The sequence below is a fragment of the Propioniciclava sp. genome (genome assembly GCF_047602245.1).
GTDB lineage: Bacteria > Actinomycetota > Actinomycetes > Propionibacteriales > Propionibacteriaceae > Propioniciclava.
This window is the reverse complement of the sequence record NZ_JASGHT010000001.1, coordinates 114,884-228,852: the sequence shown is the minus strand read 5'-3', so window position 1 is coordinate 228,852 and position 113,969 is coordinate 114,884. Positions and strand designations below refer to the sequence as shown.

The window sequence follows — 113,969 nt, the reverse complement described above, 5'->3', positions numbered from 1 at the left end:
CGTCAACGACAACGGCGTCCTGTTCGACTTCGCCAAGGACAACCCGGGCGTCGAGGTCGTCAAGGAATACGACACCGGCGAGTTCTACGGCTTCAACGTCGGCAACGACAACAAGGCGCTGGCCGCCAAGATCGACCAGGTGATGGCCAAGGCGAAGACCGACGGCACCTTCAACGAGATCTACAAGAAGTGGTTCGGCACGGACGCCCCGGCGTGATAAGTCGCTGATCCGCACACGCGGCGTCCGGCACTATCGGCGCCGGACGCCGCGTCCTCGTTCTCACCCGTTCCTGACAAGGAGTCCCATGACGAGCACCCAGGCGCGCGCCGTCGCGCCGCGCAAGAAGCTGTCGCCGCGCAAGCGGGCGCAGCGCATCCGGTTGATCCAGTACGCCGTGCTGATCGCCGTCCTCATCGCCGCCATCGTCAGCATCGACGGCGCCCAGGTGCAACGGGTCTTCTTCAGACTGGATCTGGTCCAGATCACCCTCACCTCCGGCCTGCCGCGGGCCTTCCTCAACACGATCATCTACACGGCCGGCGCCTTCACGTTCGGCCTCGCCTTGGGCACCGTGCTGGCGTTGATGCGGTTGTCGCAGGTGGGGCCGTACCGGTGGCTGGCCACCATCTACATCGAGTTCTTCCGCGGTGTGCCGGCGATCATCGTCCTGCTCGCCTTCGGCCTGATGTCGGTGGCGTTCCCCGGGCTGCGGTTCCCGCTCGACCCGTACGGCACGGTGTGGACGGCGCTCGGTATCGTGTCGGCGGCCTACATGGCCGAGACGATCCGCGCCGGCATCCTCGCTGTGCCGAAGGGCCAGGTCGAGGCGGCCCGGTCGCTGGGCATGCCCTCAGGGATGGCGATGCGCCGCATCGTGCTACCGCAGGCGTTCCGGATCATCACCCCGCCGCTCACCAACGAACTCATCCTGCTCACCAAGGACTCCTCGCTGGTCTATGTGCTGGGCCTCACCGCGTCCGCCTTCGAACTGACCAAGTTCGGCCGCGACATCTCCAACAGCAACGGCAACCTGACCCCGCTCGTGGTGGCCGGCTTCTGCTACCTGCTCATCACCCTCCCGCTCACGTTCCTCGTGCGGCGCCTGGAGGCCAAGTCCGCGAAGGCACGGTGACGCCATGACCCAGATGATCCCCACCGGGCGACGCGAGGACGAGATCCAGATCTACGACCTGCACAAGAGCTTCGGCGACGTGGAGGTGCTCAAGGGCATCAGCCTCACCGTGCACAAAGGCGAAGTGGTGTGCGTGATCGGGCCGTCGGGCTCGGGCAAATCGACGCTGCTGCGCTGCGTCAACCTGCTGGAGCAACCCACGCAGGGCCGCATTTTCATCCTGAACGAGGAGATCACCGACCTGGACGCCGACGTCGACGGCATCCGCACCAAGATGGGCATGGTCTTCCAGCAGTTCAACCTGTTCCCGCACCTGACCGTGCTGGAAAACTGCACCATCGGCCAGACCGCGGTCAAAGGCATCGACAAGGAAACCGCGAAGAAGACCGCACTCGGCTACCTGCACGAGGTCGGCCTGGAGCATCGAGCGGACGCCTACCCGGCTCAGCTGTCCGGCGGCCAGCAGCAGCGGGTCGCGATCGCGCGATCGCTGAGCATGGACGTGGAGATGGTGCTGTTCGACGAGCCCACTTCGGCCTTGGATCCCGAGTTGGTCGGCGACGTGCTGGCCGTCATGCGCCGGCTCGCCGATACGGGCATGACGATGATGGTGGTCACCCACGAGATGGCGTTCGCCCGCGAGGTCGCCGACCGGGTCATCTTCATGGACGGCGGCGTCATCGTCGAGGAGGGCGCGCCCGATCAGGTGATCGGCAACCCGCAGAACCCGCGCACCCGCTCGTTCCTGCAGCGAGTGCTCGACCCGACCCACGCCGTCGAAGAGTTGCCCAGCTGACCGGGCGCCTGTCGGCGCGGCGTCGCATGGGCGATAGCGCTGCCACCACCGCGAGGCGGGGATTGGGCGCGAACGTGGTTGCTGGCGATCAGGGGACGCGGGCGATGGCGTGGAGTTCGGCAACCGGGATGGCCCGGCTGTCGCTGATGCGGACGGGGATGGTGCCGGAGTAGCCGAGGGCGGTCCAGTGCACGTTCCAGTGTGTGGTGGCCGTCAGCGTGTAGGTGCCCTTGGGTTTGCTCTGGTGGCGGGATGGCCAGGTGTAGACGTGTCCGCAGGTCGGTGAGGGTGTGTCGGGTGGGGTGTTCTTGGGCAATGGTGTGGTGCGGGCGCAGCTGATGCGTTTGCCGTCGCCGGTGTCGAACACGGTGCGGGAGTGTTGGGCGTTCATGGTGATGGTGATGCCGTGGGCGGTGGTGGTGGTCTGGAGTTGGGTGGGTCCGTCGGTCCACAGCCAGTAGGGGTAGCCGACGATGGCGGCGTTCCATTCGTTGATGCTCGGGTCGGGGCCGATCCTGGGGATGGCGTCGGGAAGGTGCAGCTGTGAGATGACGGTGTGCACCACGGTCTCGGTGACGGCTCGTGAGCGAACGGCAGGGTCGGTCGCATTGGCGGTGTTGGTGGCCTCATCGGCGATGTCTTGCATGGGGCGCCGGCAGAAGCTGAGGGTGTCCCAGTTTTCTCCGAGGCAGGCGCTGGGGAAGTCGGCGAGGTTTGCGGGGATGGAGATGTCGGTCTTCTCGTGCGTCTCGGGGTCAGTGATCGTCAAGGTCCGAGAGCCTGTGTCTGCGGACGTGCCTCGTCCGGACGCCTCTGGCCGGTGCCCGGCAGCGTTGCTGCCCGATCCCTTGTTTGTGCCTGGACCTGAGGCAGTCACTTCGACCTTCACGTGCCTGTGGCTGGTGCTTGATCGAACGAAGCTGTCATCATCAGCGATCGCTGAGGTCGGGCATCCCGCCAGCAGGATGCTTATGGACACGGTCGTCGTGGTGGCAAGCAGCAGGCCGGTGTGGTGGATCCTCAACATGTTTCCACAACCTTCGCCTCGGAGTCCCAGATCTTTAGGACGCCATCGATCCGGCTGAGGTAGAGCCGGTTCTCGGTGATGATGCCTGGTGTCCCTCCCGGTTCTTTTGTCGTGCTGGTCACTCGTGGTGTTCCGTTGACGCAGGTCCAGAGGGCGACGACGGAACCACTCATGGATCTGCCTGGGAAACGTTTCACCCATTCGACGATGGGCTCGCCGGAGGTCTGCTTGACGCGCTCTTCCCTGTCGGTGGCGAAGATGTCGCGCATCCTCTCCAAGTAGGGGCCGCCGGCAGTGGCTTCGATCTCTGGCGTGACTTCGGAGAGTTCCCAGTGGGCGCCGATCCGGAACACCTCGGCCATGTGCCTGCGGTACACGGCTTCGGCTTCGGTGTAGAGCGCGTCGATAGCAAGCATCTCCTCGTGTTCCTTCGCGGTGCACGGATAGGGGTCGCCACCGGCCTCGGGGGTGCAGGTGTAGGTGACGAACGTGGGGGATGGCGTCGGCGTCGTTGGTGTGCATCCGGCCATCAGCCCTGCCAGCAGGAGGAGTGCGGCGAGTATGGCGGTGCGCTTCGTGCCGAGTGGTCGAGGCGGCGTGTCCGGTGGCACCAGACGGGTCGCGTCGGTGCGTGCGGGATGTCCGCTGGACCGGGTCATGGCGCCTCCTTGGGATGTTGCTCTCCGAGTGTGGCAAACAACGAGGGTGCCCGGGGACGAAGTAGGGGTTTATCCACAGTTGATCTGCCGGGAATCTCATCGTCCACAGCGGACCCGCCCGCTGACGGCCATCAGTGCAAGAGGGTGGTGCGTGTCTCGTCGCCACCTCCCTCCATCGACGCGCTCGTGGCCATCGAGGGCGGCGAGAGATGCTCTACTCGACGACCGCGGTCGCGCGTGACGGACGCCGCGACTCGCGGACGCGCCCGACGATGAACACCGCCAGCGCCACCACGACGATCACGCCGACGAAGACGGCGGCCGCCGGATGCGTCTCCCACAGCCGAGCCAGCACTTCGAACCCGACGCTTCCGGCGGTGCCGTAGAGGAACGCCCACATCACGCAGCCGACGGTCACGGCCGGCAGATAGCGCACCAGGGGCATCCGGGTGGCTCCCGCACCCAGGTTGATCAGGGTCTGGAACCCGATGGTCAGGAACGACACGCTGACCAGGGGAGCGCCCCAGCGGTTGAGTTGGCCGACGGCGTCCTGATAGCGGGGCGACGCCATCACCGAGGCGATACGTGTTCGTTCGGCACCGCGTGCGGCCAGGCGTCCGAGCCAGTAGGTGCCGTTCGCGCGGCACATGACGATGACGAACAGGACGCCCACGATCACCGGATAGGGCGCATCCCAGGTCATCGGGTTGAGGTTCACGGTGGCTCCACGGGGTCGTCGCCGGAAGGGTAAGGGTGAGCTTACCTGGCTGCCCCGGCGGCCGTGCGGTTCGCGGCGCGGCGCATCGTCCACCAGCCGGCCCAGATCGCGAGGACCCCGATGCTGGACCACGGGTGCGCCAGGTCGACCACGGTGCCGGTCTGCCAGACCAGAAAGGTGCCGCCGGCGAGCAGCACGTAGGTGACGATGGCCAGCACGCTGTGCTGGGTCTCGCCCATCGGCGGGATCGCCCAAAGCTCGAGGCGTCCGAGCAGCGGGATCACCGCGAACACAGTGGCGACCGTCGCGAGCGCGAGCGTCACCGGCGAGAGCAGGGCGCCGGCCAGCGCAGGGACGATGAGGGAGAGGAGCAGCAGTACCGTGCCGGAGGCGACCAGGCACGGGATGTGCCACAGGTACACGCTCATCGCGACCGTATTGAGGATGCCGACGGCCTGCTGCACCGCGGGTGAGAGCGAATCGAGGACGCCCGCGCGCTCGACCAGCCCGAGCATGCCGCACTGGGCGAGCGCGAGGAAGGCCATCGCCACCGTCGGCGGCTGCAGGTTCGCGATCGGCAGGTCGGCGAACCCGACCGCCGTGGCGGGATAGCCGAACCCGAACACGAGCACCAGCACGCCGGTGACGCCGACGGTGACGGACGCCCACGCGGCGGCCACCGGCCCGCGCCGCCACCAACCTCGCTGGTAGGCGATGCCGAACTGATGCACCAGCGGCCAGACCAGGATCATGTTCAGGTTGCGGACGGTGTAGTCGCCGGCGGCGAACGACCACGCATCCACACCCGCCGCCGCGATCGCGAGGACGGCCATCGGCGCGACGCCGAACCGGTCGTGCAGCCGGACCATCCCGGGCGCGATCGCCACGATGACCAGGTAGACCGTGATGAACCACAGCAGTTGCATCAGCAACCGGCTGACTTCGGCGGCGTCCGGCCACCCCGCCCAGGTCACGGCGCTGAACAGCACCGCGCAGAAGGTCACGAACACCATCAACGGGCCGACGAGGCGGCGTCCACGGCCCGCCAGCCAATGACCCACGCTCGCACCCCCCGCGGCGCGCAGCCGGTCGAGGGTGAGGGTGTGGGCGAAGCCGCCTGCGACGAAGAACAGCGGCATGATCATCAGCAGCCACGTCAGTGGGTACAGCCAGCTGGGCGCGGCCCACGCCTCCAGCACGGGGCGTCCGTCGATCAGCTTCACCCGGTAGACGAGGGTGTGGTAGACGACCACGACGAGCACGGAGCAGGCCCGCGCCAGGTCGATCACGTGGTTGCGTCGTCTGTCCGGCATCGTGTTCATGCTAACCCGATGGCCTGTGCCGGTGGCGCGGAGGTTCTAGGGTGAGAGGGTGCTCGGTGCGCTCGGCGGGATCTCGACCATTTGGGTGGTGATCGGCGTCGGCTGCCTGGTCGCCCACTGGGGGCTGGTCGGCCATTCCGGACGCCGGCTGATGTCGGTGCTCGCCTTCACGGTGGCCTCTCCGGCGTTGTTGTTCGCGATGATGGCCCGCGCCTCGCTCGAGCACGTGTTCTCGCTGACGCTGGTCGTCTCCGCGCTGGCGGTTGCCGTCACCGCCGTGGTTCACGTGATCATCGCCCGCCTGGCGTTCAAGGCCGGCCCGGGCGCACTGGTGATCGGTTCGATGGCGTCGATGTACACCAACGCCGGCAACTTCGGCATCCCGGTCGCGCTGGCCCTGCTGAACGACGCCACCTGGGCGGCCTCGATCCTGCTCATGCAGGTGGCCGTGCTGATGCCGGTGATCCTGGTGCTGCTGGATGCCGTCCGCACCCGGGACGCGGACGCGAAACCCACCCTCGCGCACTATCTGGCCTTGCCGTTGCGTAACCCGCTCACCGTCGGCATCGTCGGCGGGCTGGTGGTCAACATCACCGGCGTCGAGCTTCCGGCGGTGGTGTGGGCGCCGATCGACCTGATCGGGGGCATGGCGGTGCCGCTGATGCTGATGGCGTTCGGCGTCTCGTTGCGCCTCGACCCCCTGCCCGGACGCGGTGAGCACAGCGCTCACGCCTGGACGACGGTGGCGCTGAAGGTCGTGGTGCATCCGCTGGTGGCCTATGTGCTGGGCCTTGCCTTCGGGATGACCGGAGGCGAGCTGTACGCAGTGGTCGTGCTGGCGGCGCTGCCGGCCGCGCAGAACGTGTACGTGGTGGCGACCCGCTATCGCGAAAGCGAGCTGCTGGCGCGCGATTCGGTGTTCTGGTCGACGTTTTTGTCCATCGGATCGCTGCTCGGGATCGCGGCGCTGCTCGGAACCTGAGAATCCTGGCGACACGGTCGGGTCCAAGGCGCGCATCGGACCCCTCGTGGAAGGTAAGCTCGCCTGTGTGGATTCTCAGGGCTACATCATGACGATTGAACCCGACGAGTGCCGCCGACTCCTCGCCGAGGCAGTCGTCGGGCGCGTGTCGTGGGTCTCGCCGACCCGGGGTATCCAGGTGCTGCCCGTCAACTACCTGCTCGAAGAAGAACTGATCGTGTTCCGGGTGCATCCGGCCTCGGTGCTCGCCGAGCTGGCCTCGCCCACCGAGGTGGCGTTCGAGGTGGACGATCTGGACGCCCAGACCGCGACCGGCTGGAGCGTGCTCGCCCAGGGTCGCACCGCTACGCTGGCGGGTGAGTTGCCGGAGACCTCGCCGTGGGCGCCCGGCGATCGTGAGGTGGCCATCGCCATCGAGGTGAGCCAGTTGTCCGGTCGTTCGGTCTCGCGCGAGTTCTGATCCTCCAGGCGGCTTCTAGACTGCGGGCATGCCTTACCCCGTGACACGCCGCGACGATCTGGTCGAGACCCTGTTCGGTCACCCGGTGGCCGATCCCTACCGTTGGCTCGAGGACGCCGGCGCCCCCGAGGTCACCGATTGGGTGGCCGCTCAGCAGGCGCATGCCGAGGCCGCACTGGCCGCCCTGCCTGGGCGGGACTGGTTCGCCGGCCTGATGAACCGGATCGTGGCACGGCCGCGCGCGGGCGTCCCCTTCGCCCGGGGCGGGCGATGGTTCGTCAGCCGCAATGACGGAACCCAACCCCAGGACGTCTGGTTCATCGCCGATTCGGCCGAGGCCATCGTGGCCGGCGGTGAGGTGGTGCTCGACCCCAACGGCTGGAGCGAGGACGGCACGGTGTCGTTGTCCACGTTCTCGGTGGCCCGCGACGGATCGCTGCTGGCCTACGCGCGCTCCGAGGGCGGCTCGGACTGGCAGCGGATCCGCGTCCGTGACCTGGTCACCGGCGAGGACTTCGACGACGAGGTGATCGCCAAGTTCGCCTCGCCGGCCTGGCTGCCGGACCACCGCTCCTTCCTGTACACCACCTTCGACGAGGCGGCCGACGCCCGCGGCACCGCGACCGGTGGCCTGGGCGCGGCGAAGCTGATGGTGCACCGGCTCGACGGGCCTGACGAGCTGTTGCTCACCTTCCCCGACGACCCGCGGGTGATGGCGTGGGGTGAGGTGTCCCACGACGGCCGCTGGCTGGTGGTGAGCATCGTGCGCGGCACCGAGAACCGCAACCGCGTCTGGGTCTACCCGATCGGGCAACGGGACGGCCGTTCGGTGCTGGGTGAGCCGGTCAAGGTGGTCGATACCGAACAGGCCGAGTTCGGCTTCGTCCGCGTCGACGGTACACAGCTCTACCTGACCACCGACCTGGAGGCCCCCTGCGGCCGGGTGGTGCGTGTCGATCTGGACTGGGCCGCGCGCGGCGACGTCGAGTTCGCCGAGGTGGTTCCGGAGGTGCGTGCCACCCTGATCGGCGCCGAACCGGTCGGCCGCGGCCTGCTGCTCGCCTACCTCGATGATGCCCGCCCCGCGCTGGTGTTCTGCGGCCTCGAGGGTGAGGACGCCGACGAGATCCCGCTGCCAGCGGGCGCGCTGACCGCGATGGACGGTTCGCCCGAGCGCGAGGTCGCCTTCGTCGGGGTGAGCACGATCGACGCACCCACCACCGCCTTCCGGATCGACCTGCCCGTGGCCGGCTCGGATGCGCCGCCGACCATCGAGCGCGTCGAACTGGTGCCGGACGCCGAGGGTTTCGCCCCGGCCTACACGGTGGAGCGCCTCCGGGCCCGCAGCGCCGACGGCACCGCCGTTCCCTACTTCCTGGTCACCCCCGACGACGGACGCGACGGGCCGCGCCCGACCCTGCTGTACGGCTACGGCGGATTCAAGATCCCGGTGCTGGCCGACTACCGGGCCGGCTGGTCGGCGTGGCTGGCCGCCGGGGGAGCGCTCGCGATCGCCAACCTGCGCGGCGGTGGCGAGTTCGGCACCGCGTGGTACGAGGCCGGACGCCTGGCGCGCAAGCAGAACGTGTTCGACGACTTCATCGGCGTCGCCGAACACCTGATCGAATCAGAAGTGACCTCACCGCAGCGGCTGGCGATTCACGGCCGCTCCAACGGCGGCCTGCTCGTGGGCGCGGCGATGACCCAGCGCCCGGACCTGTTCGCCGCGGCGCTGCCGGGCGTCGGCGTTCTCGATCTGCTGCGCTTCCACAAGTTCACCATCGGTGCGGCCTGGATCAGTGACTACGGTGACCCCGACACCCCCGAGGGTTTCGCGGCGGCGCGCGCCTACTCTCCGGTGCACAACGTCCGCGATGGCGTGGCCTACCCGGCCACGCTGGTGCTGACCGCCGACCACGACGACCGCGTCGTGCCGCTGCACAGCTTCAAGTTCGCGGCCACGTTGCAGGCGGCCCAGGCCTCGGCGGCCCCGGTGCTGCTACGCGTCGAATCCTCGGCCGGCCACGGCGCGGGCAAATCGCTGGCGATGGTGGCCTCGGAGTGGGCCGACCTGCTCGCCTTCGCGGCTCACCACACGGGTCTGGTGGTGCCGCACTGACACCGGATCGCGCGGCCCGCCGCTAGAGTGGGCGGGCCATGAGCGAGCAACCCACGATCACCTTCGACGATGCCCTGCCGATCTCGGCTGCCGTCGATGAGATCGCCGCGCTCATCGAGCGCCACCAGGTGATCGTCGTCGCTGGCGAGACCGGCTCGGGCAAGACCACCCAGCTGCCGAAGATCGCGCTCAAGGCGGGCCGCAAGCGGATCGCGCACACCCAGCCGCGCCGGATCGCTGCCCGCTCGGTGGCTGACCGGATCGCCTCCGAGATGGGCGTCGAGCTCGGCGCCACCGTCGGCTACCAGGTGCGCTTCACCCGCAAGGCGACCAAGCAGACCCAGGTCAAGCTGATGACCGACGGCATCCTGCTGGCCGAGATCGGCCACGATCGTGATCTGCGCGGCTACGACACGATCATTGTCGACGAGGCGCACGAGCGCTCGCTCAACATCGACTTCCTGCTCGGCTATCTCAAGCAGCTGCTGCCGCGGCGTCCGGACCTGAAGGTGATCATCACCTCGGCCACCATCGACACCGCCCGGTTCAGCGAACACTTCGGCGACGCGCCGGTCGTCGAGGTGTCCGGGCGCACCTATCCGGTCGAGGTGGTCTACGAGCCGGTCGATAGCGACTCCGACCTGATCGACGGCATCGCCCGCGCGGTCACCCAGCTGCACGCGCTCGGCGAGGGCGACATCCTGGTGTTCTGCTCCGGTGAGCGCGACATCCGTGATGCCGCGGACGCCATTAACGCGCTCCAGTTGTCCCGCACCGAGGTGCTGCCCCTGTTCGCCCGCTTGTCGGCCCAGGAACAGGACCGCATCTTCAAGCCGCACTCCGGTATGCGGGTCGTGCTGGCCACCAATGTCGCCGAGACCTCGCTGACCGTGCCCGGCATCCGCTACGTCGTCGATCCCGGCTACGCCCGGATCAGCCGCTACTCGGCGCGCACCAAGGTGCAGCGGCTGCCGATCGAGCCGGTCAGCCAGGCCTCGGCCAACCAGCGCGCCGGCCGCTGCGGACGGCTGGGGCCCGGCATCTGCATCCGGCTGTATTCGGAGGAGGACTTCGCCTCGCGCCCGGAGTTCACCGAACCCGAGATCCTGCGCACCAACCTGGCCAGCGTCATCCTGCAGATGGCAGACGCGCGCCTCGGCCCGATCGAGGACTTCCCCTTCGTCGAGCCGCCCGATCACAGCCAGGTCCGCGACGGCCTGCGGTTGCTGCACGAACTCGGCGCCCTCGCCGATGAGAAGACGACGCGCGAGAAGACCGGTCAACGGCTCACTGCCACGGGCCGCCTCCTCGCCCGGCTTCCGGTCGACCCACGGCTGGGCCGGATGCTGGTCGAGGCCGGACGCCGCGGCGTCACCTGGGACGTGCTGCCCATCGTGGCCGCCCTGGCCATCCCCGATGTCCGCGAGCGCCCGCTGGAACGCCAGGCCGACGCCGACGGCTTGCACCGCCGATTCTGGTCCGTCGACGGCGTCCAGCCCGGCCAGCCGGCCAGCGGCGACCGCGACCCGTCCGACATCGCCGCGCTGTGGCGGCTCTGGGACTACCTGCGCCGCCAGCGCAACGAACTCTCCGGCAACGCATTCCGCCGGATGTGCCGCGAGGAGTACCTCAACTTCCTGCGCATCCGGGAATGGCAGGATCTGGTCTCCCAGCTGCGCGAGGTCGTCGGCGAACTCGACCTCGACACCACCCAGGCCGCCGACCCGGATCGGCGCCGGGCCCAGGCCCGCGAGCCGCGGACGGCGTCCGGGCACACCCCCGATTGGGCGGCGCTGCACACCGCGGTGCTGTCCGGGCTGCTCAGCCATGTCGGGCTGATCGATGCCCGCTCGCTCGCGACCGTACAGCCGGCCCGCAAGGGCAGGCGTCCGCTCGCCGAATACCTGGGTGCGCGCGGGGCACGATTCGCGATCCAGCCCGGCAGCGCGGCGGCGAAGGCCACCCCGCCGCTGGTGATGGCCGTCGAACTGGTCGAGACCACCCGGCTGTGGGCGCGCACGGTCGCGCCGATCGAGGCCGCTTGGGCCGAGCAGGTGGGCGAGCATCTGCTCACCCGCAGCTACTCCGAGCCGCGCTGGTCGGCGCGGGCGGGCCAGTGTGTCGCCACCGAGAAGGTCAGCCTGCTCGGCGTCCCGATCATCGCCGACCGCCAGGTCAGCTACCAGCGCATCGACCCGGTGCTGGCCCGCGAGGTCTTCATCCAGTCCGCACTCGTCGAGGGCCAATGGCGCACCCGGCACCACTTCTTCGCCCGCAACGAGAAGGTCCGCGCCGAGGCCGCCGAACTCGAGGAGCGGGCCCGCCGCCGCGACATCGTCGCCGACGACGCCGCCATCTTCGCCTTCTACGACGAACGCATCCCGGCGAACATCACCTCGGTCGCCCACTTCGACCGGTGGTGGCGCGACAAGCGCCGGGCCGAGGACGGCTATCTCGACCTGGCCCTGGACGACCTGGTCGACGACACCGACGCGGTCGACACCGAGGCCTTCCCCGACACCTGGACCGCCGGGCCGGCCGATCTTCCCGTCCACTACGTGTTCGACCCGGGGGCCGGCACCGACGGGGTCAGCATCGACGTCGACGTCACCGTGCTCAACCAGGTGGACGCCGCGGGCTTCACCTGGCAGGTGCCGGGCCTGCGCCACGAGCTGGCCACCGAGCTGATCCGGTCGCTGCCCAAGGCGGTCCGCACCCGGTTCGTGCCCGCACCCGACTGGGCCCGCCGCGCCGTCTCCTGGCTGGAGGACCACCCCGATCAGGCGTCCCGCCCGTTCGCCGAGGCCCTGGCCGCCGCGCTCACCGCGCTGAGCGGTGACCGGGTCGATCCGGCGGCGTTCAACGAGGGCACGCTGCCCGAGCATCTCGGCGTCCGCTACGTGATCACCGACGGACGCCGCGAACTCGGCGCCGGCAAGGACTTCGAAGCACTGCGCAAGCAGTTCGCGCCCCGGCTCAACCGGCGGCTCAACGCGGCGGCGTCCGATGTCGCCCACGCGGGCGCGACCCGCTGGGAGTTCGGCGCCATTCCGGCCACCACCGGCGTCGACCGCGACCCGGCACCACTGGTCGGCTACCCGGCGCTGGTCGATCTGGGCACCAAGGTGGGCGTGCGGGTCTACAACACCGCCGCCAAGGCGTCCCGCTCGCAGGCCCTCGGCCTGCGCCGGCTGGTGGTGCTGGCCAGCCCCGACCCGACCCGCAGCGTGTTCTCCCGGCTGTCGAACGCCGACAAGATCGCGCTGTCCGCCGGGCCCTACGCCAGCCTGAACGCCCTGCTCGCCGACGCCCGGCTGCGCGCCACCGCCGACCTGATCGCCGCCCGCGGCATCGATCCGGACGCCGTCCGCGACCAGGCTGCCTTCACCAAGGTGGTGGACGCCGTCCGCCCCGATGCCGCCGACCGGATGCAGACCGTGACCAGGATCGCCGCCAAGGCGCTCACCTGGCACGCCGAGGCGCGCGCCGAACTGGCCCGGCGTCCCGAAGGCGACTCCAAGGCCGACCTGAGCGCCCAACTCGACAACCTGATCTTCCCCGGCTTCATCGCCGCCACGCCCGAGCCGCACTTCACCCGGCTGGAGCGCTACCTGCACGCCGCCGAGGTCCGGCTGCACGGCTGGGCCGCCAACCCGGCCCGCGAGGCGCAGAACCTCGACGTGATCGCCGACCTCGAGGACGCCTACGACGCCGCGATCGCCCGCTACGAGGTCGGCGAACTCCCCGACGCCGCCGTCGAAGTGGGCTGGCTGCTGGAGGAGTTGCGGGTCAGCCTGTTTGCCCAGTCGCTCGGCACGGCCCAACCGGTCTCGGCCAAGCGCGTGCGCACCGCCCTGGCCGGCCTGTAGAGACTACAGTGGCGGTCATGCTGGATCCGCGCTCGCTGTACGAGGTTCATACCGACGTCTGGGAGTCGATCGCGGGGTCGCGTCCGCCGATGCTGCACCTGCTGGAGGGTTATGTGGATGCCGGCCACCTGGCCAAGCAGCTCAGCGACCACCTGCTCGCCTCGCTGCAGCACGAGGTGCTGGTCACCTTCGACCACGACCAGCTGCACGACTACCGCTCGCGGCGTCCGGCGATGGTCTTCGACACCAACACCTGGGCCTCGCTGACCGACTACCAGCTCGCCATCCACAAGGTGACCGATGCCTCCGGCCGGGTCTTCCTGCTGCTGGCCGGCCCCGAACCCGACCAGCAGTGGAACCGCGCCTGCACCGCGATCCTCGACATCACCCGCGCGCTGGAGGTGCCGGTGCTGGTCACCGGCCAGGGCGTCCCGATGGGCGTGCCGCACACCCGGCCCACCCTGGTCACCTCGCACGCGACCGACCCCGATCTGGCGGCCGACAACCCGGTCTGGATCGATCGGGTCACCGTGCCGGGCAGCTTCTCGGCGATGCTGGAATACACCACCGGCCAAGACGGACGCCTCGGGCGCGGCTTCGTCGCGCATGTTCCGCACTACCTCGCCCAGGGCAACTACGTGCCCGGTGCGCTCGCCGTGCTGGAGCGGATCCGGGACGCGACCGGCCTCGATCTGCCTCCGGGCGACCTGGCGACGCTGGCGCTGCAGACGCTGGGCCAGCTGGAGGAGGAGGTCAACCGCGACGGCGAGTTCGGCCCCCTGGTCACCGCGTTGGAGGAGCAGTACGACGAACTGCGGGCGTCCGGGCGGCCCAGCGTTCCCTCAGCCGACGAGATCGGTGCGGCCGTCGAACGGTTCCTCGCCGAGCACCAGGAAGGCGACGACAACGGGGGTGGGCGTGGACCACATCAGTGAGATCCTCGACCTGCTCGAACTCGACTCCTGTGGCCACGACACCTTCATCGGCAAGCATCCCGTCACCCTGCAGCAGCGCACCTTCGGCGGGCAGGTCATGGCCCAAGCGCTCGCCGCGATGTATCGCACTGTGCCGAGCGAGCGGCTGTGCCATTCGCTGAAGGGCTACTTCCTGCGCGCCGGGGTGACGTCGGAGGACATCACCTACACGGTGGCACGGCCGCGGGACGGCGGGTCGTTCACCACCCGCGGAGTGACCGCCTCCCAAGGCGGGCACGAGATCTTCACCATGTCGGCGTCCTTTAAGGAGCCCGAGGACGGCCTTGAGCACGCCGCACTGCCGAGCAAGCCGCCGACCCCGCCGGAGAGCTGCGTGCCGCTCACCGAGCAGCTGCGCACGGTGGCGCCGCAGTTCGCCGCCATGTGGGAGCGTGAATGGGCGGCGATCGATACCCGGTTCGTTGGCTTCTCCAACCGGGAAACGTCCGAGGGTGCGCGCATGCAGGTGTGGCTGCGCAGCGTCGGTGACGTACCGGATGATCCGCGCATCCACCAGATGGTGCTCGCCTACGCCTCCGACCTGACCCTGCTGGTGGTGAGCGCGCTCGCCCACCCGCAGACCTTTGGGTCGCCGGACCTGCAGATCGCCACCATCGACCATTCGATGTGGTTCCACCGGCCAATCCGGGTCGACGACTGGGTGCTGTACGACCAGTCGTCCCCCAATGCGGCGAACGCGTTGGGGTTGTCGTTCGGCTCGCTGTACGACGAGCACGGCGCGCTGGGCGCCCACGCCGTCCAGGAGGGCTTGATCCGGCTGGGCGACGAACGCCGGCGTCGCGGCCTGGTCTGAATCAACCCGGCCGCGGCGCGCGGAGGGTTCAGCGGCGTCCGCCTCGCCGGCGGCGCTGCGTGAGCAGCCACTGCCAGAAGGCGGGGCTGTTGTAGGCCAGATCCCAGCTGTTGTGCGCGGAGGCGTTCACGAAGCCCGAATCGCCGGGACGCTCACGGGTGAGCTCGGTGTAGCGCAGGTTGCGGTGACGCAGCCCGCGCAGGATCTCCACGTTGCGGCGGGTGCCGCCGACCGGCGAGACGGTGTCTTGGGCCGCGTGGAAGAACCACAGCGGCACGCCGAGCGCCGGGCGCAGCATCGCCGGCGTGGCGTGGCCGTCCATCCACTCCACGCAGCCCGCCTCGCGCCCGGAGAAGATGCCGGCCGCCGCGAACAGTTCGGGGGCCTCCAGGACGAGCGCGAGCGCGCCCTCGCCGCCGCGGGACAGGCCCTGGATGTAGACGCGGTCGGCGTCGATTCCCGGGTTCTCGCGCAGCAGCCGCCGGATCAGGGCGAGCAGCAGCTGCCGCCGGTTGCGGGTCTGCCAGTGCACGCCGCCGCCGGAGCCGGTGCGTTCGTCGTAGCTGTCGAACCGGTCGAAGACCTCGGGCGCCTGCGGGGCCAGCACCCAGGCGTCCTCGTGGGCCAGGACGCCGACGGCGCCGAGGCTGGACAGCAGATGGGCCACGTTGTCGGTGCCGACCTGGCCGGAGCCGTGCAGGTAGATCACCAGCGGCCGCTTGCCGCGACCGCGCGGGCGCCGCAGCCGGTAGCTGAGCACATTGCCGGGTTGGCGGCCCTTCTCCTCGCCCGAGGTGAACTCGTCGACCCACGGCTGCAGCAGCGAGGACGCCGCCGTGGTGACGGTGAAGCTCGCCGGTGCCAGGAACCGGTCGTCGGCGCGGACGAGCCCGCCGGTGAGGGTGACCGTGAATGACAGGTCGGCGCCGTAGAAGTGCGGGGTGGTGGTGGCCTGCACCCGCGGCTTGGTCACGATCGAGCCGTCGGCGGCGTACTCGCGGAACAGCATCTCGTCGGTGTTGCCGCGCACCAGCGCGTACGGCTCGGGCAGGGCTTCCTCGGGCCGGCCAGTTCGATCGCCAGGTAGCGGCCCTGCTCGGCGTCGCCGAGGGTGGCGGACGCCCGGGTGACGACGCTGCGGACGGCCAGGGTGAGCGGCTCGGCACCCGGCAGCCGCCGGGTCACCTCGACCGAGCGGGTCAGGTCGGTGCAGGCGAGCAGGTCGGCGCCGGTGTCGATGAACAGGGTGTCGATGCGCTGGCCGACGGGCGTGACCCGCGCGCTCGCGAACGATCCTCGCCTGCGCGCCCCGGGGGCGGCCTCCTTCGCGTGCAGGGGCGCGGCTTGCGCCTCCAGCGGCGTCAGGACCGCCGGCAGCGTCGCTGCGGGGACGGCGGCCGCGCTCAGGCCGGCCAATTGGATCAGGCGACGTCGTTCCATGGGTGGCTCCTCGTTGAGTCGGTGATGACCGCACGCTAGCCGAAACCTGACGGAAATGCTACAAGTTAACTCCCCAATGATGAGCGGTTCGCGCACTTGGGTGGGGTGGGGTGGGGTGAACGCCGAGGACGCCGCACCTTTGCTGGTGCGGCGTCCTCGTGGCGGGGTGCCGTGATGGGGTGGGGTGGCGGGGTGCCTGTGTGGGGGTAGGTGAGTGCCCGGGCGCCGGATGCTGGCCTCAGGCGGCCAGCGTGGTGGTGCGCAGCTTCACCAGCGCCTGGCGCTCGATCTGGCGAACGCGCTCGGCCGTGATGCCCCACACGCTCGCGATATCGGCGAGCTTGGCCTGACGTCCGTCGACCAGGCCGTAGCGGCGGCGCACCACATCGGCGGAACGCTCATCGAGGCTGGACAGCAGCGCGTCGAGGCGGGCGCGGTCTTCGGCGTCCAGCACGACCTCGTCGGGGCCGGGAGCGGTGTCGCGGGCGAGCAGGTCGCCGAGCGCGGTGTCGCCGTCCTCCTCGACCGGGGCGTCCAGCGAGACGTGGTCGCGGGCCAGGCGGAGCAGTTCGATGACGCGCTCCTCCTCCAGGCCGAGCTCGTCGGCGACCTCGATCACCTCAGGCTCGCGGCCCAGCTTGCGCTCGAGGTTGCGCCGGGTGGCCGAGACCTGGTTGATCTGTTCGGCGACGTGCACCGGGAGCCGGACGATGCGGCCCTGCTGGGCGATGCCGCGGCTGATCGACTGACGGACCCACCAGGTGGCATAGGTGGAGAACTTGAAGCCCTTGGTGTAATCGAACTTCTCCACGGCGCGGATCAGGCCGGTGTTGCCTTCCTGCACCAGGTCGAGCAGCGGCATCTGCGAGCGGCCGTACTTGCGGGCCACCGACACCACCAGGCGCAGGTTCGCGGTCACGAACCGCTTCATCGCCGCCCGGCCCTGGTCGACGATGAGCGCGAGCTCCTCGTCGGTGGCCTTGACGCGCTTGCGTCCGCCGCGTTCGGCAGCGGTCACGGTGCCGTCGAGGATCGACTCGGCGTACAGGCCTGCTTCGATCTCACGAGCGAGCTTCACTTCTTCCTCGGCGGTGAGCAGAGGCGTCTTGGCGATGCCGTCGAGGTAGAGCCCCACGGCGTCCTTGCCATCGATGCCCTCGGAGGAGCGGGTACGGTGCGAGGTCGAGATCATGCGTCGTCCTTTCGGTCTGCGATCAGTACAACGCGTTTGACCGACATTTTGTTCGGGCATGGCCCCCATCAGGCCCTGAGGCCTACCCGGGGGGCGAAAATGAGACCGTAGTCGTACTCAAATGGCGCCCCCAGGGCGGATGCGCACCCCGAGACGACCCCGAATGTGCCGTCCGGACCGGGTCAGCCGAGCTGGTCGATAAGCCAGGCGAGCTCGAAGGCGCGCTCCTTCCACGCCTTGTACCGGCCCGAGACGCCACCGTGGCCGGCGACCATCTCGGTCTTCAGCAGGATCGGGCGGCGCTCGTCGTTGGTGGCGCGGTCGCGCAGGCGCGCGACCCACTTGGCCGGCTCGGTCACCTCGACGCGGGTGTCGTTGAGGCCGGTGGTGACCAGGATCGCCGGATACTCCACCGCGGCGACGTTCTCATAAGGCGAGTAGGACGTCATGCAGGCGTACACGTCGGGGTCCGTCACCGGATTGCCCCACTCCTCCCATTCCGACACGGTGAGCGGCAGATCGGGATTGAGGATCGTGGTGACCGGATCGACGAACGGAACGGCGGCATGCACCGCGCGGAACACCTCGGGAGCCAGGTTCATCGCGGCCCCCATCAGCAATCCGCCGGCCGAGCCGCCCTCGGCACCCAGCCGGTCGCGCGCGACGTAGCCCTCCTCGACGAGCAGGCGGGCACAGGCGATGAAGTCGGAGAACGTGTTCGGCTTCGACAACTCCTTCCCGGCTTCGTACCAGGGGCGTCCCAGTTCGCCTCCGCCGCGCACATGCGCGATGGCGAACACGAAACCGCGGTCGAGCAGCGACAGCCGGCTCATCGCGAAGTAGGGCATGATCGGGATCTCGTAGGAGCCGTAGCCGTACAGAAGCCCCGGCGCTGTGCCGTCGGTGGGAACGTCACGGCCGCGTACCACGGAGACCGGAATGCGGGTGCCGTCCTCGGAGGTCGCCCACCGTCGCTCGCTGACGTAGGCCGACGGATCGTAGGCCCCGCGGACGGGATGGTCGAGCACCGGCGTCCGCTTCAGCAGGCGGCGCTCACCGGTATCGAGCCGGTATTCCCACACTGACGGCGGGGAGACCAGCGACTCGTAGCCGAACCGGATCCGGTCGGTGTCGAAGTCGGGGGACTCTTCGGCGCCGACGTCGTAGAGCGCCTCGTCGAAGGTCAGTTCGACGCGTTCGCCGAGTTCGCCCGACGGCGTCCGGGGCAGGATCGCGATCCCCGACAGCGCGTTCGTGCGGTGCTCGACGACGACCGCGGACGCGTACACCGAGACGCCGGTGAGCCGGGTCTCGGGCCGCTCGGGAATCACCAGCTGCCACTCGTCGATGCCGGACGCCTCCAGCGGGGCCCGGCTGAGCGCGAACTGCGGCGCGCCGTCGTTGTGCAGGATCCACAAGGCGTCCGGGGCGACCTCGACGGCGTACTCCAGCCCCTGGCGGCGCGGCTGCACGCAGCGCAGCGGGCCGGTGGGGTTGTCGGCGCGCAGCAGATGGGTCTCGGTCGTCTTCTTCGAACCCAGGTCGAGCAGAACCCAGGCATGATCGCGGGAGGTGTCCACCGAGAGCCAGAACCGGTCGTCGGCCTCCTCGTAGAGCAGTGCGTCCGTCTCAGGTCCGCCGATGTGGTGCCGCCAGGCCTGATGTGGGCGCCAGGCGGCATCGACGCGGACGTAGACGATCCAGTCGTCGCCCGCCCACGCGCCCCCGGCGCCGACGCCCTCGATCGGCCCGTCGATCACCGCGCCCGAGGCGAGATCGACGACGAACAGGTCGTAGCGCTCGTCGCCGGAGGTGTCGGCGGAGTACGCCAGGCGTCCGCCGCCGGGGGAGACCTGCGCCCAGCCGAGCGAGAAGTAGTCGTGACCCTCGGCGAGCGCGTTGACATCCAAGACGATCTGCTCGTCGGCCGGCGGCTGGGTGACGTCGGGAATCTCGTCACGCGAGGTCGCCGGCAGCCGGCAGGAGCGCCCGTACTCGTGGCCCTCGGTGGTGCGGCCGTAGTACCAGTAATGGCTGCCGTCGGTGTGGCTGACATGGGTCGGCACCGACAGGTCGGTCTGCTGGGTGCGCGCCTTGAGGTCCTCGAAGAGGGCTTCGGTCAGCGGTGCCAGGTGTGCGGTGCGGGCGTCGGTCCACGCGTTCTCCGCCTCGAGGTAGGCGAGCAGTTCGGGATCGGACTTGTCGGCCATCCAGTGGTACGGGTCCTCGACGCGGTCGCCGTGCACCTCGCGGGTGAACGGACGGGTAGGGGCGTCGGGCGGAGTGAGCGGAGCATCAGGCACGGCGGCCAGCGTAGCCGCTCGTGGCCCAGGCCTTCGGGGTAGGGCATTTGGGTCCGGGCCTGCGGCGTGCCACAATGGCCATGCGCGAGCCATTGACAAGTCCCGTCATTCGCGCGCCCTGAACTGGCCCATCGACGAGAGGTCCCCTGTGGCTCAACGTTCCAGTGCTGCCAGCACATCCGCCGCTACCAAGACCGCGCCGCGCACCCGCGCGCGCAAGGCACCCGTGAAGGCCGCGCAGGTGGAGGAAGAGACTGTGGCGGTCGAGGCCGCCGCGCGCCCCAAGCGACCGCGGGCGGCGTCCGTGGCCGGCAAGGGTCCCGCCGCGAAGAAGGCTCCGGCCAAGGGCCGTGCGGCCAAGGCGGCGCCCAAGGACGGTGTCGGCGAGGACATCGAGTTGGCCGAGGAGGAACTCCTGGACGAGTCGGAGCTGGAGGACGATACGCCCACGGTTGCCGATGTTCTCAGCCCCGAGAACCTGCAGGAAGTGAAGTTCGAGCGCGACGGCAACGATGTCGTGCTGACCGTCGGCGGCAAGAAGCGCTCGCTCGACGACGTCGACGAGAACACCTTCGACCAGTCCGAGGCGGCCAAGGACGAGAAGGAGATCACCGAGGACGAGGGCTTCTCGTTGTCGGACGCCGACGACGCCGACGAGCCCGAGCAGCAGGTGATGGCCGCCGGCGCCACCGCCGACCCGGTCAAGGACTACCTCAAGCAGATCGGCAAGGTCGCGCTGCTGAACGCCGAGCAGGAGGTCACCCTCGCCAAGCGCATCGAGGCCGGCCTGTTCGCCGACGAGTCGCTCACCGAAGGACGCGTCAAGGACAAGGACTTCATCGATTATGAGTGGATCGCCGAGGACGGGCGCCGCGCCAAGAACCACCTGCTCGAGGCCAACCTCCGCCTGGTGGTGTCACTGGCCAAGCGCTACACCGGCCGCGGCATGCTCTTCCTCGACCTGATCCAGGAAGGCAACCTGGGCCTGATCCGCGCGGTGGAGAAGTTCGACTACACCAAGGGCTACAAGTTCTCCACCTACGCGACCTGGTGGATCAAGCAGGCGATCACCCGCGCCATGGCCGACCAGGCCCGCACCATCCGCATCCCGGTGCACATGGTCGAGGTGATCAACAAGCTCGCCCGTGTCCAGCGGCAGATGCTGCAGGATCTGGGCCGCGAACCCACCCCGGAAGAACTGGCCAAGGAACTCGACATGACGCCTGAGAAGGTCGTCGAGGTGCAGAAGTACGGCCGCGAGCCGATCTCGCTGCACACCCCGCTGGGCGAGGACGGCGACTCCGAGTTCGGCGACCTGATCGAGGACTCCGAGGCGGTCGTTCCCGCCGAGGCGGTCAACTTCACCCTGCTGCAGGAGCAGCTGCACGACGTCCTCGACACGCTCTCGGAGCGTGAGGCGGGCGTGGTGAGCATGCGCTTCGGCCTGACCGACGGCCAGCCGAAGACCCTCGATGAGATCGGCAAGGTCTACGGCGTCACCCGCGAGCGGATCCGCCAGATCGAGTCCAAGACGATGAGCAAGCTGCGGCACCCGTCGCGCTCCCAGGTCCTGCGCGACTACCTGGACTGAGGCTCTCAGTACCCCGGACCCCGTCGGCTCGCCGGCGGGGTTCCGTGCGTGTGGGGGCGGGTTTCTTCGGCGGGCAGGGCGCCGCCGTGCCGGTGCGCCGTGCCTGTGAACGTCTGGATTACGAACATTTTCGATCATTCTTGATGACTGTTCGCGTTTGAATGGATACGATCACGCTCGTGCAGGAACCCTCGATCATTCGCCCCGGCAACCGGGTGGGCGGCGCGATCGTGTTCGCGGCGTCCCTAGTTGCGGTCCTCTTCTTCGTCCCCGCGCTGCTGTGGCCCACCGTGTTTGCCGCGGGCGTCGCGCTGATCATGGTCGCCTTGCGCGGCGAGGCCATCCCCCGCCGCCGGCGGCGGACCTTCGTCGGCGTCGGCGCCCTGCTGTCCGCCGTCGCGCTGGTACCGTTCCTCGACCTTGCCCTCAGCGGCGGCGTGCTCGCCTGACGACCGAGCTGCGCTGTAGCCATCCGATCAGGTCGCGGGCAGGTCGTCCCACGTGATGCGCGGCATGAGACGGACGCTACCCGGTTCTTCGACGAAGCCGCCCGGGGTAAGCACCGTCGCCCGGTTAGGAAACAGGGCGACGGTACGTACCCCGGACGGCGCGTCGGGCGACGGTGCGTAAGCCGGGCGGATGTGCGTAGCCCGGGCGGCGAGGCCGCGTCAACCGGGCGACGCCCCTCCGGATCAGCTGTTGGCGGCGATCCAGGCGGCGCCGACGATGCCGGCCTGGTTGCGGAGCTCGGCGGCGACGATCGGCGTCCGCAGGGTCAGCTTGGGCAGGAACTTGTCCGCCTTCTTGCTGATACCGCCGCCGACCACGATCAGGTCGGGCACCAGCAGCGCCTCGAGGGTCTCGTAGTAGCGCTGCAGGCGCGGGATGTACTCGCTCAGCGAGAGCCCGTCGCGCGTCTTCGCGCTGGCGGCGGCCTGGCTTTCGGCGTCGTGGCCATCGATCTCGATGTGGCCGAGTTCGGAGTTCGGGATGAGCACGCCGTTGTGGACCAGCGCGGTGCCGATGCCGGTGCCCAGCGTGGTGATGATCACCAGGCCGTCGACGTCCTTGGCGGCGCCGTACTTGACCTCGGCCAGGCCGGCGGCGTCCGCGTCGTTGACGAGCGCGACCGGGCGCCCGACGTGTTCGGTGAGGATCTGCTGTGCGGGAGCGTTGATCCACGACTTGTCGACGTTGGCGGCGGACAGGGTGACGCCGTGCTGGACGATGGCGGGGAAGGTGACGCCGATCGGGCCGTCGCCGAGTTCGGCGGCGAAGTGTTCCACGATCTGCGCGACGACGCCCGCGACGTTGACGGGGGTCGACTCCTCGGGAGTGGGGATCCGGAAGCGTTCACCGACGAATTCACCGGACTGGAGGTCGACGATGGCCCCCTTGATCCCGCTGCCTCCGATGTCGATTCCCAAGACATGCTGTTGGTTCATAGCCGCATGCTAGCCAGGTCCGCAGCCTCGCGCGCGGACTTTATGCGCGTCGTGGACAAACTCGTCCATGGCCGGAGCCGGACGTGCGCGTGGGCGTCCCCGAATCGACGAGGACGCCCACGTGCAGCGGCTGACCGAGGTGCGATCAGCCCCAGCTGAAGGTCTCCGCACCGTCGGGATCGGTGGCGCGGATCTGGAAGGTCGCCGCCGCGAGATCGGCGGTGAGGACGGCGGTGTGGCCCGCCCGGGTCCAGGTCAGTTTGAGCTGGTGGGCGGGGGTGTCGCCGATCGTGCAGGAGGCGTCGAAACCGAACGCCGGGCAGCTGTTGCGGAATCGGAGCAGCTCCAGCTGGCCGGTCACCAGCGGGCTGGCCAGGCCTTCGGCGATCTGCTCGGCACTCAGGTTGGTGCGGTTGATCTCCTTGTGCCCGCCCGCCCCGGCGCGCTCGACGGCGGCATGATCGTTGCGTCCGCCGAACAGGTCGAGGTACCAGACCTGCGGCTTGCCCGGGGTGAACAGCTGGATGGCGCGGGCGAGCATCATCTTGCCCTCGTCCTCGCCGAGCGCGCTGAAGTAGGTCGCGTTCACCTGGTAGTAGACGTTCTTGGCGCCGTGCAGATCCTTCACGTAGCCGCCGCGGGCCACGATGGTGTCGATCAGGGTCTGGATCCGGTCGTCGTCCAGCAGGCCCTGCAGGTCGAGCACCGGGATGCCGTCATGGCAGCCGAGCATGGTGACGGTGTTGATCTCGCGCTCGATCACCTCGCGGATCCACCGGGTCAGCACGGTGGCGTCCTGGTGATCGAAGGCGTCCAGCACCAGGCCGGGCAGGAAGAAGTCGTAGGTGAGGAACCCCTTGTCGGCGATGGTCTGGTGGATCCCCTCGGCGTAGCGGGAGTGGATCTCGGGCAGCAGTTGGACGCCGCGGGCGTCGGCGAGCTGCTTGACCTGGCCGAGCAGATCCCAGGTGCCGGGATCGTTGAGGAAGTTCTTCTCACCGGGCGCCTTGGGGGCGTAGGCGAAGGCGTCCAGGCGGACGATGCGGGCGCCGTAGCCGGCCAGGCGGTCGAGGGTGTCGGCGTAGAAGTCCCACACCAGCGGCGAGGCGATGTTGAGGTCCATCTGCCCCAGATAGCGGCGGCGGGATTCGAGCAACTCGACGACCGCGTCGCGGGCGGACTCAAAGCCGGTGAAGTCGGCCTCGGCCGGACGCCCGCCCGCGGCCAGGGTGTCGGCGAGGCGTCCGGCCAGCACCGCGGCGCTGCCGTACTGCAGGCCGGCGGCCTCCATCAGGTCCTGGGGATCGGGGGCGGTGTAGCGCACCTCCTGGTAGAAGGTGTTCCAGTACGGCTTCTCGGTGCCATCGGGCATCCGCACCATCAGGATCGGCAGGCCGGGCTTGCGGAAGAACATGTGCTCGATGAGCTCGGGACGCGGCTCGATCCAGCCGCCCTCGGTGAGCTCGCCGTGGCCGGCCCAGAACTTGTTCCAGTCGATGAAGAAGTCGGCGTACTTCGACCGCTCGCCGTGGGCGAGGATGTCCTGGAACTGCGGCGACAGCACCGAGGCGTGATTCAGGATGAAGTCGAACTTCAGGTCGACCCCGGCATCGGCGAGGGCGGGCAGGTCGGCGGCGTCCACCAACTGCTCGTTGAGGTCGTAGGAGATCACCGAGAAGCCACGGTCGAGATCGGTGTCGAACACGCTCGGCAACAGGTAGGCGGACTCGAACGCGCCCGTCACGGCCGGGTCGGTGAGCAGACCGACGGTGCCGGACAGGCGTCCGCCCAGGCTGTCGGGGTACACGTTCAGCATCGGGCCGCTGCCGGGCAGATGCCGGCCCATCGTGCGCAGGTAGGTGTCGTAGTCGAGCAGTTCGCCGTTCTTGGCGACGATGATCTTCGCGCGGTGCGCCTGCGAGTGCAGCAGGTTCTGCTCAAGTTCGAGCACCATCGTGGTGAACGGGCTGTCGGTGCCGCCGTCGCGATTGCGGGCACGCCGGTGCGCCAGGGTTTCGGCGGGGGTGCTGTTCAGCAGGATCGGGATGTCGACGCCGCGCAGGTGGTCGTTGTTGCCGTGGGTCCACTCGACGACCAGGACGCGGACCGCGCTCACGTCGACGGCGTCGTACCAGAGCTGGTCGGGGGTGCGGCCCATCCGCTTCAAGGTGAGCGTGCCGGCGCCCTCGTGGAAGGCGGCCAGGATCGCGTTCACCTCATCGAAGTCGATCTCGTTCGGCGTGCCCAGATAGGTCTGCAGGCCGCGGCGTCCGGCCTGCTGGTAGGTGGCCAGCCACGGATGGGCGGCGCGCTGGGCCGGGTCGGCGTCCTGATCGGCCTGCTGCAGCGCCGACAAGGTGGCGCGGACGCCGTCGTCGTAGCCGCCTTCGGCGACCAGGCCCTGGATGCCGGACACCCGGAAGGTGCGCAGCCGTTCGGCGTCGTTCGCGCTCGGGACCCGGCGCGGATAGTTGTCACCCGACATGACATAGGCGCCCACCCCGGACGCGGTGAGCGCATGCGCGAGCAGCGAGCCGGTCTCGGACTTGCCGACACCCGATCCGCCGTGCACCGAGATCACCGCGCGGCCGCCCCCGGCGAGCAGCGGCTCCAACTGGCGCTGCAGTTCGGGCCAGATGATCGAGGCCTTGTCGAGGTGCTGGTCGGTGATGTGGACCTTGTCGCCCGGCATGTCGCCGGAGACGACCGAGTCGATGTCCACCGATCGGAAAAAGTCGCCCATGAGCCTTCTCTCCTGCTGATTTTCGTCCGGGGACAATCCTCACATACGGCGTCCGGGCGGTGCGGGGAAAGTCCCGAGGAGCAGACGAAAGCGGCGGCACCCCGTCAACCGGGGGCCGCCGCTGAGGTCTGGTGGGTGGGTGAGCCGTCAGGCCAGGCGGGTGGTCTCGTCCTGGATCTTCAACGCGACCTGCTTGAGCTTGTCCGAATGTGCGCGCGCGTGGTGGGCGCAGAACAGAAGCTCGCCGCCGCCGGGCATGGTGGCCCTCACGTAGGCCTGGGCTCCGCAGCGGTCGCAGCGGTCCGAGGCGTTGAGGGCCTCCATCACAGTTGTGCTCATGGCCGTTCCTTTCTCGGTGCTCGGCTAGGCATAGATCCCAACGGCGGGAGTCGTCGCTTTGTTCCCGTTGCCTTGACCGTACCCGACGCGTGGGGTGGTTCGTGGGAACCCCACGTTCCGAGATCGTTAATGTCGGCGGCCGCCGGTAGTCTGCTTCGGTGACCACGACCCAGAAGCCCACGACCGACAGCCGCGGCTACGAGGCGCGGCATCTGCTCGTCCTCGAAGGGCTGGAGGCCGTCCGCAAACGCCCCGCCATGTACATCGGCTCGACCGATACCCGCGGCCTGATGCACTGCCTGTGGGAGATTCTCGACAATGCCGTCGACGAGGCGCTCGCCGGCTACGGGCATTCGATCGCCGTGGTGCTGCACCGCGACGGCTCGGTCGAGGTCAGCGACGTGGGCCGCGGCATGCCGGTCGACATCGAGCCGCGCACCGGCCTGACCGGCGTCGAGGTGATCTTCACCAAGCTGCACGCGGGCGGAAAATTCGGCGGCGGATCGTATGCGGCCACCGGTGGCCTGCACGGTGTCGGCGCGTCGGTGGTGAACGCGCTCAGTTCGCGGCTGGACGTCGAGGTCGACCGCAACGGCGCCACCTGGGCGATGTCGTTCCGCCGCGGGGTGCCCGGGGTGTTCGACGGGCCCGGGCCGGAGGCGTCCTTCACGCCCGACAACACGCTGCGCAAGGTCGGCCGTGTCGCCCGCGGTACCACCGGCACCCGGGTGCGGTACTGGCCCGACCGGCAGATCTTCCTCAAGGACGCCAAGTTGTCCGGCACTCAGCTGGCCGCGCGGGCCCGGCAGACCTCGTTCCTGGTGCCCGGTTTGGAGATCACCGTCGACGACCGCCGGATTGCCGGCGACGAACATGTCGACACGCACCTGCACGAGGGCGGCATCTCCGAGTTCGCCGAGTTCCTGTCCGAGGGCGCGCCGGTCACCGAGGTGCTGCGGCTGCAGGGCTCGGACCGGTTCACCGAGACGGTGCCGGTGCTGGACGCCGCGGGCGCGATGACGCCCACCGACGTCGAGCGCGACCTGGAGGTCGACATCGCGCTGCGGTGGAGTTCCGGCTACGACTCCAAGGTGGCATCGTTCGTCAATATCATCGCCACCCCCAAGGGCGGCACGCACGTGCAGGGCTTCGAGCGCGGGTTGGTGCGCGCGTTCGCGAAGGCGCTGGACGGCAGCCGCCTGCTCAAGGCGGGCGAAGAGGTGACCAAGGACGACATCCTGGAAGGGCTGACCGCGGTGGTCACCGTCCGGCTCGCCGAACCGCAGTTCGAGGGCCAGACAAAAGAGGTGCTCGGCACCCCGCCGGTGACCCGGCTGGTCACCCGCATCGTCGAAGCCGAGCTGGGGGAGTTCCTCACCTCCACGAAGGCGGCCGTCCGCCCGGTGGCGCGCGCGGTGCTGGAGAAGGCGGTGGCGGCCTCGCGCACCCGCGTCGCGGCCCGCGTCCACAAGGAGAATCAGCGCCGCAAGAATGCGCTCGAATCGAGTTCGCTGCCGGCCAAGCTGGCCGACTGCCGGTCCAACGACAACGACCGCACCGAGTTGTTCATCGTCGAGGGTGACTCGGCGATGGGCACCGCCAAGCTGGCGCGCAATTCGGAATTCCAGGCGTTGCTGCCGATCCGCGGCAAGATCCTCAACGTGCAGAAGGCCTCCACCGCCGACATGCTCAAGAACGCCGAGTGCGCCGCGATCCTGCAGGTGGTCGGCGCCGGTTCGGGCCGCACCTGCGACCCGGAGCAGTCCCGCTACGGCAAGATCATCTTCATGGCGGACGCCGACTCCGACGGCGCCCACATCCGCACCCTGCTCGCGACGCTGTTCTTCACCTACATGCGCCCGATGATCAAGGCCGGCCGGGTCTACACCGCTGTGCCGCCGCTGCACCGCTTCGAGCTGACCAAACCGCGCCGTGGCCAGGAGAAATACATCTACACCTATTCGGAGGCCGAATATCAGCGCAAGCTCGCCGAGCTGACCAAGAAGGGCGTCTCGTTCAAAGAACCCCAGCGCTACAAGGGCCTGGGCGAGATGGACGCCGATCAGCTCAAGGAGACCACGATGGACCCCCGGCACCGCCAGCTGCGCCGGATCACCGTCGAGGACGGCGAGGCCCTGGAGCAGGCGATGGCCACCTTCGAGAAGCTGATGGGCAACGACGTCGCCCCCCGCAAGGAGTTCATCATCGCCGGCGCCTACGCGCTGGACGCCGGACGTATCGACGCCTGAGTGGCATGCACCATCGCTCAGTGCAGCATTGTGGCGGCTAGACCCCTCGTCCGGCAAGTCGCGCACCCTGGCGGGCGACCTCAGCGACATCCAGGCTCAGCGCCAGTGTTGCCTCGTCGACGGCATCGAGCGGGAACCAGCGCGCCTCCAAGGCATCGTCGGCGGCGTGAGGTTCACCGGATTCCCATGCGCATCGCACGGCGATCAGGACGAAATGGTGCCGAAGGCGTCCGGTCTCGTCGTGATCGAAGGCGTCCACGGCCGTGAACACCTCACAGGCCCGGCCATGGACACCCGTCTCTTCGGCCAATTCTCGGACGGCTGCCTGTTCGATGGTTTCGCCGCGCTCGATCTTTCCTCCGGGGAAACCCCAGCGGCCGACGTCAGGAGGATTGGCTCGCCGCACGAGAAGCAGGTGGTCGTCACGGATGACGACCGCGATCGTGGCCACGACCGGACGCCTCAGCGGATCGTGCACCGAGGCGTCGGGTGCAGGAATGGCCTGCATCAGTGGGTCGTGACGACCGGATCGGGCAGGTAGACCTGCCCGCCCGAGGCCAGGAACTCGCGGCTCTTCTCCTGCATTCCCGCGATCGCGGCTTGTGCCTCGGCGCTGCCGTAGGTGTCGCGGATGTCTTGGGAGATGCGCATCGAACAGAATTTGGGCCCGCACATGGAGCAGAAGTGCGCCGTTTTCGCCGGCTCGGCGGGGAGGGTCTCGTCATGGAAATCCTGCGCGGTGACCGGGTCGAGACCGAGAGCGAACTGATCGTGCCAACGGAACTCGAAACGGGCCTTCGAGAGTGCATCGTCGCGGGCCGTCGCACCGGGATGGCCCTTGGCAATGTCGGCGGCGTGGGCAGCGATCTTGTAGGTGATCACCCCGGTTTTGACGTCGTCGCGGTTCGGCAAGCCCAAATGCTCCTTGGGTGTGACGTAGCAGAGCATCGCGGTGCCGTAGCGTGCGATCTCGGTGGCGCCAATCGCAGAGGTGATGTGGTCGTAGCCTGGGGCGATGTCGGTGACCAACGGTCCGAGGGTGTAGAACGGCGCACCGTCGCAGAGTTCCTGCTGGCGTTCGACGTTCTCCCGCACTTTGTGCAACGGGATGTGGCCGGGCCCCTCGACCATCACCTGCACGTCGTGCGCCCACGCGCGGCGGGTCAGTTCGGCCAGCGTGTCGAGTTCGGCGTACTGGGCCGCGTCGTTGGCGTCCGCGATGGAACCCGGGCGCAGGCCATCGCCGAGAGAGAATGCCACATCGTAGGTGGCGAAGATCTCGCACAACTCGTCGAAGTGGGTGTAGAGGAAATTCTCCTGGTGATGGGCGAGGCACCATCCGGCCATGATCGACCCGCCGCGCGACACGATCCCAGTAACGCGATTCGCCGTCAGCGGCACATAACGCAGCAGAACTCCCGCGTGGACGGTCATGTAGTCCACACCTTGCTCACATTGCTCGATCACGGTGTCGCGGTAGATCTCCCAGGTCAGCGCGTTCGCGTCCCCGTCGACCTTTTCCAGCGCTTGATAGATCGGCACCGTGCCGATCGGGATGGGGGAATTGCGGATGATCCACTCGCGGGTGGTGTGAATGTCGTTGCCGGTCGACAGATCCATCAGCGTATCCGCGCCCCACTTGGCGGCCCACTCCAGCTTGGCGACCTCTTCGCTGATCGAACTCGTTACCGCGGAGTTGCCGATGTTGGCATTGACCTTCACCAAGAATGCTCGACCGATGATCATCGGTTCCGATTCGGGGTGGTTCACGTTCGAGGGGATGATCGCCCGGCCGGACGCGACCTCGGTGCGCACCAACTAAACGTCACACTGCTCCCGGAGCGCGACGAACCGCATCTCGGGGTGATGATGCCCTGCCTGGCGTAATGCATCTGCGTGGCCGTCCGTCCGGGCTTCGCCCGGCGGGAGGCCGGCTTGCGGCCCTGCCACTGCTGAGAGGGTGCCTCGCGGCGGACTGCGCTCCGCCCGTCGTCCTCAAGCCGCCGGCCCCTGGCCTGGTAGGTCTCGGTGTCGCCGCGGGCCTCGACCCAGGCCGCCCGCCATGGCTCCAGCCCTTCCTCCGGCACGCTGCCGGGGCCCATCGTCCGGTATGCCCGGAAGGGCGCGTTGGGGCGTCCGTCGGGCGAATCCTGCAGATGAATCTCGGTGACCGGGACGCTGATGTCGTGCTCAGGATCCCGGATCCATCCGAGACGGTGCGACGAATGCTGCTCGGCGGCATCACGGTAGGCGGACGTGTGGGTATGCGTAGACAAGAGTGTCTCCTCACTTCCTACGCCGGTATCAACCGGATCAGGTTCAACGGTCTCGAACTGTGCCAGCTCGATCTCAGCCCCTCTGAGGGGCACCCGTGTGGACACCTCATCTCTATCACTCATCGTCGTGTGGAGCCAAACTGGCGCCTACGCGCTGGACGCCGGACGTATCGACGCCTAACGCCAGCTGCCCTGCCAGTCGTAGAGCGGTGCGGTCGTCTGGTATTCGCGGAGGTCCGCGATCACGCCGTCGGTGACGGTGGCGATGGTGGCGCCGTCGAAGGCTGAGCGTGCACCGTTCCAGGTGCATTCAAACGTCCATGGGGCGGCCTCGCGGTCGCCGGCGACGAGGTGGTCGGTGATCTGCCAGCGGTGGATGATGCCACCCGCCGCGAACCAGGCGTCCGCCCATTCCCGCACCCGCGCTCGTCCACGGTAGATGGGGCCGTAGCACTCGGTGATCACGCAGTTCTCGGCGACGGCGGCGGCGATGCGTTCGATGTCATGGGCGACCCATGCGTCGATGTAGTCGGTGAGCGCGGACATTCTTCAATTCTCCCTGAATGACACGCCGCATTGACGCGGTCTCGGGACATATGTGCGACGTGGCGGGTGAATGTGCATAACCCGGGCGAACGTGACGATACCGGGCGGCTTTGCACCGCCAACCCTGCTCGAGACACCCGGAGCCATCGGGGTCGGGGCCATGCATGACAGAAGTCATCAGTAGGTCGTGACAACGCCCTCTCGGCACGGACGCCGGGCTCGGCGAGGCTGGAGCCATGACCGAGAACCTCGCCATCCAGCTGACCGGACTCACCAAGCGCTACGGTCCGGTCACGGCCGTGGACGCCCTCGATCTCGACGTGCCCGCCGGGCAGGTGCTCGCGCTGCTCGGCCCCAACGGGGCGGGTAAGTCGACCGCGACCGAGATGATCCTCGGGTTGACCAAACCGGACGCCGGCGGCGTCCGCGTCTTCGGGGCGAGCCCCGTCGACGCGATGCGCACCGGCGAGGTGGGCGCCATGCTGCAGAACGGCACCCTGCTGTGGGACGTCACCGTCGCGCGGGTGCTGACGATGATGCACGGGCTGCATGCCCATCCGCTTCCGCTGGCCGACGTCATCGAGCGCGCCCAGTTGGGTGAGGTGCTGCGCAGCAGCACCAACAAACTGTCCGGCGGCCAGGCGCAACGGGTCCGGTTTGCGCTGGCGATCATGGGTGATCCGCGGCTGCTGATCCTCGACGAGCCGACCGTCGGGATGGACGTCGACAACCGGCGCCGGTTCTGGGCGTCCATGGCTGATCTCGCCGGCGGCGGCCGGACCATCGTGTTCGCCACCCACTACCTCGCCGAGGCCGATGAGTTCGCCGACCGGATCGTGGTGCTCGACGACGGCCGGGTGGTCGCCGACGGCACCGGCGCGGCGATCAAGGCGACCGTGGGCGGGCGCACGATCAGCTTCCGCGGTCCCGACCGCTCCTGGCTCGGCCTGCCGGGCGTGATCGAACAAGTGCGCGACGGCGTCCGGGTCACCCTGCGCTGTGCCGACGCCGACGCGACCCTGCGCGCCCTGTTCACCGGCCCGGACGCCGCCGCCATCGCCGACGTCGAGGTCACCTCGCCGCGGCTCGAGGACGCCTTCCTCAGCCTGGTCGCCTGAACATACCGAGGGCGTCCGCGGTCACCGAGGACGCCGCCAGACCTGGTCCGCTGAGAGCGCCGACCGAGGTTCGCCCCCCGCCCATCACCCGAGAAGGGACCGATCATGACTACCACCACCGCCGCACCCGCGGCGTCGGTTCGCACCACGACCACCCACGCCGGGCGCTTCGTGCACTACACGGTGCAGAGCGTGCTGACCGTGCTGCGGGACTGGTCCTTCCTGGCGTTCATCGTCGCCATGCCGACCACGATGTACCTGTTCTTCGCGGCCATCTACGGCGATCTGACCACCGAGGGCGGCCCGAGTGTCGCCGCGGCGATGATGGTCACCATGGCCACCTACGGCGGTCTCGGCGCCGCGATGAGCGCGGGGGCGCAGATCCAGTCGGAGCGGTCCTCGGGCTGGTTCCGGCAGTTGATGCTCACCGCACTGACGCCCACCCAGTTCATCGGTGCGAAGATCCTCACCGCGGTCGTGGTGGTGCTGCCTGGGATCGGTGTCGTGTTCGGCGCCGGGGCGGTGCGCGGCGTCCGGATGGAACCGGCGGTCTGGCTCGGCTCGTTCACGCTGCTGGTCGCCAGTCTGCTGCCGATGGTGATGCTCGGGTTGGTGCTCGGGCTGTGGTTCAAGCCGCAGACGGCCGGGGCGGCTACCACGCTGGCGATGCTGGCGCTGTCGATGATCGGTGGGCTGTGGTTCCCGCTCGACATGATGCCGGCCTGGATGCAGCCGATCGGCCGCGCCATGCCGTCGTATTGGGCCAGCCAGATCGGGACCTGGCCGCTGGTCAGCCACCAGCCGTTCCCGTGGGAGGGCGTGGGCGTCATCGCCGCCTGGACCGTTGCGCTGGTCGTGATCGGGGCGCTGGGCTACCGTCGAGCCATCCGTACGTCGCGTCGCTGAGGACGGCGTCCGGACGACCATCAGAACCGACCGACCATGCCGACCAAGGGACAGTCCGTGACCGTCACCGATCCGCTCGCCGCACCCGGGTTCCTCCCGGAGGCGGCGGGCCTGCCCTGGTGGCGTCGCGCGCTCGCCCAGGGCGGGGGATACCTGGCGCCGAGCACGCTGTTCGCCGGCATTCCGCTGCTGTTCGCCGGCGGTCTGCCGCCGTGGCAGCTGGCGCTGCTCGCGGCGTCCTGCCTGGCCGTGGCGGTGATCTTCCTGGGCACCTGCCTGGTGATGCACTGGTCGGAGGCGGCGCGCTGGTGCTGGCTGCTCGCGCTGATGCTGGCGATCATCGCGACCGGGGTGGCCGGCGGAGAGATCGCCCGCCCGCTCTACTTCGCGCCCTACATCGCGACGGCCGCCTCGGTGCTGCTGGCCTGGTCGCAGGCGCGCATCGTGATCATCGTGGTCAGCGTCGCCATCGCGGGACTGGCCGTCTTCGAAGGCGACCTGCTGGGCGTGGTGATGGCCCTGGTGGCGCTGACGGTCGGCCTCACCATCGGGCTCAGCTTGGAGTCCGACCGCGCGAAGCGGGCGCTGCGGCTGGCCGAGGAGCGCACCGCCGTCCTGGCCGTGGCCGCCGAACGGGAGCGGATCGGGCGCGACCTGCACGACATCCTGGGTCACTCGCTCACCTCGATCGCCGTCAAAGCCGACCTGGCCGCCCGCCTGATCGGCCGCAACGACGAGGCCGCCCGAGCCGAGGTGTCGGCGCTGGCCGACATCACCCGCCGCGCGCTGGCGGACGTTCGGGCCACCGCTGCCGGCATGCGGACGGTCCGTCTGACCAGCGAGATCGCCGCGGCCCGTTCGGTGCTGGAGGCGGCCGGTCTGGAGGCACGGACCCCGAGCGCGGTCCCGGCGCTCGACGACGACCGCTCCGAACTGTTCGGTTACGCGGTCCGCGAGGCGGTCACCAACGTGGTCCGGCACGCGGGCGCCCACCTGTGCGTGATCGTCTGCGACGAGGCGCGGGTGAGCATCGCCGACGACGGTGTGGGGTTCCGGTCGGACGCCGCGGGCTCGGGCCTGACCGGGTTGCGTGAACGCGTCGAGGCCGCCGGCGGACGCCTGAGCGTGGAGTCGTCCGGCTCCGGGTCGGTGCTGACGGTGGAGATGGAGGCGCCGTCATGATGGGCCAACGGGGTGTCGGCAGCGAGATGGTGACGGTGGCGATGGAGGGGGAGTCATGACCCGCGTGGTGCTGGCCGATGACCAGACGATGATCCGCACCGCACTGGCGACGATGCTTGGGCTGGAGCCTGACCTGACCGTGGTCGGACAAGCCGGAACGTGCGCCGAGACGGTGCGGATGGTCGCGTCCACCCAACCCGATGTGGTCTTGCTCGACGTGCAGATGCCCGACGGAGGCATGGACGCCGAGGACGGCATCGCCGCCCTTCCCGCGCTGCTGGAGGCGGCCCCCGAGGCTCGGGTGATCATCGTGACCACCTTCGGACGCCCCGGCTACCTGCGCCGGGCGTTGGAGGCCGGTGCGGTCGGGTTCATGGTCAAGGACGCCCCCGCCGACCGGCTGATCGAGGCCATCCGGCGGGCGGCGTCCGGGTTGCGGGTGGTCGATCCCGAGTTAGCGGCGGCATCGCTGTCGATCGGTGCCTCGCCCTTGGCTGAGAAAGAGGCCCTCGTGCTGGCGGCGTCCGCCGGGGGAGCCTCGACGAAGGCGATCGCCGAGTCGGTGTTCCTGTCCGAAGGCACCGTCCGCAACTACCTGAGTTCGGCCATCGGCAAGCTCGGCGCGCACAACCGTGCCGAAGCCCTCCGCCGGGCCACCGAGAACGGCTGGCTGTGAGGATGGGAACGAAGAGGCACTGACCCGACGGCGGACGAAGACGTCCTCAGGGGGCGCGGCTCGTCGTCCCGCGCCGAACCGGGGTAAAACGTACTGCTCAAAACTGGCCGAACCCTGAAAACGTCAGTCCCACTGATGTTTTTCCGAGCCCACGCCTGTTGGGCAGTACGTTTTTACCTCGTCGCGCCGGCAACCGGGTTCCTGACCGCTCAGAACAGAGCGCCGTCCCCGGAATCGGCGTCATCGTCAGCAGGCGCCGCCGGATCGTCCGGTTGAGAGGTGGCGCCGTGACGGCGGGTCCCGATCCCGGCCAGCGGCTGGGTGAGCGGGGTGCCGGAGCCGTCGCGGCGTCCGTCATGCGTGCTGCGGAACTCGATCGGCGCGCCACTGGCGGCCGCACCGACCGCGGGGGATGGCCCGGCCCACGCGGTGAGCAGCGTCGTTTCGCCCTTGAGGAACCGGTGGCAGCGCACACCTCCGGTGGCGCGGCCCTTGCCCGGGTACTCGCTGAACGGGGTCACCTTGATCAGCCCTGCCTCGGTGCCCGGCAGCCCGGATCCGCTCCCGGACACGGTGACCACGGTCGCGTCACCCTCAGGCACGAATCCGAAGAACACCGCGGACGCCTTCGGCGCCAGTTTGATGCCCGCGATGCCGCCGCCCGCGCGCCCTTGCGGACGCACCGAGGACACCGGGAAGTGCAGCAATTGCGCATCAGTAGAGATGAAGCACAACTCGCCCGACTCATCGCTCAACTCGACCGCGCCCACGACTTCATCGCCGGGCTCCAACCGGATGATCTCCCAGGAGTCCTTGTTGGCGAGCATCTCGGGGTTGGTACGCTTCACCACGCCGGAGCGGGTGCCGAGCGCCCAGCCGTGCGTCCGTTCGCCGAGCGTGGTCAGCGCGAGGATGCGTTCGCCGCGCTCCAGATCGATCAGCTCCGATGCCGGCGATCCGCCCTGCAAGGTGGGGGCGCCCGCGGTGAGGGCGATGCTGGGCAGGTCGATCGCCTGCGCACGGATCACCCGGCCCGCCGACGTCAATACCCCGTACTCAGAGCGTGCGGACGTCCGCACCGCCGACACCACCACGTCATGCGCGGACCGCGGCCCGGAGGCGGGCAGGGCCTCGGGGGTGTCCGCCCGCGCCAGCAGCCCGGTTGAGCTGAGCATCACCCAGCACGGATCGTCAGCGATCTCCAGCGGTGCTTTCGCAGCAGCCACCGCAGCGCCGCCACCGGCCAGCAGAATGGTGCGCCGCGGCGTGCCGTGGGCGGCCGCCGCCTGGTCGAGTTCGCGGGCGACCAGGTCGCGCAGCTGGTCGTCGTTGTCGATGATCTGGCTCAGATCCGACAGGCGCTGCTCGAGTTCGTCGCGTTCGGTCTCCAAATCGATCCGGCTGAACTTGGTCAACCGGCGCAACTGCAGGTCGAGGATGTGGTTGGCCTGGATCTCGTCCAGGTCGAACGCCTCCATCAGCTTCGTCCGCGCCGAGGAGGCATCGTCCGATCCGCGAATGATCGCGATGACGTCGTCGATGTCGAGGATCGCCAGCAGCAGGCCGCGCACCAGATGCAGCCGGTCGGCGGCCTTCGCGTACTGGAACCGGGTGCGGCGCAGCGTCACATCGAGACGATGATCCGCGTAGACGACCAGCGCGTCGCGCAGCGACAGGGTCTGGGGCTGGCCTTCGACCAGAGCGACCATATTGATGCCGAAGCTGTCCTCAAGCTTGGTGGCCTTGTACAGCTGCTCCAGCAGCACCTCGGGGTTGATCCCGTTCTTGACCTCGATCACCAGGCGCAGGCCGTTGGTGAGGTCGGTGAGATCCTTCATGTCGGCGATGCCGGTGATCTTCTTGTTGCGCACCAGCGCCGCGACCTGGTCCATGATCCGCTCAGGGCCGATCATGTAGGGCAGTTCGGTGATCACGATGCCCTTGCGGCGCGGGCTGGTCTGCTCGATCCGGGCGGTGGCGCGGATCTTGAACGTGCCGCGGCCGCGCGCGTAGGCGTCCGCGATGCCCTCCAGGCCGACGATCTTGCCGCCGGTCGGCAGATCCGGGCCGGGCACGAACCGCATCAGGTCCTCGACGGTGGCGTCCGGATGCTTGAGCAGATGCTTCAGGGCCTGCACGCATTCGATCAGGTTGTGCGGCGGAATGTTGGTGGCCATGCCCACCGCGATCCCGGTCGACCCGTTCACCAGCAGGTTCGGGAACGCGGCCGGCAGCACCACCGGCTCGGTCATCTTGCCGTCGTAGTTGGGCTTGAAGTCGACGGTGTCCTGGTCGAGTTCGCCGGTCATCGCCATCGCCGCGGACGCCATCCGGCATTCGGTGTAGCGCATCGCCGCCGGGCCGGCGTCCAATGAGCCGAAGTTGCCGTGGCCGTCGACCACCGGCAGCCGCATTGCCCAGCTTTGGCCCAGGCGCACCAGCGCGTCGTAGATGGCGGTGTCGCCGTGCGGGTGCAGCTTGCCCATCACGTCGCCGACGACCCGGGCACACTTCACGTGCGACTTGTCGGGCCGGATGCCCATGTCGTCCATCGAGTACAGGATGCGGCGCTGCACCGGCTTGAGCCCGTCGCGGGCGTCCGGGATGGCGCGCGCGTAGATCACCGAATAGGCGTACTCGAGGAAGCTGGTCTCCATCTCCTCGGTCACGTCGATGTCGGTGATCTTCTCGGTGATCTCGTCGTCAACCGGCGGCTTCGCTGCCACGTGCTCCCCGCCTTTCCCTGTGCCTGGTATTTAATCTGCACCGTGCCGAATCTGCTTTGTGCCGAATCTGTACAGTGCAGCGTCCATTCTGGCCCCTACGCGGCGGACGCCGTCGGTCGCCACACCGGGGCGGACGCCGTGCCGCGCGATCCGGCCTCAGTCGCGGGGCAGCAATCCGGCCGCCTGGCGCTGCAGCCCGCGTCCGTCCTCGGCGCGGATCACCGGAATGCCGGCGGGCTGCTCGGCCTCGACCGGCAGCGGTTCGATGGTGCCGTGCGCGAGGATCTGCTCGGCCGGGGTCAGCTGGCGGATCGCGATGCCGGCGACGTTGCCGGGGTTCGCGCTCGCGAATTCGCCGTACACCTCGGGGTCGTGCTGGCCGTCGTCGCCGACGAGCAGCCAGCGGACGCGCGGGAAGTCGACCACGAGCTGCAGCAGTGCGGCGCGCTTGTGTTCAGGCCCGGAACGAAACCAGCCGGTGTTGGTCGGGCCCCAATCGGTGAGCAGCATCGGCCCGACCGGGTAGCGGTGCCGGGCGATGAACCGGCTCAGGAAGCCGTGCGTGTTCCAGGCGCCGGTGGACAGGTAGATGACCGGTGCCCCCGGATGGTGGCGCAGCACCTCCCGGTAGAACTGGGCCATGCCGGGCACCGCCTGCCGGGTGGCCTCGATGCGCACGAAGGAGTTCCAGGCGGCCACCATCGGGCGGGGCAGCATGGTGGTGAGGATGGTGTCGTCGATGTCGGAGACGATCCCGAACCTGACCCCGGAGCCGATCACCTGGACCGGCATGGTCGAGGCGGGGGAGTAGGCCGTCCGCACTTGTGCGGTCTGCCATCCCGGCTCCAGGCCATGACCGCGGACACGGTGGTCGATGTAGCCGCCGCGGTCGGTGGTGCCGGTCGCCTCGGCGTCACCGACCCTGATCGTGTAGCGCGCATGCACGCATACGGCCGTGAAGAAGTTGCGCCAGCCCCGGCGGTACAGGAAGCTCTCGGCCGCCTTGCCGAGGTGGGTGTTGGAGAACTTGGGTGTGAGCACCACGCGGCCGAGGACGCGCACGAACGACTCGTCGCCGTAGGCGGTGTAGGGAATCACCCGCTCCTGCCATCCCAGCGCTCGGAAGAACCGTTCCGCGACACGATCGAACCTCACCTCGATCCGGGCTGCGATGAAAGGGCGGTTGCTCACGGTGTTCACCGTAACGGTTTCTTCGTGCGCGCACGTACATGGGACAATCACCGGCATGAGTGCGCTGCCCCCCGACCTGAGCGCCGCGATCGTGGCATCGGGATACTTCCCCGAATTCGTGGAAGCGACCCTGATCCCGGCGATCGGCGACGAAGAGGTCGTCGATTCGCTCGTCCACCACGAGGCGACCTTCGACACCAACGAACTGCGCCGGCACATCACCGTGCTGGTGCTGACGCCGACCCGGTTCATCGTCGCGCACACCGACGACGGTGATCAGCCCGGCTCACATCAGGCGCTCACCACGGTGGAGAGCGTGTCGTTGCGCCAGATCCGGTCGGTGGCGCTCACCCAGGTCGCAGCCAACCCGGAGCGGTTCGGGCGCGGGCGGCACGGCACCACCGAGACCTGGCTGGTGGTGAACTGGGGCGCGGTGCGCCGCGTCGAGGTGGAGCCGGCCACCTGCGGTGACCCGTCCTGCGAGGCCGATCACGGCTGGACGGCGCAGGATCTCAGCGACGATCTCACCGTCCGGATGAGCGCCGCCGCGGACGGCCCGGCCGCGGTCGGCGGGCTGGTCCGGTTCGCGTCCGTCGTGCAGCGGGCGGCCGTGTGAGCCACCAGCCACTCGTCCCCGCCTACGGCACTTCGACCATCGCCGATGTGGTGCCGTCGGTCGCCGCATCGCTCGGCGTCGACGGCTGGCCGGACGCCTTGGGCTTGCCCGCCGCGTCGCGCTGGGTGATCTTGCTCGTGGACGGACTCGGCGCCCACAACCTGGCGGATGCCGCCGAGCACGCCCCCTTCCTGATGTCGCTGGTCGGGGCGGACGCCTCGACGACGGTCACCTCCGGCGTGCCCAGCACCACGGCGACCAGCATCACCTGCCTGGGGACCGGGCTGACGCCCGGCCAGCACGGCATCGTCGGCTATGCGTTCCGCAATCCGATCGATTGCGGCTGCCTGAACGCGCTCGCCTGGGCACCGGGCGTGTCGGCGCTCGACCTGCAGCCGCGGTTGACCGCCTTTGAAAAGCTGTCCCGTCAGGGTGTGACGCTGACGTCGGTGAGCCCGGCGCGGTTCGAGGGATCCGGCCTGACCGAGGCCGGGTTGCGCGGGGCGCGTTTCCAGCCGGTGCCCGATGAGGATGATCATGCCGCCCGCATCCAGTGGACGGTGGACGCCGCGGCGTCCGGCGACCGCTCGCTGGTCTACCTGTACGAGCGCTCGCTCGACCACACCGGCCACGGCCAGGGGTGGCGCAGCGACGCCTGGCGGGCTGCGCTCGCCCGGATCGACACGATGGCCCGCACCCTGCGCGCCGCCCTGCCCGCCGACATCCGTCTGCTGATCACCGGCGACCACGGCATGATGGATTCCCCGAAGGATCGCTGGATCGTCGCCGAGGACGTCCCCGGCCTGACCGACGGCCTGACGCTGCTCGCCGGCGAGGGCCGGTTCCGGCAGTTGTACGCCGAGCCGCGCGATGTGGACGCCGTGCTCGCCCGCTGGCGGAAGAAACTGGGCGAGCGGGCCTGGGTCGTCCGCCGCGAAGAGGCCATCGAAGCCGACTGGTTCGGCTTCGTCGAAAAGCGGGTTCTCGACCGCTACGGCGACGTGCTGGTCGCCATGCGCGGCGACTGGGCATTGATGACGCGCACTCAGCCGAACGAGTTCGGCCTGATCGGCATGCATGGTTCCCTCACCGAACGCGAGATGCGCGTCCCGGTGCTGATCGCCTGAGGCGGCCCCGAACAGACACCCAGGACGTGCGGATTTCCTAGGGCTTTCTTTGGAGATGAGAAGGATCGGGCCGGTAGTCACGCCCGATTCTTCTCATGTCTTCGCTGAATGCCTGAGGTTAACTGTTGGTGCTGTGTACGATCTGATCATGCAGACGGAATTTCGGAGGGCTTCCGCACGGCCGGGAATGGCCGGAGAACGTTCGGGCGCCGCCGGTGCAGGGGAGTCGGTGCCGTACTGGCAGGGCGTGAGCAAGCGCCGGTACATTCCCATCTCGTTGGCTTGGATCATGGCCTCCGCCTTGCTGTGCTGGATCCTCAGTTCCGAATACCTACCTGGCTACCCCTGGTACTCGATGCCGCTCGCCTTCGCCGTGTTGTTCTATGCGTTCGGTATGTCCGTGACCGAACGCTTGATGCTGCGCGTTCCGTCACCTGGCGAGGAATCCTCACAGCGCTGACGTGCTGTTCTCCGAGATCCGTCCTACCCGGCCCGGGGAGGACCGGCCAGATCCCGGTATGTCTGATCGTCAACGTGACGCGCCGCCGCGATGGGGCCTACTGTGCTGATCGGGACGCGACGGCGTCCGGCACCGACACCGGCGTCAGTCGAGCAAGGAGAAACCATGAAGAACCACGACGCGCTGCAGATCATGTCCGCACTGCGTCCGCCCGGATCGGTGGTCTACTCGTTGACTCGTTCTAAGCGGCGTTCTTTCTTTCGGGAACTGCTCGACAACGTCATCTCCGACGGCGCGCTCGGTTCGGTCGCGGACGTCATGGATTCGATGAAGGCCGCCCACTACCTGATTGCTACCCAGGACGCCGGCACCATCGTCTCGCTTCGTGACGGCCAGGTGAACGCGAGCTTTGACCTGCCGGACTGGCGGCCCGAATGGAGAGAGTCGTTCACCAAGGCGACCGTTGACGACATCCTCTACCGCAAGGTCGCGCGTATCGACGGATGATCGTCCGGGGGCCGTCGAGCGTTGCTTGCGGCGATGCCGGGGAGGTTCACGTTCCCTCATTCCAGCGATCCTGGTCCGCGGTTAACAGCCGTTGGTAGGCGCGGGTGAGGAACGCCCCTGATGCGCTCCGGACGGCCTCTGGCCGAAGAAGGTCGGGATTCAAGAAGACGCCGCGAAGCTCCTCTCCATGATCGGCTCTGTTGCGCACGCTGGGCGGAATCTCGCCATGACCATAGGACCACAGCGTGAGCCTGAGGACTTCGCGCATTTCCCAGGTCGCGAACGGAGGGAGCGACGAGGGCGCAAGGGAGATGATCGGGCCGGGCTCCCAATCCAGTTGCACGATGCGAAGCGCGTGGCGGGCCTGGGCAGGCGAGGCTGAATCGATCATTTCGAGGGCTGCACTGATCCTCTCCAGCGAGGAGCGGCGGCGGGTGTCCAGCGCCTGGGTGCGACGCCGGTTCCACGCACAAATGGCGCTCGTTGCGGCGAGGCCCAGGGTCGCTGCCAAGGCGAGCCACTCAAAGGGTGCCTTGGGGGAGAGCGGGAGGAGTATGAGAGAGGCGGACAGCCCGAACAGGGCCCATGCCTCCACGACGAGGGACACATGAGCTCGGGAGGCTCTCGAAGTGGGGTGGGAGTTCACCAGGCCAGGAGTGCAGGGCGACATGAAGATCGCGAACGCTAACGCGAAGAGGCCGGCGACCACGCCCAACACCCTCAGAAGAATGCTGTCGGCGGAAGGAACCTGCGATGCGGCCACTCCGGCGAGCCCGAGGGCGCTTATGGTCAGGAGCGACGACAACGTGAGGCAGATCACCCACAGCACTGACGCAATGCGGCGCCCATGAACGGTCAGCCGGCGAAAGGTCGTGGCAGCGATGAGGTCGAAGAACCCCCAAGAACTCAGCATAGAGCCAGCGGCCATGCTCATGATCGCCATGTAAAGCATGTAGTCGTCCCAGATCCCCGATGTGTGACAGAGGACCGCGGCGATCAACGTCGCGACGGCGATGACGATTCCGGTAAGGAATTGGATGCCGGAGTTTCGTCTCTTGATCGCGCCATCCGGTCGCGCGGACGAACTGCGGCGCGCCGGATCGGGGGTGGCGCCGAGGTCTTCGGCCAACTGCCACAGGTCGAGGTGCGCGATGGCCCCGATGCCGGCGCGTGGCGCGTCCGTTCGGCCCCGACCGGAGTGGCGGAGGACGACTGAGTCGGTTGTTGTCTGCATGCTCGGCATCCAAGCAGCGGCGGCTGACAATTCTGAGTGAAGCCGGGCCTACAGCAGTTCGTAATGCGGGTTGTAGATGCGGGCCGAACCGTCCGCGGTGGAGATGCGGCCCTTCACGATCAGGTCGCGGCCGGCCTCGATGCCCGGGATCGAGCGGCGGCCCATCCAGATCAGCGTGACCTTGCCGGTGCCGTCGGACAGATCGGCCTCCAGCCACGGAACGTCTTGACGAGGACGGACGGTCAGCACGTCGATGGTGCCGCGCAGCGTCACCCGGCTGCGGTCGGCGCATCTGCCGACGGTGTCGCAGCCGCGGTCGGACGCCAGCTTCTTGCGGTCCTCCGACGTCAGTTCGTCGTTGGACCGCATCGAATCCCGCAGCCGATCCCACCAGCCCATGGCTACCCCTGCGGCGCGCCGGCCGGGACGGACAGGTGGATCAGCTCGCCGGGAACCCGGGGCTGCTCGTCGCGGTCCACGACCACGTTGCGGAAGAACTCGACGAACACGTCGGCCGGCTCGTTCTCGCCCTCGACCATGCCCGCGCGGCCCATCAGGGTGCCGCGCAGCAGCCAGCGAGGGCCCTCGACCAGCCAGATGCGCGACACGTGGAACAGCTGCTCGCCTTCGGGGCCCTCCAGGGGCAGCACACGACGGATCTCGGGGCCGAAGGGGCCGTCGGCCTCCTCGGCGTGCCCGCCGGCCTGGCCGGTCTCCTCGATCGTCTCCTCGCGCAGTTCGGCGGCCAGGCCACCGGTGCGCGGGGCGGCGAACAGGGCCAACTCCAGGCCCGAGTCGCCGTAGGCGGCGAGCAGAGCCTGGATCGTGTTGGTCTCAGGGTCGCCGTGCAACTGCAGGTTGAGCCCCTCGAACGGGGTGATGATCAGCGGCCCGAAGGTGAGGCGCTCGACCTTGTCGGCGTCGAGATCGACCTCCTCGGCGTCGAAGGGGCCGTCGGCGCGGGGATCGTCCGTGGACGCCTCGCCGGCGTCGTCCGCAGGCGCGGCCTCGTCGTCGAGCAACTCCTGCTCGACCGCAACGCCGTCGTCCGTGCCGCCGTTGCGCGCCTTACGCCCAAAGATCACTGTTTCGTCCCTCCGCTCGACCCCGTGGGGTTCGCCTGATCCACCCAGCCTGCCACGCCCCCGGTGGAGCCATGGCCGCCCGTTCCCCGGGCGCTGGGCGGCAGTTCGCCGGTTTCGGCGAACTCGGCCCAGCCGACGCGTTGGAAGACTAGCTGTGCGATCAGGTCGCCCCGGTGCAGTATCACGTCTCGGGTGGTGTCGGTGTTGAGCAGGCACACCATGATCTCGCCGCGGTAGCCCGCATCGACGGTTCCCGGCGCGTTGACGATGGTCAGCCCTGCGCGCGCGGCCAGGCCCGAGCGGGGGTGCACGAACGCCGCCCAACCGTCCGGGACGGCCAGCGCGATGCCGGTGCGCACCAGCCGGCGTTCGCCGGGCGGAATGGTGACGTCTTCACAGGTGGCGAGGTCAGCGCCCGCGTCACCGGGGTGGGCGTAGCGGGGCAGCGGGACGCCGGGATCCAGCCGCCGGACGAGAATGCGAAGATCGTCGGTGCTCATCAAGAGTCCTCCTTGGTGCGTGCGCGTTCGATGGCGGCGGCCAGCTGGGCCGGGCGCCGGGTGGAGACGAACCAGTACGGGTGCGGGTCGGCGGCGTCCGCGACCTCGATCCGGACGGCCTCGCCCAGCCAGGGCCGCTGCACCTCGAAGGCCGCGGCGTTGGCCTCCACGCCGAGCAGCGCGCGGGCGCGTGCGGTGTCCAGCGCCTCGACCTCGCCGGCCCACGGCCACTCGAGGAGGTTCACCCCGACCCGCAGGCCGTCGCCGTCGACGACGATCTCGGTGCGGCCCATCCAGGCGATGGCGATGGTGATCAGCGCGGTCAGGCCGAGGCCGCCGGCGATCGCGGCCTCGATCCCGAACCACAAACCCATGGCCAGCGCGGAGGTGGAGCCGAAGGCGACCCCCACCAGCCAGTACCAGGCGGGGGCGCTCAGACGTTCCCGATATTCCACGCGCCCCAACCTAGCCGCCCGCGCGGAGGTGGGAGCGCCGGTGTCGGCATTAGGATGGCGGCGAGGCGGCCACCGGGGCTGCTCGGCAGGACGGCGGCGTCATGGACTTTTCCCACAAGATCGTCTGGCAGCTCTACTCGGCGGGGGTTGCCGCCGCGGCCGCGCTGGTGACCACCAAGGCGGTCAGCGCAGGCTGGTCGTTCGTGACCGGCGAAGAACCGCCGGAGCCGAACGATCCGCATGTGCCCACCGGCAAAGCGGCGGCGTGGGTGATGGCGCTGGCGGTGGGTGTGGGGCTGTCCCAGGTGCTCGCCAACCGGATGGTGGCGAACCGCTGGGAGTCGTTCACGGGCGCCCCGAGCCCGTTGCGCAGCGTGAACCTGCGCCTGTGACGGCGCAGGTCCACGCGGGCCTTGGTCGCGCGCCTGGAATCAGGCGCAGTCGACGCAGTAGATGAGGCCGTTGACTTCGCGGGCCACCTGGGTGCGGTGCTTCACCAGGAAGCAACTCGCGCAGGTGAACTCGTCGGCCTGGCGCGGCAGCACCCGGACGGTGAGTTCCTCGTGCGACAGGTCGGCGCCGGGAAGCTCGAACGTTTCGGCGGCCTCGACCTCGTCCTCATCGACCTTGCCGGAGTTCTTGTCGTTCCGGCGGCTCTTGAGTTCCTCGATGCTGTCTTCGCTCTCCTCATCGGTCTTGCGAGGAGCGTCGTAGTCAGTCGCCATGGGTTCCTTTCACATACGGTTGGGTGGACGCCGATGGACGACGCAGAACGCTTATATCACATGCGTCAAGCCACCCTTCGAACGGCCGACGCCGGAGTTCACGGCGCGGTGGGCACCGACGTCACCGAAGGAAGGATAGGTTACTCGCATGGAGAGTGCGTTGAGACCCCGTGATATTCAGGCGCGTATTCGCGCGGGGGCCTCGATCGAAGAGGTCGCCGAGGCGGCGGGCATGCCGCTGGCACGCGTCGAGGTGTTCGCCGCGCCGGTCATCGCCGAACGCGACTACCTCAGCGGGCTGGCGCGCACGAACCCGGTGCGCCGTCGCGGAGAGACGGCCTCGCACCGGTCCTTGCGCAACGCGATCGCCGATGCGCTGGCCGCGCGCGGCATCGATGACGAGTCGGTCTCCTGGGATGCCTGGAAGATCGGTGATCGCCGCTGGCAGGTGCAGGTGTCCTTCGATGAGGGCGGGACGCCGCGACGTGCGCTGTTCGCCTTCGACACCACCGGGCGCTTCAGCGTCGCCACCGATGACGAGGCGGCCCGGCTGATCGGCGAGCACGTCCGCGACGAGTTGGCCTTGGTTCACGCCGTGCAGGACGCCGACCCCGAGACGGTGGCCGAGCCGGTCTCGGAAGCACCCGCCGAGGACGACGCCGATGCCGAGGACGCCTTCCAGGAGAGCGATCTGGAGGAGGTCGACGGCATCTACGACATCGTCCCCTCGCGTGAGGGCGAGTTGGACGTGCTCTTCGACATGCTGTCGAGCTTCGACGAGGATTCGGTGAAGATCTACGCGGGGCTGGTCCACCCGAAGGAGGCCCCGGCCGGCGTCGCAGGCCCGGTGGTGGCCGGCCCCGAGGCCGAGGGCGCCGACGACGATACGGACGAGGAGCCGCGCGGCGACGAGCCCGACACTCCGTTGGTGTTCACCTCGCCGTCGGACGCCGTGGCCGACGAGCCGCTACCCGAACCTGAACAGCTGGCGTTGATCGAGGACGACTCGCCCACCCCCACAGCTAAGCCGCGCACCCGCCGCAAGCGCGCGTCGGTGCCCAGTTGGGACGAGATCATGTTCGGTGCGCCTCGCACCGACGCCTGAGGGACTGGCCGGTGTGCTCCGCACCGACGCTTGACGAAGCAGCCGGTGCGCCTCGCGCCGACGGCTGACGCAACAGCCGGGGCGCCCCGTACCGACGGCTGACGGCTACTCGTCGTCCTCGTCTTCGGATGCGATGCGTCCGCGCTGGACTCCGGGGGCGAGGTAGCCGGCCAGATCGAACTCGAACTCGGGGTTGACCAGGAACATCAGTTCGTCGCCGCCTTCGAGGGCGCCGTTCGGCTGAGGTGCGGACGCCGTGCCGTCGCGGATGACCGCCACCAGTACCGCGTCCCCGGGAAGGGCGAGGTTGGCGACGCGCTGGCCCACCCGCGGGCTCTCGAAGGGCAGCGTCATCTCGACGAGGTTGGCCTTGCCGCCGCGGAACGAGAACAGCCGGACCAGGTCGCCGACCGTGACGGCCTCCTCGACCAGGGCGCACATCAGGCGGGGCGTGGAGACGGCCACGTCGACCCCCCAGATGTCGTTGAACATCCACTCGTTGCTGGGGTGGTTCACCCGGGCGACGGTGCGGGGCACCGCGAACTCGGTCTTGGCGAGCAGGCTGTGCACCAGGTTGGCTTTGTCGTCGCCGGTGGCGGCGATGGCGACGTCGCAGCGGTCGATGCGGGCCTCCTCGAGCGAGTCGACCTCGCAGGCGTCCGCGAGCAGCCATTCGGCGCCGGGGACGTTGTCGGGGCGGATCGCGTTCGGGTCCCGGTCGATGAGCAGGACGCGGTGGTCGTTGGCGAGCAGTTCGCGGGCGATGGAGCGGCCGACGTTCCCGGCTCCGGCGATAGCGACGCGCATGGGTCAACCTCTCACTGGGGGAGCGGCGGCTCGGCGAGCAGCCCCTCGATGCGGGGGACGTCCTCGTTGGAGACGGCGACGTAGAGGATGTCGCCGTCCTGCAGCATGGTCGCCTCGGCGGGCACCATGCCTTGACCGAAGCGGGTGAGGAACGGGATGCGGGCGCGGATGGACGCCTCGATGGCGGTGATCCGCCGGCCCACCCAGCCTTCGTGGGCGCTCAGCTGGATCAGCCGCACCATGCCGGAGGGGTCACGCCATTGCGGCTCGGAGCCTTCGGGCAGCAGGCGGCGTAGCACCTGGTCGGACGCCCAGCGCACCGTGGCGACCGCGGGGATGCCGAGCCGTTCGTAGACCTCGGCGCGGCCCTGGTCGTAGATGCGGGTCACGACATTGCTGATGCCATAGGTTTCGCGGACGACGCGCGCGGCGAGGATGTTGGAGTTGTCTCCGGAGGAGACGGCAGCGAAGCCGTCGGCGTGTTTGATGCCGGCCGCCACCAGGACGCGGCGGTCGAAGCCGACGCCCTTGACGGTCTTGCCGTGGAACTCGGGCCCGAGGCGGCGGAAGGCGTCGGCGTCCTGGTCGATCACGGATACGGTGTGCCCGCGGCGCTCCAATCCGCGAGCCAGGGTGGCGCCGACACGGCCGCACCCCATGATGACGATGTGCACGGGTCTAGAGTGTAGACCTGTGAGTCTTGTGGAGGCCGCCAAACGGCTCCTGGTCGGGCGCAAGCTGGCCAGCACACAGTTGGGAGAGACGCTTCTCCCCAAGCGCATCGCGCTTCCCGTGTTCGCCTCGGACGCCTTGTCGTCGGTCGCCTACGCCCCTGATGAGATCCTGCTTACCCTCAGCCTGGCGGGGGTGGCGGGGTTCGCGTTCTCCTGGCCGATCGCGGCGGCCGTCGCTTTGGTGATGCTGGTGGTGGTGCTGTCCTATCGCCAGACGGTGCACGCCTACCCGTCCGGCGGTGGCGACTACGAGGTGGCGACGGTCAACCTGGGCCGTAACGCGGGGCTGACGGTGGCGTCCGCACTGCTGGTCGACTATGTGCTCACGGTGGCGGTCTCGGTGAGTTCGGGTGTCCAGAACGCGCGCGCCTTGTTCCCGGCGATCGTGGGGCACGAGGGGTGGGTGGCGGCCGGGCTGATCCTGGTGCTGATGGCGATCAACCTGCGAGGCGTGCGGGAGTCGGGCCGGTTCTTCGCGATCCCGACCTACGGCTTCATGATCGCCGTGCTCGCGATGATCGCGACCGGCCTGGTCCGGGTGCTGGTCCTCGGTGAGCCGCTGACGGCCCCCACCGCGGGGTACGAGGTGATCGGGGATCCGTTCTACGAGCAACTCGGCGGCTTCGCGCTGGTGGCCTTGCTGGCCCGTTCGTTCTCGTCCGGTTCGGCCGCCCTGACCGGTGTGGAGGCGATCAGCAACGGCGTGCCGGCGTTCCGCGAGCCGAAGAGCCGCAATGCCGCGACGACGCTGGCGCTGCTGGGCACGGTGGCGATCACGATGCTGGCCGGCATCATCGCGCTGGCCAACCTGACCGGGGCCCGGATGGTCGACGAGCACGCCGGCGTGCACTTCGCCCAGGGCGGCGTCCCGGTGGAGGGTCACCAGGAGACGGTGATCGCCCAGCTGGCGATGACCGTGTTCGACCATTTCCAGGCCGGCTTCGTCCTGGTGATCGTGATGACGATGATCATCTTGTTCCTGGCGGCCAACACGGCCTTCAACGGGTTCCCGGTGCTAGCCTCGATCCTGGCTCGGGACGGCTACCTGCCGCGGGCTCTCTACACCCGCGGCGACCGGCTGGCCTACAGCAACGGCATCATCGTGCTCGCCCTGGCGGCGGCCGGTCTGGTGCTGGCGTTCAACGCCAGCGTGACCGCGCTCATCCAGCTGTACGTGGTCGGGGTGTTCGTGTCGTTCACGGTCAGCCAGATCGGCATGGTGCGGCACTGGACCCGGCTGCTCGCCGACGAGTCCGATGCCGGGGAGCGCCGCCGGATGCTGCGCTCGCGCGCCACCAATGTCGTCGGGCTGACGTTCACCGCCACCGTGCTGGTGATCGTGCTGGCCAGCAAGTTCATCTACGGCGCCTACCTGGCGGTGATCGCGATGGCCGGCGTGTTCGTGCTGATGCGTTCGATCGCCGGTCACTACGACAAGGTTGCGCGCGAGACGGCCATCGTGCCGGAGGAGACCGACACGCTGCCGAGCCGGGTACGCGCCGTCATCTTGATCCTGGAGTTGAACAAGCCGGTGATGCGCGCGGTCGATTTCGCCCGGGCGAGCCGGGCGACCTCGATCGAGGCGGTCACCGTCAGCGTGGATGAGGCGGCGACGGCGGCGATCGTCCGCGAGTGGGCCGCATTGCAGCCCACGGTGCCGTTGAAGGTGATCGCGTCGCCGTTCCGCGAGCTGACCGGGCCGTTCGTGACGTATGTGAAGGGCTTGGTGTCGGGCAATCCGCGTGACGTGGTGATGGTCTATGTTCCCGAGCTTGTCGTGGGCCACTGGTGGGAGCGTCTGCTGCACAACCAGACGGCGTTGTTCATCCGGACCAGGCTCTCGTTCCTGCCCGGCGTGATCACCACCGTGGTGCCGTACCAGCTGAAGTCCTCCGAAGCGGCGCTGGAGCGCGCCGTCCGCAACGACGCGGCCGCGTGGCGGCGTCCGGGCACCGGCACCGTCCATTCCGGCCAGCACCTCGACGATGACTGATCCAGACGCTGACCGCGCGCCCGGTGTGTGGGCGCCCGGCGAGATGCTGAGCGGGGTGCGGATCGGTCCGGTGGCCGCGGGCGGCCATTGGGTGGCCCGCCATGAGGGCCGGGTGGTCTTCGTGCGGCACGGCCTGGAGGGCGAACTCGCCGAGGTGCGGGTCACGGCGGTGGCCGCGCGGCATGCCTTCGCCGACGCCGTCGCGATCACCGAGCCCGCCGAGCACCGGGTGGTGCCGCCGTGCCCGGTCGCGGCCGCGTGTGGCGGCTGCGACTTCCAGCATGTCGAAGCCGGGCATCAGCGCGAACTGAAGCGCCAGGTCGTCGCCGAGCAGTTGCGCCGGTTCGCCGGTCTGGACTGGGACGGTTCCGTCGAGGAGGTGCTGCCCGCACCCTTGGGCTGGCGGCGCCGGATGCGCTACCAACGCGCCGACGGCGGCTGGGGGCTGCGCGCCAAGGCCTCCCACGCGGTGGTGCCGCTTCCGGACGGCGGCTGCCGGATCGCCACCCCCGGCCTGGCCGCACCGGACTCGGTGCTGCCCGGGGACACCCTGATCGGTGCCGACGCCGCCGACGGTCCGGTCTGGGTCGAACCGGGCTCGGACGCCGTGGTGGCCGAGCGCGCGCTCGGCCGGGCGTGGCAGGTGCGTGCCGATGGTTTCTGGCAGGTGCACCCGCGGGCTCCGGAGGTGCTCGCGGACGCCGTGCTGGCCGGCCTGTCCCCGCGCGCGGGCGAGCGTGCGCTCGACCTGTACTGCGGCGTGGGGCTGTTCGCGGGCGCGCTGACCGGTGCTGGCGCCCAGGTCACCGGGATCGAGGGCGGGCGGACGGCGGTCGACCTGGCGCGCCGGAATGTTCCGCAGGCGCGCTTCCACGCCGGATCGGTCGACCGGGTGCTGCGCCGGGTCCGCGGCCGGGTCGATCTCGTGGTCCTCGATCCGCCGCGCGCCGGGGCAGGGCGAGCGGTGATCGCCGAGGTGCTCCGGCGGCGGCCGCGGGCGGTCGCCTACGTGTCCTGCGACCCGGCAACGCTGGCCCGCGACCTCGCCACGGCGTCCGCCTTGGGCTACCGGACCGACTCGGTGCGCGCCTTCGATCTGTTCCCGATGACGGCTCATCTGGAGTGCGTGGCCATCCTTCGCCCGGATGCGTGATGGCTAGGAATAACGCAAGGAACACGCGCTTAAATTAATCCGCCTGCGCACGTGCTGGACCCCCGTAGGATTCGAGGAAGGACGGCGCGCAAACCAGCCATCATCGGGTAGTATCTCGATGTCGAGATAAGACGTGCTGGACATTGTCGAAGAGGAGAAGCAGCGCATGAGCGTGAACAGTTTCGGAGCCAAGGCCACCCTGGAATCCAGCGGGACAGCGTACGAGATCTTCCGGGTCGACGCGGTCGAAGGGTCGGACACTCTGCCCTACAGCCTGAAGGTGCTGCTGGAGAACCTGCTGCGCACCGAGGACGGCGCCAACATCACCGCCGACCACATCCGCAAGCTCGGCGCCTGGGTCGCCGACTCCGAGCCGGTCGACGAGATCCAGTTCACCCCCGCCCGCGTCATCATGCAGGACTTCACCGGCGTGCCCTGCGTGGTCGACCTCGCCACTATGCGTGAGGCCGTCGCGGAGCTGGGCGGTGACGCCAGCAAGGTCAACCCGCTGTCCCCGGCCGAGATGGTCATCGACCACTCGGTGATCGCCGACTTCTTCGGCAGCTCGGACGCGATGAGCCTCAACATGGACGTCGAGTACGAGCGCAACCGCGAGCGCTACCAGTTCCTGCGCTGGGGCCAGGGCGCCTTCGACGACTTCAAGGTCGTGCCGCCGGGCACCGGCATCGTCCACCAGGTCAACATCGAGAACCTCGCCCGCGTCGTATTCCCGCGCGTCGTCGGCGGCGTCCTGCAGGCCTACCCGGACACCTGCGTGGGCACCGACTCGCACACCACCATGGTCAACGGCCTCGGCGTCGTCGGCTGGGGCGTGGGCGGTATCGAGGCCGAGGCCGCCATGCTCGGCCAGCCGGTCAGCATGCTGATCCCGCGCGTGGTCGGCTTCAAGCTGTCGGGCAAGCTCAACGACGGCGTCACCGCCACCGACCTGGTGCTGACCATCACCGAGATGCTGCGCCGGCACAAGGTGGTCGGCAAGTTCGTCGAGTTCTACGGCCCGTCGGTCTCGGAGGTGCCGCTGGCCAACCGCGCCACCATCGGCAATATGAGCCCCGAGTACGGCTCGACCATCGCCGTCTTCCCGGTCGACGACAAGACCACCGATTACCTGCGCCTCACCGGCCGCACCGAGGAGCAGATCGCGCTCGTCGAGGCCTACTGCAAGACCCAGGGCCTGTGGCACGACCCGTCGGCCGAGCCGCGCTACTCGGAGTACATCGAGCTCGACCTGTCCACGGTCGTGCCGAGCATTGCCGGCCCCAAGCGCCCCCAAGACCGGGTGGTGCTGTCGGAATCCAAGCAGGCCTTCAACGCCGCGCTGCCCGGCTACACCGGTGACGTCACCAAGTCCGTCCCGGTCACGCTGTCGGACGGCCGCAGCTTCGAGTTGAAGCATGGCGCGGTCACGGTGGCGTCCATTACCTCGTGCACCAACACCTCCAACCCGTCGGTGATGCTGGGTGCCGCGCTGGTCGCCAAGAAGGCCGTCGAGGCGGGCCTGAAGCCGAAGCCGTGGGTCAAGACCACGGTCGCGCCCGGTTCGAAGGTGGTCACCGACTACTACGAGAAGTCCGGTCTGCAGCAGTACCTCAACGAGCTCGGCTTCAACACCGTCGGCTACGGCTGTGTCACCTGCATCGGTAACACCGGTCCGCTGATCCCGGAGGTGTCGAAGGCGATCAACGACAACGACCTCGCCGTCACCGCCGTGCTCTCGGGCAACCGCAACTTCGAGGGCCGGATCAGCCCCGACGTGAAGATGAACTACCTGGCGTCCCCGCCGCTGGTCATCGTCTACGCCCTGGCCGGCACCCTCGACATCGACCTGGCCAACGAGCCGCTCGGCCAGGCCGCCGACGGAACCGACGTCTACATGCGCGACATCTGGCCGACCACCGAAGAGATCGAACAGGTCGTCGGTAGCTCGATCTCGGCGGAGATGTTCGCCACCCGCTACGCCGACGTGTTCGCCGGCGACGAGAAGTGGCGGACGCTGCCCACCCCGAGCGGCAACATCTTCGAGTGGGATCCGGACTCGACCTACGTCCGCAAGGCCCCGTACTTCGACGGCATGCCCGAGAACCCGGAGCCGGTCACTGACATCGAGGGCGCGCGAGTGCTGCTCAAGCTGGGCGATTCGGTCACCACCGACCACATCAGCCCCGCCGGCAACATCAAGGCCGACACCCCGGCCGGGCAGTACCTGATCGAGCACGGCGTCGAGCGCAAGGACTTCAACAGCTACGGCTCGCGCCGTGGCAATCACGAAGTGATGATCCGCGGCACCTTCGCCAACATCCGCTTGCGCAACCAGATCGCGCCGGGCACCGAGGGCGGCTACACCCGCGACTTCACCCAGGAAGGCGGCCCGGTGTCGTTCGTCTACGACGCCTCGCAGAACTACCAGGCGGCCGGCATCCCGCTGGTCGTGCTGTCGGGCAAGGAGTACGGCTCGGGCAGCTCGCGCGACTGGGCGGCCAAGGGCACCTCGCTGCTGGGCGTGAAGGTCGTCATCGCCGAGAGCTACGAGCGCATCCACCGCTCGAACCTGATCGGCATGGGCGTCCTGCCGCTGCAGTTCCCCGAGGGCGAGACCGCCGACTCGCTGGGCCTGGACGGCACCGAGACCTTCTCGGTCACCGGCGTCACCGCCCTCAACAAGGGGGTCACCCCCAAGACGGTGACCGTCACCGCGGTGAAGCCGGACGGCACGCAGACCGTGTTCGAGGGCGTCGTCCGCATCGACACCCCCGGTGAGGCCGACTACTACCGCAACGGCGGCATCATGCAGTACGTGCTGCGGAGCCTGCTGAAGGGATGAGGCCCAGTGAGGCACCCCTGGGTGGGACCCGCGTGGCGTGGTCCTACCTGGGGGTGCTCCTCTCAGTGGTGATCGCCGGCCTGCTGGCGATCATGCTCTTTCCCCTGCTCAACGGCGCCTTGTGCGACGACAACGTGGCCGATCAATGCGAGCTCGGCACCATCGTCCTGCTCATCATCCTGTTGCCGCCGGTGGGCATGATTCTCCCGGCCATCTGGTTCCGGCTCGGCTGGGAGTGGGTGGCCGTCCTCAGCAGCCTGCTGTTCACGCTGCTGTGGCTCTCGGGTCTGTTCGGCGAAGTCGGCTCGATCGTCCTCCTCCTGCTCGCCGGTCCTGTGATCGCCGCGCTGGCCACCCATCCCGGCCGCCGCCGCCCCGCTTGGGTACCGTGGGTGATCGGCCTCGTGACCGTGCTCACGGTCGGCGCCGTGATCGCGGCCGTCTTCGTCTGACGAAAAATATGCCTCCGCCACCCACCCCCCTGCAGTGCCTGAAGGAGACGCAATGCCTAGACTCGTTCGTATGCCATTTCTGGATTCGGTGCACAGTCCCAGCGATCTGCGGGCGCTGAGCGCTGTCCAGCTGAGTGAACTGGCCGACGAGATCCGCTCCTTCCTGATCCGGCACGTCAGCCGCACCGGCGGGCATCTGGGCCCGAACCTGGGCGTGGTCGAGCTGACCCTCGCGCTGCACCGGGTGTTCGATTCGCCGCACGACCCGATCGTGTTCGACACCGGGCACCAGAGCTATGTGCACAAGATCCTGACCGGGCGCCAGGACGACTTCCCGACCCTGCGGCAGAAGGGCGGCCTGTCCGGCTACCCTGCGCGCGCGGAGAGCCCGCACGACTGGGTGGAGAACTCCCACGCCACCACCTCGCTGTCCTGGGCCGAGGGGATGGCCAAGGCGTTCCGGCTGCGCGGTGAGGACCGGACGGTCGTCGCCGTGATCGGCGACGGGGCGCTGACCGGCGGCATGGCCTGGGAGGCGCTCAACAACATCGCCGTGGGCGAGGACCTCAAACTCGTCATCGTCGTCAACGACAACGGACGCTCCTACACGCCGACGGTGGGCGGCCTCGCGACGCACCTGTCCGCGCTGCGCACCGACCGCCGCTACGAGCGGACGCTGGCGACCATCAAGCAGCGCGTGCGCTCGGCCCCCCTCATCGGCGGGCCGATGTACGACGTCCTGCACGGCTTCAAGACCGGCGTGAAGGACATCCTTGCCCCCCAAGGCATGTTCTCCGACCTGGGCATCAAGTACGTCGGGCCGATCGACGGTCATGACCTCGGCATGCTGGAACGCGCCCTGGAATCGGCCAAGAACTTCTCCGGTCCGGTCATCGTGCACGCGATGACGGTGAAGGGGAAGGGTTTCCGTGCCGCCGAAGAGGACGAGGCGGATCGCTTCCATGCGGTCGGGCTGATCGACGAGGAGACGGGGGAGCCGCTGACGGCCAACCCGAAGCGCACCTGGACCGACGCCGTCCGCGAGCGGGTGCTCGCTCTGGCCGGCGAGCACGACGACATCGTCGGCATCACCGCCGCGATGCTTCACCCGACCGGCCTGGACGCCTTCGCCGCCGCTTACCCCGACCGTGTCTTCGATGTCGGTATCGCCGAGCAGCATGCCGTCACGTCGGCGGCCGGGCTGGCCGCCGGCGGCTTGCACCCGGTGGTCGCCTTGTATGCGACCTTCCTCAATCGCGCCTTCGACCAGGTGCTGATGGATGTCGCGATGCATGGCCAAGGCGTCACCTTCCTGCTCGATCGTGCCGGTATCACCGGTCCCGATGGGGCCAGCCATCACGGCATGTGGGACACCTCGCTCTTGGGGCTCGTGCCGGGCGTCCATCTGGCCGCACCGCGCGACGAACGCCGGCTCGGCGAGGCGCTCGGCGTCGCGGCGTCCATCGCCGATGCGCCCAGCGTCATTCGCTACTCGAAGGATCCGCTGCCCGCCGAGCTCCCTGCGGTGCGCTCGGTGGGAGGCGTCGACGTGCTCGCCGAGCATCCCGGAGCGCGTGTGCTGATCGTCGCGCACGGGCCGCTCGCGCACACCGCGGTCGAGGCCGCCGGGCGGATCGCCGCCCAGGGGATCGGATGCACGGTGGTCGACCCGGTGTGGGCGCTTCCGGTGAACCCGGAGCTGGTTGCCCTGTGCCGCGACGCGGACCTCGTGGTGACGGTCGAGGACGCCGGCATCAGCGGCGGTCTGGGTTCCAAGCTGGCGCTGTGCTGCGCTCAGGCTGGGGTGTGGACGCCGATGCGTCACCTGGGCATCCCGCAGGAGTTCCACCCGCAGGCATCCCGTGCCGAGATCCTCGACGAACTCGGGCTCACCGGTGCGGGCATCGCCCGCACCGTGGTGGGCCTGGCGCTGGAGCGGGGCGCGATCGCACCGCCGCCGCGCCTCACAGCAACGGTGTGACGACCGGGACGACGAGTTCGCGCTGCCAAGGGCGAACCCCTTCGGCGGCCCAGAAGGCGTCCACCCGGGCGGATGAGCCGCCTGCGGGGGGATCCCAGGCGAGCCTGCGCACGGCGTCCGGGGCGATCAGGTTCTCCACCGGCAGCTTGAGCTCCTCGGCCAGCTCGACCGTCGCAGGCCGGATGCGCGCCCAGCGCTCGGCGGCGTCGGGGAACCGGGTGGGCCAACTTTTCGGGTGCGGGATGCCCTCGGCGGGCGGACGCTTGGGTGGCAGCGCGCGCGAGGGCAGCGCGAGCGCCCGGTCGAGCGCAGCGAGCCAATTGGACTCATAGCGCGCCGCGATCCGCCATTTGAAGCCCTCGACCAAGCGCAAGGCGTCGCGGCCCGAGACGAAGTCGGACGCCTCCGCGCGCACCGCGATTCCGCTGATCGCGCGATCGGCGAGAATGCGGCCCGGAGACTTGTCCAGTTCGCGGGCGAGCCGGTCCCGTTCGCCCCACAACTCGCGCACGATGGCGAGGCCGCGCGCGGTCCGCACGTCGTGGGTGCCGGAGGTGCGCCGCCAGGGATCGGTCCTGGTGGCGGGCGGATCGGCGGCATGAGCGGCCAGGTGTGCGAACTCCTGCTCGGCCCAGATGTCCTTCCCGGCCTCGCGCAGCTGTTCGGCGGTCCAGTCGCGCAGCGGGATCAGCAGTTCGACGTCCAGCGCGGCATAGTTCAGCCATTCGGGCGGCAGGGGACGCCGTGACCAGTCGGACGCCGAATGCTCCTTGGCGAGGCTCTTGTTCAGCGCCACCTCGATGAGCGACCCGAGCGCGACCCGTGGCAGACCGAGCAGGCGTCCGGCCAGTTCGGTGTCGAACAGCCGCCGGGGCAACATGCCGACCTCGGCCAGGCAGGGAAGGTCTTGGGTGGCGGCGTGCACGATCCACTCGGCGTCGCCGATCGCCTCGGCGAGCACCGACAGGTCGGCGCGGGGCGCATCGCCGGCGAAGGCGATCGGATCGACCAGATGAGTACCTGATCCCTCGCGGCGCAACTGGATCAGGTAGGCGCGCCCGGTGTAACGGAAGCCGTGCGCGCGTTCGGTGTCGATCGCGACCGGTCCGGTGCCGGCACGCAGCGCCTCGACGGTGGCGGCCAGCTCGTCGTCGGTGCGGACGACGGGCGGCACGCCCTCGGCGGGCGCGCGGACGAGTTCGGGTGCGGGCTGCTCGATGCCCACGTCGAGGGTGGAGGTCATCGGCGGCGTCTCGGCGTACGGTGCAGCGGGATCGGGACGACGCCCTCGGGCAGGACGGGCAGCCCGGCGACCATGCAGAGCAGGTCCTGCCAGGCCTCGACATGCGGCACGATCGCCGTGCCGGAGTCGATCAGCGGCGTCCACGAGGCACGGATCTCCACCTCGGCACGATCGGGGTCGCCCTCCATCGAGCCGAACGCCTTCGATGAGACAGCCGTCACCGTGCCGCTCGGCGCCACGTAGCGGGCGCCGCGCCCCTGGAGCGCATCCTCCAGCCACGACCAGCCGACATCGGCCAGCAGCGGGTCAACGACCATGGCGTGATCGACGTTGGCGCGGGCGAAGGTGACGCAGCGGAACGTGCCGTCCCAGGCGGGATTGCCCGCCGGGTCGTGCAGCAGGATCAGGCGGCCCTGGCCGACGTCGACGCCATCGGACTCCACGTCGGCGGAGATGGCCACCGAGAACGGGGCGATCCGCTGCGGTGCGGGGATCTCTTCGACCGCCAGTTCGGCGCGCCAGAGCATGCCGGTGAGCGAGGCCGCAGCCTCCTCGAACAGCCCAGACTCCGCTTTGCTCAACGCCACGACCTCAGGCTAGGCGCCGGACGCCGCCATGGCCGCGTGGCACGCCGAGTAAATGTCCAATGCGTACCTCAGGAGCGCCGGCCGGTGCACCAGGCAGATCGAGTTGATGCAATAGCGAAGGTCGGTGGGCGTGGGGTATCCCTCGCCCTCGAACACGTGACCTAGATGGCTGTCGCAGGCCGCACAGCGCACCTCGATGCGCACACGCCCGGGCAGCGACTCGTCGCGTAGGTAGCGCACCCGGTCCTCAGCCGCCGGCGCGAAGAAGCTCGGCCACCCGCAGTGCGAGGCGAACTTGGTCTCGCTGGTGAACAGTTCCGCCCCGCACGCCTTGCACGCATACGTGCCCGGCTCGCGGTAGTGCTCGTACTCGCCCGTGCCAGGGCGCTCGGTGGCGCCTTCGCGCAGCACCGCGAACTCGAACGGGGTCAGCACCTCACGCCACTGCTGTGGCGTCCGTACCACCGACGGAGTGGGTTCGCTCATCGGGACCTCCTGGCGACGACGGGGTCGCCCAGACTACCCGGGCGGACGCCTCAGGCGGTGTGCGCGGCGAAGACGGGAGCCTCGTCGAAGGGGTGCTCCTCTTCGGTCGCGCAGAAGTTGCCCTCGGCGTCGAACGGCAGCAGGTCCATCGCCGCGAAGGCGTAGCGGGCCAGCACCAACTCGGCGACCTCGGGTGCTGCGCCGAGCGGATCGGACACCGCGACCGCGCCGACCCGGCGGGCCTGATCGGCCTGGACCGCCCAGCGCTCGTCGGCCGCCATGAAGAACGAGCCGACCGCGATGTGCCGGCGTCCCTGCGAGCGCAGCCCCTGCATCGCGAGCGACACCGACGGGCCGGAGCCGTCCGCCACCGCGGTCAGGCACGGCAGCCGGTGATGGGTCGACCACTGCCGGGCGCGGCGGGCGAGCAGGCTCGCCCCGCGGACGTCGCCGCTGGTGGGAGAGGACAGGATGAGGCCGTCGAGCTCGAGGACGCGCGCCGACGCCAGCGCGGCGCGCAGCCGCAGGTCGAGCAGGGTCAGCAGCGGTGCCTCCGGGCCGAGCGGACGCGACACCGTGACGCGCACACCGGGCAGGTCACGCCCCATCTGGGCGATCGCGCCGTCGAAGCGAGGATCGACTTCGGTCGCACGGGTGAGATCGAGCGGCACGAGCACCACTTCGGACGCGCCGGCCTCCGCCGCCTGAGCCACCGACTGGTGCAGGTTGGGCAGGCAGGAGTCGAGGAAGGCGATGGACGCCGGCACCTCGGGGCGCAGGCGGACGAGCTCGTCGCGCAGCGCCCGGGCAACGCGAGCGACACGTAGGTCGCGGCTGCCTCGGGCAACCATGACGAGGGTCGGGGCGGTCATAGCCGTTTCCTCCCTAGATCGATATCCGGTGGTCCGGCTCCTTTGCCGCTTCGTCTATGAGTCAGTGTGACTCAAAATCCGCCGTCGTGCAAAGCGCATCTGTCCGCGTGTCGCCGCACGCGTTCACTATGTGAGATCGAGGTGGGTGGTGGCGGGTGCGCGGTGGTGCCGGGGCTGCGTGGAGGTGCAAAAAAGCCTTCCGCACCAGGATGTGCGGAAGGCTTGATTGCGGTGGGCGATACCAGACTCGAACTGATGACCTCTTCGGTGTGAACGAAGCGCGCTACCAACTGCGCCAATCGCCCGCGGTGGTCAATGGTAGCCACTGTGCGGCGAGGAGTCCAAACGAACCGTCGGAAGACGCCGTTTTGCATCCTCGTCTCAGATGCGTATATGGTGTTCCACGCCCCGAACGGGTCAAACCGGTCGGAAAAGCATGCGGACGTGGCTCAGTTGGTAGAGCATCACCTTGCCAAGGTGAGGGTCGCGGGTTCGAGTCCCGTCGTCCGCTCGGAGAGTGTCTCGTACCTCTAACGAGGTCAGTCTTCACCGGTGGAGTGGCCGAGAGGCGAGGCAACGGCCTGCAAAGCCGTGTACACGGGTTCGAATCCCGTCTCCACCTCGGGCGGTTGGCGCAGTTGGTAGCGCGCTTCCCTGACACGGAAGAGGTCATCAGTTCAAGTCTGGTACCGCCCACCACGCAAGCGAGCAGGGTCCGCCTCACGGCGGGCCCTCTTGTTGTTTGCCCGAAAGTGAGATGCGCCTGCGGTGTGGGCGGGCCATACTCGGCCCATGGGCTCCGAGATCAGCGGCCGCACGTTCTCCCGGGCGCAACGGCAGCGCTACCGAGAGAAGGTCCGGGCCTGCCTGGACGTCTTTGAGGAGATGCTGCACGCCGGCCACTTCGTCGACGGCGGCCGGACGACCGGCATGGAGATCGAACTCAACTTGGTCGGCGACGACTGCCAGCCCAGTTTCGCCAACGCCGAAGCGCTCGCCACGATCGACGATCCCGACTTCCAGACCGAACTGGCCCGGTTCAACCTCGAGTTCAACGTGCCGCCCGGCGACATCACCGGGGACTCGCTGCGCAGCCTCGAAGAGTTCGTCCAGGTCAGGCTGAATGCTGCGGAGCAGCGCCTCGCGCCGTCCGGCAACCATCTGATCATGACCGGCATCCTCCCGACCGTGCGCGCCGAGCACTTCGACGGCGGCTGGATGAGTGGCAACGTTCGCTACGAGGCGCTCAACGACGCGATGCTTCAGGCGCGCGGCGAGAGCATGCACCTGGCGATCGAGGGACCCTCGGGGGAGAGGCTGGACACCTACGCCGACTCCTTGGCGCCGGAGTCGCTGTGCACCTCGGTGCAACTGCACCTGCTGGTAGGCCCCGGCCGTTTCGCGCGGGCCTGGAACGCCGCCCAGGTGCTCGCCGGACCGCAGCTGGCGCTGGGCGCCAACGCGCCCTACGTGTTCGGCCACGAGCTCGAGGCCGAGAGCCGGATCAGCGTGTTCAGCCAGGCCGCGGACAGCCGTCCGGTCGAGTACGCCGCCCAGGGCGTCCGCCCGCGGGTCTACTTCGGCGAAGGCTGGATCACCTCGATCTTCGACCTGTTCGAGGAGAACTCGCGCTACTTCCCGGCGCTGCTGCCCGAGATCAGCGACGAGGATCCCCGGGCGGTGCTGGCCTCGGGCGGCACGCCCGGCCTGGCCGAGATGCGGCTGCACAACGGCACCATCTACCGCTGGAACCGTCCCGTCTACGACGTCGTCGACGGAGTCCCGCACGTCCGGCTGGAGAACCGGGTGCTGCCGGCCGGGCCAACAGTGATCGACACCGTCGCCAACGCGGCGTTCTACTACGGCGCCCTGCACCGGCTGATGCACGACGACCGTCCGCTGTGGTCGAGGATGGCGTTCTCGACGGCGCACGCGAACTTCACCGAGGCCGCCCGGCGCGGCATCGACGCCGGACTGTACTGGCCCGGGCTGGGGGAGATGCCCGCCGCGGAGTTGACCCTACGCCGCCTGCTGCCGCTGGCGCAGCAGGGCCTGCAGGACTGCGGGGTGGACGGTGCGGTGATCGACCGCTACCTGGGCGTGATCGAGGGGCGCTGCCTCGCCGAAGCCAACGGCGCCACCTGGCAGGTGCGCTGTGTGCGGGCCTTCGAGAGGCGCGGCCTCAGCCGTCCGGACGCCTTGGCGGCGATGACGGCGGCCTACGCCGAGCGGATGCACAGCAATGAGCCGGTGCACACCTGGGAGTTGCCGTCCTGACAGCGGTGCCCGATGGGGCAGAATGGTCGGCGTCCGTTTCGACGAAAGGAACCCCCTTGTCTGGCTCGATCACCGTCCTGCGATCCGACGCGCGCGAGGAGAGGCCGATCGAGACGACCACGACCGGACTGGACCTGTTCGGCGACGACCGCAGCGTGGTCGCCGTCCGCGTCAATGGGGAGACCCGCGACCTGGCCCGGGTGCTGGCCGACGGCGACGAGGTGGAGCCGGTGCTGGTCACCGAGCCCGAGGGCCTGGCGATCCTGCGGCACTCCGCGGGCCACGTCACCGCCCAGGCCCTGCAGTCGCTGTTCGCCGAGGCGAAACTCGGCATCGGCCCGCCGATCACCGACGGGTTCTACTACGACTTCCGGACCGATCCGCTCACCCCTGAGGACCTGAAGGCCATCGAGAAGAAGATGGGCCAGATCGTCAAGGAGCGGCAGCGGTTCGTCCGCCGCGTCGTCACCGACGACGAGGCCCGCGACGAGCTGGCGGGGGAACCGTTCAAGCTGGAACTCATCGCCGACAAGTCATCGGCCTCCGACGACGACGGCTCATCGGTCGAGGTGGGGGCCGGCGAGCTGACCATCTACGACAACGTCCGCCGCGACGGCTCGGTGGCCTGGAAGGACCTGTGCCGCGGCCCGCACGTGCCGCACACCGGCTACCTGGGCAACGGCTGGGCGCTGACCCGCACCAGCGCCGCCTACTGGCGCGGCGACCAGCGCAACGCCGGCCTGCAGCGCGTCTACGGCACCGCCTGGGCGTCCAAGGAGGACCTGCAGGCCTACAAGACCCGGCTGGAGGAGGCCGCCAAGCGCGATCACCGCAAGATCGGCGCCGAGATGGACCTGTTCAGCTTCCACGAGATCGTAGGTTCGGGCCTGCCGCTGATCCACCCCAAGGGCGGCGTCCTCAAGCGCGCCATGGAGGACTACGTGCGCGCCCGCCACATCGAGGAGGGCTTCGACTACGTCGGCACCCCGCACATCGCCAAGGAGGACCTGTTCTACACCTCCGGGCACCTGCCCTACTACGCCGACGGCATGTTCCCGCCGCTGCTGGAGGACGCCGAACGCGACGAGCAGGGCAATGTGGTCAAGGGCGGTCAGGCCTACCGGCTCAAGGCGATGAACTGCCCGATGCACAACCTGATCTTCGACTCGCGCGGGCGTTCCTACCGTGAGTTGCCGCTGCGGTTCTTCGAGTTCGGCACCGTGTACCGCGACGAGAAGTCGGGTGTGGTGCAGGGGCTGACCCGGGTGCGCTCGATCACCCAGGACGACTCGCACAGCTATTGCGCCAAGGAGCAGGCTCCCGACGAGGTGCGCCACCTGCTGCGCTTCATCCTCGGCCTGCTGAACGATTTCGGCCTGACCGATGTCGCGCTCGAGGTGTCCACCCGCGACACCGACGGCAAGAAGAAGGACAAGTTCATCGGCTCCGACGAGCAGTGGGAGGAGGCGACCGCCGTCCTGGAGGGGATCGCGCACGAGTCCGGCCTTCCGGTGGTGCCCGATCCGGGCGGTGCCGCCTACTACGGCCCGAAGATCTCGATCCAGGCCAAGGACGCCATCGGCCGGACCTGGCAGATGTCGACGATCCAATACGACTTCAACCAGCCCGAGCGGTTCGGCCTCACCTACACCGCCTCCGACGGCAGCCGGCAGCAGCCGGTGATGATCCACTCGGCCAAGTTCGGCTCGATCGAACGGTTCATGGGCGTGCTCATCGAGCACTACGCGGGCGCCTTCCCGGCCTGGCTCGCGCCGGTGCAGGTGGTCGCGGTTCCGGTGGCGGACGCCTTCGACGCCTATCTGGGCGGCATCGTGGCGCAGCTGCGCGAGGCGGGCGTCCGGGTGGAGTTCGACGATTCCGACGACCGGTTCGGCAAGAAGATCCGCAACGCGTCCAAGCAGAAGGCGCCCTTCGTGCTGATCGCCGGCGGCGAGGACGAGGCCGCGGGCGCGGTGTCGTTCCGGTTCCGCGACGGCAGCCAGCGCAACCAGGTGCCGGTCGCCGAAGCGATCGAGACGATCACCGGCTGGATCGCCGAGCGGCGCAACGACAGCCCGACCGCGGAGCAGTGAGCTGATGGAGGCCGAACCGGCGGCGGACCTGGCCGGCGTTCCGGATGCGTTCCAGCGGTTGTGGACGCCGCACCGCATGGTCTACATCAACGGCGAGAACAAGCCGTCCGACGCAGACGAGTCGTCCTGCCCGTTCTGCCGCGCCCCTGGCCAGGCCGACGACGAGGGCCTGATCGTGGCCCGCGGCGAGAGCTGCTACGTGGTGATGAACCTGTACCCGTACAACCCGGGCCACCTGCTCATCTGCCCGTACCGGCACGTGTCCTGGCTCACCGATCTGACCGATCGGGAGACGATCGAGTTCACCCGGCTGGCGCAGAAGGCGATGCGGGTGCTCGGCGAGGTGTCGCACCCACACGGCTTCAACCTGGGCGTGAACCAGGGTGCCGTGGCCGGCGCCGGCATCGCCGCTCACCTGCACCAGCACGTGGTGCCCCGCTGGCAGGGCGACTCGAACTTCATGCCGGTGGTGGCCCAAACCAAGGCGTTGCCCCAGCTGCTGGAGGACGCCCGAGCCCTGATCGCGGCCCGCTGGGCCGTCATCGACGAGCCATGACCTCCCCGCCGCGGCCCCGCCCCGACGCCTCGATGGACCTGCTGAACACACTGCGCCGCGAGGCCCTCGACCCGGCTTACCGCGGTGCGCACGAGTCGGGCCGGGCCGGGCACCGCCCGCCGGTCCTGCTCGCGGCGATGCTGGTGGTGGGGCTGCTGTTCGGAGTCGCGGTGGCGCAGACCTGGCGCGGCGCACCCGCGGCCGCCCAAGAGCGGCGCGATCTCATGGCGCGGATCACCGACGCCGAGGCCCGCGCCGATGAACTGCGCGCGCACGCCGCCTCGTTGACCCGCGAGGTACGTGATCTCGAACGTTCCTCGGGCGCGGTCAGCCCCGAGGAGGCCGCGCGCCACGAGCTGTTGGGTTTGGTCAGCGGCAGTGACGCGGCGTCGGGGCCGGGTGTCCGGATCACCCTCGCCGACGGTGCCGACGCCGAGGACGGCGGCACGCGGGTGATGGATGTCGACCTGCGCATGGTCGCCAACGGGCTGTGGGCCTGCGAAGCCGAGGCGATCGCCATCAACGGCTACCGGCTGTCGGCGCGCACCGCGATCCGCAACGCGGGCGACGCGATCACCGTCGACTATCGCTCGATCACCGGGCCATACGCGGTCGAGGCGATCGGGGATGCGCGGGCGTTGGAACAGTGCTTCCGCGGCACCGAGGGCGGGGTGTGGGTCGAAGGCCTCGCCCAGCACTACGGTGTGGTGTGGGGTAGCGAGCGCCGGGGCGTGGTGGAGGTGCCCGCCGACCCCGGGCTGAGCGTGGACCGCGCCGTCAAGGCGCCGTGAGGAGGACGGGGACGCATGTACGCCATCATCGGCCTGGCGATCGGAATCGCGCTGGGCATCGCGCTGCAGCCGAGCGTTCCGGCCGCGCTGCAGCCCTACCTGCCGATTTCCATCGTGGCGGCCATGGACGCCGTGTTCGGCGGTTTCCGCGCCTACCTGGAGGGTCTGTTCGACGACAAGGTGTTCATCGTCTCGTTCGTCTCGAACGTGCTGATCGCCGCCCTGATCGTCTGGGTGGGTGATCTGATCGGGGTGGGCAGCCAGCTGAGCACGGCAGTCGTGGTCGTCCTCGGAATCCGGATCTTCACCAATGTCGCGGCGATCCGCCGCAAGCTGTTCCATGCCTGAGCCCGGCGATCCCACCGAGTCGGTGTGGCGGCGGATCGGGCGCGACCTGGTGCGCCCCACCCGCGCGCAGCTGATCGTGGCGGTGGTGCTTCTGGTCTGCGGCTTCGGGTTGAGCACGCAGCTGGCCGGGTCGTCGGACCGTCGCGCCAGCACGCTGCGCCAAGACGAGCTGGTCGCGATGCTCGACGACGTCACCGAGGGGTCACGGCGACTGGAGTCCGAGATCGCTTCGCTGGAGGCGACCCGGGACCGGCTGCGCTCGGGTGCGGACGCGGACGCCGTCGCGCGCGCCGAGGCCGCCCGCCGGCTGGACGCCCTGGAACTGCTCGCCGGCACCGTCCCCGCCGAAGGCCCCGGCATCACGGTGACGATCAGCGATCCCCAGCGCAAGGTGACCACCGAGATCATGCTCAACACCATCGAGGAACTACGCGACGCCGGTGCCGAGGTGCTGGAGGTGGACGGCCGCGTCCGCCTCGTCGCGACCAGCTCGGTGAGCAGCGCCGGCGGTTCGCTCACCGTGGACGGCGTGCGGCTGGGCGGCACGTTCACGATCACGGCCCTGGGCGATCCGCGCACGCTGAGCGAGGCGACCCGCTTCCGCGGCGGACTGGTGGCCACCATCGAGGGCGAGCGGGTCGGCGGGACGGCGCGCGTGCAGGAGTCGGACCGGCTGCGGATCGACTCGGTGGTCACCCCCCGGCAGCCGCGCTACGCGCGTCCGGCATGATCGACGCCCGCACGCACGGGGGCGATCTCCGTTAGGGTTGAGATGCGCGCCCGTGAGGGGCGCGATCGGGCCGACCAGGAGGAGACGCACGTGTTCCCTGAGGATCTGCACTACACCGACAAGCACGAGTGGGTGCGCGCGGGCAACGGCGCGATCGTCCGAGTCGGCATCACCAGCTATGCCGCCGATGCGCTCGGCGATGTGGTCTACGTCTCGCTGCCCCAGGTCGGCGAGGAGGTCGCCATTGACGACGCCTGCGCCGAGGTCGAGTCGACCAAGAGCGTCTCCGACGTCTTCGCCCCGCTATCGGGTGTGGTCACCGCGGTCAACGACCTGCTCAACGACACCCCCGACACGGTGAACGCCGACCCGTACGGTGACGGTTGGCTGTTCGAACTCGAGATCTCCGACTCCACCGAGCTGGACGATCTGCTCGATGCGGACGCCTACGCGGAGGTCGTGGGCGAGTAGGCTTGACCCTGCGCCTTCGATCCCGGAGGCGCACGCATTGTTCGTCATCACCACCCCCAGAATGAGGAGGAGACCCATGCTCACCTGTCCGTCGTGCGGTCACCAGTTCGCGGGGGACGTGAACTTCTGCTCCCAGTGCGGAGCGGCGCTGCGCTCGGGCACCGGGGACACGACACGCGTCATCCCCGTCCCTGCCCTGGACTCCGTGAGCGAGCGCACCGATCCGGATCTGCCGGCGCTGCGCGATGTCCCGCCGGGGGCCTCGGTGCTGATGGTGGTCCGCGGGCCCAACGAGGGCGCCACCTTCCTGCTCGACCAGGAGTCGGTGAGTGCTGGGCGTCATCCGCAGTCGGACATCTTCCTCGACGACGTGACGGTGTCGCGCCACCACGCGAAGTTCACCGAGCGGGGTGGGCATCATTGGCTCGCCGACCTCAACAGCCTCAACGGAACCTACGTCAACCGCGCCCTGATCGACGGCGAGGTGGCGTTGCGCGACGGTGACGAGGTGCAGATCGGCAAGTTCCGTCTCGTCTACCTGGTGGCGTCCTCCGGGCGGAGCTAGGGCTCGATGCCGGCCGCGACGAAGAGCATCGGGGGCGTCCTGAAGATCCTCAAGGAGGACTTTCCGGATATCACGATCAGCAAGATCAGGTTCCTTGAGGGTGAAGGGCTGATCTCGCCTGAGCGGGCACCCTCGGGCTACCGGCGCTATTCCGAGCGCGACATCACGCGGCTGCGCTACATCCTGGACGTCCAGAAGAATCAGTACCTGCCGCTGAAGGTCATCCGCGAGAACCTTGAGGCGAGGGACCGCGGCGAGGAGCCGGCGGCGCCCGCGCCGCGCGCGGAGGCACCGGTCGCGCTCGACGTGGTGCCGCCCGCGCCTGCGGCGTCCCGGTCGGCCGGCAAGAAACGGCCGATCCACGTCACCCGCAAGGAGTTGCTGGCGATGTCGGGGCTGACCGAGGCCAAATTGACCGAACTGGAGCAGCACGAACTCGTGGTGCCGCGCCGCGGCACCGCCTTCTACGGCCGCGATGCGCTGACCGTCGCCGTCGCCGCGCGCCGGCTGGCGGCCTACGGCTGGGACGTCCGGCACCTGCGCGCGCTCAAGCAGGTCGCCGAGCGGGAGGCCGCGATGATCGAGCAGGCGGTGGGCGCCCGCTCGCGGCGCCGCACCGCATCGAGGGCCGACACGGCCGAGGTGATGAGGCTCGTGATGTACGCCCATGCGGCGCTGCTGCGCTCGGCGACGATGAACTGAGGACCCGATGACGATGATCGCGTTGCTGTTCAGCGAGGTGCGGGTCTCCGCGGTGGCCGATACCCCGGTATTGCTGCTGCGCGAGGCGTCCGGGCCGCGGCATCTGGCGGTGTGGATCACAGCGACGGGTGCGAATGCGATCCTGTCGGCGCTGGAGGAGCCGGATCCGGCTCATCCCGCGGCACACGACCTTGCCTTGGAGATGCTGGCCGCGGCCGGTGAAGTGATCGACGCGGTGCACATCACCGGGGTGTGTGACGGAGTCTTCGACGCCCAGGTGGTGGTGGCGGGCAAGCCGATCCATGCACGGGTCTCGGACGCGATCGCGTTCGCGTTGCGCTGCGGGGCGCCGATCTTCGCCAGCCCCGAACTGATGCAGACCGCGGGAATCGGCCGGCATGCGGCGTCCGCCGACGATGCCGAGGACGGCGACGTGTCGGATGAGCAGCTGGCCCGTTTCCGCGAATTCCTCGACTCGATCAACCCCGAGGACTTCGAGGGCGAGGGCCCGCAACCCTGATCTTGTGCTTGAGGGTTCGCCGCCGTCAGGAGCCGCGTGCGGCGTGTCGAGGGGCGATGCGCGCTGTGACGGCTAGCGTCATACTGGAACGAGACGGCAATACCCAGGAGGCATGGTGAACGCACCCGAGGTCAGGACGCCCCGCACGGACGGACTGCAGGACGTTCTTTTCGACGGCGACTTCTCGCCCATGCCCGAGGACATCGGCTTCCGCGGCCCGATCGCCTGCCGGGCGGCCGGGATCACCTACCGGCAGCTCGACTACTGGGCACGCACCGGACTGGTCGTCCCGCAGGTCCGCCCCGCCGGCGGCTCCGGCACCCAGCGACTGTACGGCTTCCGCGACATCCTGCTGCTCAAGGTCGTCAAGCGGTTGCTGGACGCCGGCATCTCGCTGCAGCAGATCCGCACCGCCATCGATCATCTGCGCGCCCGCGGTGTGGAGGACCTGACCACGGTGACCCTGATGAGTGACGGCGTCTCGGTGTACGAGGCGGTCAGCGATTCGGAGATCATCGACCTCGTGCACGGTGGCCAGGGCATCTTCGCGATCGCGCTGGGCCGGGTGTGGCACGACCTGGAGGGCAGCCTCACCTCGTTGCCCACCGAGCGGGTGGAATCCGAGGAGGCGACGGCGAACCCGGCCGACGAGTTGGCCGCTCGCCGCGCGGCCCGCTCTGCGGGATAATCCCGTCATGGCAGCGTTCGCTCTGCGTCACCTCGGCCCCGACGAGACGGATCGGGCGGTGATGCTGGCCGCTGTCGGATCCGAATCCCTGGCCGCGCTCATCGACGAGGCGGTCCCCGCCGACATCAGGATGCCGGGCCCGCTCGATCTGCCGCCTGCGGTCAGCGAGGCGCAGGTGCAGGCTGACCTGGCCCGGATGGCGGCTGCCAACAACCCCGGCCGGGCGATGATCGGGCTGGGCTATCACGGCACGGTCACCCCGCCGGTGATCCGCCGCTCGATCCTGGAGAACCCGGCCTGGTATACCGCCTACACGCCCTACCAGCCCGAGATCAGCCAGGGCCGGCTGGAGATGCTGCTCACCTTCCAGACCATGGTCGCCGACCTGACTGGGTTGCCGTTCGCGGGGGCGTCCCTGCTGGACGAGGCGACCGCAGTCGCCGAGGCGGTCGCGATCGCTCACCGGCAGCACCGGAAGAGTTCGGTGGTGCTGGTCGATGCGGGCGTGCTGCCGCAGACGTTGTCGGTATTGCGCACCCGAGCCGACGCCCTCGAACTCGAGGTGGTGCTCACCGGCGATCTGGCCGCCAGCCTGGACGCGCACGACTCCTTCGCGATCGTCGTGCAGACCCCGGCCGCCGACGGTTCGCTGCGGAGCGTGCAGCAGCTGACCGCTCTCGCCGATGCCGCCCACGCCAAGAAGGCACTCGTCATCGCCGCCGCCGACCTGCTCGCTTTGACGATCCTGCCGGCGCCGGGCGAGTGGGGTGCCGACCTGGCGGCCGGCTCGACGCAACGCTTCGGCGTCCCCTTGTTCTACGGCGGGCCGCACGCCGGCTACATCGCGGTCGGTGCCGGTATGCAGCGCCAGTTGCCCGGACGCCTGGTCGGCCTGTCGAAGGATCGCGCGGGCACGCCTGCCCTGCGGCTGGCGTTGCAAACCCGTGAGCAGCACATCCGCCGCGAGAAGGCCACCTCGAACATCTGCACCGCGCAGGTGCTGCTGGCCGTTGCGGCGGCCGGCTACGCCATCCATCACGGCCCCGACGGGTTGCGCGCGATCGCCGAGCACATCGCGCGCCGGACGCGCCGGCTGGCGGCCGCGATCGTGGCCGCGGGCGGCGTCCTGGTCAGCGACCGGTTCTTCGACACGCTCACCGTCGCCGTGCCCGGACGGGCGAGCGCGATCGTGGCCGCGGCGCGCGAGGCCGGCATCCACCTGCGTGAGGCGGACGCCGACCATGTCGGCATCTCGGTCGGCGAGGACGTCACCGAGGCCGAACTCGCCGTCGTGGCGTCCCTGTTCGGCGGGACCCTCGGCGAGGCCGAGCACGGCGGCACCGGCCAGCCCGCGCGCACCTCGTCCTACCTGCGGCACCCGGTCTTCCACCGCTACCGCTCCGAAACCGAACTGCTGCGCTACCTGCGTTCCCTCGCCGACCGCGACTTCGCGCTGGACCGGGGCATGATCCCGCTCGGCTCGTGCACGATGAAACTCAACCCCGCGGCGTCCATGGAACCGATCAGCTACCCCGGCTTCGCGAACCTGCACCCCTTCGTGCCCGCCGAGGACGCCCGCGGCTATGCCGAACTGATCGGGGCGCTGGAGGCGCAACTGGAGGCGATCACCGGGTACGACGCGGTCAGCCTGCAGCCCAACGCGGGGAGCCAGGGCGAGTTCGCCGGGCTGATGGCGGTGCGGTCCTACCATCGCGCCCACGGGCAGGATCAGCGCACGGTGTGCCTGATCCCGGCGTCGGCCCATGGCACCAACGCGGCGTCCGCGGCGATGGCCGGCATGGACGTGGTGGTCGTCAAGACCGCCGAGGACGGCTCGGTCGACTTCGACGATCTTGAGGCGAAGGTGGCCCAGCATGCCGAGCGGCTCGCGGTGATCATGATCACCTACCCGTCCACCCACGGCGTGTACGAGGCGCGGGTCGGTGAGCTGTGCGCGCTGGTGCATGAGGCCGGCGGGCAGGTCTACGTCGACGGCGCCAACCTGAACGCGCTGGTCGGGCTCGCTCAGCCGGGACGCTTCGGCGCCGACGTGAGCCACCTGAATCTGCACAAGACGTTCGCGATCCCGCACGGCGGTGGCGGCCCCGGGGTGGGACCGACGGCGGTGCGCGGCCACCTGGCGCCCTACCTGCCGAACCACCCGCTGGTGCCGTCTGCGGGGCCGGCGATTTCCTATGGTGCGGTCGCGGCGGCGCCCTGGGGGTCGGCGGGCGTGCTGCCGATCAGCTACGCCTACATCGCGATGATGGGTCCGGAGTTGACGCTGGCCTCCGAAGTGGCGGTCCTGTCGGCCAACTATCTGGCCGCGCGGCTGTCGGAGCGCTTCCCGATCCTGTACACCGGCGAGACCGGACGCGTCGCGCACGAGTGCATCGTCGATCTGCGCCCGCTGACCAAGCAGACCGGCGTGACGGTCGACGACGTCGCCAAGCGGCTGATCGACTTCGGCTTCCATGCGCCCACGATGAGTTTCCCGGTGGCCGGGACGTTGATGGTGGAGCCCACCGAATCCGAATCGAAGGATGAACTGGACCGGTTCGCCGACGCGATGCTCGCCATCGCCGACGAGGCGGCCCGGATTCAGGCGGGGGAGTGGCCGGCCGATGACAATCCGCTGTGCAACGCCCCGCACACCCTCGCCGAGGTGACCGCGGACGCCTGGACCCACCCGTATCCGCGCCAGGTCGCCGCCTTCCCGGCCGGGCAGGTGCTCGGCGCGGTGTCCACCGGCGCGCGCGACAAGTACTGGCCGGCGACCGCCCGCATCGACGGCGCTTTCGGCGACCGCAACCTGGTCTGCTCGTGCCCGCCGATCGAGGACTACGGTAGCTGACGTCGTCTCGATGAGCAGGACACGCGGAATCGGCGTGCGTTTCTCCGGCGGACCGGTAGGGGCGCCCGATTAGGGTGGACGGCATGGTTGAGCGCTGGAGGAAGATCAAGGCCATCGGCTGGGTGGCGCATCTGCTGCGCATGTGGGAGCGGTTCAACGAACGACTCGGATTCCAGTTCGCCGCGGCGATCACCTATTTCTCGGTGATGAGCATCATCCCGATCCTCGCCGTCGTTTTCGCCGCCATCGGCCTGACGGTCACCGTGTTGAACCCGCAGTGGTCACAGGCCATCCGGGTCGGGATCACCGAGGCGATCGGCAGCGAGAACGACCTGAGCGCGCAACTGGTGGGGATCGTCGACCAGGCCTTCACCAGCTGGCAGGTGCTCGGCCCGATCGGTCTGGTCTCGGCGCTGTGGACCGGCGCGACCTGGGTGCGAAACCTGCGCGCGGACGTGCGGGTGATGACCTCACCCAGCCTGGAGGACCAGGGGCCGAGCCAGCCGATGCCGGTCGAGGTCGTCAAGAACATCGGCGTCCTGTTCGGGCTGGTGCTGCTGGTGGGGGTCTCGATCGGACTGAGCAGTATCGCGACGGCTGCTCACGGGCTGATCACCTCCTGGCTCGGCCTCGGCGACGCCGCCGCGCCGTTGCTCCGGTTCGTGCCGCTGCTGGGCACCGTGTTGACCGGGTGGCTGCTGTTCGTGTTCGTGCTGTGGGCGCTCCCGCTGATCCGGATGCCATGGACGGTGCTGTGGCGCGCCGGCCTTCTCGGCGGTGTCGGCTTCGGGGTGCTGCAGTTCCTGGCCGGCTCGCTGGTGGGTGTCTTCAAGGACAACCCGGCGGCGGCCGTCTTCGGCTCGGCCATCGTGGTGGTGCTGGCCCTGAACCTGTTCGCCACGCTCATTCTCGTCGTCGCCGCCTGGGCCGGCACGCACCAGGCTTACGAGGCGCTTCTCGAGCCGGACGCCCCCGCGCGGATCGATGCTGCCGCGGTGCCGCGTGAGCCGAGCGACTACGCCACCAAACAGGTGCTGGCCGAGCTCCAGGCGGCGCGCGAGCGCGCCGATCAGGAACGCGTCCCGCAGAAGGCCGCCGTCCGCTCCGCCCAGATCACCCTCGGGGTCGGCGTGGTGGTGGGCGGCGTCTTCAGCGCCCTGGCCTCCCGGTTCGGACGCCGCCGCTAACCCGCCCTCTGGCCCGGATCGGCTCCCGGTCACGACCTGGCCCCGGTGTGCCATCCGGGGATGCCTCGTCGTACCGCTTGAACAGCATGCTAGATCTGCATACCATCAGGGTATGAGTCTGACCAGCATCAAGGTGTCCAAGGAACTGCGCGACCGGGTGAGCCGGTTGGCCCATGACCGGGGTATGTCGCAGCACGCCTACCTTGACCAGTTGCTCCGGGAGGCGGAGGAGCGGGATTTCTGGGCGCGGATGGCCGATACCGGTGCGGATGAGTATCGCGCGGCCCTCGCCGAGGACGGCGACCAGCTGGGCGATGACTATGACGACGAGGAGTCGCTGATCCGGGCCGAGGAGCGTTGATGCCGTCGGTCGTTGATCGCGGTGACATCATCTGGCTGGAGATGCGTCCCACCCACGGGCGTGAACAGGCCGGCCACCGGCCGCACCTGGTGCTCAGCGAACGCCGGTTCCACGACCTGCGCGGTATGGCGATCGTGGTGCCGATGACCACCTCACGGCGAGACTGGCCGACGCGCATCGCGATCGGCGCGGGTTTGTACGCGATCTGCGAGCAACCTCGCAGCGTCTCCTTCCAGCGAGTCACCAGGGTTGAGAACACCCGGCACGACGTGTCGCAGGTGCGCCGCATCATCAACTATCTGATGGGCGGGGACTTCACCTGACCCGCGGCGTGGCGGTGGTGGCCGGGCCGAATGCGACAAATCACTGCACTCGATGAATCCGGACATCAGTGGGACTGATGTTTTCAGGCCCTGATTCGCATCGAGTGCAGTGATTTACTGCGTCAGGGCTTCTACCACTCCTCGTGCGTGCGCGAATCCCAGGCCGCCGCTTCTCCCAGGTCGAGGGTGGCCAGGTCGGCCAGGTCGGCGTCGGTCAACTCGAAGCCGAACAGGTCGGCGTTCAGCGCCCAGCGGTGGGGGTTGCTCGACGCGGGGATGACCACGGCTCCCTGCTGGACCGCCCAGCGCAGCACCACCTGCGAGCGCTCGACCCCCAGGCGGCGGGCGATCTTGCCGGTGATGATCTGGCCCATCGGGTCTTCGGGGCCGCCGAGCGGACGCCAGCCCTCGGCGACGATGCCGCGCTCGGCCAGGAAGGCGCGCAACTCGGTGCGCGCCAGCGCGGGGGAGAGCTGGATCTGGTTGACCACCGGCCACACCCCGGAGGCCGCATGCAGCTCCTCAAGCTGGTGCTGGACGAAGTTGGACACACCGATGTGCTGGACCAGACCCTCGGTGCGAAGCTCGATCATCTCCAGCCAGGTGTCGACGGCGAGGCCGCGCGACGGGTTCGGCCAGTGGATCAGCAGCAGGTCGGCGTAGTCGGTGCCGAGCTTGCGCAGCGACTCCAGCAGCCCGGCGCGGGTCAGCCCGCGACCCTGATCCATCCCCGCCACCTTGGTGGTCAGGAAGATCTCCTCCCGCGGCACCCCCGAGCGCCGGACGCCTTCGCCGACGGCCCCCTCGTTGGCGTACTGGGCGGCGGTGTCGATCAGCCGGTAGCCGTCGCGGATCATGGCGGCGAGCCGATCGGCCAGGTCGTTGCCCTTGCCGGGCCAGGTTCCGGCGCCGACCGCGGGAATCCGTCCGCCGTCATGCAGGGGAAGATCAGGGATGTGGAAGCTCATGGCTCCACTCTGCCACCAGGTCACCCCGCGCGCGCCGAGTCAGCCGGCGCGGTGGACGGCGTCGAGAACGCCGGCGTGCTCACGGGTGGCCAGGATGCTCACACAGGGTGAGCAGCACCGGAAACGCCAGCAGCAGGCCCTCGGTTGAGGACCGGCCGCCGGGATGACGCAAACTCAGTGAGCAGCCGGGGGCGCCGCGACGGGGGCGTCCTGGCCGATGGCCTCAAGCAGGTCGAGGTACCACTGCTGGGTGATGTCGAACGGCTTGCCGCCCGCGATGCGGGAGAACTCCACCGGGCGCAGCACGTCGCCCTGCTCCTCGTCGTGGCCGATGACGCCCGGCTCGCCGCGCAGGGCGGCGTCCACGGCCAGCTCGCACATCTCACCGATGAGCTGGAGATCGAACTCGTTCGAGGCGGCCGAACGGCTGTAGTAGCCGGACTTCTGCACCAGCACCTTGTCGGCGGCGAGCATCTCGGCGAACTGCTTGCCGAACCACGCCCCCGGGTTCACCTGGTCGAGGCGGATGTGGCCGAACGCGTCGCGCGGCACCTCCTGGCCCGCGGCCTCCATCTCGGCGACGATGCTCTCCACGCCCGCACCCTCGGACAGGAAGATGTTGACGCAGCCGACCTCGTCCATGACCGTCGACAGGCGCTCGGCCTCGGCCTTGAGGTCGATGACGGCCTCGGGCACGAACACGGCGTGGATGTCCCAGGCGCGCTGGTCGAGACCGATCGAAGGCAGCCACTGCTGCTCGGTGAGCCAGTCGCGGTACTTGCGGGCAGTGGCGGCGGTCAGCCAGCCGCAGTTGCGGCCCATGACCTCGTGCACGATCAGCATGCGCGCGCCGGCGTTGTGCTCGGCGAGCACGTTCTTGGCGTAGCGAGCGCCCATCTCGGCGGCGGTGTCCGCGCCGAGGCTCTGGCGGATCGGGATCACATCGTTGTCGATCGTCTTCGGCAGGCCGACGACGGTCAGCTCGTAGTCGTGCTCGTGCAGGTACTGCGCCAGATCGGCCGCGGTCGTGTTGGTGTCGTCGCCGCCGATGGTGTGCAGGATGGTGACGCCGTCGGCGACCAGGCGGTCGGCGGCGTACTTCAGCGGATCGACGTCCTCGGCGACGAGGCCGCGCTTGACCAGATCCTTCTTGTTGGTCAGCTTCACCCGGCTGTTGCCGATCGGCGAGCCGCCGAACTGGGTGAGCACGGAGGCGTTCTTGCGCACCTCGTCGTCGACAACCAGGTAGTCGCCGGTGAGCAGGCCCCGGTAGCCCAGACGGTAGGCAATGATCTCGATCTCGGGCGCCACCTCGGTGTACCGCTCGATCAATTTGCCCACCGCGGTGGACAGGCAGGGCGCGAAACCACCCGCGGTGAGCAGAGCTACCTTCTTCGTCATCGTCAACCTCTCGTTGGGGAGTCGGCGCCGCCGGCGCCATTCGGGCCCTAGTTTATTGCGCGCGGGACCACCGCGCGGGCAAGGTGGGGGAAGGTCCCACCTCCTGGAGTACATGATGGCCGATTCGACACGCCGCGATGAGCGCGGTACCGCACTCTCCGCGATGATCGCGGTGCTTGTGGTGTCCCTGTTCGCCGTCGTCGGCCTGGTGGTCGACGGGGGCGCGCAGTCCGCAGCACGGGCCCGGGCGGCATCCGGTGCCGTCGAGGCCGCCCGCGCTGCGGTGGACGCCGGGGCGACGGCCCGGGCGTCCGGTGCGGCCCCGAACGTGCTGGCGATGGTGGGTGAAGGACGCCGCGCGCTCGCCGAGCGCGGCCTCGACGGCGAGGTCAGCGTCGAGGCGGGCGTGGTGCACGTGCACGCGCGCACCTCGGCGAAGACCGTCTTCCTCAGCCTGATCGGCATCGGCGAACTGGCGGCCTCCGGCGAGGCCGCCGCCGCCCTCGAAGACTCCTGACCTTCAGCCGAGACTGGTGGCCATCCGCTCGACCGCCTCGGTGATCAGCTCGGGCGAGGCGGCCAGATTCATCCGGATGTATTGCCCGTAGTCGGCGCCGAAGTCGCTGCCGTTGTTGAAGGCCACCTTGCCCTGAGCCAGGAAGTGGTCGCGGGGCCGTTCCAGGCCCAGGCCGCTGCAATCGAGCCAAGCCAGATAGGTGCCGGGTGCGCGGTCGTAGCGGACGCCGGGCAGCCGCTCGGCGACCAGGCGGGTGAGTAGATCCTTGTTGGCGGCCACCTCGACCATCACCTGGTCGACCCACGCCTCGCCGTGACGCAGCGCCGCCGTGTGGGCGAGGGCGCCGATGTGGCCGGTGGACTGGTTGGCCAGCGGTGGCAGGCGGTCGAACAATGCGGACGCCTCGGTGCCCCGGATGTAGAGGCCGGCCTTGAACGCGGCCAGGTTCCAGCACTTGCCGGCCGAGAACGTGACGACGGCGTTCTGGGCGTCCGGCAGGCTGAGGATGGGCGTGAACGCCGCACCCGGGTCGACCAGCAGCGCGTGGATCTCGTCGACGATCAGCAGGACGTCGTGCTCGGCGCACAGGCGTGCCACCGCCGACAACTCTTCGGGCGTGTGGATCGTGCCGGTCGGATTGTGCGGGGAGCACAACAGGTACGCGGTGGGGGCGTCCGGTCCGGTGAACGCGGCCTCGAGCGCGGCCAGGTCGAGGCGTCCGGACGCGGTGAGCGGCACCTGCGTGATGTGCCGGCGGTAGCCCGCGATGATCTGCCAGAACGGCGGGTACACCGGCGGGTTGATGACGATGTGGTCGCCCTCGGCGGTGTTGCCGAGCAGCAAGGACAGCATGGCGTTCATCACGTCGCCGGCACGGCGCAGCTGCTCGGGTGCCGGACGCCAGCCCCAGCGGGACGCGGCGAGGTCGGCGTAGGCGTCCGCGTAGCCAGTGCCGTACGGGTAACCGGTGTCACCGCGCTGCAAGGCCTCGGTCACGGCGTCCACGGCCTCGGGCAACGGCATCGCGTCCATCTCGGCCACCCACATCGGGAGCACGTCGGAGGGGAAGGTTTGCCATTTGAGGGAGGTGCGGGCGCGCAGGTCCGCCTCGGAGAGGGTGAACAGGCTCATGGTGGCCCATTCTCCCACGCGCGCTGGCTAGTCTTGCGCCATGGCCCGCTACTTCGATGTTCACCCCGCCAACCCGCAGCCGCGTTCCCTCACCCAGGTGGCCGACATCCTGCGTGGCGGCGGGCTGATCGCCTACCCGACCGACTCCGGTTTCGCGTTCGGCTGCCAGCTCGGCAACGCCGAGGGGCTGGAGCGGATCCGGCACATCCGCGATCTCGATCGGCATCACCACTTCACGCTGGTGTGCAGTTCGTTCAGCCAACTCGGCCAGTACGTGGAGATGGGCAATCAGACCTTCCGCACGGTGAAGGCGTACACGCCGGGGCCGTACACGTTCATCCTGAAGGCGACCCGGCAGGCACCCAAGGCGATGCTGCACGACAAGAAGCGCACCGTCGGCGTCCGGATTCCGGCGCACGTCACGGCGTCCGCGCTGCTGGACGTGCTCGGCGAGCCGCTGATGTCGAGCACGCTGATCCTGCCCGGGCACACCGACGCGGCCACCGACGGCTGGTCGATCGCCGAGGAGTTCGAGCATCAACTGGACGCGGTGCTCGATTCGGGTGATGCCGGGCTCGGTCCGACCACCGTCGTCGACCTCAGTGGCGACGAGATCGAGGTCGTGCGCGTCGGCGTGGGCGATCCGGCGCCCTTCGAGAGCTGAGGGCGCCGGACGGCTCAGACTCCGACGGGATCAGTTCCCGTTGTCTTCGGGGTCCTCGTACTTCTGCGGTGCCTGCTCGGGAACCTTCAGGGTTGAGGAGTAGTCGGGAACCTCGTTGAGCAGCGTCTTCGACGTCCGCTGGTAGCCGGTCCCCTTCGGCCGCTTCGGGAAGTCGATCTCGGGGCGGTCGACGTGCTGGTAGGGGATCGAGCTGAGCAGATGATGGATCATGTTCAGTCGCGCCCGGCGCTTGTCCTCGGCCTCGACGACGTTCCAGCGGGCGGGATGGACGTCGGTGTGCACGAACATCTCATCCTTGGCGCGGCTGTAATCCTCCCACCGGGTGATGGACTCGACGTCGGTCGGAGACAGCTTCCAGCGGCGCATCGGGTCGGTCAGGCGCGAGCGGAACCGCTTCTCCTGCTCCTTGTCGGAGACCGAGAACCAGTACTTGCGCAGCATGATGCCGTCGTCGATGAGCATGCGCTCGAAGGTGGGGCATTGGCGCAGGAAGCGGACGTGCTCGTCGGGCGTGCAGTAGCCCATCACCTTCTCCACACCGGCGCGGTTGTACCACGAGCGGTCGAACAGCCGGATCTCGCCGGCGGCCGGCAGATGCTCGATGTAGCGCTGGAAGTACCACTGGCTGCGCTGGCGTTCGGTGGGGGCGGGCAGGGCGACGACGCCGGCGATGCGAGGGTTGAGATACTCGGTGATCCGCTTGATCGCACCACCCTTGCCTGCCGCGTCGCGGCCTTCGAAGAGGACGACGATGCGGGCACCGGATGCTTTCACCCATTCCTGCATCTCGACGAGCTCCATCTGGAGCCGATTGAGTTCAGCCTCGTAGAGGGCTTTGTCCAAACGTGGGGGCTTCTTTGCGCTCATGCGGGTCATAGTGCCCGTTCAGAGCATGTTCGCGCATCCGTTTACCTGCGTTTACCCCGGAATGTGGACCGGTTGTCTCAACGCCCGAGCGAGCTTTCCTGGAACCAGCCGTCGTCGAGGTCGGTCAGGCGCACCGTGATGATGCCGTGGCGGTCGATCGTGTAACGCTCCTCGATCAGCGGGCCGCCCTCGACGCGGACCACCTCGACCCCGCCCAGGCCGCGCCCGTCGCGCAGCGCGCGGTCGAAGGGGACGCGCAACTCGCCCAGCGGGATCACGTCTCCGGTCGGCTCGCCTTCGCCGCCGAGCGCGGAATGCTCGACGAACCGGAACACGCCCACGTTGTGCGCCGCGACGTAGCGCCGGGTGACGACCACGTCGGCGTCCGGGCTGACGTGCTGGTCACGGTCGAACAGCGGATCGAAGGACAACCCGGCGCCCGAGTCGAGCTCACGGAACACGCCGAAGCCGCGCGATAGCCGGTCGGTGAGGTGGAATCCGGAGTCGGTGTCGGCCGCGATCGCCAGTCCGATGGCGGTGGACGCCGCCGGGTGCGGGGAGCGGTGCACGCGGCGTCCGAACCGTTCGCGGAGCACGCGGGCGACCAGTGGCAGGCCGGACGCGCCGCCCACCAGGTAGATGCCGGCCACCTCCGCGGCCTCGAGCTGTTCGGCATCCAGACCGCCGAGCAGCGGCTCCAGCGCGGTCAGCGACGCTTCGACCAGCGGGTCGGCGGCGGTGTAGAAATCCTCGACGGCGACCGAGACCGGGGCAGGGCCCACTTCGAGTGCGATGCGCTTGCTGCGCGGGCTCAGGTTCTCTTTGGCGGCGCGGCAGTCGTCGCGCAGCGCGGTGCGGTCGCGCTCGGTGAGATCAGCGGGGTGGCCGGCCGCGGCGAGCGCGAGATCCATCAGGGTGTCGTCGAAATCGTCGCCGCCGAGCCGGTTGATGCCGACGCTGGTCACCACCTCGTGGCTGAGGTCGTCGACCCGCACCAGGGAGGCGTCGAAGGTGCCGCCGCCCAGGTCGTAGACGACCACCTTGGTGCGCTTGCGGTTGATGCTGCGCGGCTGGCGATGGGTGAACTCGAAGCCGGCGGCCGACGGCTCGTTCAGCATGCCGACCACGTCGAAGCCGGCGGCGCGGAACGCCTCCAGGGTCAGGAAGCGCTGCGCCGAATGCGCGTGGGCCGGAACCGCGACGACGGCCTGCAGTGGCTCGCCGTCTTCGAGGATGCGGGTGATGTTGGACGCGGTACGCAGCGTCTCGGCGAGGTAGCGCAGGAAGCCGGTGACCAGGTCGAGCAGTTCGACCCGGAGCCCGTCCACATCGACGACCGTGCCGGCGACGATGCTGCCATCGGCCAGTTGGCGCTTGAACGAGGTGGTCAGTGCGGCCCCCTCGTCGGACGCCTTGAGCGCGTCGAAGCCGAAGACGAGCTCGTCGCCCACCCTGGTCACGACGGACGGCACGTGATCGACGGCGTCCCCGCGATGGTCGGTGAAGCTGACCACCGGGTAGTTCCCCCGGTCGACGAGAGCGACGATCGTGCGGGTGGTGCCAAAGTCGATGCCAAGCTTCATGGCGGTCACGCTACCAACGGGACGCCTCGCGCCGAGGGGGTCGTCCAGCACCCAACCAGCGTGCGCCGAGGACGCCCGGGCTGTGCTTAGCCGGAGTCGCCTTCATGCGCGTGAGCTGAACCGTTGTGCACCGCTTTGGTGACCGATGACGACAAACCTGAGGGAAACGTAAGTGAATAATCTCTCAGTCCGACTATTTGACTAGGAGTATTGGCTCATTTGCTGAGAGTCTGTGAGAATCATCTCTCAGGAAGGCCGTCGCTCGCCGGAGGTGGTGGGCACGGCATCCGGGAACCCTTACCCCCCAGGACCGGGAGAACACATGTCACCGACCCACCGGACCGGGAGCGCGCGCCGTGGCGCGCGTGTCCTGGCATCCCTGATCGGCGTGCTCGCGCTCGCGCTGGGTGTGATGGTCACCGCACCATCCGCGCAGGCAGCGGCCAACGACGCCACCATCTTCGGCACCGCGGTGCCGGCCGTCCCCTCCGTCGCTGACGACTCGGCCGTCGAGTTGGGCGTGGCCTTCGTGCCGCGTGTCAACGGGGCCGTGGTCGGCATCCGCTTCTACAAGGGCGCCGGGAACACCGGCACTCACACCGGAAGCCTCTGGAACGCGTCCGGCACCCGCTTGGCCACCGCCACCTTCAGCAACGAGACGGCCTCCGGATGGCAGACCGTCACCTTGAGCAATCCGGTCGCGGTCAGCGCGGGGCAGCGCTACGTCGCGTCCTACCATGCGCCGAAGGCCCGCTACGCGGCGGCCTCGAACTTCTTCACCAGCAGCTACGTCCGCGGTGATCTGACCGTTCCGGCCAACGGCGGCGTCTACCGCTATGGCAGCTCGGGATTCCCGCAGTCCAGCTACCAGGCGAACAACTACTACGTCGACGTGGTGTTCCAGGCCACGGGCGCCCCCACGCCGACCCCCACGCCGACGCCGACCCCCACTCCGACTCCGCCGGCCAGCTTCAACCCGGGCAACACCAGCGGCACGGTGGCGGTTCCCTCCGGTCTGGGCGTTGAGAACGTCAGCAAGCCCGATCGCGTGGTCGGCACGGGCACGCCGGCCAGCTGCACCTCGGACGCCGTCGTGGCGGCTGTCGCCGCCGGAGGCGTGATCACGTTCAACTGTGGACCCAACCCGCACACCATCACCCTCAACCAGACCCTCAAGGTGAAGAACAGCACCCGCAAGCTGGTGATCGACGGTGGCGGCAAGGTGACCTTGTCCGGCGCCAACAAGAACCGCATCCTGTACATCGACACGTGTGACGAGTCACTCGGCAAGGTGTCGGGCAACTGCCTGTACGCGCCGCAGTTCCCTGAGGTGACCGTGCAGAACATCACCTTCGCCCAAGGCAACGCGACCAGTGCTCCCTACGTCTCGCCCGGCGACCCGAACGGGCTCAACGGCGGCGGCGGCGCGATCTTCGCCCTCGGCGGCCGGCTGAAGGTCGTCCGCTCGGTGTTCGAGCAGAACGTCTGCGCCACCAACGGTCCCGACCACGGCGGTGCGGCCATCCGGGTGCTGGCCCAGCGTTCGCCCACCCCCAACGATCTGGACAGCTCGCATGCGGCGCGCAACCAGGAACCGGTCGCCATCGTGCAGAGCACGTTCGGCGGCGCGGCGGGCAAGGGCAACTCCTGCTCCAACGGCGGCGCCATCAGCGCGCTGCGGACGCCGGTGACGGTGATCAACAGCAACATCACCCACAACAAGGCCGTCGGCTGCTGCGCCAACCCGGCCAAGCCCGGTACCCCCGGCGGTGGGAGCGGCGGCGCCATCTACACCGACGGCAACACCTACGATCTGCGGATCTCCGGTTCCAACATCCAGTACAACACCGCGAAGGCCGGCGGCAGCGCCATCTTCTACGTCAGCAACGCCCGGACGGGACGGCTGTACATCGACAAGACGGTCAGCAAGAACAATGACTATGTCGCCAGCGGAACCCCGGTGAGGCAGCACTTCGAGAATTACCCGGGCATCTTCTACCTGGGTGACGGAGCGCCGGTGATCACCAACTCGACACTCCAATCCGGAAGCGCCCCGTCCTGAGGCGACCGGACGCGTCGCAACCGAGGTGATGCGAGGAAATGAGAAGGACCGGGCTGGAGTATCAGCCCGGTCCTTCTCACGTCAGGGGAGGCGGCGATCCCTCCGAGGGCGGAGGGTCTTGCAGGCCGGCGAGGTACTCCTCGACCTGGGCGCCGATCTCGTCGGCGCTGGGCAGCGTGACCGAGTCGGCGTCGGTGAGTGAGCCGTCGCGGTGGGCCTGGTCGTAGGCCTGCTCCAGCGCGGCGACATGCGCGGCGAAATCCTCGTTGTCGGCGCGGTGCTGCTCCAGCTGAGCGCGCAGGGCGGCGGCCGGCAGTTGGAAGCCCTCGGCGGGCAGCGCGAGCTTGCCGATCTCGCGCACTCCCTCGATGAGGGCCGCGGCGGCGTCGGGGTAGTCGCTGTCGGCGATGTAGTGCGGCACCAGCGCGACCGCGCCCAGCACCTGATGGCCGGCCTGGCCCAGGCGCAGGGTGAGGACGCCGCTGAAGGAGGCGCTCATCGCGAACGAGCCGAGCGGGGAGCGCTCGTCGCCGAGTAGCGCCGGATCGGAGGCGTACCGGGTCAGCGGCGTGCGGCGCGTGTGCGGCACCCCGGCGGGAATGGCGTGCGCGAGGATCGTCCGCCGCACCCCCACCTGATCGATGACGTGCGCGATCGCCGCCGCCATCCGCTCCCATTGCAGGGACGGCTCGGGGCCGGTCAGCAGCAGGAAGTCCTGGCCGTCGCGGTCGGTGACCAGGTGCAGGTCGATGCCCGGCTGGGCGTAGTCGGCGTAGTGGTCGCCGTCGAAGACGATGAGCGGACGCCGCCCGGCGTAGTCGAAGACCTGGTCGGCGTCGAAACGGCCCACGATCCGGTTCGGCAGCTGGTCGAGCAACTGGGCGTTGACCAGGCGCTGGCTGTGCCCGGCGTCCACGAAGCTGCCGAGCGTCACCACGAGCGTGTCGGCGCTCAGGCGGCGCTGGTCGACGTGGGGTTCCCACGAGAACAGGCTGATGGGATCGAGCATGACGCACCTCCTTGCGGCTTGCCCGGTATAACACGGCAAGTCAGCAGGCTATTCCCTGCCGGGCATCCCTGCAGGCGCCCGGGAAAGATCAATCGGCCAGCCGGACCACGTCGACTGCCACCCGCAGCCTGCTGGTCGGGCTCTCGGTGAAGATGACCCCCTTGAGCGGCGTGACGTCGCGGAAGTCCCGCCCCCAGGCCGTGATCAGATAGCGGCTGTCGGCGAGCTGGTCGTTGGTCGGGTCCAGATCGACCCAGGCGCCACCGGGCACCTGCACCGACGCCCAGGCGTGCGTCGCGTCCGAGCCCTCCAGCCGCGGCTGGCCCGGCGGCGGAGCGGTCTCGATGTAGCCGCTGACATAGCGGGCCGGCAGCCCCGCCGCGCGCAGCACGCCGACGGCCAGGTGGGCGAAGTCCTGGCAGACGCCCTCGCGGGCGGCCAGCAGTTCCGGCAGCGTGGTGCGGGTGGTCGTGGCGCCCTTCACGTAGGCGAAGTCGCGGAAGATGGCGTGGGTGACCGCGGCGATCGCCTGGCCCAGGGGACGCTGTGGCCAGGCCAGGGTGTCGGCGTAGGCGCGCACCTCGGGGCCCAGATCGACCAGTTCGGACGGCAGCCGGTACAGGGCGTGCTCCAGCGGATCCAGGGCCCGGTCGGCGAGCAGGGCGGACGCGGCGTCGGCGACCGTCCAGCGGTCGAGGCCGTCCAGGTCGACCTGCGGCCAGGCGATCTCGACGACGCTGCGCTTGGTGACCGTCAGCCGGGTGTGCGGCGTCCCGATCTCGAGGTAGTGGCTGAAGTTGCCGAACAGGTCGACATGCTCGTCGAGGACGTCGGGCGTGGGGGAGACCTCGATGCTGTGCTCGATCACCCGTTGCCCGGGCGCGGTGCGCGGCCGCAGGCAGGCCCGGCCGAAGGAGGCGCTCACGTCCGCCTCGTAGGCATATTCGGTGACGTGGCGCACCTCGTAGCGGCGGGCGTCCAGGTGCTCGGCGGCTTGCACGCTCACGCGCCACCGCCGGTGAGCTCGGCGACCACGAAGCTGCTCTGCGGGGCCTGCGCGACGAAGTGCACGGCCTCGATCTCGTCCGACAGCCCGCGCAGCGCGTCCTCCCAGGCCCGCAGTTCGGCGACCAGTTCCTCACGGTCGCCGGCGGCCAGCGCCGCCAGGTCGGCCTGCCGGACGCGGCGGCGCAGCTCGGTGAGCTTCTCGTCGATCCTCACGTGCGGGGCGTGCGCCAGCGCCTCGCGCAGGCTGTCGAGCTGGAAGGCGAGCGAACGCGGGTTGGCCGGCTCATCGACCAGCAGGGTCAGCGCGGCCACCACCGGGTGCGGGTGACCGACACCGGCCGACATCCGCCGCCGGTAGGTGATCAGGCTGTCGGCGACCCGGAGCACCGACTCGACAACCTGCGCTTCGACGACGGGCGCGCGACGCGGGGTGAGGGTGGTGCGCAGCAGCCGGGGGATCGACTGGGCGCGCTCGATGCGGCGTCCGGCCTGCAGGAAGGCCCACACCTCGTCGCGGACGAGCGATTCGTTGCTGAGCCCGGCGAGGGCGAGCAGCGAGTCGAGGATGCGCGAGGCGACCAGCTGCACGGGCACGGACTCTTCGGCGCGGGCCTCCTCCAGGACGCGGTCGAGCCGGCTCAGCACGCTCGGGGTGTCCATCGACAGGATCTCGCGGGCGTGCTGGGCGGCGGTGCGCGCGCGGGTGACGTTGGAGGCCACCCCGCCGCGGGTGTCGTCGATCAGCAGCGCCTCCAGGAAGGGCAGCGGCTCGGCGAGCAGGGCGTCGGCGTCCACGGCCGGGACGCCCGCGCGGGTGCTCAGGTGCGCGGTGAGGGCGTGCAACGCGACCTGCATCGCCGTATGACCGGGCGTGCCGGGGCGGCGGTGATGATCCTCGACCAGGTTGTCGGCGACCATCGCCAGCCGGGCGCCCAGTTCGGCCCGCTCGGTGTAGCGGCCGAGCCAGTACAGGTTGTCGGCGGCGCGCGGGGTGAGGCCGGGCATCTGCGCGTCGGCCGGCAGCACCCGGGCCCGGGTGAGCGTGTCCAGGTCGATCCGGGACGGGGCGGCGTCCTCGGTGTCCAGCACCCAGACGTCCTTGGCGGCTGCGCCGGCGGTATTGGTCACGTTGAACGAGTCCACCGACGGCGCCACGCGGGCCAGCCCGCCGGGCAGGAAGTGGTAGCCGTCGTCCACGGCGACGCCGAAGGTGCGCAGCATCAGGCCGCGCGGCTCCAGGCCGAGGCGGGTGACCACCGGGGCGGTCGACTTCACCAGCGGCTCCTGCGCCGTCCACGCCCACGGTTCGGCGCGGATCCGGTCGCGCAACTCGTCGAGCTGGGCGCGGGTCTGCTGCCAGCCGAGCAGGTGGCTCTCGCCGGCGCCGCGGTGGATCGGCTTGATCACCAGGCCGCCGAGGCGCCCGAGCACATAGGCGCGCTGGTGCGGCTCGCCGCACCACCAGGTCTCGGGCACGCGCAGCTGGAGTTCCTCACCGAGCAGGGCCTTGGCGAGGGCGTCCTGGAACGGGAGCAAGCCCGGGTTCTCCAGCAGGCTGGCGCGCAGCGGGTTGACCACCGATACGGTGCCGCGGCGGGCGGCGGCGACCAGCCCGGGGACGCCGAGGCGGGACTGGCCGAGCAGGTCGAGGGAGTCGGTCCAGTCGGCGTCCACCCGGCGCAGCACCACGTCGACGGCCTCCAGCCGGCCCATGGTGCGCCGCCACAGCCGGCCGCCGCGCATCACCAGATCATCGGATTGGGCCAGCGGATGGCCGAGCAGGGTCGATAGCAGCGCCTGGTCGAAGGCGGTTTCGCTGCCGGGGCCGGGGGTGAGCAGCACGACGCGGGCGAGATCGTCCACACCGGGGGGTGCGGTCTGCTGCAGCGCCTCGGCGAACAGGCTGAACCAGCCGCGCAGCCGGCGCAGCGGCGTCCGGCGGTGCAGGCGCTCCAGGGCGCGGGCGGTGATCCGCCGGTTGGCCATCGCGTAGCCAGCGCCCGAGGGGGCCTGGGTGCGGTCGGCGAGCACCGTCCAGCTGCCGTCGGGGGTGCGGGCCAGGTCGGTGGAGGTCATCGGGAGCGCGCGGCGTCCGGGCAGGGTGATGCCCTCGGCCTGGGGCAGGAAGCCCGGGTGCGCGGCGACCAGCCCGCCGGGCAGCACGCCGGACGCGACCAGGGTGCGCGGCCCGTTGAGGTCGGCGAACACCGCGTCCAGCAGGCGGGCGCGCTGGTCAAGCCCGCGTTCGAGGCGGGCCCACTCGTCGGCGTCCAGCACCACCGGCAGCGGGTCCAGCAGCCAGGGACGCGCCGGGCGGCCGGGGTGGTCGCCGCCGTAGGTGATGCCGTCGTCGGCGACGAGCCGCTCGACCATCCGGCAGCGGGCTTGCAGCCCGATCGTGCCGAGCCGGTTGACGGTGTCCTCCAGCAGCCGGGCGCCGTCACGGGGACGGCCGGGCGCGAGCAGTTCGTCCGCGCCGCGGGGCGTGCCGAGCGGCAGTGCCCGGTCGGGGGAACTCAGCCGCGCCGCGTACTGCTCGATGAGCGCACCGGTCTCCAGCGCTTCAGCCGTCATGTCACCTCCCGTGTCCGGGCACAGGCTACCCACCCGCGGTGACAATCCGGGGTGCCTTGTCCGCGCGGCGCCCGAGTGGAAGGGTTGAGGAATGAAGCTCACCCAGACTCTGTCCGATGCGTTCGACGCTCAGATCACCCTCGAGTTCGCGGCGTCGCTGGTCTACCGCCAGCTGGCGATCGCGATGGGAGCCCGCGATCTGCCCGGGATGGCCTCGTGGCTGCGCGCCCAGGCCGATGAGGAGGTCGTGCACGCCAACAAGTTCATCGACCACGTCGTCGACCGCGGCGGTCACCCCTGTATCGGCACCATCCAGGCGCCGCAGGTCGCCCCGGACGCCACCCCGTCGCAGGTGTTCGCCGCCGCCTTGGCCCACGAGGAGAAGGTGTCGGCGTCGATTCGCCAGCTGTACCGCACCGCGGACGCCGAGGGCGACCTCGATTCCCGACCCCTGCTCAACTGGTTCCTCGAAGAACAGATCGAGGAGGAGTCCACCGTCGGCGAGATCGTGTCGCAGCTGAAGCTGATCGGCGACGACGGCAACGGTCTGCTCCGGCTGGACGCCGACCTCGGTGGGCGTCAGTCCGGCGGGACCGAGCCCGCCGGCGTGTAGGCCTGCCGACGAGAGGGATCGCTGACGTCGAGGCCTATTCTCGGCCTCGAACTGGCGAGCTGGCACCTGGCAAGGCGTACTGATCCAGCGATACCGCTGCCGGGGGGAAAAGCCATCCCCACGCCATGGTCCACCAGGCGCACAGAGCCCTCAAGCCACTCCTGACACCCTACAACACGACTTTGATGACACCCCTGACTTCGGTGGGGAGGGGCAGGATCGGGTCGCGCGAGGCGACGGGCAATTCCGACAGGGGGGACGTATGCCCTCTTGACGCACACGATGGGGTGGTCTGACTATGGCTTTCAAACGCGGAATTTGCGCCTGGGTGAATGTGAGGAGATCACCGTGCCGGGACCTATTGTGCATCTGCAAAATGTAGGAATGTTGCCTGTCTACCTGCGCGAACTCGGGGGGCACCGAGGGAGCGAACTCGCGAGCCTCCTCGAGAAGGATCCGTGTAGCCCCTACGCCTATTTTGGTTCACAAGGGCCGGACTTTCTAGTGTTCTCTCTCAAGGAGTATGGCACGCCTGCAGACGAGTTTGCGAATTTTCTGTTCGGTGTATACGATGCTCTCGAACCCTTAATCTCGTTCTACGAAGCCGTCGTCGAGCCGGTCGAGCAGGCCATTGAGGACGCGGTGAAGGCGGTCGATCAGGTGGTGCTCGGTGGATTGATCGATCAGATCGGCCAGACGGGAAACCTGCTCGCGTCGACGTTTGTCAACCAATTGGCTGTGATTGCCACCAAGAATGTGGATCTTTTCTACGGATTCTACCCCAAAATTCAAAAGGGGGAGCCTGAAAATTCCTGGTATTGGTTTGATACCTGGCACTATCGCAGGACGGGTAGGTTCGCGTCTGAAATGTGGAGATTGGCGCAGGGTGACGATGATCTCATGCGTTATGCGCTCGGCTATGCTAGTCACATCGGAGCCGATGTTGCGGGCCATCCATTCGTCAACGCGATCGTCGGCGGTCCCTATAGGTCACATTGGCATAGGCATCATCTCGTAGAGAACTGGATCGATGCGTACGCGCGCCTAACCATCCCCGACTCTTCTCAGGTCAAGTCCTGCCTTCGCCTCGGTGGGCGCGACACCTATGTCTCGGATGCTATCTCGGGAAGTTACTACTACCGACTTTGCGAATTCCCGGGGGCTCAGCTCCCGCCGAAACTCACGCGCCTGATCACCAAAGCGGCGAACAGTGTGTACACCGGACCGGACGTTCCCCCGATGCTCAGTGCGACCGATCTCGACACGACATATCGGCTGTGGTTGATGTGGTTCGAGCGTTCGACGTCCATCGGCACGGCCCGTAAGCCCACTCCGGTGGCGCCGCCGTTGTCGGCGGCGGGGAACTTGATCAAGGACTTCATCAATGGGTTCCCGTCGATCCCGGGCGCGGGAAATAGCGGGAATGGTGGCGGTATCTTGGACATTTTTGCCGCGATTGCCGCCTTCATTGGCTGGCTTGTCGAAGCGTTCGTGTATGTGATCACGTGGACGCTGTCACACATTCCAGCGATTTTGTCTTTGCCGATTTCGGTTGCATTGCAGACCGTGAAATGGCTACTTTACCAGGTGCAGAAGTATGTGTGGGAGATATACGAGGAAGGTCGATTTCTGCTAGTGCTTGGTGCGTACCTGTCGCCAGAACCCCGCGACTTCGCGCGGGTGCCGTTTGGGACGGCGTTCATCAATACAGCCTCGGCTCACTTGACCGGGGGGCCTCGGCCTGATTTCAACAAGTATCCGCTTAAGCGGGGATCGCACGGGCTCTTTGGGCCTTCGTATCATCACCTTGTCTATCCGGGAACGCCTCAAGAGTACCCCGCTGCCGAGTTGGCGCCTGCCCCATTCTGGGGGCGGCCTCCTGATATCGTTCTACGGGGCTTTCATCACTGGAATGCCCAGGTGGAGGACCTTTATTGGGCCAAGGCCCCGTACGGTACGGGAGCGGCCTTCACGCACTGGATCGATGAGCAGACCTGGGATTCTCATCAGTTCGGGAGCATTCCGGCCTTTAGTGCGCGGTTGATCAGCGACCATATTGATAATCTCCCGGATTTCAATCTCGACGCCGATCGTGGGCACGGGTGGAAGGCGTGGCGTGCGCGGACTCCAGATATCGACGCACAGAACCCCGTTGACGTCGACTACATCTGACCCAGCCATATCGAGGACGGAGACTCTCATGCAGCATCATGATCATGGGGAACGTGACGATCGGCCGTTCGACGCAACCACACACCTCTACATTCGGACAAACCCAGCTGACGACGGCAGCGAGCCGTTACCCCCCAACCTGGCCTTCTGGGCCAGCCCCGACATCGCGATCGAGCGGCCAGGTGGCATTCTCGGAGGTGAGGCGGAGCCACTGGTTCAGAATCGCGTGAAAGTAACCGTCACCAACGGCGGTGGGCAGCCCGCTGTGGACGCCTACGTCGAGGTCTTCGTCGTGACGCCCACGACCCACATCACCCCGGCCACCGCCACGCTGATCGGCGACGAATTCGTGACGGTGCAGGCGTACTCCACAGCCGACGTTTGGCTGCCGTGGACGCCGTTGCCGTCCGACAGTGGACACCGCTGCCTGGTGGCGCGGGTCTCCCTGTATGCGCCGTTGGACGCCGTCCGTGACCCGACCATCTTCGATGTCGTCGGCGATCGTCACGTGGCTCAGCGGAACATCCAGGTCCTTGAGGTTCAGGCGGGCGAGCGCCGATCATTCCGCTTCAAGCTGGCACATCCACGGATCGGGGATGGCCCGCGGTCGTTGACAGTGGTGGAGACAACCTTCGAGACGGACAGGCAGGCGCTGGTCCGCATGGGCGGCTGCGAGGGAGGTCTGCCCGCGACTATGCCGTTGGCCGAACTTGGCGTGCGCGCGCTGTCGGATATCGGCCCGTCAAGAGGGTCGCCTGACGACCTTCTGAGCGGACGTGGCGACGGTGACTGGTCAACGCCGGGATTCCCTGATTGGCAGCCCTTGCGTCCGTCGCTTCTGGGACTCACCAACTACGGGGTGGTTTCCTTCGCGGTCGCATCGGATGACGAGGTGGGTCGATTGCACGCGTTTGACGTGATCGAGACTGACGCCACGGGCGCCAGACTCGGGGGCTTGTCGTTCGTCGTCCGCGTGGTATGACCTGGTCGCCAGCCACCGCTACTCCTGGGCGGCGTCCGGCTGGCCGGCTTCGCGCACCACGAGCGCGAGCCCGCCGAATGGCGGCAGGTCGACCTCGAAGCCGCCCAGGTCGTCCACCTGGCCGATCGGACGCCGGGTGGCCAGGTCGATGACCTGTCCGGCCGGGATGGCCGGGCTCTGCACGCGCGCCGACAGCCGTTCCTCGGAGAAGTTGAGCACGGTGACCTGCGTGGTGCCATCGGCCAGCCGGTTCACCAGCACGAGCAGGCTGCGGTAGGCGACCTCAGGGATGTCGACGAGCGTGGCCGTGTGGATGCCGTTGTCCTTGCGTAGCCGCAGGATGCGGGCGAGCCGGCGCGCGAAGGAGTCGCGGCGTCCGAGCTGGTCGGGCAGCGACCCGTAGAGCGCGACCGCGCGCGGCATGCCCGAGGCCGACTTGGTGGCCTCCGGTGCGACGCCGAGCAGGTCGTAGCCGCCGCGTTCGATCCAGCGGGTGTCGCCGTCCTTGATCAGCGTCTTCACCTGGGCACGGTCCAGCGGCAGTGCTCCGACCAGATCCCAGCCCGAGAGCGCGAACACGCCGGGCTGCAGCGCGTTGTACATGCACAGCAGCAGGTGGGCGTCCATGATGCGCCGGCGATCGGCGGGGGTGATCGCGGCCAGGTCGGTGATGCCGAGGCTGGCGGCGATGACGGACGCGGTGGTGGACGCGATGCCGTTCTGGGTGAAGGTGGCGTTGTACGGCCCGGCGTCGCCGGTGAGCCGGGCGCGCAGGGTCGCCCGGATGTGCTCGGCGAGATCGCGGCCCTTCATCGTCTCCCCGCCGAAGGTGTAGTCCTCGTCGGCGTGCCGGGTGGCGAAGTGCACCAGCTCGTAGGTGAGCTCGTCGTGGTTCTGCAGCGCATGCACCAGGGACGCCTGGTCGACGCCGATCTTCATCGCCTCGCGCAGGGTGAGCCGGAGGAACTCCGTGTCCCCGGTGCACAGTGCCACGTGGTAGGCGGGCCGGGTGACGAAGTCGTAGGACAGGTCGGGGCCGACCGCGCCGGTGGCGGCGATGTCGTCGATCGTGAGGTTGAGCTCCTGGAAGGTGAAACAGCCCACCTTGCGCACCATCGAGCCGATGAACTGGTTGGCGGCCTGCGACAGCGGATGCCCCTCCGACCAGGCCGGCGACTGGTCGAGCGACTTCTCCACGCCCAGGAATCCGTTGGCGTCCAGGCGCAGCCCGCCCGAGCCGAGGTCGAGCAGCGAATGCAGCGCGTCGCCGATGACCAGGCGCATGCCCGCGAAGGTCGGGTCGAGCCAGTTGATCGACGGCTGTCCCTCCTTGAAGTAGTGCAGGTAGACCCAGCGGCGCAGCACGCCGCGATGGTCGCGGATCGGCGGGGTGGCCGACCAGTTGGTCTCCTTCACGCCCGGCTCGTAGAACATCACCCGCTGCAGTTCGCCGATGATGTAGCCCTGCTCGGCGAGCGCGCGTTCGGCGTCCGGGGACAGGTTGACCGAGTCGGCGCCCTCGGGCACCTCGGGCAGCAGATGCCAGGCGTCCATCGGGATGTCGACCATGTGGTAGATGCCCGGATAGTCCTGGTAGTTGAGTTCGGCGAGCCGGAAGTCGGCGCCCTTGCCGGTGTGCCCGGGCACGATGTCGTCGATGATGGTGCCCCCGTAGGAGGCGGCGCTGGCGCACATCGCGCGGAACTCGTCCTCGGTGCCGAACAGCGGGTCGATCGCCATCGAGATCCGGTCGAAGTGGCCGTCGATGGACGGGGTGGCCTCCCAGCCCGACAGCCCACCGGCCAGCTTGACCGGGCCGGTGTGGATCGCATCGATGCCGATCGCCTCGAACGCCCGCCACAGGTCTTCGGAGCCGAGCGCACCCAGGAACGACTGTCCCGGCGCGGTGATCAACGACAGCGGGTAGGCGGTGTACCAGACCGATGCCTGCTCCAGGGCCGAGCGTGGGTTGGGGGCGGCGAACGCGTTCGCCCACATCAGGTGGTGGCCGGTGAGCTGCCGTGACACCACGGTGGCGTCGGCGAGCATCGACTGCTCGACCAGCCAGTCGACGTAGGCGCGGTTGCGGCCGTCCGCCTCGAACGGCTTGGGCACCCGCTCGTCGGACGCCGAGGCCTTGCTGCGGCGGGCGCGCGGGCGCAGCTTGGCCGGGCGCGCGGCGAACCGCTGCTCGTCGAAACTGATCGCCGGGGCCGGATCGTCGGTGGGGTGTTGTCCGGAGGACTGTGCGGGTGTGCTGCTCACCCCCCGACCGTAGCGGGCGGGCCACGGTTTGGGGGAGTGTCGGGCACGCATGCCGGGCGCCGCTATGATCCTCGGCGTCGGATGAGCGCCGCGATCGGGTCGCGGCGAAGGGGGAATGGGCTGGCATGCATCGGATCGGGTTCGATGGCGAGAAGTACCTGGCGATGCAGTCCGAACAGATCGCGGAGCGCCGGTGCCAGTTCGGCGGCAAGCTTTACCTCGAGTTCGGCGGCAAGCTGTTCGACGATATGCACGCCTCCCGGGTGCTGCCCGGCTTCACCCCCGACAACAAGATCGTGATGTTGTCGTCGATGGCCGATGAGGTCGAGGTCGTGATGGTGGTCAGCGCCAAGGATCTGGCCCGTAACAAGGTGCGTGCCGACCTGGGCATTCCCTATGACGCGGACGTGCTGCGGCTGATCGACGCGTTCCGCTCCTACGGGCTGTACGTGGGCAGCGTGGTGATCTCGCACATGACCGACGACAACCGCCAGGCCAAGACGTTCAAGCGCAAGCTGGAGCGGCTCGGGCTGCAGGTGTTTCGGCACTTCCCGATCAAGGGCTACCCGCACGACGTGGCGCACATCGTCAGCGACGCCGGCTACGGCCGCAACGAGTACGTCGAGACCACCCGCGACCTGGTCGTGGTCACCGCGCCCGGCCCGGGCAGCGGCAAGATGGCCACCTGCCTGTCGCAGCTCTACCATGACCACCAGCGCGGAATCCGCTCGGGCTACGCCAAATACGAGACCTTCCCGATCTGGAACCTGCCGCTGGATCATCCGGTGAACGTCGCCTACGAGGCGGCCACCGCCGACCTGGACGACGTCAACATGATCGACCCGTTCCACCTGTCCGCCTACGGCGAGAGCGCGGTCAACTACAACCGGGATGTCGAGATCTTCCCCGTGCTCAACCTGCTGTTCGAGCGGCTCACCGGCTCCTCGCCGTACCAGTCGCCGACCGACATGGGCGTCAACATGGCCGGGCTGGCGATCGCCGACGACCAGGTGTGCCGCGAGGCGTCCCAGCAGGAGGTGATCCGGCGCTACTACAAGGCGCTGGTGCACGAACGCAAGGACGCCCTCGACCCGGTGGTGTCGGACCGGATCGCGCTGCTGATGAGCCAGTTGGGCGTCTCCACCCACGACCGACCGGTGGTGGCCCCCGCCCTGGAGGTGGAGAAGCGCACCAAGGCGCCCGCGGCGGCGCTGCAACTGCCCGATGGACGGATCGTGACCGGCAAGACCTCGGCGCTGCTCGGCAGCTCCTCGGCGGTGCTGCTGAACGCCCTCAAGGCGCTGGCCGGGATTCCCGACAAGCTCAAGCTGCTCGCGCCCGAGACGATCCAGCCGATCCAGACCCTGAAGACCGAGCATCTGGGTTCGCAGAACCCGCGGCTGCACACCGACGAGGTGCTGATCGCGTTGTCGGTGAGCGCCAACGCCAACCCGAGCGCCAAGGCGGTGCTGGACGAGCTGCGTCACCTGCGCGGCTGCGACGTGCACACCACCGTCATTCTGGGCCCGGTCGACGAGGGCATCTTCCGTAGCCTCGGCGTCAACGTCACCAGCGAGCCGGTCTACCAGACCCGCAACCTGTACCGGAAGCGCTGAGCCTCAGCGGACGCCGCTGCGCGGACCGGGCACGCGGAGCCGGTAGTCGAACCGGTGGCTCATTCCGGGCACGAGCATCACCAGCCCGTCGCCGGAGTTGAAGGCGTCCGGCGCGCAACTCATCGGCTCGACGGCCAGGGCCGCCCGGTTCATCCCGTCGCCGGAATAGACCTGCGCGTAGCGGGCGTCGCTGATCAGTTCGACGGCGAGACCCGAGCCGGGCTCGCGGACGGTGAGGGTCCATTCCCCGTCGGGGAAGCCGGTGAAGGCGTCGTCGAGCACCGTGTCACCCACCACGCGCGGCGTCCGGAAGTCGAGGCCGCGCTCGGCGACGGGCAGCGTCGTGACCGGGGTCTGGTGCTCGTCCATGGTGTAGGCCAGCGTGGCGGGCAGGGTGAGTTCGTAGGCGTCCGCGGGCCAGCCGCGAGGCAGACGTAGGGGTGCGAGGAGACGCCGTAGGGCGCGGGGGCCGCACCGATATTGCGGGTCTCGATCGTGACGCCGAGGCCGTCGGTGCCGAGGTGATAGCCGACGGTGCATTCCAGCGCCCACTCATAGCCCGGGCGCGGCGCGATGAAGGTGCTGAGGATGACCTCGGCCTGTGATGCCCGCACCACCTCCCACTCGACCCAGGCCACCAGCCCGTGCAGGGCGGCGCCGTTGGCGACGTCGTTGACCGGCAGCTGGTGCTCCTGGCCGGCCCAGGAGTAGCGGCCGCCGGCGATCCGGTTGGGCCACGGCACCAGGGTCTTGCCGAGGAAGGCGTCGGAGAGTTCGCCGACCGGGCTGGGCATCACCAGGTCGTGGCCGTCATGGGTGAGCGAGCCGAGCGCGGCGCCGACGGTGAGCACGGTGGCGGTGTAGCGGCCCGCCGCGAGCGGAATCGCGTGGCCGGAGACGGAACGGGTCATCAGAAGTCCTTCGGGTGGTGGGGGCTCACGGCGCGGGCGCGGGGCCGGTCGAGGCGCGGACGATGAGCGTCGAGGGAATGGTCAGCGTGGACGGGGTGGGATCATCCAGCATGCCGAGCGCGGCCTGCAGGGCCTGGCGGCCGATGAGGTCCCAGTCCATCAGCAGGGTGGTCAGCGGCGGTGGGAACGAGACCGACTCGTCGATGTTGTCGCAGCCGACGACCGAGACGTCCTCGGGAATGCGCAGGCCCGCCTCGAACAGCGCCCGGTAGGCGCCCAAGGCCATCTGGTCATTGCCGGCGAACAGCGCGGTCGGGCGTTGCGTGGCCAGCAGGGCCCGGGTCGCCTCGTAGCCGGACTCGGCGCTCCAGTCGCCGCGCACCACCTCCGGCACCGGGCACCCGGCTTCGATCAGCGCCTCACGCCAGGCGTTCTCGCGGGCGCGAGCGGGGATCGACCGTTCGGGACCGGCGAGGTGGTGCACGGTGCGATGGCCGAGCCCGAGCAGGTGGGCGACCACCTCGCGTGCGCCGGAGGTTTCGTCGATGCTGACCGAGGACGCCCGCTCGGGGGCCCCCGAACTGAGCACGACGGTGGGCACGGGCAGATAGGGGGGCACCTCGACGTCGCCGCCGAGGGAGGAGGACACGATCACGATGGCCACGTCGATCGAGGACTGCTCCAGTGCGCCCGGGGGGTAGGAGGATCGCGTGGTCGTGGTGGGAATGAGGACGGTGGAATAGCCGTGCGCGGCCGCGGCGTCCACGATGCCCTCGAGCGCCTTGCGGTTCCCCACCGAGCGCAGGGTGCGGTAGAGGACGCCGATGGTCTTGAAGTCGCCGCGCTTCATGGCGCGGGCGGCGGCGTTGGGGCGGTACCCGAGTTCGCGCATCGCGGCGAGGACGGCGTCCTTCTTCGGTTCGGTGACGTAGGGCTCGCCGTTGACCACCCGGGAGACGGTCTGGGTCGATACGCCGGCCAGACGCGCGACATCGCCCATGGATGGTCGCTTCCGGCTCGCCATCACCCTCCTGCCCCTCCGCACCGCTGCTGAGGCCAGTCTAGGGCCGCCGAGGTGAGGGCGCGGGCCGCACCCCCACCTCGGATCGGTCATGGCCGGTGGCCTGTCAGTGGCCGCCGCCGGAGGCGCCGCCGGTGGGGTTGACCCGCCACCAGATCGCCATCACGACGGCCACCACGAGCAGGCCGAGGCCCGACCAGAGGTTGCCGTTGATGCCGCCGGTCTTGGCGAGCTGTTCGGGACCGGTGGCGGTGAACGCGACGATCAGCAGGAACAGGCCGATGAGGCCGAGCGCGGCACCGATGATGACGCGGATGTCGGTGAGGTCGGCCTTCGCGGGCCGGGTCTGGGTGGTGTCAGGCATGTCGGATTCCTTCCTGGCCTAGTGGAAGACCACGTTGAGGGCGATGACCAGCACGGACGCGGCGATGCCCAGCGGAATCGGGCGCCGCCACGCGGGCAGCTGGTGCAGCTGGGGATCGGTGCGCTCGGACTTGGGCGTGAGCGAGTAGACGAAGCCGCGGAGTTCCGCCTCCGGCTTGGGACGAGTGAACTGCGAGGCGATGATGGTGACCACCACGTCCACCACGAACGCCGTCGAGGCGGCCAGGAACGCACCGCCCTGGCCGGGCAGCGAGAGCGAGCCGGTCCACATCAGCACGTTGATCGCCAGGGCGCCCAGGGTGCCGGCCGCCAGGCCCATCCAGCCCGCGGCCGGGGTGGCCTTCTTCCAGAACATACCGACGATGAAGGTGGCGAACAGCGGCGCGTTGAACATGGAGAACAACTGCTGCAGGTAGTCCATCAAGTTGTTGTACTGAGAGGCGATCAACGCGGTGAAGATCGCGATGATGGACGCCGCCAGCGTGGACAGCTTGCCGACCCGCAGGTAGGTGTCGTCGGACTGGCCCGGCTTGAAGTAACGCTCGTACAGGTCGACGGTGAACACGGTGTTGAAGGCGGAGATGTTGGCCGCCATGCCGGCCATGAAGGAGGCCAGCAGGCCGGTGATGGCCAGGCCGAGCAGGCCGTCGGGCAGGATGTCGCGCATCAGCAGCAGGATGGCGTTGTTGTACTCGAACGACTCGCCGGCGTTCTTGGCCTCGGCGACCTCGCTGACCAGCACGCCGGCGATCATGCCGGGGATGATCACCAGGAAAGGCACGAACATCTTCACGAAGGTGCCGATGATCGGCGTCTTCTGCGCCGCCGAGATCGAGTCGGACGCCATGGCGCGCTGCACCTCGACGAAGTTGGTCGTCCAGTAGCCGAAGGAGAGCACGAAGCCGAGGCCGAAGACGATGCCGACCACCGACATCACCGGGGAGTCGAAGCCGGACAGCAGCAGGCCCGGCCAGGAGTTCAACTGGAGCGCCGGATCGGTGCCGGAACTCACCGCGTTCTCGGTGATCTGCGCCTTCAGGCCGCTCCAGCCGCCGGTGCGATGCAGGCCGATCAGGGTGAGCGGCAGCAGCGCGGCCACGATGACGAAGAACTGCAGCACCTCGTTGTAGATCGCCGCGGCCAGGCCGCCGAGGGTGATGTAGGTGAACACGATCACGGCGGCGACCACCAGGGCCAGCCACAGCGGCCAGCCGAGCAGCCAGTTGATGATCTTGCCGAGCAGGAACAGGTTGATGCCGGCGATCAGCAGCTGGGCCAGGGCGAAGCTTAGCGAGTTGATCAGGTGCGCGGTGGTGCCGAATCGTTTGAACATGAACTCGGGCACCGAGCGGACCTTCGAGCCGTAGTAGAACGGCATCATCACCAGGCCGAGGAAGATCATTGCCGGGACGGCGCCGACCCAGAAGTAGTGGAAGGTCGGCATGCCGTATTGGGCGCCGTTGGCGGACATGCCCATGATCTCGACGGCGCCGAGGTTGGCCGAGACGAAGGCGATGCCGGTGACCCAGGCGGGCATCGAGCGCCCGCCAGTGAGGAATTCGTCGGAGGACTTGGCCTTCGCCTTCATGACGAAGCCGACGCCCAGGACGAAGGCGAAGTAGATGACGATGGGGACGTAGTCGTACCACTGCGCGTTGAGCAGGAGGTCCTGCTCCATCAGCACGCTGGTCATTGAGTGCTCCTGTTCGGATGCTGTCGGTCGGGGTGAGGCGGGGATGCGCGGCGACTGCGCCGCGCGCGGTTCGCTCACCAGCTTCGTGGCAAACCGAGCTCAAGCCCGAGGTGTATGTTAACGTAAACATTACGAGCGTGTTCCCGGTTCGTCAAAGGAGAGGTGCCATGGAATCCCAGGAGTTGGTCGACCGCCTGAACGCGGGCGATCTCGATGCGCGCATCGCGCAGATCTACGCGGTCGCCGGCCCGGCGCTGGCCGCCGCCCGTGCCCGGCTGACCGGTCTTGCCGTCCGGTTCGCCGATGAGTTCCCGGGATTGCCGGCCGCGCTGTTCACCGCCGCGGGCCGCACCGAGATGGGCGGCAACCACACCGACCATCAGCACGGCCAGGTGCTCGCTGGCTCGGTCAGTGTCGACATGATCGCCTGCGGCGGGCCCAACGGCACCGACGAGATCCGGGTCCGTTCCGAGGGCTACCCCGAGGTCGTGGTCCGTCTCGGCGACCTGGAACCGAACCCCGCCGAGCATGGCTCCTCGGAATCCCTGGTGCGCGGGGTCGCCCGCGCGCTCACCGATCGTGGCTTCCCGCTGGCCGGGGCGTCGTTGTGCGTGGTCTCCAGCGTTCCCGGGGGCTCGGGGCTGTCGTCCTCGGCCTCCTACGAGATCCTGATCGGGGTTGCGCTCAACCACCTGTTCTGCGGCGGCGAACTCTCCGCGGTGGAGCTGGCGCAGATCGGCCAGTACGCCGAGAACGTGTTCTTCGGCAAGCCGAGCGGGCTGATGGACCAGATGGCCTGTTCGGTCGGCGGGGTGGTCCACATCGATTTCGCCGATCCGGCCGCGCCGGTCTTCAACCGGGTCGAGGTCGACCTGGCGGCCGCCGGGCACGTGCTGTGCATCATCGATTCGGGCGCCGACCACGCCGACCTGACCGACGAGTACTCCGCGATCACCGCCGAGATGCGCGCGGCGGCGGCCTGCTTCGGCGCCGAGTATCTGAGCCAGGTCGACCCGGACGCCTTCTGGGCGCGCCTGGACGAGGTGCGCCGGAAGGCCGGTGACCGCGCCGCGCTGCGAGCCATCCACTTCTTCGAGGACAACGCGCGGGTGCCACAACAGGCGGCCGCACTCGCGCAGGGGCGTTTCGGTGACTTCCTCGGGCTCGTCACGGCGTCGGGCATCTCGTCGGCCACCCACCTGCAGAACCTGTACGCGGCCTCGCACCCGGCCCAGCAGGCCGTGGGCATCACCATCGCGCTCGCCCAGCGGCTGCTGGACGGCAGGGGAGCGGTGCGCGTGCACGGCGGCGGCTTCGCCGGCACCGTGCAGGCCTATGTTCCGGTGGAGTCCGCGGACGCCTTCAAGGCCGGTATGGACGCTGTGCTCGGTGAGGGCGCCTGCCAGGTGCTGTCGATCCGCCCCATCGGCGGCGGTGTGATCGCCGGCTAACGCAGCTGCAGGCTGGCGCGGATCGCCAAGGCCGCGCCGCCACGGGCCCAGCTGAGGAAATCGAGGGTGTCGCCCATCTGCACCTCGGGCGGTTCGATGTCGTAGTAGCGGTGCCGCTCCAGGCCGCGCTGGATCGCGGGCAGCCGTGGCACGAAGGGCGCGATCCCGTCGCCGGTGATCAGCACCCGCTCCGGGCCCCAGGCGAGCTTGGCCAGCCCGACCAGTTCGCCGAGGGCCTCGGCCGCCTCGTCGAGGACGCCGCCCACCACCGGGTCGTCACCGCGCAGGTCGGCTTCGGTCAGCGGACGCCCGGCCGCGGCGCAGGCGCGCTCAAGCAGCGGCTCGGTGGCCAGCATCTCGCGGAAGCGGCGTCCGTCACTGGCCCACGCGGCGCCGAGCATGCCCGCCGAGCCCTGATGCCCGAGCAGGAGGCGGTCCTCCACGACGGCGCCCGCGCCCACGCCGACCCCGACGGTGAGGACGACGAAGTTGTGCGCGCCGCGGCCGCGGCCGAACCAGTGCTCGGCCAGGGTGAGGGCGTCCACGTCGTTGGCGGCCGCGCAGGACAGGCCGGTGGCGGTGGTGACCGCGCCGGTGATGTTGCCGCCGCTCCAGCCGAGCAGGCGGGCGGCGCGGACGGTGCCGAACGGGTCGACCGCGCCGGCGATCGAGACGCCCAGTGCCTCCGGCGTCCAGGTGCCCGCGCGCTGGTCGAGCAGCCCGGCGATGGCCGCGGCGGTCGACTCGACCGACGAGGTGTCGGCGTCCTCGACCGCCGAGCCGTGCACGACGCCGCACAGGCCGGCCAGAACGGCGTACAGCCGGCCGGGAACCACCTTCACGCCCACGAACCGGGCCGCCGAGTCGACCGCCTCCAGCGGCAGGGCCGGCCGTCCGACCCGGGCGCGCCGCGACGCGCCCTCTTTCAGGATTCCGGCGCCGACCAGTGGTGCGGTGACGCGGGTCAGCGAGCCCGAACTCAGCCCCGTCCGCCTCGTCATGGCGGCCCGGGAGATCGGGCCGTGCCGCAGAACTGTCTCGACGAGCAGACGGGAGGTAGGGTCCAGCTCTGCGAGGCTCACGTCCCCGATTATGGCAGCCCTGGACCCCACCTTCGTGCCGCTAGCCGCGCGAGGCCAGCTCGAGCAGCCGGTTGACCTGTTTGTTCAGGTCGGTCAGCGAACCGACCGGCTGCTGGCCGATGTAGATCGCCTCGAAGGTCGGCCCGGTGAGACCGGCGATGTCGGCCGCATTCGTGGTGACCGCCAGCGTCTGGGTGGTGCCCTCGTCGAGGTGAACCGTGAACGCAGAGACGTCGAGACCGGCGGCCTGGCGCGCCTTCAAGGACGCCTGGGTGCCGGCGTCACGAGCCGGGAACACCACGCCCGCCTCGCCGATCATCACCTGGCAGGCGTCGCTGGCCATGAAGGCCACCCACTCGGCGGCTGCCTCCTTGTCGTCGGCGAAGCGGGTCACCGAATCGGCCAGGCCGTTGAACGGGCTGGACCGCTGCCCCGAGGGGCCGATCGGGGTGGGCGCGATCTTCAGGTCAATGTCCTTGAGGCCCTGGAAGGAGGAGATCATCCACGACCCGGACAGGCCCAGCACCGCCTGGCCCGCGGCGACCTGCTGGTAGCCGCCGGTGTCCTTGCTGAACTGGCCGTACTTGGGCATATAGCCCTTCTCGGCCAGGCCGAAGTACCAGCTGATCGCCTCCTGGAAACGCGGATCGTCGAGGTTGTACTTCGAACCCCACGGGTTCTTGTCCAGCGGCTGCCAGTTGCCGAGCGAACCGGTGTAGGGGCCCCACTGGGTCTGGCCGAGATTCTCGCCACCGCCGCCCTCGGCGGACAGCCCGTAGACCTTGATCCGGTTCTTGTCGAAGCCCGGCTCATCGCCCCGGACGCCGTTCACGTCGACGGTGAGGTGGGCGATGATCTTCTCGAAGCTGCCGCCGTCGACCGGATTCCACTCCATGGTGGCCAGCTGCTGGGCGGTGACGCCCGCGGCGTCGGTCACCTTGGCGTCGTAGAAGTAGCCGACGGTGTCCCAGTCCTTGGGGGTGCCATAGCGATGCCCGTCCGGGCCCTTCCACAACTCGGCCAGGCCGTAGGCGAACTCGTCATCGGTGATGCCCTTGGTCGCGTCCAGCTCGTCCAGCGGCAACAGGACGCCGAGGTCGACGAACTGGGCGTACTTGGCCAGGTGGTTGGTGAACACGTCCGGGGCCTGGTCGGCAATGAAGCCCGCGGTCAGCTTGCTCCAGTAGTCGCCCCAGCCGTACTGGGTGATGCGCACCTTCTTGCCGCCCTGGGCCTCGAAGGCGTCCGCGCACTGCTGGTAGCCCGGCTGCTGGGCCGAATCCCACAGCCAGTAGTCGATGGCGTCGGACGATCCCGGGCCGGGTGCCGGGGTGTTGCTGGTGCACCCGGTGGCCAGCACCGCGGCCGCGAGCAGCCCCGAGCCGAGCGCGGTGAGTGTCTTCCTCATGGTGGTCCTCACTTGATTCCGCTGAAGCCGATGGAGTTGACGATGCGCTTGGCGCTGAACATGAACAGCACCAGCATCGGGAGCGCGGCCACCAAGGTGGCGGCCATCAGGCCCGCCCAGTCGGGGCCGGTCTGCGGCGACTGCGCCCGGAACACGCCCAGCCCGACGGTGAGCAGCCGGGAATTGTCGGTGTAGCTCACCATCAGCGGCCAGAAGTAGTCGTTCCAGGAGCCGATGTAGGTCAGCAGCGACAGCGTCGCCAGGGGTGCGGACGACATCGGCAGGATCAGCCGGAAGAAGACGCCCAGCTTCGAGGTGCCGTCCAGGCGCGCGGCCTCTTCGAGCTCGACCGGCACGTTCATGAAGAACTGGCGCAGGAAGAACACCGCGAACGGGGTCATCAGCATGCCGGGCAGCGCGATGCCGAGCAGGGTGTCGATCAGGCCGAGCTGCTTGATCAGCACGAAGTTCGGCAGGAAGGTGAAGATGGCCGGCACCATCAGGCCCGCCAGGAACAGGCCGAAGAAGAAGTTGCGGCCGGGCCAGTGCAGGCGGGCGAACGCGTAGGCGGCGCTCGCGGAGAAGAACACCTGCCCGACGGTGACCAGGGTGGCGACGATGACGCTGTTGATCAGGAACCGCCAGAAATCGATCGCCTGGCCGGACCCTCCGGCCGCGATCGCCTCTTCGCCGGTCTGCATGCCGAACACGCGCTCGAAGCCGCCCAGGTTGAAGTCGACCGGCAGCCAGGAGGTGGCGCCCGCGTACAGGGCGGCGTTGGAGGACAGCGCGGTGCGCAACATCCAGTAGAAGGGGAACAAGGTGACCAGCATGATGATGGCCATCGCGGTCCAGCCGGCGATGCGGCCCCAGTTGATCCGCCGCTCGGCCTTCACGGGCGCCCCGGCGCCGCCGGGGGTAACTGCTGTGGGTGTGGAGCTCATGATTCCTCAGTTCAGGTCGGTCTCGCCGGCGCGGCTGAGCCGGTACTGGAGGGCGGTGACGATCAGCAGGATGGCCAGCAGCGCGACCGACAGCGCGGAGGCGTAGCCGAACTGGAAGCGGCCGAAGGCCATCTCGTAGATGTAGAGCTGCAGCACGCGTGAGGAGTTCACCGGGCCGCCGTTCGTGGTGACCGCGACCGTGTCGAAGACCTGGAACGAACCGATGATGGTCATGATCAGCACGAGCGCGAGGATCGGGCGCAGCAGCGGGATGGTGATCCGCCAGAACATCCGCCATTCGCTGGCGCCGTCCACGCGGGCCGCCTCGTAGACGCTGCTCGGGATCGTCTGCAGGCCGGCGAAGATCAGCAGCGCGGTGTAGCCCATGTGCCGCCACACGTTGATCAGGGCGATCGTCGGGATGACGGTGGACTCCTGGCCCAGGAACGGAATGCGGTCCAGGCCGAGCGAGGCGATCATCTGGTTGCCGATGCCGAGCTGCATGTCGAGGATCCACAAGAAGATCAAGGCGGCGACCACGTTGGAGACCAGGTACGGCGCCAGCACGACGCTGCGTACGAAGGTGGACTCGGTGAGCCGGTGCATCAGCACCGCGATCACCAGCGCCATCACGGTCTGGACGCCGATGTTGATCACGACGTACTGCAGGGTGACTCCGGCGGCGTTCCAGAAGATCGGGTCGGAGAACATGCGTTCGTAGTTGGTGAAGCCGACGAAGTTCGCCGGGGTGAGCAGGTTGTAGTCGGTGAAGCTCAGCCAGATGCCGTTGATGGTCGGCCAGAGCATGAAGAGAAGGAAGCCGATCAGTGCGGGCAGGATCATGACAGCAGCGAGCTTCAGATCTCCCCACGACCTCTTCCGAGCGATCGGCGCGGCCGACGCTGGCCGTGTAGCCATAGTTACCTCCGTTGGTAAAGTAAGAAAACTTTGGCACGAAGGTAATGTGTGGTCAAGCTCCATCCGGCCACCGGTTAGCTTTGGAGTGAAGTTTTATCCGCGCTAGGGTTGGACGCCGCGCTCCACCCTGCGGGGAGCTGATCGCCCACCTCTACCCTCCGAAGGAGACCTTCGATGTCGACCCACCAGACGATCGGTGAGGCCGGCGGACCGGATCCGATCCTCGCCGCCCACAACGTCCTGCTGCGCCGGGGAGGCACCTCGGTCTTCCTGCACACCGAACCCGACTCGCTGCCCGAGGTGCTGCACTGGGGGGCCGACCTCGGCGCCCTGACTCCCGCCGACCTGGACGCCTGGGCGTCCGCCGGCGTCGGGGGAGTGGTCTCGGGAAGCCCCGACATCCCGCTGCGCCTGTCGCTGGTGCCGCAGCAGGCCGAAGGCTGGGTCGGCACGCCCGGACTGACCGGCTCACGAGGCGGCCTGGGGCAGTTCTCGTCGTTCGCGCCCATCGGCATCGACATCGTGGCCTACGAAGGGACCGACGGCGCGGCGTCCGGGGTGCGCGTGCTGGCGCACGACGCCGAGGCCTGCCTCGATCTGGCCCTCGACATCGAGCTGGAGGCGTCCGGGCTGCTGCGGCTGCGCGCCACACTCACCAATCGCGGCGAGGACGGATACGGCGTCGACTCGCTGCTGCTCGCGCTGCCGACCCCGCCGAGCGAGACCCTGGTGCTGGACCAGTCCGGGCACCACCTGCGCGAGCGCGACACTGCCTTCCACGAGTTCACTATCGGCACCCATGAGCGGACGACGCGGGCCACCCGCGCGCTGATGGCCTCTACCGTCCACGGCACCTGCGAGACCGGAACCGGCTGGAACCGCGGAATGGTGCACTACCTGCACGTGGCCTGGTCGGGCAACGTCCGCACCGTCGCCGAGCGCGCCGTGCTCGGCCCGCAGGCGCTGCTCGGCGGCGAACTGCTCATGCCCGGCGAGGTCGTGCTCGGTCACGCGGAGTCCTACGCGACGCCATGGATCGTGGCCACCTGGGGCGAAGGACTCGACCAGGCCGCCGCCCGCATCCACGACTTCCTGCGCTCGCGCCCGGCCCACCCATCGACACCGCGCCCGGTCACCTTCAACGCCTGGGAGGCGGTCTACTTCGACCACTCGCTGCCCAAGCTGCTGCGGCTGGTCGACGTGGCCGCCGACGCCGGTGCGGAACGATTCGTGCTCGACGACGGCTGGTTCGGCGACCGGCGCGACGACACCGCCGGCCTCGGCGACTGGGTCGTCTCGCCCGAGGCGTGGCCCGAGGGCCTGGCCCCGCTGGCGGACGCCGTCCGCGCCCGCGGCATGGAGTTCGGCCTGTGGGTCGAGCCCGAGATGATCAACCCCGATTCCGAGGCCGCCCGCGCCCATCCCGAATGGATCTTGTCGCCGCGCACGCGCCGCCCGCAGGAGGAGCGGATGCAGCAGGTGATCGACCTGACCAACCCTGCGGCCTTCGAGCATGTCCGCTCGCAATTGCTGCAGGTGCTCGCCGATGTGCGGATCGACTTCCTGAAATGGGACTTCAACCGCGACCTCAACGAGGCGGTGTCACCGCTGACCGGACGGCCCGCCTACCACGCGCAGGCGCAGGCGACCTACCGGCTGATGGATGCCCTGCTCGCCGAGCACCCGGGCCTGGAGATCGAATCCTGCTCCAGCGGTGGCGGGCGCATCGATCTCGGCGTGATGGAGCATGCCGTGCGGGTGTGGGGATCGGACTGCATCGACCCGCTGGAGCGCCAGTTGATCGAGGCCGGCACCTCGCTGCTGCTGCCGCCGGAACTGGTCGGGTCGCATGTGGCCTCCACCACCTCGCACACCACCGGCCGCACCCTGAACCTGAGCCTGCGGGCCTCGACCGCCCTGTTCTCGCACATGGGCATCGAGTGGAACCTCTTGGAGGCCTCCGATGCCGAGCGCCGCGAGCTCGCCGCCTGGGTGGCGCTGCACAAGCGGTTGCGGCCGTTGCTGCACACCGGCCGGGTGGTGCACGGCGACCTCACCGACCCCGGCTGGCGGATCCGGGGCGTCGTCGCCCAGGACGGAGCGGAAGCGGTCTACGCGCTGGTGCGCGTGGCCACCTCGGCGGTGCGCCCGCCGCAGGCGATGCGCCTGCCCGGGCTCGACGAGGCCGCGACCTACCGGTTGGAGGAACTGCTGCCCGAGGGCGTCGGCTCGGCGGTGCGGCGCCGGCAGCGCTCGCCCGAGTCGTGGGCGTGGTGGTTCGACGGCGTCACGCTGCCCGGCTCGGTGCTGAGCACCGTCGGGCTGCGCTTCCCCGACCTCGATCCCGAGCAGGTGATCCTCGTTCACCTGCGTCGCCGCTGAGCGGCCTGGCCCCGTTCCGGGCAGGCGGCGCTTCTCGCAGGTGGTGAGTGCCGCCTGCCCAGTTCGGGCTCAGCAATGGTCGTTCTCAGGCAGGTGATCGGCTGACGACGGCGTGTGGGCTCAGAGATTGTCGTTATGAGAGTGGAAAGCACCCCTTATAACGACCATCGCTGAGCCCTGGCCCGAATGGGCATCGGTGACCCATCTGAGAACGACCTTTTCTTGGTCCTTAGCCGTGGATGCGGCGCCAGGCCGGGAGCGAGGCGAGGGTCACGTCGAGGGTGAGCGTGACGGGGTCTCCCGTGACCTCGACGACCTGGCCGTCGGGCATGCCGGTGCCGAGCGGCGCCCATCGGCCGTGCGGAAGCACAACCTGCCGATGGGTGGCGCCGCGCTCCAGGACCGGCGCGACCAGAACATCCTTCCCGAGCAGGAACTGATCGGTGACCTGCTCGGTTCCCGGGTCGTGGTAGGCCAGCGGGCGCAGGATCGGCTCGCCGGTGCGTGCGGCGTGCGCGACCAGCGCCAGGATCTCGGGAACCAGTGCCTGCCGCAGCGCCACGGCCGCCTTCACCGCGGCGAGCGCCTCCTCATCCAGAACCCGCGCCGGGTTGAGGGAGAACTGCATCATCGGGAACAGTGCCGCGCACTGGGCATAGCGAACGAACTGCTCGACGTCGACCGCGGCACCCGGCTCGAACTGGGCCAGATCGCCGCCGCCGATCATGTCCGGGCAGTTGAAGGCGTGCCCGGTCAGGCTTTGCGCGATGCCTTCGGGGATCAGCGAGCCCAGCCCGGCGGCGTCCCAGGTGGGCGGCTTGTCGTGCAGCCGCTGGGCCAGGCCAAGCCCGCCGGCCCGCCAGGAGGCGCGGAACTCGTTGAACGCGAACTGCTCACCGAAGCGGGCATACGCGGCCGTCTGCGCGATACGCCCGATGCCGCCACGGCCCTGATCGTCGTCGCGGTAATCGCGCAGATCACCGGCGTCGAACTTGAACCCGTCGACACCGGTCTCGGCCTGCAGCGCGCGCAGGGTGTCGGCCCACCAGTCGCATGCCGGTGCGAAGGTCAGGTCGAGCACCGCCGACCAGCCGTTCCACCAGCGCCGGACCACGATCTCGCCGTCGGCGCCGCGCAAGAGCAGGTCGCGGCGCTCGAGTGCGCGATAGACCGCGTTGTCGGGGCTGATGAACGGCACCACCCACACCATCACCCGGAAACCGAGACGGTGGAGTTCGTCGACCATCGCCCGCGGATCGGGGAACCGCCCGGCCTCGAACCGCCAATCCCCGTAGTCGGCGGCCCACAGGTCGTCGATCATCAGCACGCCGGGCGGGAACCCGGCGGCGAGGATCCTGCGGGCATAGTCGAGCACGCCCTGCTGGGTGGGGGTGTAGGGCAGCTCGATCCAGGTGTTGTACTGCGGGCCCTCGAACAGTTCCGGCGCCGGCGTCCGGCCCGAGGCCGGCATGAACCGGCGCACGGCCTCGCGATAGGCGCCGCGAAGCGTGGCCACATCGGCGGTTGCGGTCTGGACGCCGGTGCCCTCGGCGCGCAGTTGGCCGTCCTCGATGGTGAAGGTGAACGGCTGATCGGACGCGATGACGCGGCCGTGACTGGAGATCAGGACCGGCGCCGACTGATTGGAGGCGTCCGCGGGATCGTTCACGAGCCCGGCATTGCGGGCGAGGTCGCGATGATGCGAAGTCTCGCGCCCGAACGGCATCAAGGTGCCATCGGCGGCCGCACCGCCCCACCACCACTCTCCGTGCTCGATCTCCACGTTCACCGTGTCCGAAGTCACCATCGCACCCACATTCCTTTGCTGCAAAACAAACGTTCGCTCAGCCTACTGCGCCGCGACGGCGCGTGCGCCCCCTGGGGTGGCCCTCATGTGCTCCGGTGGTCGCGGCCGCGGCAGGTGCGTTCATCGGATGCTGACCGGATGAGCATCGCCTGGTGCATGACGAGGGCGAACCATCCGGCACCGAGGCCGGCCTCGATGGGTGCCGGCGTCACTCCTGCGGGTAGCGCAGGCCGATCTGGGCGCGGATGGCGTCCATGGTCTCGTGGATGCGGACGGTTTCATCGAGTGCCATCCGCGGGCTCTCGGTGAGGCCGGCGGCGACGCAGCGTTCGACCTCCCAGATCTCGAACTCCTTGCCGTGGTGCGCGTAGGGCTGGTCGAAGTCTTCCAGGATGCGGTCGTGTGGGTCGATCAGCCGGAACTTCGATGAGGCGTAGAAGCTGGCCGCCACCTCGATGCGGGCCTGCGTGCCCAGGATGATCGCGGTGTTCGGCCCGCGCAGGTCGAGCGCGGTGTGTAGCAGCGCCTGGACGCCGCCGGCGTAGCTGAGCAGCATCGATGTTTCGGCGTCCACGCCGGTATCGGTCATCCGCGCGGACGCCGTGACCGTGGCCGGGTCACCGAACAGGTCGGAGGCGAAGGCCAGGTTGTAGATGCCCAGGTCGAGCAGGGCGCCGCCGCCGAGCCCGGGATTGCGCAGCCGCTTGCCCGGATCGGGATCGAGCAACTGGCTGTGGTCGGCGACCAGCGAGCGAACCGTGCCGAGCGCGCCGCCGGCGATGAGTTCGCGGATCCGGACCGTGTGCGGCATCCAGCGCGTCCGCATCGCCTCCATGGCGAACAGGCCGGTCTCGCGGGCGAGGTCGCGGACGCGGCGGGCCTGGTCGGCGTTGAGGGCGAGCGGCTTCTCGATCAGCACGTGCTTGCCTGCGCGCAGGGCCAACTCGGCGTTGGCGGCGTGCCACGGGTGCGGGGTCGCGATGTAGATCGCGTCCACGTCTGGATCAGCGGCGAGATCCTCATAGCGGGCGTAGCCGCGGGCGGCGCCGTACTGGGTCGCGAAGGCGTCCGCCTTGTCTTGGGCACGTGACCCGACGGCCTGCAAGGTCGAGCCGACCGCGTTCACGTCGTGCGCGAAGGCGTGCGCGATGCCGCCCAGGCCGAGGATGCCCCAACGAAGTCCGCCCATTTCAGTTGCTCCTCCTGATTGCCCGAATGCCCACCCACAGGCCGATTGCCGCCAGCGCGAGCGCCGCGGCCCAGCCTGCCAGCACCCTAGCGTCCGCTCTGGTGCTATCGACGGTCGGGGTTGATCCAGTCGAGGCCGTCGAAGCGGGCGAAGTCGCTGTCGAAGGAGCAGATGCTGGTGCCGTGCTCGATGGCCAGCGCGGCCAGGTGAGCGTCGGTGGTGAGGTTTCCGCGCAGGTCGCCGTCGATCAGGAGCCGTCCGAGGACGTCGCGGTGGCGGCTTCCCGGTGTGGGTACCCAGGCCTGGTCGGCGTCAAGCCAGTCGGTGATGAAGCTCCATGCCTCGGCTGGGGTCAGTGGGCTCGCGGTCACTCGGGGATGAGTGATGATGCGTTGGAATGCCATCAGGGACGCCCACGGCAGCCCGACGCGTTCGACACCGTTCATCGCCTCGTCCAGCCATGTCCGTGCGGTGGTGTGGAAGTGCGACCGGTCATCGACGGCGTACAGCAGAACGTTGGCGTCGACGATCACCGCGCATCCTCGGCGTCATACTGATCGAGCAGCTCCAGCGTGTCGGCGATGTTGGTGACATCGACCTTCAGCCCGACGGTGGCTGTGCGCTGCTGGAAGCGCGCAGGCGTCTGCTTCTGCGCCAGACCCGCGCGAGCGAGTTCGTTGACGGCCTCACCGAGACCGATGTGGCGTTCCCTGCGCAGCCGCTCGGCTGCTGCAGCGACCTCAGGGTCGAGTCGTACCGTCGTCCTCATGCCACCAAGATAGCACCAAGGATGCGCTTTCTGTGCATCAGTGATGCACGGCATGGTGTCGATGTCAGATGCTCCGCTCGCCGCAGGGGCCGTCGGCTCCCTATCGGCGCAGGCTGCTCCCGGCGAGGTGTCTGCGGATCTGGCATGCGAGGCGCGCGGTGAGTCGAGCGCGTCAGGTCAGGTTGCTCTCGGTGAGGTGTCCGCGGATCTGGCGTGCGAGGGCGTGCAGGTCGACACAGGTGGCGGTGTCGACGGTGATCAGGGGGCCGACGCCCAGCGGGGCGACGGGTTGGCCCCACAGTTCGGCTTGCGAGCGCTGGTTATCGAGGTGCCGGGCGTCCCGCCGGCGCGCGGCGTATCGGTGCTGGACCACCTCGAGGGGTACTTGGCAGCGCACCTCGACAAAGGGCCCAGGCAGCGCGGACACCATCGTGGCGGTGTAGGGAAACCAGGTGCTGTTCGATGACCGCGGCCCGGCAGCCCTGGGCCGCGCGCAGCACGGCGGCGACGGCTGCGCGTCCGATGCGCTGGGACTCCTCGACCGATCCGGGGGCGCCGAGCTGGTCCATCAGGGCTTCCTTCACCTCATCCTTGGCGAGGTAGTCGATGCCCAACTCGTCGGCCAGCGCGCGGGCGAGCGTCGTCTTGCCCGATCCCGGCCAGCCGCCGACCAGCACGTAGCCCCGCACGCTCGCCACCTGACTCACCGCCCGACTCACCTCCGACTAGGGGTGATCGCCGGACGCCGCCGCGAGGGTCGCGTCCACATGGATGGCGGTGGTGGGGAAGACCGGGACGGGGGAGTCCTCGGCGGCGATCAGCAGCTCGATCTCGGTGCAGCCCAGGATGACGCCCTCGGCACCGGCGTCGACGAGGCGTCCGATGATCTCGCGATAGCGCTGCCGGGAGTCCGGGTTGAGGACGCCGAACACCAACTCGTCATAGATGACCGTGTGGACGGTGCGCCGGTCCTCCTCGCCCGGGATCAGGCTACGGACGCCGTGGCGCGCCAGCCGCTCGCGGTAGAAGGGCTGCTCCATCGTGAACGCCGTGCCGAGCAGGCCGACCGTGGAAAGGCCGGACGCCTTGATGGCGCGCGCGGTGGCGTCCACCAGGTGCACGAACGGCACGCTGATCGCGGCCTCGATCTGGTCGGCGACCAGGTGCATCGTGTTGGTGGCCAGGGCGATCACGCCGGCACCGGCGGCTTCGAGGCGGCGGGCATGTTCGGCGAGCAGCCTTCCGGCGGCGTCCCAGTCGCCTCGTGCCTGCATCGCCTCGATCTCGGCGAAGTCGAGCGAGTCGAGCAGGATCGGCGCGGAGTGATGCCCGCCCCGTTCCGCGCGCACGCGCTCGTTGGCCAGGCGATACCAGGCCGCCGACGACTCCCAACTCATTCCGCCCAGCACGCCGATGGTCCGCATGAGGTGACCCTATCGATCCGGTGATGACCAGGCGACGCCGCTAGCGCAGGTCGAAGGCGGTCGCGATCACCTCGGCGAGAGCCGGTTCCTGGTCGGGGTGCAGGAATCCGAGTTGCCGTCCGAGGTCGGCGGCGGGAATCGTGACGATGGTGTCGAGGCTCACCACGGACTCGTGGTCGAGGCCGTTGCGGGCACCCACGGCGAGTTCGGTGGAGAGTCCTCGTACGGTCGAGATGATCGGCGCCACCGTCACGCGCTGCAGGTACGGCCGGACGAGTTCGCGGGTGAGCACCAGCACCGGACGGGTCTTGTCGAGCCGGGCCAGATGGATCGGGCGCATGCTCAGTCCAGGTCGAGGGGCAGCCGTGCGGCATGCTCGGCGAGGCCGTCGAAGTCGTCGCGGGTGCTCTTCAGGATCTCGATGTCGGTCAGTGCAGCCTGGTGGCGCTTCTCGCGTTCGAGGGCGCGGGTGACGACCGCCGCCCGGCTCGCGGCGCGCCCGGCGGCGATCTCGCCGTCGACGAACGCCGCGAGTTCGTCGGGAAGTCTCACGGCAATCTGGATGCTCATACCAAAATGGTACCCAAGTGTCATGCAGTGGGGTAGTGTGGGGGCGAGGGCGACTGCGGTCGGTGGATGCCGGAATCGTCACAGGAATGGCGCTCCGGTCGGGCGTTCTCCTTGATTTGTGTGACGTTTCCGGCAGTTGGCCACCGTCATCCGGCGCACCGGAAGTCCATGGCGTGGCCCTGCGTCGGCAGGCTGCGGGTCGCGACGAGCGACGACCATGGCGAGCGAGGGGAGCGATGGACACGCGAAGGCAGATGCTCCCGTTTTCCTGGGGCGAGGTGTCGTATCTCGAATGGCTCCCTGAGGGCGAGCCGGCCTCCACGGTGCTGCTTCTGCA

Annotated in this window: 105 protein-coding genes, 4 tRNA genes, 2 pseudogenes and 1 riboswitch (2 of these 112 running past the window's edge); of the genes and pseudogenes, 55 read left to right on the top strand and 56 right to left on the bottom strand. The window is 69.0% G+C overall.

All coding sequences use genetic code 11. The annotated features are described in order from the left end of the window. The 3 genes from QM708_RS01105 to QM708_RS01095 form a co-directional block, all read left to right on the top strand. Nucleotides 1–217 carry the 3' portion of an ABC transporter substrate-binding protein gene (locus QM708_RS01105; RefSeq protein ID WP_415103553.1) on the top strand. 602 nt of this gene lie to the left of the window's left edge, so only the last 217 of its 819 coding nucleotides appear in the window; its start codon lies off the left edge, out of view; its stop codon occupies nt 215–217. Between the two features lie 88 nt (nt 218–305). Further along, nucleotides 306–1,133, top strand: coding sequence for an amino acid ABC transporter permease (locus tag QM708_RS01100; protein WP_415103551.1), 828 nt, complete (start codon nt 306–308; stop codon nt 1,131–1,133). A 4-nt stretch (nt 1,134–1,137) separates the two neighbouring features. Continuing rightward, nucleotides 1,138–1,929: an amino acid ABC transporter ATP-binding protein gene (locus QM708_RS01095; RefSeq protein ID WP_415103549.1), complete on the top strand. Its 792-nt coding sequence runs from the start codon at nt 1,138–1,140 to the stop codon at nt 1,927–1,929. Nucleotides 1,930–2,017: 88 nt separating this feature from the next. On the opposite strand, the gene QM708_RS01090 is transcribed toward QM708_RS01095, so the two are convergent. The 4 genes from QM708_RS01090 to QM708_RS01075 form a co-directional block, all read right to left on the bottom strand. Next, nucleotides 2,018–2,698, bottom strand: a complete 681-nt coding sequence (locus QM708_RS01090) for a hypothetical protein (RefSeq protein WP_415103547.1) — start codon at nt 2,696–2,698, stop codon at nt 2,018–2,020. Between the two features lie 251 nt (nt 2,699–2,949). Beyond that, nucleotides 2,950–3,615, bottom strand: coding sequence for a hypothetical protein (locus QM708_RS01085; protein WP_415103545.1), 666 nt, complete (start codon nt 3,613–3,615; stop codon nt 2,950–2,952). Between the two features lie 214 nt (nt 3,616–3,829). Beyond that, nucleotides 3,830–4,333, bottom strand: a complete 504-nt coding sequence (locus QM708_RS01080) for a DedA family protein (protein ID WP_415103543.1) — start codon at nt 4,331–4,333, stop codon at nt 3,830–3,832. A 41-nt stretch (nt 4,334–4,374) separates the two neighbouring features. Next, complete coding sequence (locus QM708_RS01075; RefSeq protein WP_415103541.1) at nt 4,375–5,646, bottom strand: acyltransferase family protein; 1,272 nt, start codon at nt 5,644–5,646, stop codon at nt 4,375–4,377. Between the two features lie 58 nt (nt 5,647–5,704). Between QM708_RS01075 and QM708_RS01070 the strand changes: the two genes are divergently transcribed. The 6 genes from QM708_RS01070 to QM708_RS01045 all read left to right on the top strand — a co-directional run bounded on the left by QM708_RS01070 (nt 5,705) and on the right by QM708_RS01045 (nt 14,873). Then, a complete protein-coding gene (locus QM708_RS01070) occupies nt 5,705–6,637 on the top strand; it encodes an AEC family transporter (protein WP_415103539.1) in 933 nt (310 codons plus the stop codon). A gap of 88 nt (nt 6,638–6,725) precedes the next feature. Next, entirely contained in the window at nt 6,726–7,097 is a 372-nt protein-coding gene (locus QM708_RS01065; protein WP_415103537.1) for a pyridoxamine 5'-phosphate oxidase family protein, read from the top strand. A gap of 28 nt (nt 7,098–7,125) precedes the next feature. Then, nucleotides 7,126–9,216, top strand: coding sequence for a prolyl oligopeptidase family serine peptidase (locus QM708_RS01060; protein ID WP_415103535.1), 2,091 nt, complete (start codon nt 7,126–7,128; stop codon nt 9,214–9,216). A gap of 38 nt (nt 9,217–9,254) precedes the next feature. Then, a complete protein-coding gene (gene hrpA, locus QM708_RS01055) occupies nt 9,255–13,085 on the top strand; it encodes an ATP-dependent RNA helicase HrpA (protein ID WP_415103533.1) in 3,831 nt (1,276 codons plus the stop codon). Between the two features lie 17 nt (nt 13,086–13,102). Then, entirely contained in the window at nt 13,103–14,020 is a 918-nt protein-coding gene (locus QM708_RS01050) for a PAC2 family protein (protein WP_415103531.1), read from the top strand. After that, nucleotides 14,004–14,873 (top strand): acyl-CoA thioesterase, encoded by an 870-nt coding sequence (locus QM708_RS01045; protein WP_415103529.1) that lies wholly within the window; start codon nt 14,004–14,006, stop codon nt 14,871–14,873. The genes QM708_RS01050 and QM708_RS01045 overlap by 17 nt, the downstream gene beginning before the upstream one ends. Before the next feature lie 28 nt (nt 14,874–14,901). Here QM708_RS01045 and QM708_RS01040 read toward each other — a convergent pair whose 3' ends face one another. The 4 genes from QM708_RS01040 to QM708_RS01025 form a co-directional block, all read right to left on the bottom strand. Next, complete coding sequence (locus QM708_RS01040; RefSeq protein WP_415103527.1) at nt 14,902–15,903, bottom strand: alpha/beta hydrolase-fold protein; 1,002 nt, start codon at nt 15,901–15,903, stop codon at nt 14,902–14,904. Next, a complete protein-coding gene (locus QM708_RS01035; RefSeq protein ID WP_415103525.1) occupies nt 15,843–16,313 on the bottom strand; it encodes a hypothetical protein in 471 nt (156 codons plus the stop codon). The genes QM708_RS01040 and QM708_RS01035 overlap by 61 nt, the downstream gene beginning before the upstream one ends. A gap of 238 nt (nt 16,314–16,551) precedes the next feature. After that, complete coding sequence (locus QM708_RS01030; protein WP_415111202.1) at nt 16,552–17,502, bottom strand: RNA polymerase sigma factor RpoD/SigA; 951 nt, start codon at nt 17,500–17,502, stop codon at nt 16,552–16,554. Between the two features lie 185 nt (nt 17,503–17,687). After that, the gene (locus tag QM708_RS01025; RefSeq protein WP_415103523.1) at nt 17,688–19,808 is read right to left on the bottom strand and encodes a S9 family peptidase; all 2,121 of its coding nucleotides are present in this window, start codon (nt 19,806–19,808) and stop codon (nt 17,688–17,690) included. A 118-nt stretch (nt 19,809–19,926) separates the two neighbouring features. Here QM708_RS01025 and QM708_RS01020 point away from each other — a divergent pair, with 118 nt between their 5' ends. Beyond that, entirely contained in the window at nt 19,927–21,399 is a 1,473-nt protein-coding gene (locus QM708_RS01020; protein WP_415111199.1) for an RNA polymerase sigma factor, read from the top strand. 179 nt (nt 21,400–21,578) lie between these two features. Next, nucleotides 21,579–21,848, top strand: a complete 270-nt coding sequence (locus tag QM708_RS01015) for a hypothetical protein (protein ID WP_415103521.1) — start codon at nt 21,579–21,581, stop codon at nt 21,846–21,848. Nucleotides 21,849–22,091: 243 nt separating this feature from the next. On the opposite strand, the gene ppgK is transcribed toward QM708_RS01015, so the two are convergent. The 3 genes from ppgK to QM708_RS01000 form a co-directional block, all read right to left on the bottom strand. Continuing rightward, entirely contained in the window at nt 22,092–22,844 is a 753-nt protein-coding gene (ppgK, locus tag QM708_RS01010) for a polyphosphate--glucose phosphotransferase (RefSeq protein WP_415103519.1), read from the bottom strand. Nucleotides 22,845–22,989: 145 nt separating this feature from the next. Continuing rightward, nucleotides 22,990–25,587, bottom strand: coding sequence for a sucrose phosphorylase (locus QM708_RS01005; RefSeq protein WP_415103517.1), 2,598 nt, complete (start codon nt 25,585–25,587; stop codon nt 22,990–22,992). Between the two features lie 147 nt (nt 25,588–25,734). Then, entirely contained in the window at nt 25,735–25,926 is a 192-nt protein-coding gene (locus QM708_RS01000; RefSeq protein ID WP_415103515.1) for a hypothetical protein, read from the bottom strand. A 158-nt stretch (nt 25,927–26,084) separates the two neighbouring features. On the opposite strand from QM708_RS01000, the gene QM708_RS00995 reads away from it, so the two are divergent. Continuing rightward, nucleotides 26,085–28,175, top strand: coding sequence for a DNA gyrase/topoisomerase IV subunit B (locus QM708_RS00995; protein ID WP_415103513.1), 2,091 nt, complete (start codon nt 26,085–26,087; stop codon nt 28,173–28,175). 37 nt (nt 28,176–28,212) lie between these two features. Here QM708_RS00995 and QM708_RS00990 read toward each other — a convergent pair whose 3' ends face one another. The 3 genes and pseudogenes from QM708_RS00990 to QM708_RS00980 form a co-directional block, all read right to left on the bottom strand. Beyond that, complete coding sequence (locus tag QM708_RS00990) at nt 28,213–28,683, bottom strand: NUDIX hydrolase (protein WP_415103511.1); 471 nt, start codon at nt 28,681–28,683, stop codon at nt 28,213–28,215. Continuing rightward, nucleotides 28,683–30,067: pseudogene (gene thiC / locus QM708_RS00985) on the bottom strand (phosphomethylpyrimidine synthase ThiC). The gene QM708_RS00990 and the pseudogene thiC overlap by 1 nt, the downstream one beginning before the upstream one ends. Nucleotides 30,068–30,448: 381 nt before the next feature. After that, nucleotides 30,449–30,558: riboswitch (TPP riboswitch) on the bottom strand. Between the two features lie 70 nt (nt 30,559–30,628). Further along, a complete protein-coding gene (locus QM708_RS00980; RefSeq protein ID WP_415103509.1) occupies nt 30,629–30,997 on the bottom strand; it encodes a nuclear transport factor 2 family protein in 369 nt (122 codons plus the stop codon). Nucleotides 30,998–31,233: 236 nt separating this feature from the next. On the opposite strand from QM708_RS00980, the gene QM708_RS00975 reads away from it, so the two are divergent. From QM708_RS00975 to QM708_RS00960, 4 genes are all read left to right on the top strand, one after another. Beyond that, nucleotides 31,234–32,115: an ABC transporter ATP-binding protein gene (locus QM708_RS00975; RefSeq protein ID WP_415103507.1), complete on the top strand. Its 882-nt coding sequence runs from the start codon at nt 31,234–31,236 to the stop codon at nt 32,113–32,115. Between the two features lie 105 nt (nt 32,116–32,220). Further along, nucleotides 32,221–33,021: an ABC transporter permease gene (locus tag QM708_RS00970; protein WP_415103505.1), complete on the top strand. Its 801-nt coding sequence runs from the start codon at nt 32,221–32,223 to the stop codon at nt 33,019–33,021. A 57-nt stretch (nt 33,022–33,078) separates the two neighbouring features. Further along, nucleotides 33,079–34,203, top strand: a complete 1,125-nt coding sequence (locus tag QM708_RS00965; RefSeq protein WP_415103503.1) for a sensor histidine kinase — start codon at nt 33,079–33,081, stop codon at nt 34,201–34,203. Between the two features lie 55 nt (nt 34,204–34,258). Continuing rightward, entirely contained in the window at nt 34,259–34,879 is a 621-nt protein-coding gene (locus QM708_RS00960) for a response regulator (protein ID WP_415103501.1), read from the top strand. Nucleotides 34,880–35,088: 209 nt separating this feature from the next. On the opposite strand, the gene QM708_RS00955 is transcribed toward QM708_RS00960, so the two are convergent. Together QM708_RS00955 and QM708_RS00950 are read right to left on the bottom strand one after the other, a co-directional pair. Beyond that, nucleotides 35,089–37,605: a DNA gyrase/topoisomerase IV subunit A gene (locus QM708_RS00955; RefSeq protein ID WP_415103499.1), complete on the bottom strand. Its 2,517-nt coding sequence runs from the start codon at nt 37,603–37,605 to the stop codon at nt 35,089–35,091. A 156-nt stretch (nt 37,606–37,761) separates the two neighbouring features. Next, nucleotides 37,762–38,796 carry an App1 family protein gene (locus QM708_RS00950; protein WP_415103497.1) on the bottom strand — a complete coding sequence of 345 codons (1,035 nt, stop codon included), beginning with the start codon at nt 38,794–38,796 and terminating at the stop codon, nt 37,762–37,764. Between the two features lie 55 nt (nt 38,797–38,851). On the opposite strand from QM708_RS00950, the gene QM708_RS00945 reads away from it, so the two are divergent. The 4 genes from QM708_RS00945 to QM708_RS00930 all read left to right on the top strand — a co-directional run bounded on the left by QM708_RS00945 (nt 38,852) and on the right by QM708_RS00930 (nt 41,506). Beyond that, entirely contained in the window at nt 38,852–39,412 is a 561-nt protein-coding gene (locus tag QM708_RS00945) for a DUF5998 family protein (RefSeq protein ID WP_415103495.1), read from the top strand. After that, nucleotides 39,409–40,539, top strand: a complete 1,131-nt coding sequence (locus tag QM708_RS00940) for an alkaline phosphatase family protein (RefSeq protein ID WP_415103493.1) — start codon at nt 39,409–39,411, stop codon at nt 40,537–40,539. The genes QM708_RS00945 and QM708_RS00940 overlap by 4 nt, the downstream gene beginning before the upstream one ends. 133 nt (nt 40,540–40,672) lie before the next feature. After that, nucleotides 40,673–40,999, top strand: a complete 327-nt coding sequence (locus QM708_RS00935) for a hypothetical protein (RefSeq protein WP_415103491.1) — start codon at nt 40,673–40,675, stop codon at nt 40,997–40,999. Between the two features lie 165 nt (nt 41,000–41,164). After that, nucleotides 41,165–41,506, top strand: coding sequence for a hypothetical protein (locus tag QM708_RS00930; protein WP_415103489.1), 342 nt, complete (start codon nt 41,165–41,167; stop codon nt 41,504–41,506). Between the two features lie 46 nt (nt 41,507–41,552). Here the strand turns inward: QM708_RS00930 and QM708_RS00925 are convergent, their stop codons facing one another. The 5 genes from QM708_RS00925 to QM708_RS00905 are packed head-to-tail and all read right to left on the bottom strand — an operon-like array spanning nt 41,553 to nt 44,780. Continuing rightward, nucleotides 41,553–42,740 (bottom strand): hypothetical protein, encoded by a 1,188-nt coding sequence (locus QM708_RS00925; RefSeq protein ID WP_415103487.1) that lies wholly within the window; start codon nt 42,738–42,740, stop codon nt 41,553–41,555. 48 nt (nt 42,741–42,788) lie between these two features. Beyond that, the gene (locus QM708_RS00920; protein ID WP_415103485.1) at nt 42,789–43,139 is read right to left on the bottom strand and encodes an OB-fold nucleic acid binding domain-containing protein; all 351 of its coding nucleotides are present in this window, start codon (nt 43,137–43,139) and stop codon (nt 42,789–42,791) included. A 2-nt stretch (nt 43,140–43,141) separates the two neighbouring features. Next, a complete protein-coding gene (locus QM708_RS00915; RefSeq protein ID WP_415103483.1) occupies nt 43,142–43,825 on the bottom strand; it encodes a DUF3710 domain-containing protein in 684 nt (227 codons plus the stop codon). Beyond that, complete coding sequence (gene dut, locus QM708_RS00910) at nt 43,822–44,325, bottom strand: dUTP diphosphatase (RefSeq protein WP_415103481.1); 504 nt, start codon at nt 44,323–44,325, stop codon at nt 43,822–43,824. The genes QM708_RS00915 and dut overlap by 4 nt, the downstream gene beginning before the upstream one ends. Further along, a complete protein-coding gene (locus QM708_RS00905) occupies nt 44,325–44,780 on the bottom strand; it encodes a DUF3093 domain-containing protein (RefSeq protein WP_415103479.1) in 456 nt (151 codons plus the stop codon). Before QM708_RS00905 ends, dut begins: the two co-directional genes overlap by 1 nt. Before the next feature lie 101 nt (nt 44,781–44,881). On the opposite strand from QM708_RS00905, the gene QM708_RS00900 reads away from it, so the two are divergent. Beyond that, nucleotides 44,882–45,172 (top strand): DUF4235 domain-containing protein, encoded by a 291-nt coding sequence (locus tag QM708_RS00900; RefSeq protein ID WP_415103477.1) that lies wholly within the window; start codon nt 44,882–44,884, stop codon nt 45,170–45,172. A 39-nt stretch (nt 45,173–45,211) separates the two neighbouring features. Here the strand turns inward: QM708_RS00900 and QM708_RS00895 are convergent, their stop codons facing one another. After that, nucleotides 45,212–45,505: a DUF4193 domain-containing protein gene (locus tag QM708_RS00895; RefSeq protein WP_415103475.1), complete on the bottom strand. Its 294-nt coding sequence runs from the start codon at nt 45,503–45,505 to the stop codon at nt 45,212–45,214. Between the two features lie 148 nt (nt 45,506–45,653). On the opposite strand from QM708_RS00895, the gene sepH reads away from it, so the two are divergent. Continuing rightward, complete coding sequence (gene sepH / locus QM708_RS00890) at nt 45,654–46,610, top strand: septation protein SepH (protein WP_415103473.1); 957 nt, start codon at nt 45,654–45,656, stop codon at nt 46,608–46,610. Between the two features lie 105 nt (nt 46,611–46,715). Here the strand turns inward: sepH and QM708_RS00885 are convergent, their stop codons facing one another. Both QM708_RS00885 and QM708_RS00880 read right to left on the bottom strand, forming a co-directional pair. Then, nucleotides 46,716–47,417: a potassium channel family protein gene (locus tag QM708_RS00885; RefSeq protein ID WP_415103471.1), complete on the bottom strand. Its 702-nt coding sequence runs from the start codon at nt 47,415–47,417 to the stop codon at nt 46,716–46,718. An 11-nt stretch (nt 47,418–47,428) separates the two neighbouring features. Then, complete coding sequence (locus tag QM708_RS00880; protein ID WP_415111196.1) at nt 47,429–48,076, bottom strand: potassium channel family protein; 648 nt, start codon at nt 48,074–48,076, stop codon at nt 47,429–47,431. 34 nt (nt 48,077–48,110) lie between these two features. Between QM708_RS00880 and QM708_RS00875 the strand changes: the two genes are divergently transcribed. From QM708_RS00875 to dxs, 5 genes are all read left to right on the top strand, one after another. Then, entirely contained in the window at nt 48,111–50,144 is a 2,034-nt protein-coding gene (locus QM708_RS00875) for an APC family permease (protein WP_415103469.1), read from the top strand. A 43-nt stretch (nt 50,145–50,187) separates the two neighbouring features. Then, nucleotides 50,188–51,297, top strand: coding sequence for a class I SAM-dependent RNA methyltransferase (locus tag QM708_RS00870; RefSeq protein WP_415111193.1), 1,110 nt, complete (start codon nt 50,188–50,190; stop codon nt 51,295–51,297). A 166-nt stretch (nt 51,298–51,463) separates the two neighbouring features. After that, a complete protein-coding gene (gene acnA / locus QM708_RS00865; protein ID WP_415103467.1) occupies nt 51,464–54,139 on the top strand; it encodes an aconitate hydratase AcnA in 2,676 nt (891 codons plus the stop codon). Nucleotides 54,140–54,171: 32 nt separating this feature from the next. Next, nucleotides 54,172–54,591 (top strand): hypothetical protein, encoded by a 420-nt coding sequence (locus tag QM708_RS00860; RefSeq protein ID WP_415103465.1) that lies wholly within the window; start codon nt 54,172–54,174, stop codon nt 54,589–54,591. Nucleotides 54,592–54,661: 70 nt separating this feature from the next. Next, nucleotides 54,662–56,572, top strand: coding sequence for a 1-deoxy-D-xylulose-5-phosphate synthase (gene dxs / locus QM708_RS00855; RefSeq protein ID WP_415103463.1), 1,911 nt, complete (start codon nt 54,662–54,664; stop codon nt 56,570–56,572). On the opposite strand, the gene QM708_RS00850 is transcribed toward dxs, so the two are convergent. The 5 genes from QM708_RS00850 to QM708_RS00830 form a co-directional block, all read right to left on the bottom strand. Next, nucleotides 56,556–57,815 carry an HRDC domain-containing protein gene (locus QM708_RS00850; protein WP_415103461.1) on the bottom strand — a complete coding sequence of 420 codons (1,260 nt, stop codon included), beginning with the start codon at nt 57,813–57,815 and terminating at the stop codon, nt 56,556–56,558. The two genes, dxs and QM708_RS00850, sit on opposite strands and share 17 nt — an antisense overlap. Further along, a complete protein-coding gene (locus QM708_RS00845; protein WP_415103459.1) occupies nt 57,812–58,402 on the bottom strand; it encodes a DUF3000 domain-containing protein in 591 nt (196 codons plus the stop codon). Before QM708_RS00845 ends, QM708_RS00850 begins: the two co-directional genes overlap by 4 nt. A gap of 9 nt (nt 58,403–58,411) precedes the next feature. Next, on the bottom strand, nt 58,412–58,888 hold the full coding sequence (msrB, locus tag QM708_RS00840) for a peptide-methionine (R)-S-oxide reductase MsrB (RefSeq protein ID WP_415103457.1): 477 nt from the start codon (nt 58,886–58,888) through the stop codon (nt 58,412–58,414). 50 nt (nt 58,889–58,938) lie between these two features. Next, the gene (locus tag QM708_RS00835; protein WP_415103454.1) at nt 58,939–59,760 is read right to left on the bottom strand and encodes a sirohydrochlorin chelatase; all 822 of its coding nucleotides are present in this window, start codon (nt 59,758–59,760) and stop codon (nt 58,939–58,941) included. A gap of 232 nt (nt 59,761–59,992) precedes the next feature. After that, nucleotides 59,993–60,065 (bottom strand) — tRNA-Val (locus tag QM708_RS00830). Nucleotides 60,066–60,198: 133 nt separating this feature from the next. Here QM708_RS00830 and QM708_RS00825 point away from each other — a divergent pair. The 18 genes from QM708_RS00825 to QM708_RS00740 all read left to right on the top strand — a co-directional run bounded on the left by QM708_RS00825 (nt 60,199) and on the right by QM708_RS00740 (nt 74,226). Next, nucleotides 60,199–60,271, top strand: a tRNA-Gly gene (locus QM708_RS00825). 40 nt (nt 60,272–60,311) lie between these two features. After that, a tRNA-Cys gene (locus QM708_RS00820) sits at nt 60,312–60,382 on the top strand. A gap of 1 nt (nt 60,383) precedes the next feature. Continuing rightward, nucleotides 60,384–60,459 (top strand) — tRNA-Val (locus QM708_RS00815). A gap of 93 nt (nt 60,460–60,552) precedes the next feature. Next, nucleotides 60,553–62,037, top strand: coding sequence for a glutamate--cysteine ligase (locus QM708_RS00810; RefSeq protein WP_415103452.1), 1,485 nt, complete (start codon nt 60,553–60,555; stop codon nt 62,035–62,037). A 56-nt stretch (nt 62,038–62,093) separates the two neighbouring features. Next, nucleotides 62,094–64,130 (top strand): threonine--tRNA ligase, encoded by a 2,037-nt coding sequence (gene thrS, locus QM708_RS00805; RefSeq protein ID WP_415103450.1) that lies wholly within the window; start codon nt 62,094–62,096, stop codon nt 64,128–64,130. 4 nt (nt 64,131–64,134) lie between these two features. Continuing rightward, nucleotides 64,135–64,686, top strand: coding sequence for an HIT family protein (locus QM708_RS00800; protein ID WP_415103448.1), 552 nt, complete (start codon nt 64,135–64,137; stop codon nt 64,684–64,686). Continuing rightward, on the top strand, nt 64,683–65,477 hold the full coding sequence (locus tag QM708_RS00795; RefSeq protein ID WP_415103446.1) for a DUF881 domain-containing protein: 795 nt from the start codon (nt 64,683–64,685) through the stop codon (nt 65,475–65,477). The genes QM708_RS00800 and QM708_RS00795 overlap by 4 nt, the downstream gene beginning before the upstream one ends. A 15-nt stretch (nt 65,478–65,492) precedes the next feature. Next, nucleotides 65,493–65,825 carry a small basic family protein gene (locus tag QM708_RS00790; RefSeq protein ID WP_415103444.1) on the top strand — a complete coding sequence of 111 codons (333 nt, stop codon included), beginning with the start codon at nt 65,493–65,495 and terminating at the stop codon, nt 65,823–65,825. Next, a complete protein-coding gene (locus QM708_RS00785; protein ID WP_415103442.1) occupies nt 65,818–66,555 on the top strand; it encodes a DUF881 domain-containing protein in 738 nt (245 codons plus the stop codon). Before QM708_RS00790 ends, QM708_RS00785 begins: the two co-directional genes overlap by 8 nt. Nucleotides 66,556–66,597: 42 nt before the next feature. Continuing rightward, on the top strand, nt 66,598–67,026 hold the full coding sequence (gene gcvH / locus QM708_RS00780; protein WP_415103440.1) for a glycine cleavage system protein GcvH: 429 nt from the start codon (nt 66,598–66,600) through the stop codon (nt 67,024–67,026). Nucleotides 67,027–67,063: 37 nt separating this feature from the next. Continuing rightward, a complete protein-coding gene (locus QM708_RS00775; RefSeq protein ID WP_415103438.1) occupies nt 67,064–67,591 on the top strand; it encodes an FHA domain-containing protein in 528 nt (175 codons plus the stop codon). 6 nt (nt 67,592–67,597) lie between these two features. Continuing rightward, nucleotides 67,598–68,293 carry a MerR family transcriptional regulator gene (locus QM708_RS00770; RefSeq protein ID WP_415103436.1) on the top strand — a complete coding sequence of 232 codons (696 nt, stop codon included), beginning with the start codon at nt 67,598–67,600 and terminating at the stop codon, nt 68,291–68,293. Nucleotides 68,294–68,300: 7 nt separating this feature from the next. Then, nucleotides 68,301–68,813, top strand: a complete 513-nt coding sequence (locus QM708_RS00765) for a bifunctional nuclease family protein (protein ID WP_415103434.1) — start codon at nt 68,301–68,303, stop codon at nt 68,811–68,813. Nucleotides 68,814–68,925: 112 nt separating this feature from the next. After that, entirely contained in the window at nt 68,926–69,501 is a 576-nt protein-coding gene (locus tag QM708_RS00760; protein WP_415103432.1) for a MerR family transcriptional regulator, read from the top strand. Between the two features lie 7 nt (nt 69,502–69,508). Next, a complete protein-coding gene (gene gcvP / locus QM708_RS00755; protein WP_415103430.1) occupies nt 69,509–72,355 on the top strand; it encodes an aminomethyl-transferring glycine dehydrogenase in 2,847 nt (948 codons plus the stop codon). Nucleotides 72,356–72,438: 83 nt separating this feature from the next. Further along, complete coding sequence (locus QM708_RS00750) at nt 72,439–73,542, top strand: YhjD/YihY/BrkB family envelope integrity protein (protein WP_415103428.1); 1,104 nt, start codon at nt 72,439–72,441, stop codon at nt 73,540–73,542. A 112-nt stretch (nt 73,543–73,654) separates the two neighbouring features. Next, nucleotides 73,655–73,903, top strand: a complete 249-nt coding sequence (locus QM708_RS00745) for a CopG family transcriptional regulator (protein ID WP_415103426.1) — start codon at nt 73,655–73,657, stop codon at nt 73,901–73,903. Continuing rightward, nucleotides 73,903–74,226, top strand: coding sequence for a type II toxin-antitoxin system PemK/MazF family toxin (locus QM708_RS00740; RefSeq protein WP_415103424.1), 324 nt, complete (start codon nt 73,903–73,905; stop codon nt 74,224–74,226). The genes QM708_RS00745 and QM708_RS00740 overlap by 1 nt, the downstream gene beginning before the upstream one ends. Nucleotides 74,227–74,357: 131 nt before the next feature. Here the strand turns inward: QM708_RS00740 and QM708_RS00735 are convergent, their stop codons facing one another. Both QM708_RS00735 and QM708_RS00730 read right to left on the bottom strand, forming a co-directional pair. Further along, a complete protein-coding gene (locus QM708_RS00735) occupies nt 74,358–75,194 on the bottom strand; it encodes an aldo/keto reductase (protein ID WP_415103422.1) in 837 nt (278 codons plus the stop codon). Between the two features lie 174 nt (nt 75,195–75,368). Further along, complete coding sequence (locus QM708_RS00730) at nt 75,369–76,595, bottom strand: pyrophosphate--fructose-6-phosphate 1-phosphotransferase (protein ID WP_415103420.1); 1,227 nt, start codon at nt 76,593–76,595, stop codon at nt 75,369–75,371. A 115-nt stretch (nt 76,596–76,710) separates the two neighbouring features. Between QM708_RS00730 and QM708_RS00725 the strand changes: the two genes are divergently transcribed. After that, nucleotides 76,711–77,112, top strand: a complete 402-nt coding sequence (locus tag QM708_RS00725) for a hypothetical protein (RefSeq protein WP_415103418.1) — start codon at nt 76,711–76,713, stop codon at nt 77,110–77,112. A 3-nt stretch (nt 77,113–77,115) separates the two neighbouring features. On the opposite strand, the gene QM708_RS00720 is transcribed toward QM708_RS00725, so the two are convergent. Further along, entirely contained in the window at nt 77,116–78,243 is a 1,128-nt protein-coding gene (locus QM708_RS00720; RefSeq protein WP_415103416.1) for a MalY/PatB family protein, read from the bottom strand. A gap of 40 nt (nt 78,244–78,283) precedes the next feature. On the opposite strand from QM708_RS00720, the gene QM708_RS00715 reads away from it, so the two are divergent. After that, a complete protein-coding gene (locus QM708_RS00715; protein ID WP_415103414.1) occupies nt 78,284–78,907 on the top strand; it encodes an L-threonylcarbamoyladenylate synthase in 624 nt (207 codons plus the stop codon). A gap of 30 nt (nt 78,908–78,937) precedes the next feature. Here the strand turns inward: QM708_RS00715 and ppk2 are convergent, their stop codons facing one another. Together ppk2 and QM708_RS00705 are read right to left on the bottom strand one after the other, a co-directional pair. Continuing rightward, nucleotides 78,938–79,795: a polyphosphate kinase 2 gene (gene ppk2 / locus QM708_RS00710; RefSeq protein ID WP_415103412.1), complete on the bottom strand. Its 858-nt coding sequence runs from the start codon at nt 79,793–79,795 to the stop codon at nt 78,938–78,940. 77 nt (nt 79,796–79,872) lie between these two features. Further along, on the bottom strand, nt 79,873–81,378 hold the full coding sequence (locus QM708_RS00705) for an Hsp70 family protein (RefSeq protein ID WP_415103410.1): 1,506 nt from the start codon (nt 81,376–81,378) through the stop codon (nt 79,873–79,875). Between the two features lie 322 nt (nt 81,379–81,700). Between QM708_RS00705 and QM708_RS00700 the strand changes: the two genes are divergently transcribed. Continuing rightward, on the top strand, nt 81,701–83,440 hold the full coding sequence (locus QM708_RS00700) for a DUF4082 domain-containing protein (RefSeq protein ID WP_415103408.1): 1,740 nt from the start codon (nt 81,701–81,703) through the stop codon (nt 83,438–83,440). A gap of 76 nt (nt 83,441–83,516) precedes the next feature. Here QM708_RS00700 and QM708_RS00695 read toward each other — a convergent pair whose 3' ends face one another. From QM708_RS00695 to QM708_RS00685, 3 genes are all read right to left on the bottom strand, one after another. Then, on the bottom strand, nt 83,517–84,449 hold the full coding sequence (locus tag QM708_RS00695) for a PAC2 family protein (protein WP_415103406.1): 933 nt from the start codon (nt 84,447–84,449) through the stop codon (nt 83,517–83,519). An 88-nt stretch (nt 84,450–84,537) separates the two neighbouring features. Next, nucleotides 84,538–85,455, bottom strand: a complete 918-nt coding sequence (locus tag QM708_RS00690) for a transglutaminase family protein (protein ID WP_415103404.1) — start codon at nt 85,453–85,455, stop codon at nt 84,538–84,540. After that, nucleotides 85,452–88,031, bottom strand: a complete 2,580-nt coding sequence (locus QM708_RS00685; protein WP_415103402.1) for a circularly permuted type 2 ATP-grasp protein — start codon at nt 88,029–88,031, stop codon at nt 85,452–85,454. Before QM708_RS00685 ends, QM708_RS00690 begins: the two co-directional genes overlap by 4 nt. 91 nt (nt 88,032–88,122) lie before the next feature. On the opposite strand from QM708_RS00685, the gene QM708_RS00680 reads away from it, so the two are divergent. From QM708_RS00680 to QM708_RS00670, 3 genes are all read left to right on the top strand, one after another. Next, the gene (locus QM708_RS00680; protein WP_415103400.1) at nt 88,123–88,644 is read left to right on the top strand and encodes a ferritin; all 522 of its coding nucleotides are present in this window, start codon (nt 88,123–88,125) and stop codon (nt 88,642–88,644) included. Nucleotides 88,645–88,992: 348 nt separating this feature from the next. Next, a complete protein-coding gene (locus QM708_RS00675; RefSeq protein WP_415103398.1) occupies nt 88,993–90,816 on the top strand; it encodes a zinc dependent phospholipase C family protein in 1,824 nt (607 codons plus the stop codon). 28 nt (nt 90,817–90,844) lie between these two features. Next, complete coding sequence (locus tag QM708_RS00670; protein WP_415103396.1) at nt 90,845–91,798, top strand: hypothetical protein; 954 nt, start codon at nt 90,845–90,847, stop codon at nt 91,796–91,798. An 18-nt stretch (nt 91,799–91,816) separates the two neighbouring features. On the opposite strand, the gene treS is transcribed toward QM708_RS00670, so the two are convergent. After that, the gene (gene treS / locus QM708_RS00665) at nt 91,817–94,063 is read right to left on the bottom strand and encodes a maltose alpha-D-glucosyltransferase (protein ID WP_415103394.1); all 2,247 of its coding nucleotides are present in this window, start codon (nt 94,061–94,063) and stop codon (nt 91,817–91,819) included. A 125-nt stretch (nt 94,064–94,188) separates the two neighbouring features. Between treS and QM708_RS00660 the strand changes: the two genes are divergently transcribed. Beyond that, entirely contained in the window at nt 94,189–95,679 is a 1,491-nt protein-coding gene (locus tag QM708_RS00660) for a DUF1846 domain-containing protein (protein WP_415103392.1), read from the top strand. A gap of 3 nt (nt 95,680–95,682) precedes the next feature. On the opposite strand, the gene QM708_RS00655 is transcribed toward QM708_RS00660, so the two are convergent. From QM708_RS00655 to QM708_RS00635, 5 genes and pseudogenes are all read right to left on the bottom strand, one after another. Then, complete coding sequence (locus QM708_RS00655) at nt 95,683–96,048, bottom strand: hypothetical protein (RefSeq protein ID WP_415103390.1); 366 nt, start codon at nt 96,046–96,048, stop codon at nt 95,683–95,685. Nucleotides 96,049–96,119: 71 nt separating this feature from the next. Then, nucleotides 96,120–96,590: pseudogene (locus QM708_RS00650) on the bottom strand (galactose mutarotase); the annotation flags it as partial. A 25-nt stretch (nt 96,591–96,615) separates the two neighbouring features. Further along, on the bottom strand, nt 96,616–97,590 hold the full coding sequence (locus QM708_RS00645) for a LacI family DNA-binding transcriptional regulator (RefSeq protein ID WP_415103388.1): 975 nt from the start codon (nt 97,588–97,590) through the stop codon (nt 96,616–96,618). 127 nt (nt 97,591–97,717) lie between these two features. After that, nucleotides 97,718–97,975: a cell division protein CrgA gene (locus QM708_RS00640; protein ID WP_415103386.1), complete on the bottom strand. Its 258-nt coding sequence runs from the start codon at nt 97,973–97,975 to the stop codon at nt 97,718–97,720. A gap of 18 nt (nt 97,976–97,993) precedes the next feature. After that, a complete protein-coding gene (locus QM708_RS00635; protein ID WP_415111190.1) occupies nt 97,994–99,673 on the bottom strand; it encodes a sodium:solute symporter family protein in 1,680 nt (559 codons plus the stop codon). A gap of 182 nt (nt 99,674–99,855) precedes the next feature. Here QM708_RS00635 and QM708_RS00630 point away from each other — a divergent pair, with 182 nt between their 5' ends. Continuing rightward, nucleotides 99,856–101,139: a galactokinase gene (locus QM708_RS00630; protein WP_415103384.1), complete on the top strand. Its 1,284-nt coding sequence runs from the start codon at nt 99,856–99,858 to the stop codon at nt 101,137–101,139. Here QM708_RS00630 and QM708_RS00625 read toward each other — a convergent pair. From QM708_RS00625 to QM708_RS00610, 4 genes are read right to left on the bottom strand one after another with little or no spacing between them, the layout of a single operon-like run. After that, nucleotides 101,136–102,221, bottom strand: coding sequence for an ROK family protein (locus QM708_RS00625; RefSeq protein ID WP_415103382.1), 1,086 nt, complete (start codon nt 102,219–102,221; stop codon nt 101,136–101,138). The two genes, QM708_RS00630 and QM708_RS00625, sit on opposite strands and share 4 nt — an antisense overlap. A 40-nt stretch (nt 102,222–102,261) precedes the next feature. Then, the gene (locus tag QM708_RS00620; RefSeq protein WP_415103380.1) at nt 102,262–103,629 is read right to left on the bottom strand and encodes an ABC transporter substrate-binding protein; all 1,368 of its coding nucleotides are present in this window, start codon (nt 103,627–103,629) and stop codon (nt 102,262–102,264) included. Nucleotides 103,630–103,637: 8 nt separating this feature from the next. Continuing rightward, nucleotides 103,638–104,573, bottom strand: coding sequence for a carbohydrate ABC transporter permease (locus QM708_RS00615; RefSeq protein WP_415103378.1), 936 nt, complete (start codon nt 104,571–104,573; stop codon nt 103,638–103,640). Nucleotides 104,574–104,579: 6 nt separating this feature from the next. Beyond that, nucleotides 104,580–105,416, bottom strand: a complete 837-nt coding sequence (locus tag QM708_RS00610) for a carbohydrate ABC transporter permease (RefSeq protein ID WP_415103376.1) — start codon at nt 105,414–105,416, stop codon at nt 104,580–104,582. A 249-nt stretch (nt 105,417–105,665) separates the two neighbouring features. Between QM708_RS00610 and QM708_RS00605 the strand changes: the two genes are divergently transcribed. After that, entirely contained in the window at nt 105,666–107,873 is a 2,208-nt protein-coding gene (locus tag QM708_RS00605) for an alpha-galactosidase (RefSeq protein ID WP_415103374.1), read from the top strand. A 229-nt stretch (nt 107,874–108,102) separates the two neighbouring features. On the opposite strand, the gene QM708_RS00600 is transcribed toward QM708_RS00605, so the two are convergent. The 9 genes from QM708_RS00600 to QM708_RS00560 all read right to left on the bottom strand — a co-directional run bounded on the left by QM708_RS00600 (nt 108,103) and on the right by QM708_RS00560 (nt 113,632). Then, nucleotides 108,103–109,680, bottom strand: a complete 1,578-nt coding sequence (locus tag QM708_RS00600) for a glycoside hydrolase family 31 protein (RefSeq protein WP_415103372.1) — start codon at nt 109,678–109,680, stop codon at nt 108,103–108,105. A 208-nt stretch (nt 109,681–109,888) separates the two neighbouring features. Then, on the bottom strand, nt 109,889–110,869 hold the full coding sequence (locus tag QM708_RS00595) for a Gfo/Idh/MocA family protein (protein WP_415103370.1): 981 nt from the start codon (nt 110,867–110,869) through the stop codon (nt 109,889–109,891). Nucleotides 110,870–110,973: 104 nt separating this feature from the next. After that, the gene (locus QM708_RS00590; protein ID WP_415103368.1) at nt 110,974–111,402 is read right to left on the bottom strand and encodes a type II toxin-antitoxin system VapC family toxin; all 429 of its coding nucleotides are present in this window, start codon (nt 111,400–111,402) and stop codon (nt 110,974–110,976) included. Then, nucleotides 111,399–111,638, bottom strand: a complete 240-nt coding sequence (locus QM708_RS00585; protein ID WP_415103366.1) for a CopG family transcriptional regulator — start codon at nt 111,636–111,638, stop codon at nt 111,399–111,401. The genes QM708_RS00590 and QM708_RS00585 overlap by 4 nt, the downstream gene beginning before the upstream one ends. A 172-nt stretch (nt 111,639–111,810) precedes the next feature. Then, a complete protein-coding gene (locus tag QM708_RS00580; RefSeq protein ID WP_415103364.1) occupies nt 111,811–112,011 on the bottom strand; it encodes a hypothetical protein in 201 nt (66 codons plus the stop codon). Next, nucleotides 111,959–112,336, bottom strand: a complete 378-nt coding sequence (locus QM708_RS00575; RefSeq protein WP_415103362.1) for an AAA family ATPase — start codon at nt 112,334–112,336, stop codon at nt 111,959–111,961. The genes QM708_RS00580 and QM708_RS00575 overlap by 53 nt, the downstream gene beginning before the upstream one ends. 27 nt (nt 112,337–112,363) lie before the next feature. After that, on the bottom strand, nt 112,364–113,062 hold the full coding sequence (locus QM708_RS00570; protein ID WP_415103360.1) for an aspartate/glutamate racemase family protein: 699 nt from the start codon (nt 113,060–113,062) through the stop codon (nt 112,364–112,366). Nucleotides 113,063–113,102: 40 nt separating this feature from the next. Continuing rightward, the gene (locus tag QM708_RS00565) at nt 113,103–113,402 is read right to left on the bottom strand and encodes a type II toxin-antitoxin system PemK/MazF family toxin (protein WP_415103358.1); all 300 of its coding nucleotides are present in this window, start codon (nt 113,400–113,402) and stop codon (nt 113,103–113,105) included. Between the two features lie 2 nt (nt 113,403–113,404). Next, on the bottom strand, nt 113,405–113,632 hold the full coding sequence (locus tag QM708_RS00560) for a hypothetical protein (RefSeq protein ID WP_415103356.1): 228 nt from the start codon (nt 113,630–113,632) through the stop codon (nt 113,405–113,407). Nucleotides 113,633–113,868: 236 nt separating this feature from the next. Between QM708_RS00560 and QM708_RS00555 the strand changes: the two genes are divergently transcribed. Continuing rightward, on the top strand, nt 113,869–113,969 hold the beginning of the coding sequence (locus QM708_RS00555; protein WP_415103354.1) for an alpha/beta fold hydrolase. It continues 793 nt past the right edge of the window; the window shows 101 of its 894 coding nt (coding positions 1–101); the start codon lies at nt 113,869–113,871; its stop codon lies off the right edge, out of view.

Coding starts and splice junctions, on each gene's coding strand:
- QM708_RS01100 (WP_415103551.1), top strand. CDS start 306: ATGACGAGCACCCAGGCGCGCGCCGTCGCGCCGCGCAAGAAGCTGTCG.
- QM708_RS01095 (WP_415103549.1), top strand. CDS start 1,138: ATGACCCAGATGATCCCCACCGGGCGACGCGAGGACGAGATCCAGATC.
- QM708_RS01085 (WP_415103545.1), bottom strand. CDS start 3,615: ATGACCCGGTCCAGCGGACATCCCGCACGCACCGACGCGACCCGTCTG.
- QM708_RS01075 (WP_415103541.1), bottom strand. CDS start 5,646: ATGCCGGACAGACGACGCAACCACGTGATCGACCTGGCGCGGGCCTGC.
- QM708_RS01065 (WP_415103537.1), top strand. CDS start 6,726: ATGACGATTGAACCCGACGAGTGCCGCCGACTCCTCGCCGAGGCAGTC.
- QM708_RS01060 (WP_415103535.1), top strand. CDS start 7,126: ATGCCTTACCCCGTGACACGCCGCGACGATCTGGTCGAGACCCTGTTC.
- hrpA (WP_415103533.1), top strand. CDS start 9,255: ATGAGCGAGCAACCCACGATCACCTTCGACGATGCCCTGCCGATCTCG.
- QM708_RS01050 (WP_415103531.1), top strand. CDS start 13,103: ATGCTGGATCCGCGCTCGCTGTACGAGGTTCATACCGACGTCTGGGAG.
- QM708_RS01035 (WP_415103525.1), bottom strand. CDS start 16,313: ATGGAACGACGTCGCCTGATCCAATTGGCCGGCCTGAGCGCGGCCGCC.
- ppgK (WP_415103519.1), bottom strand. CDS start 22,844: ATGAACCAACAGCATGTCTTGGGAATCGACATCGGAGGCAGCGGGATC.
- QM708_RS01005 (WP_415103517.1), bottom strand. CDS start 25,587: ATGGGCGACTTTTTCCGATCGGTGGACATCGACTCGGTCGTCTCCGGC.
- QM708_RS01000 (WP_415103515.1), bottom strand. CDS start 25,926: ATGAGCACAACTGTGATGGAGGCCCTCAACGCCTCGGACCGCTGCGAC.
- QM708_RS00990 (WP_415103511.1), bottom strand. CDS start 28,683: ATGCAGGCCATTCCTGCACCCGACGCCTCGGTGCACGATCCGCTGAGG.
- QM708_RS00980 (WP_415103509.1), bottom strand. CDS start 30,997: ATGTCCGCGCTCACCGACTACATCGACGCATGGGTCGCCCATGACATC.
- QM708_RS00975 (WP_415103507.1), top strand. CDS start 31,234: ATGACCGAGAACCTCGCCATCCAGCTGACCGGACTCACCAAGCGCTAC.
- QM708_RS00970 (WP_415103505.1), top strand. CDS start 32,221: ATGACTACCACCACCGCCGCACCCGCGGCGTCGGTTCGCACCACGACC.
- QM708_RS00960 (WP_415103501.1), top strand. CDS start 34,259: ATGACCCGCGTGGTGCTGGCCGATGACCAGACGATGATCCGCACCGCA.
- QM708_RS00945 (WP_415103495.1), top strand. CDS start 38,852: ATGAGTGCGCTGCCCCCCGACCTGAGCGCCGCGATCGTGGCATCGGGA.
- QM708_RS00930 (WP_415103489.1), top strand. CDS start 41,165: ATGAAGAACCACGACGCGCTGCAGATCATGTCCGCACTGCGTCCGCCC.
- QM708_RS00925 (WP_415103487.1), bottom strand. CDS start 42,740: ATGCAGACAACAACCGACTCAGTCGTCCTCCGCCACTCCGGTCGGGGC.
- QM708_RS00920 (WP_415103485.1), bottom strand. CDS start 43,139: ATGGGCTGGTGGGATCGGCTGCGGGATTCGATGCGGTCCAACGACGAA.
- dut (WP_415103481.1), bottom strand. CDS start 44,325: ATGAGCACCGACGATCTTCGCATTCTCGTCCGGCGGCTGGATCCCGGC.
- QM708_RS00900 (WP_415103477.1), top strand. CDS start 44,882: ATGGACTTTTCCCACAAGATCGTCTGGCAGCTCTACTCGGCGGGGGTT.
- QM708_RS00895 (WP_415103475.1), bottom strand. CDS start 45,505: ATGGCGACTGACTACGACGCTCCTCGCAAGACCGATGAGGAGAGCGAA.
- sepH (WP_415103473.1), top strand. CDS start 45,654: ATGGAGAGTGCGTTGAGACCCCGTGATATTCAGGCGCGTATTCGCGCG.
- QM708_RS00885 (WP_415103471.1), bottom strand. CDS start 47,417: ATGCGCGTCGCTATCGCCGGAGCCGGGAACGTCGGCCGCTCCATCGCC.
- QM708_RS00880 (WP_415111196.1), bottom strand. CDS start 48,076: ATGGGGTGCGGCCGTGTCGGCGCCACCCTGGCTCGCGGATTGGAGCGC.
- QM708_RS00870 (WP_415111193.1), top strand. CDS start 50,188: ATGCTGAGCGGGGTGCGGATCGGTCCGGTGGCCGCGGGCGGCCATTGG.
- acnA (WP_415103467.1), top strand. CDS start 51,464: ATGAGCGTGAACAGTTTCGGAGCCAAGGCCACCCTGGAATCCAGCGGG.
- dxs (WP_415103463.1), top strand. CDS start 54,662: ATGCCATTTCTGGATTCGGTGCACAGTCCCAGCGATCTGCGGGCGCTG.
- QM708_RS00850 (WP_415103461.1), bottom strand. CDS start 57,815: ATGACCTCCACCCTCGACGTGGGCATCGAGCAGCCCGCACCCGAACTC.
- msrB (WP_415103457.1), bottom strand. CDS start 58,888: ATGAGCGAACCCACTCCGTCGGTGGTACGGACGCCACAGCAGTGGCGT.
- QM708_RS00835 (WP_415103454.1), bottom strand. CDS start 59,760: ATGACCGCCCCGACCCTCGTCATGGTTGCCCGAGGCAGCCGCGACCTA.
- QM708_RS00810 (WP_415103452.1), top strand. CDS start 60,553: ATGGGCTCCGAGATCAGCGGCCGCACGTTCTCCCGGGCGCAACGGCAG.
- QM708_RS00800 (WP_415103448.1), top strand. CDS start 64,135: ATGGAGGCCGAACCGGCGGCGGACCTGGCCGGCGTTCCGGATGCGTTC.
- QM708_RS00795 (WP_415103446.1), top strand. CDS start 64,683: ATGACCTCCCCGCCGCGGCCCCGCCCCGACGCCTCGATGGACCTGCTG.
- QM708_RS00790 (WP_415103444.1), top strand. CDS start 65,493: ATGTACGCCATCATCGGCCTGGCGATCGGAATCGCGCTGGGCATCGCG.
- QM708_RS00785 (WP_415103442.1), top strand. CDS start 65,818: ATGCCTGAGCCCGGCGATCCCACCGAGTCGGTGTGGCGGCGGATCGGG.
- gcvH (WP_415103440.1), top strand. CDS start 66,598: ATGCGCGCCCGTGAGGGGCGCGATCGGGCCGACCAGGAGGAGACGCAC.
- QM708_RS00770 (WP_415103436.1), top strand. CDS start 67,598: ATGCCGGCCGCGACGAAGAGCATCGGGGGCGTCCTGAAGATCCTCAAG.
- QM708_RS00765 (WP_415103434.1), top strand. CDS start 68,301: ATGACGATGATCGCGTTGCTGTTCAGCGAGGTGCGGGTCTCCGCGGTG.
- QM708_RS00760 (WP_415103432.1), top strand. CDS start 68,926: ATGGTGAACGCACCCGAGGTCAGGACGCCCCGCACGGACGGACTGCAG.
- gcvP (WP_415103430.1), top strand. CDS start 69,509: ATGGCAGCGTTCGCTCTGCGTCACCTCGGCCCCGACGAGACGGATCGG.
- QM708_RS00750 (WP_415103428.1), top strand. CDS start 72,439: ATGGTTGAGCGCTGGAGGAAGATCAAGGCCATCGGCTGGGTGGCGCAT.
- QM708_RS00745 (WP_415103426.1), top strand. CDS start 73,655: ATGAGTCTGACCAGCATCAAGGTGTCCAAGGAACTGCGCGACCGGGTG.
- QM708_RS00740 (WP_415103424.1), top strand. CDS start 73,903: ATGCCGTCGGTCGTTGATCGCGGTGACATCATCTGGCTGGAGATGCGT.
- QM708_RS00735 (WP_415103422.1), bottom strand. CDS start 75,194: ATGAGCTTCCACATCCCTGATCTTCCCCTGCATGACGGCGGACGGATT.
- QM708_RS00730 (WP_415103420.1), bottom strand. CDS start 76,595: ATGACGAAGAAGGTAGCTCTGCTCACCGCGGGTGGTTTCGCGCCCTGC.
- QM708_RS00725 (WP_415103418.1), top strand. CDS start 76,711: ATGGCCGATTCGACACGCCGCGATGAGCGCGGTACCGCACTCTCCGCG.
- QM708_RS00720 (WP_415103416.1), bottom strand. CDS start 78,243: ATGAGCCTGTTCACCCTCTCCGAGGCGGACCTGCGCGCCCGCACCTCC.
- QM708_RS00715 (WP_415103414.1), top strand. CDS start 78,284: ATGGCCCGCTACTTCGATGTTCACCCCGCCAACCCGCAGCCGCGTTCC.
- ppk2 (WP_415103412.1), bottom strand. CDS start 79,795: ATGAGCGCAAAGAAGCCCCCACGTTTGGACAAAGCCCTCTACGAGGCT.
- QM708_RS00705 (WP_415103410.1), bottom strand. CDS start 81,378: ATGAAGCTTGGCATCGACTTTGGCACCACCCGCACGATCGTCGCTCTC.
- QM708_RS00700 (WP_415103408.1), top strand. CDS start 81,701: ATGTCACCGACCCACCGGACCGGGAGCGCGCGCCGTGGCGCGCGTGTC.
- QM708_RS00695 (WP_415103406.1), bottom strand. CDS start 84,449: ATGCTCGATCCCATCAGCCTGTTCTCGTGGGAACCCCACGTCGACCAG.
- QM708_RS00685 (WP_415103402.1), bottom strand. CDS start 88,031: ATGACGGCTGAAGCGCTGGAGACCGGTGCGCTCATCGAGCAGTACGCG.
- QM708_RS00680 (WP_415103400.1), top strand. CDS start 88,123: ATGAAGCTCACCCAGACTCTGTCCGATGCGTTCGACGCTCAGATCACC.
- QM708_RS00670 (WP_415103396.1), top strand. CDS start 90,845: ATGCAGCATCATGATCATGGGGAACGTGACGATCGGCCGTTCGACGCA.
- QM708_RS00660 (WP_415103392.1), top strand. CDS start 94,189: ATGCATCGGATCGGGTTCGATGGCGAGAAGTACCTGGCGATGCAGTCC.
- QM708_RS00655 (WP_415103390.1), bottom strand. CDS start 96,048: ATGGACGAGCACCAGACCCCGGTCACGACGCTGCCCGTCGCCGAGCGC.
- QM708_RS00645 (WP_415103388.1), bottom strand. CDS start 97,590: ATGGGCGATGTCGCGCGTCTGGCCGGCGTATCGACCCAGACCGTCTCC.
- QM708_RS00640 (WP_415103386.1), bottom strand. CDS start 97,975: ATGCCTGACACCACCCAGACCCGGCCCGCGAAGGCCGACCTCACCGAC.
- QM708_RS00635 (WP_415111190.1), bottom strand. CDS start 99,673: ATGGAGCAGGACCTCCTGCTCAACGCGCAGTGGTACGACTACGTCCCC.
- QM708_RS00630 (WP_415103384.1), top strand. CDS start 99,856: ATGGAATCCCAGGAGTTGGTCGACCGCCTGAACGCGGGCGATCTCGAT.
- QM708_RS00620 (WP_415103380.1), bottom strand. CDS start 103,629: ATGAGGAAGACACTCACCGCGCTCGGCTCGGGGCTGCTCGCGGCCGCG.
- QM708_RS00615 (WP_415103378.1), bottom strand. CDS start 104,573: ATGAGCTCCACACCCACAGCAGTTACCCCCGGCGGCGCCGGGGCGCCC.
- QM708_RS00610 (WP_415103376.1), bottom strand. CDS start 105,416: ATGATCCTGCCCGCACTGATCGGCTTCCTTCTCTTCATGCTCTGGCCG.
- QM708_RS00605 (WP_415103374.1), top strand. CDS start 105,666: ATGTCGACCCACCAGACGATCGGTGAGGCCGGCGGACCGGATCCGATC.
- QM708_RS00600 (WP_415103372.1), bottom strand. CDS start 109,680: ATGGTGACTTCGGACACGGTGAACGTGGAGATCGAGCACGGAGAGTGG.
- QM708_RS00595 (WP_415103370.1), bottom strand. CDS start 110,869: ATGGGCGGACTTCGTTGGGGCATCCTCGGCCTGGGCGGCATCGCGCAC.
- QM708_RS00585 (WP_415103366.1), bottom strand. CDS start 111,638: ATGAGGACGACGGTACGACTCGACCCTGAGGTCGCTGCAGCAGCCGAG.
- QM708_RS00570 (WP_415103360.1), bottom strand. CDS start 113,062: ATGCGGACCATCGGCGTGCTGGGCGGAATGAGTTGGGAGTCGTCGGCG.
- QM708_RS00565 (WP_415103358.1), bottom strand. CDS start 113,402: ATGCGCCCGATCCATCTGGCCCGGCTCGACAAGACCCGTCCGGTGCTG.
- QM708_RS00560 (WP_415103356.1), bottom strand. CDS start 113,632: ATGAGCATCCAGATTGCCGTGAGACTTCCCGACGAACTCGCGGCGTTC.